The 112,633-nt window shown below is 73.5% G+C and carries 85 protein-coding genes and 2 tRNA genes (2 of these 87 cut by a window edge); 36 read left to right on the forward strand and 51 right to left on the reverse strand.

The genetic code is table 11. The annotated features are described in order from the left end of the window. From WME98_RS13650 to trxA, 3 genes are all read right to left on the reverse strand, one after another. On the reverse strand, positions 1–584 hold the beginning of the coding sequence (locus WME98_RS13650; protein WP_061622049.1) for a phosphoglycerate kinase. Its footprint begins 652 nt before the window's first position; 584 of the gene's 1,236 nt are visible here — the first part of the coding sequence; its start codon is at positions 582–584; its stop codon lies off the left edge, out of view. Between the two features lie 4 nt (positions 585–588). Further along, the gene (gene gap, locus WME98_RS13655) at positions 589–1,614 is read right to left on the reverse strand and encodes a type I glyceraldehyde-3-phosphate dehydrogenase (protein ID WP_061622050.1); all 1,026 of its coding nucleotides are present in this window, start codon (positions 1,612–1,614) and stop codon (positions 589–591) included. 238 nt (positions 1,615–1,852) lie between these two features. Then, complete coding sequence (gene trxA, locus WME98_RS13660) at positions 1,853–2,176, reverse strand: thioredoxin (protein WP_061622051.1); 324 nt, start codon at positions 2,174–2,176, stop codon at positions 1,853–1,855. Positions 2,177–2,418: 242 nt separating this feature from the next. Here trxA and WME98_RS13665 point away from each other — a divergent pair, with 242 nt between their 5' ends. Further along, positions 2,419–3,015 (forward strand): GyrI-like domain-containing protein, encoded by a 597-nt coding sequence (locus WME98_RS13665; RefSeq protein ID WP_437333730.1) that lies wholly within the window; start codon positions 2,419–2,421, stop codon positions 3,013–3,015. Positions 3,016–3,115: 100 nt separating this feature from the next. Beyond that, positions 3,116–3,838, forward strand: a complete 723-nt coding sequence (locus tag WME98_RS13670; RefSeq protein ID WP_437951703.1) for a polyprenol monophosphomannose synthase — start codon at positions 3,116–3,118, stop codon at positions 3,836–3,838. Positions 3,839–3,872: 34 nt separating this feature from the next. On the opposite strand, the gene WME98_RS13675 is transcribed toward WME98_RS13670, so the two are convergent. Beyond that, positions 3,873–5,273 carry a serine/threonine protein kinase gene (locus WME98_RS13675; RefSeq protein WP_437951705.1) on the reverse strand — a complete coding sequence of 467 codons (1,401 nt, stop codon included), beginning with the start codon at positions 5,271–5,273 and terminating at the stop codon, positions 3,873–3,875. Between the two features lie 127 nt (positions 5,274–5,400). On the opposite strand from WME98_RS13675, the gene WME98_RS13680 reads away from it, so the two are divergent. Together WME98_RS13680 and WME98_RS13685 are read left to right on the forward strand one after the other, a co-directional pair. Then, a complete protein-coding gene (locus WME98_RS13680; RefSeq protein WP_061621350.1) occupies positions 5,401–6,303 on the forward strand; it encodes a slipin family protein in 903 nt (300 codons plus the stop codon). Beyond that, positions 6,300–7,274, forward strand: a complete 975-nt coding sequence (locus WME98_RS13685) for a hypothetical protein (protein WP_437951711.1) — start codon at positions 6,300–6,302, stop codon at positions 7,272–7,274. Before WME98_RS13680 ends, WME98_RS13685 begins: the two co-directional genes overlap by 4 nt. 65 nt (positions 7,275–7,339) lie before the next feature. Here the strand turns inward: WME98_RS13685 and WME98_RS13690 are convergent, their stop codons facing one another. Further along, complete coding sequence (locus WME98_RS13690; RefSeq protein ID WP_437951713.1) at positions 7,340–8,005, reverse strand: alpha-ketoglutarate-dependent dioxygenase AlkB family protein; 666 nt, start codon at positions 8,003–8,005, stop codon at positions 7,340–7,342. A gap of 122 nt (positions 8,006–8,127) precedes the next feature. Between WME98_RS13690 and WME98_RS13695 the strand changes: the two genes are divergently transcribed. Together WME98_RS13695 and WME98_RS13700 are read left to right on the forward strand one after the other, a co-directional pair. Next, the gene (locus WME98_RS13695) at positions 8,128–9,756 is read left to right on the forward strand and encodes an N-acyl-D-amino-acid deacylase family protein (protein ID WP_437951715.1); all 1,629 of its coding nucleotides are present in this window, start codon (positions 8,128–8,130) and stop codon (positions 9,754–9,756) included. A gap of 171 nt (positions 9,757–9,927) precedes the next feature. Further along, positions 9,928–11,196, forward strand: a complete 1,269-nt coding sequence (locus tag WME98_RS13700; RefSeq protein WP_437951716.1) for a multidrug effflux MFS transporter — start codon at positions 9,928–9,930, stop codon at positions 11,194–11,196. Here WME98_RS13700 and WME98_RS13705 read toward each other — a convergent pair. Together WME98_RS13705 and WME98_RS13710 are read right to left on the reverse strand one after the other, a co-directional pair. Beyond that, positions 11,129–11,752, reverse strand: a complete 624-nt coding sequence (locus tag WME98_RS13705) for a hypothetical protein (RefSeq protein WP_437333738.1) — start codon at positions 11,750–11,752, stop codon at positions 11,129–11,131. The two genes, WME98_RS13700 and WME98_RS13705, sit on opposite strands and share 68 nt — an antisense overlap. Before the next feature lie 178 nt (positions 11,753–11,930). Next, complete coding sequence (locus tag WME98_RS13710; protein ID WP_061624036.1) at positions 11,931–12,317, reverse strand: hypothetical protein; 387 nt, start codon at positions 12,315–12,317, stop codon at positions 11,931–11,933. Between the two features lie 498 nt (positions 12,318–12,815). On the opposite strand from WME98_RS13710, the gene WME98_RS13715 reads away from it, so the two are divergent. Further along, entirely contained in the window at positions 12,816–12,980 is a 165-nt protein-coding gene (locus WME98_RS13715; RefSeq protein ID WP_437568862.1) for a hypothetical protein, read from the forward strand. A 21-nt stretch (positions 12,981–13,001) separates the two neighbouring features. Here WME98_RS13715 and WME98_RS13720 read toward each other — a convergent pair whose 3' ends face one another. Both WME98_RS13720 and WME98_RS13725 read right to left on the reverse strand, forming a co-directional pair. Further along, positions 13,002–13,961, reverse strand: coding sequence for a gluconeogenesis factor YvcK family protein (locus WME98_RS13720; protein WP_437333740.1), 960 nt, complete (start codon positions 13,959–13,961; stop codon positions 13,002–13,004). A gap of 45 nt (positions 13,962–14,006) precedes the next feature. Next, the gene (locus WME98_RS13725) at positions 14,007–14,765 is read right to left on the reverse strand and encodes a DNA methyltransferase (protein WP_437953979.1); all 759 of its coding nucleotides are present in this window, start codon (positions 14,763–14,765) and stop codon (positions 14,007–14,009) included. Positions 14,766–15,549: 784 nt separating this feature from the next. Between WME98_RS13725 and WME98_RS13730 the strand changes: the two genes are divergently transcribed. Continuing rightward, positions 15,550–16,317 carry a hypothetical protein gene (locus WME98_RS13730; protein ID WP_437951717.1) on the forward strand — a complete coding sequence of 256 codons (768 nt, stop codon included), beginning with the start codon at positions 15,550–15,552 and terminating at the stop codon, positions 16,315–16,317. A 101-nt stretch (positions 16,318–16,418) separates the two neighbouring features. Here WME98_RS13730 and WME98_RS13735 read toward each other — a convergent pair whose 3' ends face one another. Further along, a complete protein-coding gene (locus tag WME98_RS13735; protein ID WP_437951718.1) occupies positions 16,419–17,846 on the reverse strand; it encodes a serine/threonine-protein kinase in 1,428 nt (475 codons plus the stop codon). A gap of 227 nt (positions 17,847–18,073) precedes the next feature. Between WME98_RS13735 and WME98_RS13740 the strand changes: the two genes are divergently transcribed. The 5 genes from WME98_RS13740 to WME98_RS13760 all read left to right on the forward strand — a co-directional run bounded on the left by WME98_RS13740 (position 18,074) and on the right by WME98_RS13760 (position 27,561). Further along, positions 18,074–22,099 (forward strand): protein kinase domain-containing protein, encoded by a 4,026-nt coding sequence (locus WME98_RS13740; protein ID WP_437951719.1) that lies wholly within the window; start codon positions 18,074–18,076, stop codon positions 22,097–22,099. A gap of 482 nt (positions 22,100–22,581) precedes the next feature. Next, complete coding sequence (locus WME98_RS13745) at positions 22,582–23,334, forward strand: hypothetical protein (RefSeq protein ID WP_437951720.1); 753 nt, start codon at positions 22,582–22,584, stop codon at positions 23,332–23,334. Between the two features lie 251 nt (positions 23,335–23,585). Continuing rightward, positions 23,586–24,743, forward strand: coding sequence for an alcohol dehydrogenase catalytic domain-containing protein (locus WME98_RS13750; protein WP_437951721.1), 1,158 nt, complete (start codon positions 23,586–23,588; stop codon positions 24,741–24,743). 344 nt (positions 24,744–25,087) lie between these two features. After that, on the forward strand, positions 25,088–25,600 hold the full coding sequence (locus WME98_RS13755; protein ID WP_437951722.1) for a hypothetical protein: 513 nt from the start codon (positions 25,088–25,090) through the stop codon (positions 25,598–25,600). Positions 25,601–25,707: 107 nt separating this feature from the next. Further along, positions 25,708–27,561, forward strand: a complete 1,854-nt coding sequence (locus WME98_RS13760) for a hypothetical protein (protein WP_437951723.1) — start codon at positions 25,708–25,710, stop codon at positions 27,559–27,561. Positions 27,562–27,584: 23 nt separating this feature from the next. Here the strand turns inward: WME98_RS13760 and WME98_RS13765 are convergent, their stop codons facing one another. Further along, positions 27,585–27,725, reverse strand: coding sequence for a hypothetical protein (locus WME98_RS13765; protein WP_437951724.1), 141 nt, complete (start codon positions 27,723–27,725; stop codon positions 27,585–27,587). A gap of 41 nt (positions 27,726–27,766) precedes the next feature. Between WME98_RS13765 and WME98_RS13770 the strand changes: the two genes are divergently transcribed. Next, positions 27,767–29,059 carry a hypothetical protein gene (locus WME98_RS13770; protein ID WP_437951725.1) on the forward strand — a complete coding sequence of 431 codons (1,293 nt, stop codon included), beginning with the start codon at positions 27,767–27,769 and terminating at the stop codon, positions 29,057–29,059. A gap of 23 nt (positions 29,060–29,082) precedes the next feature. On the opposite strand, the gene WME98_RS13775 is transcribed toward WME98_RS13770, so the two are convergent. The 7 genes from WME98_RS13775 to WME98_RS13805 form a co-directional block, all read right to left on the reverse strand. Then, positions 29,083–30,030 (reverse strand): PEGA domain-containing protein, encoded by a 948-nt coding sequence (locus tag WME98_RS13775; protein WP_437951726.1) that lies wholly within the window; start codon positions 30,028–30,030, stop codon positions 29,083–29,085. 55 nt (positions 30,031–30,085) lie between these two features. After that, positions 30,086–31,291: a hypothetical protein gene (locus WME98_RS13780; protein ID WP_437951727.1), complete on the reverse strand. Its 1,206-nt coding sequence runs from the start codon at positions 31,289–31,291 to the stop codon at positions 30,086–30,088. Positions 31,292–32,241: 950 nt separating this feature from the next. Then, entirely contained in the window at positions 32,242–33,492 is a 1,251-nt protein-coding gene (locus tag WME98_RS13785) for a serine/threonine-protein kinase (protein ID WP_437951728.1), read from the reverse strand. A gap of 229 nt (positions 33,493–33,721) precedes the next feature. Next, positions 33,722–35,482 (reverse strand): ABC transporter permease, encoded by a 1,761-nt coding sequence (locus WME98_RS13790; protein ID WP_437951729.1) that lies wholly within the window; start codon positions 35,480–35,482, stop codon positions 33,722–33,724. Continuing rightward, a complete protein-coding gene (locus WME98_RS13795; RefSeq protein WP_437951730.1) occupies positions 35,479–36,675 on the reverse strand; it encodes an ABC transporter ATP-binding protein in 1,197 nt (398 codons plus the stop codon). Before WME98_RS13795 ends, WME98_RS13790 begins: the two co-directional genes overlap by 4 nt. Next, positions 36,672–38,798 carry a COG1470 family protein gene (locus WME98_RS13800; protein ID WP_437951731.1) on the reverse strand — a complete coding sequence of 709 codons (2,127 nt, stop codon included), beginning with the start codon at positions 38,796–38,798 and terminating at the stop codon, positions 36,672–36,674. The genes WME98_RS13795 and WME98_RS13800 overlap by 4 nt, the downstream gene beginning before the upstream one ends. After that, the gene (locus WME98_RS13805) at positions 38,795–39,859 is read right to left on the reverse strand and encodes an AAA family ATPase (RefSeq protein ID WP_437953980.1); all 1,065 of its coding nucleotides are present in this window, start codon (positions 39,857–39,859) and stop codon (positions 38,795–38,797) included. The genes WME98_RS13800 and WME98_RS13805 overlap by 4 nt, the downstream gene beginning before the upstream one ends. A gap of 305 nt (positions 39,860–40,164) precedes the next feature. Between WME98_RS13805 and WME98_RS13810 the strand changes: the two genes are divergently transcribed. Together WME98_RS13810 and WME98_RS13815 are read left to right on the forward strand one after the other, a co-directional pair. Beyond that, positions 40,165–40,710, forward strand: coding sequence for a hypothetical protein (locus WME98_RS13810; protein ID WP_061624329.1), 546 nt, complete (start codon positions 40,165–40,167; stop codon positions 40,708–40,710). A 235-nt stretch (positions 40,711–40,945) separates the two neighbouring features. Further along, positions 40,946–41,698 (forward strand): hypothetical protein, encoded by a 753-nt coding sequence (locus WME98_RS13815; RefSeq protein WP_437951732.1) that lies wholly within the window; start codon positions 40,946–40,948, stop codon positions 41,696–41,698. On the opposite strand, the gene cysK is transcribed toward WME98_RS13815, so the two are convergent. Beyond that, positions 41,695–42,651, reverse strand: coding sequence for a cysteine synthase A (cysK, locus tag WME98_RS13820; RefSeq protein WP_437951733.1), 957 nt, complete (start codon positions 42,649–42,651; stop codon positions 41,695–41,697). The genes WME98_RS13815 and cysK overlap by 4 nt on opposite strands. Before the next feature lie 58 nt (positions 42,652–42,709). Beyond that, complete coding sequence (locus WME98_RS13825) at positions 42,710–43,780, reverse strand: sulfate/molybdate ABC transporter ATP-binding protein (RefSeq protein WP_437333756.1); 1,071 nt, start codon at positions 43,778–43,780, stop codon at positions 42,710–42,712. Between the two features lie 347 nt (positions 43,781–44,127). Between WME98_RS13825 and WME98_RS13830 the strand changes: the two genes are divergently transcribed. Continuing rightward, a complete protein-coding gene (locus WME98_RS13830) occupies positions 44,128–45,075 on the forward strand; it encodes an NAD-dependent epimerase/dehydratase family protein (RefSeq protein ID WP_061624326.1) in 948 nt (315 codons plus the stop codon). Positions 45,076–45,145: 70 nt separating this feature from the next. Here WME98_RS13830 and WME98_RS13835 read toward each other — a convergent pair whose 3' ends face one another. The 10 genes from WME98_RS13835 to WME98_RS13880 all read right to left on the reverse strand — a co-directional run bounded on the left by WME98_RS13835 (position 45,146) and on the right by WME98_RS13880 (position 57,327). After that, positions 45,146–45,988, reverse strand: a complete 843-nt coding sequence (locus WME98_RS13835) for a DUF434 domain-containing protein (protein ID WP_437951734.1) — start codon at positions 45,986–45,988, stop codon at positions 45,146–45,148. 403 nt (positions 45,989–46,391) lie between these two features. Continuing rightward, positions 46,392–47,168 carry a PP2C family protein-serine/threonine phosphatase gene (locus WME98_RS13840; RefSeq protein ID WP_437951735.1) on the reverse strand — a complete coding sequence of 259 codons (777 nt, stop codon included), beginning with the start codon at positions 47,166–47,168 and terminating at the stop codon, positions 46,392–46,394. 194 nt (positions 47,169–47,362) lie between these two features. After that, entirely contained in the window at positions 47,363–48,853 is a 1,491-nt protein-coding gene (locus WME98_RS13845; RefSeq protein WP_437951736.1) for a PGRS family protein, read from the reverse strand. Between the two features lie 98 nt (positions 48,854–48,951). Beyond that, on the reverse strand, positions 48,952–50,025 hold the full coding sequence (locus tag WME98_RS13850) for a hypothetical protein (protein WP_437951737.1): 1,074 nt from the start codon (positions 50,023–50,025) through the stop codon (positions 48,952–48,954). A 212-nt stretch (positions 50,026–50,237) separates the two neighbouring features. After that, entirely contained in the window at positions 50,238–51,644 is a 1,407-nt protein-coding gene (locus WME98_RS13855) for a PGRS family protein (RefSeq protein WP_437951738.1), read from the reverse strand. Positions 51,645–51,808: 164 nt separating this feature from the next. Further along, entirely contained in the window at positions 51,809–52,945 is a 1,137-nt protein-coding gene (locus WME98_RS13860; protein ID WP_437951739.1) for a hypothetical protein, read from the reverse strand. A 20-nt stretch (positions 52,946–52,965) separates the two neighbouring features. Next, positions 52,966–54,033 carry a hypothetical protein gene (locus WME98_RS13865; protein WP_437951740.1) on the reverse strand — a complete coding sequence of 356 codons (1,068 nt, stop codon included), beginning with the start codon at positions 54,031–54,033 and terminating at the stop codon, positions 52,966–52,968. Positions 54,034–54,059: 26 nt separating this feature from the next. After that, positions 54,060–54,860 (reverse strand): sigma-70 family RNA polymerase sigma factor, encoded by an 801-nt coding sequence (locus WME98_RS13870; RefSeq protein WP_437951741.1) that lies wholly within the window; start codon positions 54,858–54,860, stop codon positions 54,060–54,062. Further along, positions 54,857–55,168, reverse strand: a complete 312-nt coding sequence (locus WME98_RS13875; protein WP_437951742.1) for a hypothetical protein — start codon at positions 55,166–55,168, stop codon at positions 54,857–54,859. The genes WME98_RS13870 and WME98_RS13875 overlap by 4 nt, the downstream gene beginning before the upstream one ends. A gap of 56 nt (positions 55,169–55,224) precedes the next feature. Continuing rightward, positions 55,225–57,327 (reverse strand): protein kinase domain-containing protein, encoded by a 2,103-nt coding sequence (locus WME98_RS13880; RefSeq protein WP_437951743.1) that lies wholly within the window; start codon positions 57,325–57,327, stop codon positions 55,225–55,227. Positions 57,328–57,582: 255 nt separating this feature from the next. On the opposite strand from WME98_RS13880, the gene WME98_RS13885 reads away from it, so the two are divergent. The 3 genes from WME98_RS13885 (at position 57,583) to WME98_RS13895 (ending at position 60,876) form a co-directional block, all read left to right on the forward strand. After that, complete coding sequence (locus tag WME98_RS13885) at positions 57,583–58,416, forward strand: hypothetical protein (protein ID WP_437951744.1); 834 nt, start codon at positions 57,583–57,585, stop codon at positions 58,414–58,416. A gap of 399 nt (positions 58,417–58,815) precedes the next feature. Beyond that, the gene (locus tag WME98_RS13890) at positions 58,816–59,781 is read left to right on the forward strand and encodes a glycosyltransferase family 2 protein (protein WP_437951745.1); all 966 of its coding nucleotides are present in this window, start codon (positions 58,816–58,818) and stop codon (positions 59,779–59,781) included. A gap of 111 nt (positions 59,782–59,892) precedes the next feature. Then, a complete protein-coding gene (locus tag WME98_RS13895) occupies positions 59,893–60,876 on the forward strand; it encodes a lysylphosphatidylglycerol synthase transmembrane domain-containing protein (RefSeq protein ID WP_061629498.1) in 984 nt (327 codons plus the stop codon). Positions 60,877–61,055: 179 nt separating this feature from the next. Here the strand turns inward: WME98_RS13895 and WME98_RS13900 are convergent, their stop codons facing one another. Continuing rightward, positions 61,056–61,694 carry a hypothetical protein gene (locus tag WME98_RS13900; protein WP_437951746.1) on the reverse strand — a complete coding sequence of 213 codons (639 nt, stop codon included), beginning with the start codon at positions 61,692–61,694 and terminating at the stop codon, positions 61,056–61,058. A 116-nt stretch (positions 61,695–61,810) separates the two neighbouring features. Here WME98_RS13900 and WME98_RS13905 point away from each other — a divergent pair, with 116 nt between their 5' ends. From WME98_RS13905 to WME98_RS13920, 4 genes are all read left to right on the forward strand, one after another. Next, positions 61,811–64,009 (forward strand): DUF2079 domain-containing protein, encoded by a 2,199-nt coding sequence (locus WME98_RS13905; RefSeq protein ID WP_437951747.1) that lies wholly within the window; start codon positions 61,811–61,813, stop codon positions 64,007–64,009. After that, positions 63,984–64,430, forward strand: a complete 447-nt coding sequence (locus tag WME98_RS13910; RefSeq protein WP_437951748.1) for a universal stress protein — start codon at positions 63,984–63,986, stop codon at positions 64,428–64,430. The genes WME98_RS13905 and WME98_RS13910 overlap by 26 nt, the downstream gene beginning before the upstream one ends. 167 nt (positions 64,431–64,597) lie before the next feature. Then, the gene (locus tag WME98_RS13915) at positions 64,598–65,812 is read left to right on the forward strand and encodes an ammonium transporter (RefSeq protein ID WP_061625333.1); all 1,215 of its coding nucleotides are present in this window, start codon (positions 64,598–64,600) and stop codon (positions 65,810–65,812) included. 296 nt (positions 65,813–66,108) lie between these two features. Then, positions 66,109–66,858 carry a YebC/PmpR family DNA-binding transcriptional regulator gene (locus WME98_RS13920; RefSeq protein ID WP_437951749.1) on the forward strand — a complete coding sequence of 250 codons (750 nt, stop codon included), beginning with the start codon at positions 66,109–66,111 and terminating at the stop codon, positions 66,856–66,858. A gap of 28 nt (positions 66,859–66,886) precedes the next feature. Here WME98_RS13920 and WME98_RS13925 read toward each other — a convergent pair whose 3' ends face one another. Next, entirely contained in the window at positions 66,887–67,615 is a 729-nt protein-coding gene (locus tag WME98_RS13925) for a CPBP family intramembrane glutamic endopeptidase (protein ID WP_437951750.1), read from the reverse strand. Next, positions 67,612–68,925, reverse strand: coding sequence for a bifunctional phosphopantothenoylcysteine decarboxylase/phosphopantothenate--cysteine ligase CoaBC (gene coaBC, locus WME98_RS13930; RefSeq protein ID WP_437951751.1), 1,314 nt, complete (start codon positions 68,923–68,925; stop codon positions 67,612–67,614). The genes WME98_RS13925 and coaBC overlap by 4 nt, the downstream gene beginning before the upstream one ends. Before the next feature lie 216 nt (positions 68,926–69,141). On the opposite strand from coaBC, the gene WME98_RS13935 reads away from it, so the two are divergent. Both WME98_RS13935 and WME98_RS13940 read left to right on the forward strand, forming a co-directional pair. Further along, positions 69,142–69,675 (forward strand): putative signal transducing protein, encoded by a 534-nt coding sequence (locus WME98_RS13935; protein WP_061625337.1) that lies wholly within the window; start codon positions 69,142–69,144, stop codon positions 69,673–69,675. Between the two features lie 152 nt (positions 69,676–69,827). Beyond that, complete coding sequence (locus tag WME98_RS13940; protein WP_437951752.1) at positions 69,828–70,850, forward strand: tryptophan--tRNA ligase; 1,023 nt, start codon at positions 69,828–69,830, stop codon at positions 70,848–70,850. A gap of 66 nt (positions 70,851–70,916) precedes the next feature. Here WME98_RS13940 and WME98_RS13945 read toward each other — a convergent pair whose 3' ends face one another. The 3 genes from WME98_RS13945 to uvrC form a co-directional block, all read right to left on the reverse strand. Then, entirely contained in the window at positions 70,917–72,656 is a 1,740-nt protein-coding gene (locus tag WME98_RS13945) for a VanW family protein (protein ID WP_437951753.1), read from the reverse strand. A gap of 87 nt (positions 72,657–72,743) precedes the next feature. Next, a complete protein-coding gene (locus tag WME98_RS13950) occupies positions 72,744–74,060 on the reverse strand; it encodes a serine/threonine-protein kinase (protein WP_437951754.1) in 1,317 nt (438 codons plus the stop codon). 269 nt (positions 74,061–74,329) lie between these two features. Beyond that, on the reverse strand, positions 74,330–76,564 hold the full coding sequence (uvrC, locus tag WME98_RS13955; RefSeq protein ID WP_437951755.1) for an excinuclease ABC subunit UvrC: 2,235 nt from the start codon (positions 76,562–76,564) through the stop codon (positions 74,330–74,332). Between the two features lie 2,227 nt (positions 76,565–78,791). On the opposite strand from uvrC, the gene WME98_RS13960 reads away from it, so the two are divergent. Beyond that, a complete protein-coding gene (locus WME98_RS13960; protein ID WP_020740455.1) occupies positions 78,792–79,244 on the forward strand; it encodes a hypothetical protein in 453 nt (150 codons plus the stop codon). A 1,101-nt stretch (positions 79,245–80,345) separates the two neighbouring features. On the opposite strand, the gene WME98_RS13965 is transcribed toward WME98_RS13960, so the two are convergent. Next, the gene (locus WME98_RS13965; RefSeq protein ID WP_437333770.1) at positions 80,346–81,602 is read right to left on the reverse strand and encodes a DUF2062 domain-containing protein; all 1,257 of its coding nucleotides are present in this window, start codon (positions 81,600–81,602) and stop codon (positions 80,346–80,348) included. Positions 81,603–81,605: 3 nt separating this feature from the next. Beyond that, positions 81,606–82,478 (reverse strand): tetratricopeptide repeat protein, encoded by an 873-nt coding sequence (locus WME98_RS13970; protein WP_437951756.1) that lies wholly within the window; start codon positions 82,476–82,478, stop codon positions 81,606–81,608. 117 nt (positions 82,479–82,595) lie between these two features. On the opposite strand from WME98_RS13970, the gene WME98_RS13975 reads away from it, so the two are divergent. After that, positions 82,596–84,776 (forward strand): peptidoglycan DD-metalloendopeptidase family protein, encoded by a 2,181-nt coding sequence (locus tag WME98_RS13975; RefSeq protein WP_437951757.1) that lies wholly within the window; start codon positions 82,596–82,598, stop codon positions 84,774–84,776. A 313-nt stretch (positions 84,777–85,089) separates the two neighbouring features. On the opposite strand, the gene rpsI is transcribed toward WME98_RS13975, so the two are convergent. The 11 genes from rpsI to WME98_RS14030 form a co-directional block, all read right to left on the reverse strand. Next, positions 85,090–85,482, reverse strand: coding sequence for a 30S ribosomal protein S9 (gene rpsI, locus WME98_RS13980; protein ID WP_020740460.1), 393 nt, complete (start codon positions 85,480–85,482; stop codon positions 85,090–85,092). A gap of 8 nt (positions 85,483–85,490) precedes the next feature. After that, positions 85,491–85,940 carry a 50S ribosomal protein L13 gene (rplM, locus tag WME98_RS13985; RefSeq protein ID WP_061625733.1) on the reverse strand — a complete coding sequence of 150 codons (450 nt, stop codon included), beginning with the start codon at positions 85,938–85,940 and terminating at the stop codon, positions 85,491–85,493. Positions 85,941–86,450: 510 nt separating this feature from the next. Then, positions 86,451–86,538: transfer RNA gene (locus tag WME98_RS13990), tRNA-Ser, on the reverse strand. Positions 86,539–86,643: 105 nt separating this feature from the next. Beyond that, positions 86,644–86,730 (reverse strand) — tRNA-Ser (locus tag WME98_RS13995). Between the two features lie 108 nt (positions 86,731–86,838). Beyond that, entirely contained in the window at positions 86,839–88,650 is a 1,812-nt protein-coding gene (locus tag WME98_RS14000; protein ID WP_437951758.1) for a sensor histidine kinase, read from the reverse strand. Positions 88,651–88,770: 120 nt separating this feature from the next. Further along, positions 88,771–90,606, reverse strand: a complete 1,836-nt coding sequence (gene glmS / locus WME98_RS14005; RefSeq protein ID WP_437951759.1) for a glutamine--fructose-6-phosphate transaminase (isomerizing) — start codon at positions 90,604–90,606, stop codon at positions 88,771–88,773. 58 nt (positions 90,607–90,664) lie between these two features. Further along, entirely contained in the window at positions 90,665–91,951 is a 1,287-nt protein-coding gene (locus tag WME98_RS14010; protein ID WP_437951760.1) for an MFS transporter, read from the reverse strand. Positions 91,952–92,054: 103 nt separating this feature from the next. Continuing rightward, on the reverse strand, positions 92,055–92,477 hold the full coding sequence (locus WME98_RS14015; RefSeq protein ID WP_437333775.1) for an RNA recognition motif domain-containing protein: 423 nt from the start codon (positions 92,475–92,477) through the stop codon (positions 92,055–92,057). Between the two features lie 438 nt (positions 92,478–92,915). Beyond that, positions 92,916–94,277: a hypothetical protein gene (locus WME98_RS14020; protein WP_061627720.1), complete on the reverse strand. Its 1,362-nt coding sequence runs from the start codon at positions 94,275–94,277 to the stop codon at positions 92,916–92,918. Then, positions 94,274–95,680, reverse strand: coding sequence for a hypothetical protein (locus WME98_RS14025; protein WP_437951761.1), 1,407 nt, complete (start codon positions 95,678–95,680; stop codon positions 94,274–94,276). The genes WME98_RS14020 and WME98_RS14025 overlap by 4 nt, the downstream gene beginning before the upstream one ends. Before the next feature lie 10 nt (positions 95,681–95,690). Beyond that, positions 95,691–98,150 carry an MMPL family transporter gene (locus WME98_RS14030; protein ID WP_437951762.1) on the reverse strand — a complete coding sequence of 820 codons (2,460 nt, stop codon included), beginning with the start codon at positions 98,148–98,150 and terminating at the stop codon, positions 95,691–95,693. Positions 98,151–98,274: 124 nt separating this feature from the next. On the opposite strand from WME98_RS14030, the gene WME98_RS14035 reads away from it, so the two are divergent. Continuing rightward, complete coding sequence (locus tag WME98_RS14035; protein ID WP_437951763.1) at positions 98,275–98,895, forward strand: peptide deformylase; 621 nt, start codon at positions 98,275–98,277, stop codon at positions 98,893–98,895. Positions 98,896–98,935: 40 nt separating this feature from the next. Here WME98_RS14035 and WME98_RS14040 read toward each other — a convergent pair whose 3' ends face one another. Together WME98_RS14040 and WME98_RS14045 are read right to left on the reverse strand one after the other, a co-directional pair. Beyond that, a complete protein-coding gene (locus WME98_RS14040; RefSeq protein ID WP_437951764.1) occupies positions 98,936–100,393 on the reverse strand; it encodes a UDP-N-acetylmuramoyl-tripeptide--D-alanyl-D-alanine ligase in 1,458 nt (485 codons plus the stop codon). A 78-nt stretch (positions 100,394–100,471) separates the two neighbouring features. Next, entirely contained in the window at positions 100,472–101,698 is a 1,227-nt protein-coding gene (locus WME98_RS14045; protein WP_437951765.1) for a hypothetical protein, read from the reverse strand. 713 nt (positions 101,699–102,411) lie between these two features. Between WME98_RS14045 and leuS the strand changes: the two genes are divergently transcribed. The 7 genes from leuS to WME98_RS14080 form a co-directional block, all read left to right on the forward strand. Beyond that, entirely contained in the window at positions 102,412–104,976 is a 2,565-nt protein-coding gene (gene leuS / locus WME98_RS14050) for a leucine--tRNA ligase (protein ID WP_437951766.1), read from the forward strand. A 362-nt stretch (positions 104,977–105,338) separates the two neighbouring features. Further along, positions 105,339–106,430, forward strand: a complete 1,092-nt coding sequence (locus WME98_RS14055) for a trypsin-like serine protease (protein ID WP_437951767.1) — start codon at positions 105,339–105,341, stop codon at positions 106,428–106,430. A gap of 62 nt (positions 106,431–106,492) precedes the next feature. Beyond that, a complete protein-coding gene (locus WME98_RS14060; RefSeq protein WP_020740473.1) occupies positions 106,493–107,107 on the forward strand; it encodes a penicillin-binding protein activator LpoB in 615 nt (204 codons plus the stop codon). Beyond that, positions 107,107–108,483, forward strand: coding sequence for a hypothetical protein (locus WME98_RS14065; protein ID WP_437951768.1), 1,377 nt, complete (start codon positions 107,107–107,109; stop codon positions 108,481–108,483). The genes WME98_RS14060 and WME98_RS14065 overlap by 1 nt, the downstream gene beginning before the upstream one ends. A 63-nt stretch (positions 108,484–108,546) precedes the next feature. Next, positions 108,547–109,074 carry a peptidylprolyl isomerase gene (locus WME98_RS14070; protein WP_061628155.1) on the forward strand — a complete coding sequence of 176 codons (528 nt, stop codon included), beginning with the start codon at positions 108,547–108,549 and terminating at the stop codon, positions 109,072–109,074. Positions 109,075–109,145: 71 nt separating this feature from the next. Then, positions 109,146–111,812, forward strand: coding sequence for an MGH1-like glycoside hydrolase domain-containing protein (locus tag WME98_RS14075; protein ID WP_437951769.1), 2,667 nt, complete (start codon positions 109,146–109,148; stop codon positions 111,810–111,812). 84 nt (positions 111,813–111,896) lie between these two features. Further along, positions 111,897–112,633, forward strand: partial view of a hypothetical protein gene (locus tag WME98_RS14080; protein WP_437951770.1) — the 5' portion only. It continues 70 nt past the right edge of the window; the window shows 737 of its 807 coding nt (coding positions 1–737); the start codon lies at positions 111,897–111,899; its stop codon lies beyond the right edge, outside the window.

The raw sequence follows: 112,633 nt of genomic DNA on the forward strand, positions 1-112,633 counted from the left end.
GTGAGCCGGGTGAGCGCCTTGAGCTCCTTCAGGAGGAGCAGGCCGGCGGCGCGCTCGCGCACGAGGCGCGGCAGCGCGTGCACCGACGCGTGGGCGCGGTGCACGGCGCCGAAGGCGTCGTCGACGTAGACGTCACAGAGCTCGGCGAGCTGGCGCGCGAAGGCCTCGTCGTCCTTCTCCTCCTCCTCGTGGAAGCGGAGGTTCTCCAGGAGACAGATCTGGCCCGCGCGCAGGTCGTAGATGACCTTCTTGGGCGAGTCGCCGACGCAGTCGTCGGGCAGATGGACCTCGTAGCCGGTGAGCTCACTGAGCCGCCCACCGCACGGCTCCAGGGAGAGCCCCTCGGTCTTGCCCGGCTTCGGGCGGCCGAGGTGCGACGCGAGGATCACCTTCGCGCCCGCCTCCATGACGAGCTTGATCGTCGGGATCGCCTCGCGGATGCGCGAGTCGTCCGTGATCTTGCCCGTCTTCTTGTCGAGCGGGACGTTGAAGTCGACGCGGATGAAGACGCGCTTGCCGCTGAGGCCGCCGGCGTCGCCGGCCGCGGCGAGGTCCTCGACAGAGCGGATTCCGGTGAGCTTCACGGCGCTACACGCCCTTCTTCGCCACGAGCTGCGCGAGGTCGATCATGCGGTTCGAGAAGCCCCACTCGTTGTCGTACCACGAGAAGATCTTCGCGAACCGGTCGCCGAGGACCGACGTCATGGTGGCGTCGAACGTGCTGGACGCCGGCGAGCCGATGAAGTCGCCCGAGACGAGCTCCCGGTCGGTGTAGTTGAGGACGTCCTTCATCGGACCCTGCTCCGCGGCCTGCTTCATCGCGGCGTGGATGCTGTCCTTCGTGATCGGCTTCTCGGTCTCGAGGGTGAGGTCCACGAGCGAGACGTCGACCGTGGGGACGCGGATCGCGAGCCCGTCGAACTTGCCCTTGAGCGCCGGGATGACCTCGGAGAGCGCCTTCGCGGCGCCGGTGCTCGAGGGGATCATGTTGACCGCGGCGGCGCGCGCGCGGCGCAGGTCGCCCTTCCGGTGCGGGATGTCGAGCAGGTGCTGGTCGTTCGTGTACGAGTGCACCGTCGTCATCAGGCCGCGGACGATGCCGAAGTTGTCGAGCATGACCTTGGCGATGGGGGCGAGGCAGTTCGTCGTGCAGGAGCCGCACGAGATGACCGTGTGCTTCTGCGCGTCGTAGAGCTCGTCGTTCACGCCCATGACGACCGTGAGGTCGTGGCCCTTGGCCGGCGCGCTGATGATCACGCGCTTGGCGCCCGCGTTGATGTGGCCGGCGGCCTTCGCCTTGTCCGTGAAGAGGCCCGTGCACTCGAGCACGATGTCCACGCCGAGGTTCTTCCACGGCAGCTCGGCCGGGTCCTTCAGCGCGAGGACCTCGATCTTCTGGTCGCCGATGCTGATGTACTTGTCGCCGGCGCCGACCTTCGCCGCCTTGAACTCGCGGTGGATCGAGTCGTACTGGAAGAGGTGGGCGAGGGTCTTCGGATCCGTCAGGTCGTTGATGGCGACCAGCTCGATATCCTTCACGCCGCGCTCGTAGAGCGCGCGGACAATGCAGCGTCCGATGCGCCCAAAACCGTTAATTGCGATCTTCGTCGCCATCACGAACTCCTGGGAAAGTGGCCGGCGCGATACGTAGTCACCTCGCGCGCGACGGTCAAGCAAAGCCTCAGCGCGCGCGACGCAGGCGATGAAGCGGCCTCTCGCCGCGGCGCAGCGGCAGGTGCGCGCCGGGGCCGGCTGGTCGGGCGAGGCGTTCGGGCGGGTGTTTCGGTCGGCGCTTCGGTCGGCGCGCTGGCGAGGCTTCGTCGCGCAGGCCTCCAGGCGGGGAGCGCTCGGCTCAGACGCCGAGGAGCTGGATGAGCTTCTCGCGGGTCGTGAGGCCGACCTGCTGCCCCGTCTTCTCGCCGCCCTGGAACACCATCACCGTCGGAACGCTCCGCACCCCGTACTTGCGGGTGGTCTCCGGAGCGCCGTCGATGTCGAGCTTGGCGACCTTCACCTTGCCCTGGAACTCGTCCGCGATCTTGTCGACGATCGGGGCGAGCGCCTTGCAGGGCCCGCACCAGGTGGCCGTGAAATCCACGAGAACGGGGACGGGGGATTTCAGGACTTCGGCCTCGAAATTCTGGTCGGTGAGGGTGTGGACGTTCTGGCTCGCCATGTTTGTCTCCGTCGGTGCCGCGCTGTTCAGGTTCCGGGCCGCACCCCTGTGCGGAGGGTGCGACCCCACGAGTTGACCGAGGCTGCTCCAGCCGGTCGGCCCGATGCAGAGCGGACGCCCTGTCGGGCAAGGAAAGTAACTGGCGCGCACGTCTCCGGCAACCGCCAACCGGCACGGCGCCGGGCGCGCGCCCGGCGAAACCTTCCGCTCGCGCCGCCGGTTTGGTAGATCGACCGACCCGGATGGCGTCGGACGAACCTCCCCCGAAGCACCTCGGCCGCCCGCGAGGCCGCGGCGCTCCCGCGGCGGCCGCGGCGACGACGGGCGGCTACGACGTCGAGGAGACGTGGCGACAGACGGCCCGGGCGCTCGTCGTGCCGCTCGAGCGCGCCCTCACGCTCCCCGCGCTCCGCGCCGCCTTCGCGCGGCTGACCGCGGTGGCCGCGCGGCAGAAGCTCACGATCGCCGAGGACCCGCTGTTCGGCCTGAGAGGCGATCCCGAGAACGATCCGCCGGCGCGGTGGGGCTACGAGGCCGTGCTCCCGATCCGAGGCGCGGCCAGGCGGGAGGGCGACGTGACGGTCATGCGCATCGACGGCGGCATGCACCTCGCCGCGACCACGCCGCGCGGCCTCGACGATCTGAAGCGCCTCTACGGCTACCTGCTCGGTACGCGTTTCCCCGCGAAGCATCAGCAGCTGACGCGGCCGTACATCCTCCACCGCCTCGCGGACGGCCAGGCGCGCGCGCCCGACGAGGCGATCGCGGTCGCGGTCTACGCGCCGGCGGTGCTCTCGATCGCGCCGGTGCCGGTGCCGGCCGACGAACCGGAGGCCTGAGCGCTGGCGGACGCCCGCGCAGCACGACGCGCACGATTCGACGCACGATTCGACGCACGATTCGCCGCACGAGCGCCCGCTCGCGCAGCGCCGAGCCAGGATGGCCCCCCGAATCCTCGTCATCACGCCGACGTACAACGAGCGAGACAACCTCGCCGAGTTCGTGAGCTCCGTCCTCGCGACGGTCCCGGACGCGCACGTGCTCGTCGTCGACGACGCGTCGCCCGACGGGACGGGCGCCCTCGGCGATGCGCTCGCCGCGCGCGACGGGCGCGTCCGCGTGCTCCATCGACCGGCCAAGCTCGGGCTCGGCACGGCCTACCTGGAGGGGTTCCAGCGCGCGCTCGACGGCGGCTACGACGTCGCGTTCGAGATGGACGCGGACCTCTCGCACGACCCGGGACACCTGCCCGCCTTCCTCGACGCGATCGCCGGGGGCGCGGACGTGGTCCTCGGCTCGCGCAACATGCCGGGGGGCGGCGTCGAGGGCTGGGGCCTCGGGCGGCACGTGCTCTCGAAGGGCGGCTCGCTCTACGCGCGCACCATCCTGGGCGTCGGCGTCCGCGACATGACGACCGGCTACAAGGCGTTCACGCGGCGCGCGCTCCTCGCGCTCGATCTCGGCAGCGTGCGCTCGAACGGCTACGCCTTCCAGATCGAGACGACCTACCGGGCGCTCCGCAAAGGGCTCCGCGTCGTCGAGGTGCCGATCGTGTTCGTCGACCGCCGCGCCGGCCGCTCGAAGATGAGCCGGAGGATCTTCGCCGAGGCGATCGTCGAGGTCTTCCGCCTGAAGCTCGACGCCGCGCGCGGGCGCATCTGACCCCCGCGCCCGCAGGAGCGCGCTCGACCCGCCGTCAACCGCCGCCCGTCCTCGACGGCCTCGACGCGGCGGCCGACCGGGTCCGCCCGTCGGCCTCCGGCGCGTCGAGCTCCTCGTCCAGCGCCTCGTCGGCGTCGGCGTCATGGATGCGCGAGCGCCCGGGGGCCTCCTGGTCCTCGACGCGCACGCGCGCCGCCGCGCCCTGATCGCGCCGGGCGGCGCCGTCCGGCGCGGGGCGCCCGCGGACGGCGCGGGTGGCGCGGCGCAGCGCGAGCTCGGCGACGCGGCCGGCCCGGCGCACGCTCGGCGCCGCCTGCTCGCGCAGCACCCGGCCGAACACCAGCGACAGCAGCGTCAGCACCGTCGGCACGACCACCCCGAGCGCGAGGCCGACCGCGATGCGCGCGACCGTGAGGCCGAACAGCGCGCCCGCGAGCGGCAGGCCGTCGAGGCCGCGCCACGGCGCCGCTGCCTCGTCGTGCTCGCGCGCGCGCCGGTCCTCCTTGCGGGCGCGCCGCTCCGCCTTGCGCGCGTCGCGGTAGGCCTTCCGCGCCTCGCGCTCCGCCTTGCGCGCGTCGCGGTACGCCGTGCGCGCGTCGCGCTCCGAGGGGCGCCCGGCGCGCGGCCGCTCCGAGGCGCCGCCGCCCGCGTCGAGCGCCGCGAGCAGCGGCGCGATGCGCGCGGCACGGCGCTCCGGATCGGGCTCCAGCATCGCGGAGAGGGCCCGGACGAGGCTGGGATCCGCGCGGCCGCCGAGCGCCGCGGCCACGTCGATCGCGAGCCCCCGGTGCGGCAGGTTCTCCGGCTCCTCGCCGGTGAGCAGGCAGAGCGCGGTCGCGCCGACGGCGTAGACGTCCGACGCGGGCAGCGCGCGGCCCTGGAACTGCTCCGGCGCCATGTACCCGAAGGTGCCGACCACGGTGCTCCCGCCCTCGGGGCGCAGGCGATCGCGGACCGCGCCGAAATCGACGATCGCGAAGGAGCCGTCGGGCCTGCGGATCACGTTGTTCGGCTTGATGTCGCGGTGGATGACCGGCGGCGCGCGGCCGTGCAGGTAGTCGAGCACGCCCGAAGCGTCGCGCAGGAACCGGACGATCTCGTCCCGCCCGAGCACCGCGCGGCGGCGGCGCATCGCGCCGAGGCTCTCGCCGTCGATCTTCTCCATCACGAGGAAGAGCGCTCCGTCCTCCTCGAAATGATCGAGGTAGGCGGGCAGGCTCGGGTGCGAGAGCGAGGCGAGCACGCGCGCCTCGCGCTCGGCGAGCTCCACGCCCTTCCAGCTCAAGGCGCCGCGGATCTGGAACCGCTTGATCGCGACGAGCTTGCCGAGCCGCTTGTCGACCGCCTCGAGCGTGTGCCCCTGAGCCCCTTCGCCCAGGGCGCGCGTGACCACGTAGCGCCCGTCGCGCAACGCCTGGCTCGGCTCGGTGCTCATCGCGGGAGCGAGGGTACACCGCCCGCGCAGCGGCACCAGGGCGAAGCCGTGCCGGCGCGACCGCGGGCGGACGCCCGCGCCCGGGGCGCGCCGCCGCCGCGGAGCGCTCTGCTAGAGTCGACGGGCCATGACCCTGATCCTCACCCTGCTCGCGACGTTCACGGTCGCCTACCTCGCCTCGGGGCTGCGGCAGATCAACCAGTGGGAGGCGGCGCTGCGCTTCACGCTCGGCAAGCTGACGGGCCGCGTGTCCCCGGGCGTCACGATGTTCCTGCCGGGGCTCCAGGAGCTGCGGCGCATCGACATGCGGATGAAGAACCGCGATCTCCTCCGGCAGATGGTGATCACCCGCGACAACGTGACCACGATGGTCGACGCGGTCGTCTACTACCGCGTCGTCGATCCGGAGAAGGCCACGCTGGCCGTCGAGAACTACGAGACGGCGATGAAGGACCGCGCCAAGGTCGTGCTGCGCGACGTGGTGGGCGAGACGCGGCTCGACGAGCTGCTCGCCCACCGCGAGGAGGTCGCCGCCAAGGTGCGCGCGCAGGTCGAGGCGGTCGCGGAGGCGTGGGGGCTGCACGTGGAGATGATCGGCCTCCAGGACATCGCGCTGCCGCCGCAGATGCAGGAGGTGCTCGCGAAGGGGGCCATCGCCGAGCGCGATCGGCGCTACGTGATCATCAAGAGCGAGGCCGACGTGGAGAGCGCGAAGAACTTCGCCGAGGCGGCGAGCATCCTCGCGCGCTCCCCCGGGGCGATGGAGCTCCGGCGCTTCGAGGCGCTGGCGAACCTGAGCCAGGGCAACACCAAGGTGATCTTCGACCTGGCGAAGCCGTACGACGACGTGCGGCACGCCGCGGCGGCCATGGCGGAGGCGGCCGCGACCGAGGTGCAGCCGGTGCGCGTCCGGGAGGGGCACCACCCGGTCGACGCCGAGGCGCAGCGCGAGGCCGAGGCCGCCCTCGAGGCGGACGCCGCGCTCGAGGAGCAGCGCACGGCGCGGCGCGGGCGCATGGGCGGGGCGTGATCCCGGCGCTGACCGCGCTCAAGGCCGCGGCCGTGGCGCTGCTCGAGGCGCGCGGCGAGCGCGGCCTCGCGGCCCTCATCGCCGGCGCCGAGCTCGCGCTCGCCGGGCCGCCCCAGCGGTGGACGATCGGCTCGCGCGAGGTGAGCGCGCTGCGCCTCTCGCTCGCCGTCGACGCGCCCGCGTTCGCGGCGCTCACGGCGGACGCGGCCCGCCTCGCGGCGGCGAAGGACGCGTTCGCGAGCGCGGTGCGCACCCCGGAGACGGAGCTCGCCGATCTGACGCCGCTCCTGCGCCTGCCCGGCGTCGGGCGCGGCTGGAACCACGTCTACCGGGAGGCCGCGTTCCCGGCCGCGACGGAGCGACCGCCCCCCGACGCGGTCCTCGGCGGGGCGGCGGCGCTGCTCGAGGCCTCGGGCGACGCGCGCGGCGCGGCGATGCTCCGCCGCGCGCGGCTCGAGGCGGCGCAGGTCCCGAGCAGCGGCGGGGTCGCGCTGGTCCGCTGCGTGGTGCGGCTCGACCCGGCGGACCGCGCCGCGCTCGACCGCGACGGCGAGCGCGCGGAGCGGCTGCAGCGCGCCGTGCGCAGCGCCGGCACGCGCGCGGCCGAGGCGGTCGCGTCCGTCGAGCTCGCCACGGCGCTCGCCCCGCTCGGCGGGTCGACGCCGCTCGGCCCGGCCGAAGCGCCGAGCGCCCGGCTCGCGCGGGCGCTCGAGGCGCGCGGCGCCGTCGTGGTGCCCGTCTCCCGCGACGACGGCGGGCCGGGCGGCGGGGGCGTGGAGCTCGCCGTCGTGGCGTCCGGGGAGCTCCTGCGCGTCCGGATCGCCGCGTCCAGCCCGGGGCGCGAGCGCGGCCACGGCGGGTGGAAAGCCGAGGAGATCCGCGCAATTACGGTCGCTGCCCAGGACGCGGCGACGCCGGAGCGGGCCAGGGAGCTGGCCGCGCTGCTCCTCGGCGGCGGCGAGCTCGCCTGACCGCGCGGCGGGAGGGGCTCGCCCGGCCTCGCGGCGCACCGTCGCCAGGGCGGCGCGCCGCCGCGCTACGCCCCCGCCCCGGCGCGCGGGCCCTGCCCGAGGATGCGCCGGAAGGTCAGGTTGATGCGCGGCCCCGCGCCGCGCTGCTTGGGCACGCCGTGGCGGTGGTGGTGCTGGGTGGTCCCGCCCATCACCAGGAGGCTCCCCCCGCCGAGCTCCAGCTCGACCGCGGGAGCGTCCTTCCATTTCCGGGCGGGCTTGATGACGAAGCGGCGCGGCGCGCCGAGCGACACGGAGGCGATCAGCGGATTTTGCCCGAGCTCCTTCTCCGCGTCGGCGTGGAAGCCCATGGAGTCGTCGCCGCCGCGGTAGTAGTTCAAGAGCACGCTGTTGAATGCTGGGCGTGGCGCGCGCGACGCGCGCGGCGGCTCGGCCACGGGGAGCTCGGCGCACGCCGACTCCACGCGCGCCTTGAGCTCGGCGAGCGGCGGCGACCACGGGTCGGGCGAGAGCGTCAGCCCCGAGTAGGTGTAGACCGCGCCGGGGTCGCCGTACCACGCCGACAGCCGCGGCTGGAGGAACTCGCTGCCGAAGAGCTTGATCTTGTCCTGCCGCCACGCGACGCCGGCCCGCAGCGCCTCGAAGAGCGCGTCCGCCTCGGCGCGCGGGAGCCACGGATCGAGGAGGGCGAACCAGCCGCCCTCGACGAGGTGCTCGATCCGCGTGCGCACGAGGACCGACTAGCGCGCTCGCCGCGCGCGCGCCAGGCAGCGCCGATGGGGCGCCTCGTGGCGCTCGCCGGGCACGCGCGCTCGTTCGGGCGGAGCGACGCCTCACCGACAGGGGGTTTCCGATGGATTTCGATCTCGTCGTTTCGCGGGGGACGATCCTCGACGGCAGCGGCCAGCCTCGCTACCTGGCGGATCTGGGGATCCAGCACGGCAAGCTGGCGGCGATCGCCGGGCCGGGCGCGCTCCGCGGAGGACGCACGCTCGACGCCGGCGGGCTCGCCGTCGCCCCCGGCTTCATCGACGTCCACTCGCACGTCGACTGGCTCCTCCCGCTGCCGGATCACGAGCGCGTCCTCGCGCCGATGGTCGCCCAGGGCATCACGACCGTGGTGGCGGGTAATTGCGGGCACTCCCCTGCCCCGGTCACCGACGCGTCGATCCCGCTGGTGGAGCGCTCCGCGGAGATCCTGAAGGACGGAGCGCTCGCCTATCCGTGGCGATCGATGGGCGAGCTCCTGAGCGCCCTCGAGGGCGGCGGGCTGCTCGTCAACGCGGCGCTCCTCGTCGGCCACGGCACGCTCCGTCAAGCGGTCATGGGCAACAGCGCCGCTCGCCCGAGCGCGGAGCAGATGGCGGCGCTCTGCGCCCTCGCGCGCGCGTCGCTCCGCGAGGGCGCGTTCGGGCTCTCGGCCGGGCTGGCCTACACGCCGGGGGTCTTCGCGCGCAGGGACGAGCTCCTCGGCCTGCTCCGGACCGTGGCCGACGAGGGCGCCGTGTTCACGGTCCACGGCCGGGCCTACACGTGGGTCTCGCCGTTCTACAGGCCGCTGCTCCTCGGCCCGCCGCACAACCTCCGCTCCGTCCGCGAGCTGCTCGGCCTGGCCGAGGAGGGCCGCGCGAAGATCCAGCTCTCGCACCAGATCTTCATCGGCCGTCGGACGTGGCCCACGGTGCCGTGGGTGCTCCGCGCGATCGAGCGGGCCGTGGACCGAGGGGTCGACGCCGCGTTCGACGCGTTCCCCTACACGGTCGGCAACACCACGGTGAACGCCCTCTTCCCCGCGTGGGTGCTCGACGGCTTTCGCGCCCGCATCAACGACCCGGCGGTCCTCCGGAGGCTCCGGCGGGAGTTCGCGATGTTCCGGCTGCTCCTCGGGCTGGAGTACGCGGACATCCGGCTGCTCTGGGGCGCGGCGCCCGAGCTCGCCGAGCTCGAGGGGCTCGACTTCGAGGAGATCGCGGGGCGCCTCGGCAAGAGCGCGTTCGACGCCTACGTGCACGTCGCCCGCGTGAGCGACGGCCGGGCGCGGGTCCTCCTGGACACGTACTCCGGCGTGGGTGCGCGGGACGAGCCGCTCCGGACCGTGCTCTCGCACCCGCTCTGCGCGTTCGAGACCGACGCCATCCTCACCCGGCGCGGCCGGCACAACCCGGCGTCGTTCGGCACGTTCCCGCGTGTGCTCGGCCACTACAGCCGCGACCTCGGCCTGTTCCGGCTCGAGGAGGCCGTGCGCCGGATGACCTCGCTGCCCGCCGAGCGGATCGGGCTCCGCGGCGTGGGGCGCATCGCGCCCGGGCACTCGGCGGATCTCGTCGTCTTCGATCCGGCCGCGGTGGCGGACAACACGACGCCGCGGCGAGCGGACGCGCCGCCGTCGGGGATCCGGGCCGTCCTGATCGCCGGCGAGGTGGTGGCGCAGGACGGCGCGCTGACGAGCAAGACGCGGCAAGGGCGCGTGCTGCGCAGGTAGAGGGCCGGTCGCGGCGCGACGGCCGTGCGCCCCGGGCGCGCTCAACGGAGCGACGCCGCGCAGCCGGCACGTCGCGGGCGCCCGCGTCGCCACGGCCGCTGGGCGTTCCTGGCCGAGGGGCGCCGTGTGTTCTACATAGCTCGTCTGCCAACGATGCCGAGCTCGCCCGTCATGCGAAGGAGCCCCGGTTTCCTCGCCCTCATCCTCGGCGCGCTCATGGCGCTGGGCCCGCTCTCCATCGACATGTACCTGCCGAGCCTGCCGACGCTGCAGCGCGAGCTCGGCACCACCGCCTCCGCGGTGCAGCTCACGCTCGCCGCGTACTTCGCGGGGCTCGGGCTGGGGCAGCTCGCCTACGGGCCGCTGACCGATCGGTTCGGCCGCAAGCGCCCCCTGTACGCCGGCCTCGCGCTCTACGTGCTCGCGTCGCTCGGGTGCGCGCTCGCGCCGAACGTGCAGTCGCTCATCGCGCTCCGCTTCCTCCAGGCCGCGGGCGGCGCCGCGGGGCAGGTCGTGACGCGGGCCGTGGTCCGCGATCTCTACGGCGGGGCCGCCGCCGCGCGGCTGCTCTCGCTGCTCATGCTCGTCATGGGGGCCGCTCCCATCCTCGCGCCGACCCTCGGCAGCTGGATGCTCCTCGTCGCCGGCTGGCGCGTCATCTTCGCGCTGCTCGCGGCGCTCGGCCTCGGCTGCCTCGCGCTCATGGCCGCCGCGCTGCCCGAGACGGCGGCCTCGCGGACCGAGCGGCTCGACCTCCGCGCGATCGGCGCGCACCTGCGCGCCATCGGGCGGGATCACGCCTTCGTCGCGTACACGCTGACGGGCTCCTTCGGCCAGGCCGGCCTGTTCGCGTACATCTCGGGCTCGCCGTTCGTGCTCATCGAGCTGTTTCACGTGTCGCCCCAGCACTACAGCTGGATCTTCGGCGCGAACGCGTTCGGCCTCATCGCCGCCTCTCAGCTGAACCACCGGCTGCTCGCGCGGAGGTCGCCCGCCTGGCTGCTCGCGCGGGCGACGGCCGTGACCACGGCGATCGGCGTGGTCCTCCTCGCGGTCGCGGTCAGCCGCTGGGGCGGGCTCACCGCCGTCGTCGGCTCGATCTTCGCGTTCATGGCGAGCCTCGGCTTCATCAACGCCAACGCGACGGCGCTGGCCATGGACGGGCAAGCCGCGCGCGCGGGGCTCGCCTCCGCGGCGCTCGGCTCGGTTCAGTTCGCGATCGCGGCCTGCGCCTCGTCGCTGGTCGGTCTCCTGAACGACGGCTCCATGCGGCCGATGGCGGCCGTCATGGCCGCCTGCGGCGCGGCCTCATGGCTCGCGGGCGCGGCGGCCCGGCGGCTCGACGCGAGCGCCGCGTCGGCCGCGCACCGCTTCACCGCTCCGCCGATCTCTCGGCGAGCCACGCCGGATATCCCTTCGAGTCCGCGGCCTCCAGCCTGAGGTCGGGCTGCTCCGCGAACACCGCCCGGCCCACGCCGTAGAGCGCCTCGAGCAGGCTCTCCTCCGGGCCGAACGCCTCGAGCCCAAGCGTCCACGCCGCCGGCGCGGCGGTGCCCTTGCCGTCCACGAGGTCGACGCGGGTCAGCTCCACCGCGCACCCGGCGCCGGGGATCCTCTCGCCCGTCGCCTCGGCGACGCGGCCGCTCGCCAGCCCGAACACCCGCACCCGGCGCTCTTTCCTGAGCGTCGTCCACCCGCGCCCCCCGTCATCGGCGTCCGTCGACCGGTGAGACAGCTTGGTCCACCGCTCCAGCTCGCCCAGGATCGTGGGCGAGAAGTGGATCGGGCCGAAGGCGCAGCGGCGGAACTTCGTCTCCAGGCTCGCCGCCCCGCCGCGCATCTTGATCCCGAGATCGGCGCGCTGGACGCGGAGGTAGCGGTCGGTCCGCGGCGGCCCGGACGACGGCGCGCCCGAAAACCACGACGTGAGCCGCTGCACCCGGGCGTCGTCGACGGGCAGAAACCAGCGAACCTCGAAGCTCTCGTGGAGATGCATGGCGTCCTCCTGACCCGTGCGCAGGCGGCGCGCGCGCCCCCATCGCTTCGTGCGAGGAGACGGGAGCGCGTGCGCCGTCGGCGCGGCGGAGGCTGGGTCAGGGCCGGTTCAGGCTGCCATCGCCGAGCGCTGCGCGCTCCGGCGAGCGACCCTGCACATACCGCCGTGGGTCGCTGGATCAGGCCCTCGACGAGGCCCGGAACGAGTCGGACACGACCTTCTTCGCGAAGTCGACGATCTGATCCTTCGGGGCGTTCTGGATCGCGTACTTGACCACGTAGCCGCCGGCGAGGAGGGTGAGCTGGCGCAGGATCTTCGAGCTCGCGAGCACGCCGATCGCGAACGCCGCTCCGCCAATCGCGATGGGAACGATGTAGGGGACGTCCTTGACCTTGCTCTGCACGTCCTTGGCGAACTTGAGCAGCATGTCGAGGCTCATCCCGCCGTCGCCGCCCTGCGCCTGCTGCGAGCTCGACTCCTGCGAGCCGGCCTCCTGCGAGCCGCCCTCGTAGATCCCGTTCTTGTACCCGGTCGAAGTGTACTGGTCGTTACCGATGGTGCTCATAGCGCTCTACCTCGTCCTGAATGATCAAGCCTCTGAGATGGCGATAGCTCCCGGCTCTATGCGAAGCACATACCAGTCTGGAGAATCGCGCAACGGGCGGCGCAGCGACGGCGCTTCGAGCCGCCTGCGCCAGCAGCGAGGGCGAGCGCGTGCGCGGGCGCTCGCCGGCGATGGGGCAACTTGGCCGGGCGTGGCAAATGATCTCGCCTCAAGGGCTCACGCGCCGTCGGCGCTCCGACGAGGACACCGGGACGCGGACGGAGCCCGGCGCGGCTCCGTCCGCGAGGGCGATGTGGGCGGGGCCAGGCGAGCGTCCGGCGATCCAGGGAACACACCTCGCAACACGTAGCTTATATTACTTTTCACGCTCTCAACGAGGTTGCGGCGGTCGAGGACGTTGGCGGTCGGCCGGCGCCAGGCGACCAGGCGACGAGGAGAGCACGGAGGTCGTCCGCGGCGCGGCACGACGGGGTCTGCCGCGCCCACCCGGATCGGCAGGTGGCGGTCGTCGTGCCCGAGGTGGTCGAGTCACACTGGTACCATTACCTGCTCCACAACCACACCGCCTCGATCCTCAAATGGCTCCTGCTCTTCCGCGGCGGGAAGGGCATCGTGATCGTCAACACGCCCTTCTACCTGTACGACGCGCCGAAGGCGGCGTGACGGGCCGAGCGCCCGCGGAGCTCACCACCACGCGCGCTCTTTGGCGAGCGACACGATCGCGGCCGAGAGCTTGTGCGGGTCGTGGCGGATCAGCTTGCCGCCGAACAGCAGATCGGCGGGGACGAGGAGGTCGGAGGCGAGCCGCCGGTCCGGCGAGGTCACGACCGGCTCGGAGCCGGCGGAGGCGTACTCCGGCAGGCTGGCCGAGGGCCACACGTCGTTGAACAGCACGGCGTCGAGCCGGGCCTCGCCGAGGTACATCGCGATGGTCCCCACGAAGTCCTCGACCGTGTAGCCGGGTGTCTCGTTGGGCTTGGTCATGAGATTGCACACGAACAGCGCGCGCGCGCGGCTCGCCGCGATCGCCTCGCGCACCCCCTTGACGAGGAGGTTCGGCACGAGGCTCGTATAGAGATCGCCCGGACCGAGGATGATGAGATCCGCGTCCGCGATCGCCTCGAGCGCGGCTGGATAGGCCACGGCCTCCGGGTCGAGATAGACCGAGAGCACCGGCGCATCGAGCATGTCGGAGAGGTTGTCAATCGACGCTTCCCCGCGGATGGTCCGGTCGTTCTCGAGGCACATCACGAGATCGACATGGTCCATCGTGACGGGGAGGACGCGGTTCTTGACGGAGAAGATCTCGTGCAGGCGCTCGACCGTGAGGGGGAGCGAGCCGGTGATCTCCTGCACCGCGGTGAATATCAGGTTGCGCAGGGTGTGGCCGCCGAGGCTCCCCGAGCGGAAGCGGTGGCTGAGCAGCTCCTTCAGCGCGTCCGGGTGCTCGGACAGGGCGACGAGGCAACGCGTGAAGTCGCCGGGGGGCAGGAGGCCGTACTCGTCCCGGAGCCTGCCGGAGCTCCCGCCCGAGTCCATCATGGTCACGATCGCGGTGATCCGGGCGCTCAGGTCGCGCAGGCCCGTGAGGAGCGTGTAATGGCCCGTTCCTCCTCCCACCGTCACGATCTTCGGCGTCGCCATGGCGGAGCAGGGTACCACGCGGGCGAGCGGGGCCGACACCGGCCGTCACGCCGCCGAGATCGCGGCGCGCGGCTGCGGCATGCACTTCGCGAGGCGGCTCGAGGCGACGGCGTGGTACGTGGGCGCGATCTCGGCGCTGTAGCAGCGCCTCCCCGCCGCGAACGCCGCCACCGCGACCGAGCAGAGCCCGCCGAACGGCTCCCAGACGACATCGCCCGGATCGGACGACGCCCGGATGATGCGATCGAGCAGCTTGAGGGGCTTCTGGTTGCCGTGGACGGAGCGAGTCTCCTCCTTGAAGCGCTCGGCGCCGCGGACCGCGGGCTCGTGCCAGACGTTGGTCACCCCGACCTCGCAATGGAACTTCGCGCGCAGGCTCGCCCATTCATGGCCCGTCAGCGGCCGCTTGCCGTCGACCGAGAAGTAGGGGCGCCCCTCGGCGCGGCCGTGCGCGTTCGCGAACGCGACGATCCGCTCGAACGCCGAGGCGGGGGGGTAATACCAGAGATGGCAGCGCGTGAAATACTTCCTCGTGGCGGCGTTCTTCACGCCGCACGCCTCGTTCGTCTGGCGCAGCGGGAGGCCCGAGCGCTCCCATTCGTGCCGCAGCCAGGCCTTGAGGGGCAGCCGCACGCCGCCGCTCTCCAGCAGGACCTTGCGCACGTACTGCACGCACACCTCGCTCACGACCGGGAACTTGCGCAGCGTCCGGGTGTTCGCGTTGCCGGCGATGTGAGCGATCCCCTTGTCCCACACATGGCAGCTCCGGTACTCCCAGCCGTGCTGAGCGAGCAGCGGGTGCACGGTCGCCCAGCCGACCTCGGTCCCCCAGAACCACAGGGTGGCCGACGGCAAGGCGCGCTCCGACCAGACGGCGACGTGGGGCGCGTACCAGGCGGCGAGCCCCTCGTGCGTCGGGGGGTCGCCGGGAAAGCCGGAGACGCCATACGCGCCGTCGGAGACGATCACCGTGGGCCTCGGCCACGAGGCATAGTGATCCAACGAGTCGCCGAGCGTCAGGACGGGGTGGAGGTCGGTCGATGCGCGCTTCACGGGGGGCACGTGGCCATCCAATCGAACTGCGCGGATCTGTCAACAAAACGGCGGAAATAGGCGCCGGCGGCCCCGCCGGCGGGCCGGCCGGGCCCGGGGGAGCGCGCCCCGGCGCGCGGGGGCCGTCACCCCCCGCCCTCCGGATAGCGGTGCTCGACAGGGCCCCGGGCCGCGATCACCGCCGCTCCGCGCGCCCGCGGTGCGCGCCGCCGCGCGTCCCTATGAAGACGTGCACGGATGTCGTCCGGAGAAGGCGCGCTGTGGAGATGGAGGGAACGCTGTTCGAATGAAGCCAACTGTGGCGCGTGGCGCGTGAGCCAGCGAAGCGTCGAATCGCGCTGCCGAGCGCCGCGGCGACGGCTACGACGGCGATTGTAGCGGCCGAGCGACCGGCGTATGTTGGGTAGCTTCGTGCCCCACTTCGCTTTGCCGGAGCTCCGCCGCGACGCTCGCCGAGCCGCCGGCATCGGGTGAGATCACCCCACGCGGAACCATCGATTCCACACGGGAGGAAACCATGAGTGCAATGAAGTGCATGAGCTCACGATCCGTCGTTCGCGCGCTTCCAGCCTTTGCCCTGGCGGGATTGAGCCTGCTCGCGCCGCTCCCGGCAGCGGGCCAGTCGATCGAGGCGCCCAGCCATTTCTACTGGGCCGACACCCTCGTCGCGCACATCGCCCCGGAGAACAACGAATACGGCAGCGGCACGACCTATGTTTCCTGGGCCGGCGTCGAAGGGGCGACCGAGTACCGGAGCCGCAGCCTGTGCGCCTCGTTCGTCACCCACGTCATCAAGCGGGCCTATGGCCTGTCGACCTACGACATCTCCGCGTGGTTCGGCAGCACGAGCCCCAACGCCGTCCTCTACCACGACAGGATCATCGCGGAGGACGGCTTCGACGAGATCCTGACGGTGGACCAGATCCAGGCGGGCGACATCATCGCCATCGAGTATCCGCCGGGGACCACGGCCTCCGGGCACGTCGCCATCGCGGCGAGCGCCGCGGTCCCGCGCTCGGGCACCTATCCGCTCATCGCGGGCACGACCCAGTACGCGCTCGCCGTCCTCGACGCGAGCACCACGGGCCACGGGATGACGGACACCCGGCGCCAGTGGGACGGATCCTGGCACCCGGGCGTCGGGCGGGGCGACATGCGCCTCTATGCGAGCAACAGCACCGGCGCGATCGTGGGATACACCTGGAGCCCGCAAGCGGGCTCGACGTACTACTCGAGGCAGATGCGCGATATCGTGATCGGGAGGCTCACGGACTCGGGCGACGCGCTCCCCGTCCCGCAATAGCGGCGCTCTCGCCTCCCGCGCCTCCCCGCGCCTCCAGCGCCGAGCGGGCCGCCGCCGCGCCGGCTGACCCCGCGCCTCGCCAGGATCTCCGGTGCGCGGAGCTAGCGCGAGCGCGGCGCCGCCGAGAGGCGCGCCACCCGCAGGAGCTCCGGCGCGCGCTCCAGCGGCTCCGCGTCGACGTCGAGGCCGTCGAGCATCGCCGCCGTCGCGAGCACGCCGGGCAGCTCGACCTCCGGCGCCCACGCCTCGACATCCATGACCTCTCCGCCGACGACCTCCGACGCGCGCATCAGCGCCCGACCCGCGTGCAGGCAGAGGTTCACCTGCACCCGCGCGTCGCGCCCCCCGCGCTCGGAGAGCTCGCGCTCGAGCAGCAGCGCGGCCTCCACGATCTCCCGCCGCGACGCCCGGTCCGACGGCGCCGGGGCGGCGAGCTCCCTGAAGAACAGCAGCGTATTGCCCGTCTCCATCGCCGCGCCGAAGCCCCGCGCCGCGAGGAAGCGCGACGCGCGCGGCAGCACCGCATCCATGTCGGCGAGCAGCGCGTCGTCGGGCTCGTCCGCGGCGCCGCACGCCGCGCGCACCTCGACGTGGATCGCGCCCACCCGGCGCTCCTCCGGGCTCCCCGGCCGCGGCGCGGCGCTCTTGCGCGCCGCGGCCACGGCGGCGCGGAGCTCCTCGATGAACTCCGCCGCCGTCTGGTGCCGCGCGGCCGGGTCCTTGGCCATCGCGCGGAGCACCACGCCGTCGAGCTCGGGGCTCACGGGCGCCTCGCGGCTCGGGCTCGGCGGGAGCACCCAGAGGTGCATGTGCAGGAGCGTCGCGAGCATCGAGTCGAGGAACGGGAGCTTGCCTGTCAGCATGTAATAGGCGAGCGCGCCGAGGGCGTAGACGTCCGTCCTCGGGTCCGCCGCCTGCCCCCGGATCTGCTCGGGCGCCATGCACGCCGGCGTGCCGAGCAGGTGCGTCGGCGCCGTGATGCCCGGCCCCGCGTCGTCGAGGACCTTGGCGACGCCGAAGTCGAGGAGGATCACGCGCGCAGCACCACCCTCGTCGGCGATGAACACGTTCGAGGCCTTGAGATCCCGGTGCACGATCGCGCTCCTGTGGACCGCCGACAGCGCGTCGCAGACCGGCTCCAGGATCTCGAGCGCCTCCTCCGGCGAGAGCCTGCCGCGCGAGGTGATGTACGACTGGAGATCGACCCCGCGGAGGAGCTCCATCGCGAAGAACGGCCGGCCCCCGGGGATCTCGCCGCAATCGAGGATGCGGATCACGTTGGGATGGTCGATCCGCCGGATCGCCTGGATCTCGCGCTCGAACCGCACGACCGCGTCGCGGGTGAACACGAGCTCCGGGTGGAGCACCTTGACCGCCGCGCGCTCGCCGCTCTCCGCGTGCACGGCGCGGTAGACGACGCCGAAGCTGCCGTGAGCGATGCTCTGCTCGACCACGTAGTCGCCCACCCGGCTGCCCGCGGGGAGCGTCTGCGGGCGGCCCGACGACGCGGGCGCTGCGCAAGTGTCCATGCACAAAACCGCCTCACCTGCGCCGCCGCCGCACGCCGTGTCGAGCGCGTCCCGCCCATCCGACACGGCCCTTTGCGCCGCATCGTCCTGGGTCGGGGCCACCGAGCGAACGGTCTCTTGCCACACCCTCGCGGAAGAAGCACACCCCGTTCCATCGGCGTGGCCTGGGAGGAGGAAGCCTTCGTCCGGGCCGTCGAACGGGCTAAGCTCTCGTTCAAGGAGGCAGCTTGCCGCGCTGTCAGGTCTGCCATCGCCGCATTTCCGGCACGAAGCCCTGCCCGCGCGACGCTTGGCTCCCGCCGCCGAGCGACCCCCTCGACGCGGCGCAGGAGCCCGCCCCGTCGCTGCCCGGCATGACGCCGCTCGGGCGCATCGGCGCGGGCGGCTTCGCCACGGTATGGGAGGCGGCGCCGACCGAGGGCGGCGAGCCCGTCGCCCTCAAGGTCGGGCGGTGGGCGAGCCCGCCGATGGTGGAGCGATTCCGCCGCGACGCGGAGGCGCTCGCGCAGGTGGGCCCGCCGCACGTGCCCCGGGTGGTCGCGCACGGCGCGCTGCGCGACGGGCGGCCGTACATCGCGATGGAGCTCATCCGCGGCAGGACGCTCGCCGACGTGCTCGCCGAGCTCGAGGCCCCGCCGGCCGCCGAGGACGTCGTGACGCTCGGCGCGGCCATCCTCGAGTCGCTCGCGGCGGCGCACGAAAAGGGCGTGATCCACCGCGATCTGAAGCCGGAGAACCTGCTCCTGGCCGAGGGGGGGCAGCGCCTCGCGCTCCTCGATTTCGGCCTGACGAAGCACGCGCGCGCGCCGGAGGACGAGGGCCTCACGCCCCGCGGCACGGTCATCGGCACCCCGGAGTACATGGCCCCGGAGCAGATCCGCGGCGACCCGATCCAGGACGAGCGCACGGACATCTACGCGTTCGGCGTGATCCTCTACGAGCTCCTGACGCTGCGGACGCCGTTCACCGGCGATCGGGGCGAGATCGAGCACGGCCACCTCGCGCTCCGCCCGCACCGCCCCCACGAGTTCGCCGCCGTGCCCGACGCGCTGGAGCGGCTCGTCCTCGCCTGCCTCGCCAAGGAGCCCGAGCGCCGCCCGCCCGACGTCGCCGCGCTGCGGCGCGCGCTCGAGCAGGCGCGCCCGGGCGGCGCGCAGCCCGCGCCGAACGCGCAGCCCGCGCGCGGCGCGCTGCTCACCGAGGGCCGCCAGCCCGCGGTCGTGCTCGTGGTCGAGGCCAGGGGCGCCGCCGCCTTCGTGATGAGCGCCGTCGCGGCGCGCAAGGGGTTCGTGGCGAGGCAGCGCGGGGGCCGGCTCGTGTGCGTGTTCTCGGGCCTCGACGCCGACGATCCGGTGAGCGCCGCGATCGCGGTCGCCCGCGAGATCGAGGAGCGGCGCGCCGGGCGCGCGGCCGTGCACATCGCCGGGCTGATCGTGCGCCGCAAGGAGCAGGGGCCGCCCGCGGTCTACGGCGCGCCGGTCGAGCAGCCCGACGCCTGGATGCCGCGGGGCGACTGGAGCGGCGTCGTGCTCACCGCGGACCTCGTGCGCGCCCTGCCGGAGGGCGAGCTCCGCGGGCTCTCGCGCGACGCCGCGCTCTCGCCCGCGCCCTTCGCCGCGTTCTACCGGCTCGCCGAGCGGTCGGACCGCCCGCCGGGCTCCGCGAGCGCCGCGCCGCTCGTCGGCCGCGACGACATCGTCGGCGCGCTCGCGGTGAGCATGGAGGCGAGCCTCTCCGGCGGGAGCCCGGGCCTGTTCACCCTCATCGGCGAGGGGGGCCTCGGCAAGTCGCGCCTGATCGACGAGGCGGCCGCGCTCGTCCGGCGCATGCAGGAGGGGGCGCAGCTCATCGCCCTGCGCGCGGCGCAGCCGCTCGCGGGCGAGCGCGTGTCCGGCCAGCTCCTCGCCCGCGTGCTCGACGTGGACGCCGCCGCTCGGCCCGAGGAGGCGCGGGCGCGCTGCGCGGAGCGGCTCGGCGAGGCGCTCGCCGAGGAGACGTGGACGGCGGTGGCCGCGGCGCTCGGGTGGGCGCCGCCGGACGCCGCGGACGCGTCGCCGTTGTCGCTGCGGCAGAGCACGATGCGCGCGATCGCCGAGGGGCTCCGCCGCCGCGCGCGCGAGGCGCCGGTCGCGGTCCTCCTCGACGACGCGCACTGGGCCGACGACGCGGCGCTCGACGCGCTCGAGCTCGCGACGCTCGACGCGCCGGGCTGCCCGCTCTGGGTGCTCGTCGCGGCGCACCCGAGGTTCGAGGACATGCGCCGGAGCTGGGGCGCGCGCGCCGAGCGGCACGACCGGGCGGCGCTCGGGCGGCTCTCGGAGCAGGACGCGATGCGGCTCGCGGCCGAGCTCCTCCTGCCCGCGGAGTACCCGCCCGAGGCCGCGCTCCGGCAGCTCGCGGGCTGGTCCGGGTACAACCCGTCCACCCTGACCGAGCTCGTCCGGGCGCTGAAGCGCACCGGCGCGGTCCAGCGGCGCCCGACCGGGGCCTTCTACGTGGCGACCGCCGCGCTCGATCAGCTCCCGCCGCTGCCCGTGTGGCAGTGGCTGGCCGCGCGCCGGCTCGACGCGCTCTCGCCCGAGCTCGCGGCGTGCGTGCGGCTCTGCTCCGCGCTCGGGCCCGACTTCACCCGGGAGGAGGTCGAGGCGATCCAGGACGAGATCGAGCAGGCGGGCGGGGCGAGCACACCGATGGACGCCGGGGTCGGCCTGGGCGCGCTCGCCCAGCTGGGCCTGCTCGCGCGCGGCGAGCGGGGGATCTACGCGTTCGAGAGCGCGACGTTCCGCGACGCGGTCTACGACGCGCTCGCGCCGGCCCAGCGCCAGGCGATCCACGCGCACGCGTTCGCGTTCTGGCGGGCGCGCGTGGACCCCGGCGCCCCGGACCTGCGGGGGCTCGGGCACCTCTCGCGGCACGCGGCCGCGTGCGGCGAGCGCGCGACGGCGGCGTCGGCCCACCTCGCGCTCGGCGACCGGGCGGCGGCGAGCCACAGGAACGTCGAGGCCGACCAGCGCTACACGGCCGCGCTCGCGCTCCTCCCCGAGGACGACGCGCGGGGGCGCGCGCGCGCGCTCGCCGGCCGCGGCAAGGCGCGGTACTGCCTGCACCGGATCCCCGAGGCGCTCGCGGATCTCGAGCTCGCGCGCGAGCTCGCGCGGGGGCTCGGCGACGACCGGCTCACCGCCGAGCTCCTGCTCGAGGAGGCGACGGCGCTGGATCACGCGACCGACTACGCGGCGTCGGCGCGGCGCGCGTCCGAGGCGCGCGAGATCGTCGAGCGCCTCGGGGACCTCCGGCTCGACAACCGCCTGCTCATGGCGCTCGGCCGCTCGTGCTGGCGGCAGCAGCGGGTGGCGGAGGCGATCGAGCTCCTCGGCCGCGCGTCGGCCGGCGCCGCGGCCGAGGGCGACCAGGAGACGCGGGTCATCTCGCTGCTGCTCCTGTCGATGGCGCTCGTGATCGCGGGCCGGCTCGCCGACGCGGAGGCGCGCTTCTGCGAGGTGATCGCGCTCTCCAAGGAGAGGAAGGATCGGCTGCACCTCTGCTCGGCGTACGCCAACCGCGCCTACCTGTGGGCCGCGCTGAGCGCGCCCGAGCGCGGGCTCAAGGACCTGAGCCGCGCGGTCGAGCTCGCGCGCGAGATCGGCAACCCCGGGCCCGAGCACGTCGCGACGCACAACCTCGCCGAGCTCTTGCACTGGTGCGGGCGCGAGGACGAGGCGCTCGCGCTGGCGCGCCGCTCGCGCGTGCTCGACGAGCGCTTCGGCGAGCGCGACGCCCCGGACGACGCCCTGCTCATCGCCCGCATCCAGGCGGCGCGCGGCGATTTCGTGGAGGCGGCGCGCCTCGTCGCGTGGGTCGCCGAGCGGTGCAGCCCCGACGCTTCGGCGCCGGCGCTGTTCGCGCTGTTCCGGACGCTGAAGCTGGTGCTCGCCGCCGAGGGGCTGGAGGTCCCCGCGGGCGCGGAGGAGCAGGGGGACAGCTGGGAGGCGCTCACCGACTTCGCGGAGCGCACCCTGCCGGTGGAGGAGCTGCTCGAGGTGCTCTATTTCCGCGCGCGCGTGGCCGCCTCCGCCGGGCGTCACCGCGAGGCGTCGGCGGCGCTCGAGCGCGCGCGGCCCGTGCTCGCCGGCTGCCGCATGTGGCAGCCCCGCTTCGAGGCGGTGGCGGCGCTGCTGCCGGCGCCTGCCGAGCCGTCCGAGGGCGACGCGCATGCGGGCGCGCAGGGAGTGACCAAAGCTGCGCCCGGGTGAGCGCCGAACCCCGGTGCAAATCGCCTCAGCGTGGCGAGAGGGTGTCGCGGCGCCGGCGCTTCGAGCGCGCGTCCGGGAGCGAGAATTCGGGCTGAAAGCGCGCAATGCGACGGGCGCGGGAGCGGCGGGCCGTCGGGCTGATGCATTTCGCCTCAGCGCCGGGCATGAGGACGATGTAGGGGCTGCCGCGGACGTCGACCGGGTGCGATGCGGAGCCCGACCGTGCGGTGTTCCACCGTCGGTGCGACGCGGGCGGGAGCGGTCAGGCATGGCCCGACGATTGCAGCAATTTCAGCAAACCCCACCGCACTCGAAAAGAGAGGCACCCCATGGGACTTACCGCGCTACGGACGGTTGTTGCGATTCCCTGCCTTGCGTTGTTCGGCTGTGTCACGAGCGCCGATCCGGGCTCCGAGGAGGCGGTGGGCACGTCGGAACAAGAGGTGATATCGGCGAACCGGCTGTCGATGAATCGCCTCTCGATGAATCGCCTCTCGATGAACAGCCTCTCGATGAACCGCCTCACGGCGGACGGCCGCACGCTGGCCACCACGGATTTGCTGCGCGACGAGGACGGCCGTGAGCTCCTCCGCTACACCATCGCCTGCGCGCTCCCCGAGGGGAAGTCGCTCGTGGGCGCGGCGGACGGCACGACGTACAAGTTCGAGGGGCGGATCGGCCTCGCGCCCGACTGGCTGCGCTCCCCGCTCCCCGAGAAGGCGCAGCGCTGGGTCACGGCGTGCCTGCTCGCGCACGTGAACGGGTACGGCGTCGAGGTCGCGATCTCGCTGCGCGGCCGCCACCCGGCGCTGACCGCGGACAGCGCGGAGCGGCAGGCCTATCAGCAGGAGGAGATCTCCTTCTTCGGCAACGTGTTCCAGCCGCTCGGCAAGCGCGACGAGCTCGGCGACATCGGCTCGCGGATGTACGCCTGCGGCGGCGCGTTGCTCCAGCTGTCGTGCGCCGGCAACGAGACCAACTTCGCGCCGGAGCGGACGTGCGCGTCGAAGGACGACTGCAGCCTCACGTTCCTGGGCCCGTGCCGCGACCTGACGGCCCCGAAGGCCAGCGTGTGCAAGAACGCCTCCCTCGAGGGCTACGAGCGGTGCGAGGCGACGGTGACCACCCAGGGCGGCAAGTCCATGAAGACCCCTTACGACGAGGTCGTGACGGTGTTTCTGCGGCGGCCCGACTTCTCAGCCTTCTATCCGCTCTGCACGCCGCTGTTCCCCTGAGCGCGCCCGCCTGCCATCCCGCGCCGCCGTGGGATCCGCGGGGCGGCGCCTCGCCCGCTCCGTCTCCGGGGGTCTCCGCGCCACGCGAGCGCAGAGCCCGCCCGTGAACCGGCCGTCGTTCGTCCCGGCTGCGCGCTTTGACGCCCTGCTGCCTGCGCACCCTCGGCGCTCGCGTCGCCGGACGCGGCAGAGGGGCATACAGGTTGCAGACATTTCGCCCCGGTCCCACGGCACGAAGGCGAGGAGGGCGAATGAAGGCGCTCGTGTTTCACAGCCCAAAGCATGTCAGCGTGGACACCGTCGACGCGCCGGTCCTGCTGCGGACGACCGATGCGATCGTGCGGGTGACGAGCACGGCGATCTGCGGCTCGGATCTGCATATCTTCAATGGGCTGATCCCGCAGGCAAAGCCGCTCGTCCTCGGGCACGAATTCATGGGGATCGTCGAAGAGGTGGGGAGCGAGGTGAAGCGGCTCCGCCCGGGCGATCGCGTGCTCGTGCCCTTCGCCATCGCCTGCGGGAGCTGCTTCTTCTGCGAGAGGGACCTGCCTGGGCACTGCGAGCGCTCGAACCCGGGACATTACGGGCCCGAGGGGAACGTCATCAGCTCGAAGGGGGGCGGGCTCTTCGGGTACACCGACCTGTATGGCGGATATGCGGGCGGGCAGGCCGAGATGGTCCGCGTGCCGTTCGCCGACGTGGGGCCGCGCAAGGTCGATGACGACCTGACGGACGAGCAGGTCTTGTTGTTGACGGACATCCTCCCGACCGGCTACACCGCCGTCGACTGGGCCGGGATGCAGGGCGGCGAGACGGTGGCGGTCATCGGCTGCGGGCCGGTGGGCATCATGGCCATGAAGTGCGCCTGGCTCCGCGGCGCAGCGCGCGTGATCGGGGTCGATCGGGAGGAGTACAGGCTGGAGAAGGCGCGCGAGATCGCCTCGGCCGAGACCGTCAACGTGGAGTCGGGGGTCGCGCTGGAGTTCATCCGCGCGGCGACCGGCGGCCGCGGCGCCGACGTCTGCATCGACGCCGTCGGCATGGAGGCGCACCGGACGCCGCTCGAGAAGATCTCCAGCATGGTTCACGGGCAGATCGGCTCGTTCGTCGCCTTCAAACTGGCGGTGAGCGCGGTCCGCCGGGGCGGGGTCGTCAGCGTGGTCGGCGTGTATGGCATGCCGTACGACAACTTCCCGCTCGGGCAGCTCTTCGACAAAGGGGTGACCGTGCGCTTCGGCCAGGCCCCGGTCCACAAGCACGTGGACAAGCTCCTCGGGTGGATCAGGGAGGGCAAGCTGCGCGCGGACGACGTCATCACGCACCGACTCCCGCTCGCCGAGGCCGCGCGGGGGTACGATCTCTTCAATGGGAAGAAAGACGGCTGCGTGAAGGTCGTGCTGAAGACCTGAACGCCCGGCCGGCCGAGGCGCGGCAATGAAGCGGAGGTCCAGGCGCGCAATCATGCGCGCAGGCGCAGACGATTGACGTGTTCTCGTCGCTTTATCGCGCGCGATAGATACCTCAATGGCGCTCCTTCGCCGGCCGCCGCCGGCCCCGCTGGCTCGAGCCTTGGACAGCGTGGGTCGGGCCCCCGGGCCTCGCGCAGCGTGGATCAGGACCAACAAGGTCGTCTCGTGGAGCCCTCCGTTTCCGGTTGACATCCGCCACGGCGCATGGATCGACCACACGGCGCGCGTCCATGGCTGTCGATCTCGTGCGATACTCTCGCCCTCCGTGCCGCTGGAGAGCTCCCATGCACCGATCCCTCATCGCCCAAGGCCTCGTGCTGTCGCTCGCGCCGTTCGGGTGCTCTGCTAGCCCGGAAATTCCTGAAGCGTACGGCAAGGCGGTCATGAACCTGAACGGGGAGGAGCTGAAGCTCGACACGGGCCATGACGGCAAGCTGCCTGTCCCCAGATTCGATGACAGCTGGGACGTTGACTGCTCCATCGTCAATGGCGAGACCAATCTGGAGCTGGCGGATCGCTCCAAGGGCAGGAGGGGCTTCTACTACCTCGATCTCCATCTGCTGGGCAGCGAGCGCCAGGGCGGCGACGACGCTGTCGTGAACATGCGAATGTATGTCGACGATGAGCTTTTCGACGGCTCATGTCCGGCCACGCTCAGGACGTCACAGCAGGGATCGCACGAATGCGCGTTCTCTTTCGCCGGGTGCGATTTACGCCTGTTCGGCGGTGACCAGGACGGTATCCAGGCGCGCCTCGAGCGCGCGTCATTTCACTTGAAATGGTGCTTCGTCCCGTGAGCGGGCGCGCCCGCGGCGCGTTCGGAGGAGAGCGCGCCGCGGCGAGGCGTTCGGGGCACCCGAGGCAGCGCTGGCCCGCGCGTCTGCCCACGGGTAAACATCGAACCATGGAGGATGCGTCCCCCCGGCGACGGTTCAGCGCCGCGTTCGCTCGCTGGTCCCGCCGCGTCCGGCGGCGGCTCGCGCTGGAGCTGATCCTCACCGGCGCTGCCGCGGGGCTGATGCTCGGCGCGGCGGGCGCGGCGGCCGCCTGGCAGGCGCGGCACGGCGCGCTGCGCCCCTGGATGGCGGGCGGCGGCCTGCTCGGCGCGGCGGCCGGCGCGGCGGTGGCGCGGCGGCGGCGGTGGTCGGATCCGGACGTCGCGCTGTTCCTCGACGGCAAGCTCGGCGCGTCCGAGTCGGTCTCCACGGCCGTGGAGCTCGCGGCGGCCGAGCGCGCGGGCGACGGCGCGCCCCGCGCCGGCGCGCCGGCGGCCCGCGACGTGGTGTTCGCGCACGCCGCGGCGGCCCTCGATCGGGCGACCGCCCAGGAGGTCCGCGCGCCGCTGTGGCGCCCGTGGCACGCCGGAGCGCCCCTCGCGGCGGCGGCCATCGGTTACCTCAGCTGGGCTCCGTTGCCGCCTGCCCCCGCCAGCGCGGCGCCCCCGCCCGGGGCCGAGCAGGTGCGCATGGCCGAGATCGCCGGGCTGGAGCGGGTGATCCAGCTTTCGGAGGTCGACGCTCGGGACGCCGCGCAGCGCGATCGATTGAAGCGGCTCGCGGACGACGCGAAGCGGCTCCGCGAAAAATTGAGGAGCGGCGTCGAGCGCCGCGAAGCGCAGGCCGACATCGGCGCGCTCCGCGACGCGATCACGGCCGAGCGGCTGTCGCTCGGCGAGGGCGAGCAGCGCCACGGGATGGAGTCGGCGCTCGGCAAGCTCGGGGAGGATCCGCAGCTGAAGCGGGCGGCGAAGGCGCTCGGCGATCGCGATCTCGTGGCGTTCGACGAGGAGATGGAGCGGCTCGCGAACCGGGTCGAGAAGACCGATCGCGAGCGGGCGAGAAAGACGCTCGAGGAGGCCGCCGAGGCCGCGAAGCGGGCCGGCGCCCCCGGCGTGGCGAGGGCGCTCGAGGAGCAGCGTGAGCTCCTGGATCGGCGCGGCCAGGAGGCCGACAAGCTGAGGGAGCTCGCCGAGGCGCTCGGCGAGGCGCTCGGCGACGAGGGGCGCGAGGCGCTCGGCGAGCTCGGTCGGACCGGGAGCGGCAAGGACGCGCGGCGGCTCGCCGACAGCCTCGAGAAGGCGCTCGAGAAGCTGAGCCCGGAGGAGCGTCGGCAGCTCGCCGAGCGCCTCAAGCGGCAGGTGGCGCGGTCGCCCGAGGGCGCGCCGGGGGAGGCCGCGTCGGAGGAGCAGCTGCGCGAGATGGCGCGGCAGCTGGCGACGCCCGAGGGCCAGCGGCAGCTCGAGGAGCAGCTGCGCCGGATGGCCCAGGAGGGAGGCCCGAGCAGCGAGGAGTCGGAGCGCCAGCGCGCGCTCGACGACGCGCAGCGCGGGGCGGGCGAGGCGGAGGGGCAGCTCGGGGGGACGCCGGTCCCGGCGCCGATCGCCGGCGGATCGGGCAACGCGGGTCCGGGCGGCGAGGAGCGCGGCCAGGGCTCGCAGGCGGGCGGCGGAGGCACGCGAGGGCGAGGGCCCGGGCAGCCAGGTCGCTCGGAGGGAGGCGGGCCGGGCAGCCACGAGGGGCAGACCGGCGCGATCGCGGGGGGCGAGCTGCGCTCACGCGCCGACGCGCGGACCAATCCGGGCAGGCCGATGCCGGGGATCGTGATCGGCCGGACCGCAGGGCGCGCCGGAGACACCGCCAACGTGCAAGGCGAGGGCGCGCTCGGCGTCGTGGGTCCCCAGGAGATCGGCGGCGTCGAGCGCAGCGACGTCCCGGAAGAGTACCGCGAGCAGGTCGGGCGCTACTTCCAACCCCGGTGAGCCCGGGCGCGGCGTGCGCGCCGTCAGAAGCTCGCGCCGACCAGCAAGCCCTTCGCGTCGGCGGTCACGAGGGGCACGGCGTGGATGCGGGTGAGCCCGGTCCGCGGGGCCGGCAGCGTGCGGCTCGACGTGCTGATCGCGTACACGGCGGTCCCGGCGAGCACGACGCCGCCGCCGATGAAGCTCCAGAAGGAGAGAGGTGCGCATGGCCGAGATCGCCGGGCTGGAGCGGGTGATCCAGCTTTCGGAGGTCGACGCTCGGGACGCCGCGCAGCGCGATCGATTGAAGCGGCTCGCGGACGACGCGAAGCGGCTCCGCGAAAAATTGAGGAGCGGCGTCGAGCGCCGCGAAGCGCAGGCCGACATCGGCGCGCTCCGCGACGCGATCACGGCCGAGCGGCTGTCGCTCGGCGAGGGCGAGCAGCGCCACGGGATGGAGTCGGCGCTCGGCAAGCTCGGGGAGGATCCGCAGCTGAAGCGGGCGGCGAAGGCGCTCGGCGATCGCGATCTCGTGGCGTTCGACGAGGAGATGGAGCGGCTCGCGAACCGGGTCGAGAAGACCGATCGCGAGCGGGCGAGAAAGACGCTCGAGGAGGCCGCCGAGGCCGCGAAGCGGGCCGGCGCCCCCGGCGTGGCGAGGGCGCTCGAGGAGCAGCGTGAGCTCCTGGATCGGCGCGGCCAGGAGGCCGACAAGCTGAGGGAGCTCGCCGAGGCGCTCGGCGAGGCGCTCGGCGACGAGGGGCGCGAGGCGCTCGGCGAGCTCGGTCGGACCGGGAGCGGCAAGGACGCGCGGCGGCTCGCCGACAGCCTCGAGAAGGCGCTCGAGAAGCTGAGCCCGGAGGAGCGTCGGCAGCTCGCCGAGCGCCTCAAGCGGCAGGTGGCGCGGTCGCCCGAGGGCGCGCCGGGGGAGGCCGCGTCGGAGGAGCAGCTGCGCGAGATGGCGCGGCAGCTGGCGACGCCCGAGGGCCAGCGGCAGCTCGAGGAGCAGCTGCGCCGGATGGCCCAGGAGGGAGGCCCGAGCAGCGAGGAGTCGGAGCGCCAGCGCGCGCTCGACGACGCGCAGCGCGGGGCGGGCGAGGCGGAGGGGCAGCTCGGGGGGACGCCGGTCCCGGCGCCGATCGCCGGCGGATCGGGCAACGCGGGTCCGGGCGGCGAGGAGCGCGGCCAGGGCTCGCAGGCGGGCGGCGGAGGCACGCGAGGGCGAGGGCCCGGGCAGCCAGGTCGCTCGGAGGGAGGCGGGCCGGGCAGCCACGAGGGGCAGACCGGCGCGATCGCGGGGGGCGAGCTGCGCTCACGCGCCGACGCGCGGACCAATCCGGGCAGGCCGATGCCGGGGATCGTGATCGGCCGGACCGCAGGGCGCGCCGGAGACACCGCCAACGTGCAAGGCGAGGGCGCGCTCGGCGTCGTGGGTCCCCAGGAGATCGGCGGCGTCGAGCGCAGCGACGTCCCGGAAGAGTACCGCGAGCAGGTCGGGCGCTACTTCCAACCCCGGTGAGCCCGGGCGCGGCGTGCGCGCCGTCAGAAGCTCGCGCCGACCAGCAAGCCCTTCGCGTCGGCGGTCACGAGGGGCACGGCGTGGATGCGGGTGAGCCCGGTCCGCGGGGCCGGCAGCGTGCGGCTCGACGTGCTGATCGCGTACACGGCGGTCCCGGCGAGCACGACGCCGCCGCCGATGAAGCTCCAGAAGGAGAGGTTGGCGAGCGTGGTCTGGGTGTCGCGCAGGTCGCTGCGCCGCTGGCTCGGGGACGGCTCCGCCGCGGCGGACTTGCCCTTCGCGGTGGAGAGGATCGCGAAGGTCACGCCCGAGGCGACCCCGAGCAGCCCGACCGCTCCGCCCGCGACCACCAGCGGGAGGTTAGAGCCGGCGTCGAGGCTCAAGGCGATGCTCTGGTCCGAGCCCCTCGCCACGAGCAGCGACGTCGACGTCCGGGCGCCGGAGCGGCGCGCCTCGATGGTGTGCTTGCCGGGATCGACGAACACCTGGGCCTCGAGGGGCGAGTGTCCGATGAGCTTGCCGTCGATGAGCACCTCGGCATCGTCGACGTTCACGCGGATGCGGAGCGTGCCGACGTGCGCCTTGGCCTCGGCGAGCCGCTGCTCCAAGAAGCGCTTCTTCTCTTCCTTCTCGCCGAGGGGAAACGTGTTGAGCGCGTACAGGAGGTGCTCGGCCGCCTCGCGGGGCTGGTTCACCTCCAGCTCGACGTTCCCGAGATTGCCGGCGACGTCGAAGCTCTGCTGGAGGTCCCACGCCGCCTGATAGCGCGCCTCCGCCTCGACGAACCGCGCCTCGTCGTAGAACCTGTTCCCCTCGCGGTAGAGCTGCGCGGCGCGCTCGCCCTCACTCGATGTCGCCCCCGGCGCGTCGGTCGGAGAGGTGGGCGTGAGCCGAGCTTTGCCGGTCGCGGTCGCGACGCCCGGCGCCAGGACGACCATGGAACACAGGAGGAACAGAGGCGCGTATTTCAAGAATGGCTTTCGCATGGTGACTGCCGGGGGATTGCACTCCGGAGGGGGCGACGCGTCAGGGGAAGGGGCGCGGGGGCGCGGTCGTCCCCGGGGGCGTCGTGGGCAACGCAGAGGGCACGGACGGCAGCGGTGGGGGGAGCGGAGGGCTCACGGACGACGATTCGTAGACATCTTCCGGCGCGGCAGGTCTGGGCGGACGCTTCGCCTGCGCCGCAGGGCGCGGCGAGGACGGGCGGGCGGCCACCGCTCCGGAAGGGGCGGATCCGGAAGGGGCGGACGCCGCGCTCGGCTCCGCGGCAGGCGACGTCGGCGGCGCGTTCGACGCGGCGGGGGCCGGCTCCGCCGTGGGAGGCGGCTCAACGGTCGCCACCGGAGGCGGCGTCGGCGCCGGCTCGGGCATCGCGCTCGGCGTGGGCGCCGCGGGGCCGGGCTCGGGGGTCGGGGCGCGGCCGTCGTCGGCGACCGGGGCGTCTGGAGGGACCGGGGGGTTGGCGGCGCGCCACAGCACCCAGAAGCCCGCGACGGTCGCGCTGCCCAGAAACACGAGCAGCGCGAACAGGCCCAGCGGGGCCGCGCGGCGGCGCGCCGCGAGCGCCGCCGCGGAGGCAGCGGCGGCCACGGCGGCGTCGGGGCGCGCGGCGGCCTGTGGCACGCCCGCTCGAGGCGCGGCGCCGGCGGGCTGGGGAGCGGGCGCCGGAGCCAGCCGCTGCTTGCGGGTCGGCTCTTCGGGCGGGGGCCAGACGCCGCTGCCCACGCCCACGCGGGCCGTGCGCACGCCGGTGCGCGCGCTGCCTGGCCCCTCGGGGACCGCCTGCGGGGGGCCCGGCATGCCGTGCACGGGGATCCGGCGCATCGTCGGGCGGTTCCGTTCGTCAACGCCCTTCAGCAGCGACGGCGCGACCTGGATCTTCTGCAGGTCCATCGCCTGGTGCTCCCGGTTCGGGGGCAGGGTGACCGGGGGAACGTACACCTGCTTGTCGCTGGGCCCCGCCTCGCGATCCTGACGGCGCCGCGGCCTGGGCTCGCCCCACTGCACCATTCGCTCGACGGGCGGCGCGGCGGCGGCCGGCGCGGCCTCGTCGGGCCTGCGGCGCGGATCCTGGGAAAGCGCCCGCTGCTGCGCCTGCGAGGGGTGCTCCTGCGGTGCGAAGCTCGGCGCCTCGTACCCGCGCTGCTGCTGCTGCGGCGGCGCGGCGTCGCCCGCGGCGCCTTGACCTGCCGGCTGCCCTGGCGAGCTCTTGTTCGGGTTCCTGTTGGTCATGCCTGCCCCTCTCGCCACGTGCAAAAGGCGCGCTGCTGCCCCGCGTGGGCAGCGGCGCATCGAGCACCCGGTCCAAGGCTCCGCGTTGTCATGGGTGTGCTCCCGAGGCGAGCGGCCTCGGCCGCTGCTCTGCCGACGGTGCGGCGGGCGCCGCGGCAGCGCTCCGACCAGCGCGGGTGCGCCGCGGGCCAGCGTCGAACGTGCGCTGGTCGGCGTGCGACACCTCGGAGCTCGCTCGGGGGCAGGGCCACGGCATAGCCCCGAAGATACCCCACCCAGCCGTCGCCACCACGCACCCAAGCATCACGACCCCTCCGCAGCGATACAACGACAGCGTCCAGGGATGCACCTGGATCGGAAGCCTTCGCCGTCGCGGGCGTGACGGAGCCGCTCGATGGCCGCGTACCGATGCCCCGGAACGTGGCCTCGGGCGAGGCGCGGCCCTGCGGGTCGACCGAGCGCGAAGTTGACGCTGGCCATCCTTCTGCTGCCTTCCTGGAATTTGCGGGAGACGTCCATGGCTAGGCTGTCGTGTCTGTTGCGATGCCGCAGCCTCGATTTATTGCATCCACCTTGCACCTGGCATGCCGCCCCCCACCCAGGTTGAGCGGCGCCCGACCCAGGTTGAGCCGGCGGCGCCCCCACCCAGGTTGAGCGGCGCCCGACCCAGGTTGAGCCGGCGCCCGACCCAGGTTGAGCGGCGCCCGACCCAGGTTGAGCCGCCCCCCTCCCAGGTTGACCCCACCCAGGTTGCGCCGCCCCGCCCCCTCCCAGGTTGACCCCACCCAGGTTGCGCCGCCCCCCACCCAGGTTGACCCGCCCCCGGCCCACCCAGGTTGAGCCTCCCGCCGGCGCCAGCGCTGCCCATCCATCCCACCCCCGCATGGTACCGGTTTCATCGCCCCCGGTGAGGCTCCTCGCGACCTCGGCAACGGCGTCGCGGCCGCCCGTCAGCCCACGACGCTCACCAGCAGCGCCACGGCGAAGCCGAACAGCACCACGCTCACCACCAGCATCACCATCGCCGCCACGCTGGACTCCGCGCGCGCCGGGCGCCGTCGCGCGCGCTTCGCCCCGCCCCTCCGCGCCTCCGGAGCGCGCGGCAGCGCACGTCCCGAGGCAGGCTGCTCCGCCACGCCAGGCGCCGTGAGGCCGAACGCCTCCACCGTCGCGCTCAACGTCGGCGCGACCAGCGCGCGGACCGGCGGCACCGTCAGCGGCGCCGTGCTCTCCCAGCGCGCCCCCGTCGGCAAGGCCGGCGCCGGCCCCGCCCCTCCCGAGAGCGCCGCGGCGATGCGCGACAGCTCGTCCGCGAACGCCGCGGCATCCGGGAAGCGCAGCTCCGGGCGCTTCTCGAGCGCCCTCATGACGGCGCGGTCGAGCTCCGGCGGCACCGGCCGCGGCGCGTGGCAGGACGGCGGCGCGGGCACCTCGCTGGCGTGGGCGCGCACGAGATCGGGGACGCGCTTCACGTGCTCGAACGGGCCGCGGCCAGCGAGCAGCGTGTAGAGCACCACGCCGGCCGCATACACGTCGGTGCGGGCGTCGACGGCGAGCCCGCACGCCTGCTCGGGCGAGAGATAGCGCGGCGTGCCGACGAGCACCCCCTCCTCGGTCTGGTAGAGCGACGGCGCCGGCGCGCGGCCGTCGCCGCGCGGAGCGACCACCTTCGCGATGCCGAAATCCAGCACCTTCACCACGCGACGCCCCCGCCCGTCCGCGTCGCACACGAACAGGTTCTCGAGCTTCACGTCGCGGTGGACGATGCCCGCCCCGTGCGCCGCGGCGAGGCCGGCCAGCGTCTGCGTCACGAGGTCGAGCGCCTCCAGCGGCGGCAGCGCGCCGCGCGCCGCGAGCTCCTCGCGCATCGTCCGGCCGTAGAGCCGCTCCATCACGAGGAATGTCCGCCCCTCGGCCGTCCGCCCGAAATCGGTGACCATCACCAGGTTGGGATGGGCGAGCCGCGCCAGCGACTGCGCCTCGACCCGCATCCGCTCCACGAGCCGCGGCTCGCGGTTCAGATCGCGGTGCAGGAGCTTCACCACCACGGGCTTGTCGAGGCCCACGTGCGCGGCCTCGATCACCTCCCCCATCCCGCCTCGCCCGAGCCGACGCACCGGCCGGTACGGCGTTCCGTACAGCAGCGTATCGCTCAGCTCGGACGCCGAGCACCGGCAGTCGTCGTGCGAAGGCAAGGCCATCCTCCGCGGGTCGAGGTCGCACCGCCGTCGCCACGCGACGCGAGGATCGAGATCCCCTCTCGCTCCCGGACCTCGAGCGCGAACGCCCTTTTCACACGCCCTCCCGGAGCGCTCAAGATTTCGACAGATCCGCGCGCAGGCGCATCATGAAGCATTCCCGCGAGTCGTTCCAAATTTCCAAACAACGACGCTCACACATACGATTTCAGCGCGCGCCGCGGCGATGCGCTCAGGCGAGGGTGCCCGCGGCGCTCCCTGGCTCGGCGCGCTCCGGCGCGGCGGCTTGCGCCGGGGCTGCCTGTTCGGCCGCGCGCGCGGCCTCGTCTTCCTGGGCGAGGAGCGCGTCCGTCACGGCGAGCGCCGCGTCCCGCTGCGCGAGGAGGGCGGCGCAGCGCGCGCGCGCCGCGGCGAGCAGGCCGAGCCCCGCGGCGACCCAGGCGGCGGCGGCCACGTGCCCGGCGACCACGACCGGCCCCGGATCGCCCTGCGCGGTCTTGGAGACCATCACGAAGGCGTAGAACGGCGACGGGGCCGCGACGAGGAGCGCGCTCTCGCTGGCGCTGAACTCCGTGATCAGACCGGCGATGGCGGCGACGATCCACGGGCCGACCGCGATCGAGAAGAGGAGCGTCAGCAGCAGCACCCGCGCCACCATCGGCGCGGCGATCCGCGCGCGGAGAAAAGCGCCGAGCCCGACCAGGAACACATAAAAGGCGAGCGCGTAGACGACGAAGTACTGGAGCTGCCGCGTCTGGCTCTCCGGCGCGCCGACGGACGCGCCGACGGACGCGCCGAGGAGCAGCTGGTGGCCGACGGCCCAGAGCGCGACGACGGCGGGGACGCCGGCCGCGAGCAGGAGGTACGCCGCGCGAGCCACGCCGGGGCCGAAGAAGCGACGCAGCCGGCCGGCGCGGCTCCTGGTCCAGTACACCTCGACGCGGCGCGATGGGCCGACCGGATCGCCGGCGAAGAGGAACACGCAGAAGGTCAGGTACGAGAGCGTCGCGCACAGGCCCGCGAGGATCGCGGCCAGGCGATCGGACGGGTCCACCGAGAACGCCGGCACCGCCGCGGCGGCGGCGACCACCGGCGTGCAGACCGCGAACCACGTCTTCAGGCCCGAGGAGCGATCGTCGCTCTCGCTCGTGAGGTTCGCGACGGTCACCTGGTAGAGGAACCACGCGGGGACGACCACCGCCGCGAGCGGCAGGAGGACCAGGAAGAGCGCGTAGTCGACGCCGAACGGGACGCGCTGGTACGCGACCGGGAGCCAGATGGGCGGGCCGTCGGGCACCTCCGGCCAGGCGAGGTGGGCCGCGTACGAGAGCCCCGTGCCCCCCGCCATGAACAGGCAGATCGACAGGGGGAACGCGAGCAGCAGCGTGACGAGGATCGCCGCGCGGAGGCTCGCCATCTTCGAGCTGATCGCGAGGCCGAAGGCGACGCTGAGCAGCGCGATGAGGAAGAGGAACAGGAAGGCGATCACCACCTCCATCGCGGTGATCCCGCCGAACAGGAACGGCAGCGCCCCGACCGGCGCGAGCATGACCACGTACATCGAGATCGCCGTGTAGGCGGCGAGGAACTTGCCGCGCGCGATCTCGCCGGGCGGGATGCCCGTCAGGAGCACCGCCTCCCAGGTGCGGCCCTCGCGCTCCGACGCGATGCTGTTCGCGGCGACCGCCGGCCCGACCAGCGCCACCACGAAGAACGCCAGCGAGAAGAAGACCTGGAACAGGATCACGCCCGCCTTCGCGGGCGCGATGTCCTGCGACACCATGCCGCCGATCGACGCCACGAGCAGCGTCATCATCACGGCGAGCACGAGGAGGATGATCGGCGTGCGGGCGAGCCGCGCGGCCTGCTTGAGCTCGCGGATCCAGATCGGGTTCGGCTCGCCGAGGAGGCGGGCCACGCGGTGGCGCGCCCGATCGACGAGCCGCTGCGACGCCGGGCCGGCGGGCGGCGATGAGCCAGTCTGCGCGCTCACTGCACCTCTCCTTGCGTGACCTCGAGGAAGATCCTCTCGAGCTCGTTGCGCTCCGGCTCGACCCCGATCACGCCGATGCCGCTCCGCACGAGGTGCTGCACGATCTCGGCGATCTTCACGTCGTTGCCCACGTAGCCGACGTGCACGGCGCCCGCGACGATCTCGATGTCGGTGATCCCGGGGCCGCCCCGCAGCAGGTAGGCCGCGGCCTCGGGATCGCCGAGGACCCGCACCTTGACCTTGCGCCGGGAGAGCGGCGGCAGCCCCGGGTAGGCCGGAGCCTGCCCCGGCCCCGCGGCGTGGGGCGGGTGCGGGCCGTACCCGGGCGGCGGACCTTCGGCCTGCTGCGGCCCGACGGCGGCCGGATCGCCGGGCCCGTGCGCGGGCGCGTGGCGCGCCTCTGCCGGGTGCGCGCCCGGCGCGGCGGCGTGGCGCGGCGGCGCGTGCCCGTGCGCCTGCGCGGCGCGCAGCGCCTCGAGGCGCGCCGCTATCTCGCCGATAGGCCCGGCGACGACGAGGCGGCCCCTCTCGAGGATGCCGATCGACGTGCACACGTCGGAGAGCTCCGTGAGGATGTGCGAGGAGAGGAAGATCGTCTTCCCCAGGCTGCGGAGCTCGAGCAAGAGGTCGCGGATCTCGATGCGCGCGCGCGGATCGAGATCGCTCGCCGGCTCGTCCAGGATGAGGACCTTGGGATCGTGCAGCAGGATCCTCCCGAGCTGGAGGCGCTGCTTCATGCCCTTCGACATCGTGGCCACGATCCGGTCCTGGATCTTGCCGAGGTCGGTCAGCTCCAGGACCGCGTCGACAACGTCGAGCGACGGCACGCGGAACGCGTCCGCGAAGAACTCGAGGTACTCGCGCACCGTGATCCGGTCGTAGACGCCCGCGTGATCCGGCATGTAGCCGATGCTGCGGCGGACCGCCGCCGGGTCGATCGTGACGTCGACCCCGTCGATCTCGACCCGCCCCGCCATCGGCTCGAGCAAGGTCGCCATGACCCGGATCGTCGTCGTCTTGCCCGCGCCGTTCGGACCGATGAAGCCGAAGATCTCGCCGGGGCCGACGTCGAAGGAGACGTCCCGGAGCACGTCGAGCGCGCCGAAGCGGTGCGAGAGGTGGCGGACGCGGATCGTCGGCGCAGGCCGCTCGATCCGCGCCGCGGGGGGCGGGGCGCCGCCGGACGCGCTCACGGCTGGCCTCCGTAGCCGACGATCCGCACGAGCACGCGGTCGCTCTCGATCCCGAGCCCGGAGTCGACCGCGCGCCCCTCGCCGCCGTCGAGCTGCCCGAGCAGGACGGGCACGCCCGCCGGGAACCAGTCGACCGCGTCGCCGGCCGCCTCCTCGATCGCGAGCCACGCGGCGCCGAGCCCCGGCGCGTCGGGCTCGAGCAGGGGGACCAGCAGGCTCCCGCCGAGGTCGTGGATGTCGATGCCGCCGACGCGCCGGCCGAAGCTCACGTGCGAGAGCCACCCCTGCCCCTCGGCCCGCGCCGCGAGATCGACCCCCGCGCGCGACGAGACCTTCTCCCCGTCCCGGACGCGGGCGAAGTAGCGGGCCGCCCCCTCGGGCAGCCACAGGACGCCGCCCCGGAGATCGCGGCCGCTCCGGTTGCTCACGACCACGTCGCCGCTCGGCTCGGCGACGATCGCGATGCCGTCCCCGAGCGGCGCGACGCCGTCCTCGCGCACGATCACCGTCTGCCACGGGAGCGCGGCGACCTTCGTCAGCCGGGCTCCGTCGCGGTCCACGAGGAGCCGGTCGCGCCGCTCCGAGAGCTCGGCGAGCACCGCCGTGCTGATGACGCTGCTCGCGTCGGTCGTGCGGACGGTGAGCTCCTCCGAGCTGGCCACGAAGAAGCCGCGGAACCGGCGCACCGCCCCCTTCGTCATGCCGGCCCCCGCCTCGATCAGCGTGAGGTGCCGCGCCCTGCCGCGCACGCCCTTCGCGAGCACGCCCACGCCGACGATCGCCGCGAACGTCACCGCCGCGTACACGGGCAGGTGACGGAGCGCGCGGAGCGGCCGCCCCTGCCGCGCGGCGCGCGAGAAGTTGATCGGGCCGGCGAGCACCGCGTAGATGCAGAGCAAGAGCGCCGAGACCCCGATCGCCCAGCGCGCGCCCTCGTTCGGATCGAGCTCGCGCCGCACCGGGTCCAGATCGAGGCCCATCGCCTCCTCGCCCGGGCGGAACGCGACGGTGGAGCGGCGGTCGTGGGCGCGGCGCGCGAGATCGGCCATCCGGATCTTCACCCACGGGTCGCCGGCCGCGGGCTTCTGCGTCGGGTCGAACGCGAGCAGGTGCACCTCGCCGAGGCCGTAGAACGCCGAGCTGCCATATGGGCTCGCCCGCAGGTTCCCGCCCGACCAGCCGGCGAGCGCCTCGGCCACCTCGGGGCTCGCGCTCGGCGCGGGCAGGAGCGGGTTGCCCTGCTTGCCGAAGCCGCTGGGCGCGCCGGGCGGCACGATCTCCTCGAGGGTCGGCGGCGCGACGCCCGCCCTCGAGACCTCGCCGCCGACGAGCGCCGCGAGCGTCGGGTGCCGCAGCGCCTCGGGGCGCCCGACCGCGAGCGCCAGCGTGCCGCCGGAGAGCACGTAGCCGGCGAGCGCGTCGAGCTCGGCGCCGTTCAACATCGAGAGCGTGTCGGTGCGCATGAGCACCGCGTCCGCCGCGCTGTACAGGGCCGCCCGATCGGGCAGCAGCGGATCGCCGGTCGCGCCGTCGTAGCGCGGCTGCCCGACCCACAGGACCGCGGCCGGCGACGACCCGGGCCCGCGGCCGCTCGGCGTGTACAGCGGCGCGACCGGCGCCTCGTGCAGGCCCGCGCGGAGGAGCGACGTCTCGCTGACGTCGAAGAGCACCACCGCGCGCTGCGAGGTCGACGAGAGCGCGTGCGAGGACACGGTCACGCCGCCCTCGTCGAGCGCGCGCACCTGCACGTCGCCGAAGGGCGCGACCTGCACGGGCACGCGCACGTGGACCGACTCGCCCGCAGCGACGGTGTACGGCGCCGAGGCGACGAACACGCGCTGCTCGGAGTAGCGCTTCGACTCGACCTCGACCTCGCCCCTCGCCGCCTTGCCGCCGCGGTTCTGGATGCGAACGACGACCTGGTTCCACCCCCAGGGGATCGCGCCGCTCGTCCCGAACACCGGCGCCGCGTCCACGACGAGCTCCGGCGCGCTCGGCGCTTGCCCGGACGCAGGCCCCGCGGCGAGGAGCGCCGCGAGCCACGCCGCGCCGGCCGCGCCCCGCGCGCCCCTCGACGTCGCGATCCGGAGCGCCGGCTCCCGCGCCTCGTCGCCGCGCCTCATCGCCGGATCGCCTGCGCCACGGGCTCGGGCCGCGGCTCGACCGCGGCGAGGAGCGCGGCGATCACCCGATCCGTCGTGATCCCCTCCGCCTCGCCCTCGAAGGACCGGATCATGCGGTGGCGGAGCACCGGCTTCGCGACCCGCTGCACGTCGGCGAAGGCGACGTGCGCCCTGCCCTGGAGCAACGCCACCGCCTTCGCGGCCAGCACGAGCGACTGCGCGCCGCGCACGCCGGCGCCGAACCGGAGCGCCCTCCGCACGATCTCGGGCGCCCCCTCGGCGGCCGGATCGCTCGCCCGCGTCAGCCGCGACGCGTACCGCATCACGGGCTCGGCGACCGCGACGTCGCGGCAGAGCGAGCGCAGCGAGAGCACGTCGTCGCGGGTGAGCACCCGCGGCGGCGGGCCGCGGTCGCGGCCCGTGGTCCGGGCGAGGATCTCGGTCAGCTCGTCCTCGGTCGGGCTCGGCACGAGCACCTTGAGCAGGAACCGATCGAGCTGCGCCTCCGGCAGCGGGTACGTCCCCTCCATCTCGATCGGGTTCTCGGTGGCGAGCACGAAGAACGGCTCCTCCATCGCGTGCCGCGCGCCCGCGATGGTGCACGCGTGCTCCTGCATGGCCTCGAGCAGCGCGCTCTGCGTCTTCGGCGTCGCCCGGTTGATCTCGTCGGCGAGGATCACCTGCCCGAAGATCGGCCCCTTGTGCAGCGCGAAGTGGCGCGAGCCGCCTTCCGCGGTGACGAGCACGTTCGTCCCGATCACGTCGCTCGGCATGAGATCCGGGGTGAACTGGATGCGGGAGAACCTGAGATCGAGGCAGCTGGCGATGGTCCTGACGAGGAGCGTCTTGCCCAGCCCGGGCGCCCCTTCCAGGAGGACGTGCCCTCCCGCGATGATCCCCCAGAGCGTCTGCTCGATGACGTCGCCCTGGCCGACGACGGCCTGCCCGATCGCCTCGCGCAGCCGCGCGCTCGTCTGCTGCGCGAGCTCGAGCCTCGCCTCGAAGGAGGCGGGGGCCGATCCCTCCGCTCCGTCAATACCTGCGCCTGATTCCGCCGCCATCCGGTCGCCCTCGGGGCACGACCATAGCCGGCCGCGCGCCGGGCGTCGATCGGCGCCGCAGCGCGCGGGCCGCGGCGTGACGGCGCCGCAGCGCGCGGGCCGCGGCGTGACGGCGCCGCAGCGCGCGGGCCGCGGCGAGGCGCCGCCGAGAAGACTCGACACCTCGTGTCGAACCGAGAGCGACGAGGCCGCGCCGGAGCACGCAGCGCGGAGCGCCCCTCCGGAGGCGCCGCGGACGCACGTAACGCACAGAAACGACCGGTCGATCGCCTCGGCCAGGGACGCCGCCATGCTATCTTTCACGGATGAACATGCTTATCCGGACCTGTCGCCGTGCCGTTGCCTCGCTCTGTCTCTCCGCGCGCGCCGGCGCGGCGCTCACCGCGGCTCTGGCGCTCGGCGCGAGCGCCTGCGCCACGATAGCCGGCGAGCATGAGGCGGAGACCAAGTTCCTCGTCAAGCCGACCTCGCAGTCGACCTTCTCCGGATGGAGCGAGGTCTCCATCTCGCAGGACCCGAATTCCGTCGACGGCGCCGAGCTCAGGTTCATCCGGCTCGAGGCGCGCGACGACAACGTGCCCGACCTGACGTTCATCAAGAGCATCACGGCCCAGGCCGTCGTCGACGGCGAAGCGACCTTGATCGCCAAGAAGGCGCCGATGCCCGCCGGCGAGCGCATCGTCCCGCTGGATCGCAAGTATCACGGCGACATCCGGAAATTCTTCTATCCGGACGAGGAGAACGGCGGTTACACGGTGCACGTCGACTGGTTCGGCGAGGTCGATCTAACGAAGAAGATCCCGCCCGAGGGCGTGTGGATGAAGGTCATCGTCGCCGTCCGCGTCGAGTGATCGCGCCGCCGCGCCGCCCTCCTTCTCCAGGCTCCGCGGCGCCCCCCTCGGTTCGTCCTCTGGACGTCCCCTGAACCATCCAAGCTTCCGTCTCCTCGCTCGGTCGAACGTTGCGAACCGCGAGCGCACCGCGCGCGAGGAGCGATGCCGGAGGGGTGGACTCCATCCGCCGGCGGCGCGCTCCAGTCGCGCGCCGTGCGCCGCACCCCGGCGCGGGCAAGGAGGTCGATCCGTCATGGCCGAGATCCAGGAGAGCTCTGTTCTTTTCTCGCTCAAGCAGCTCATGAGCCTCGAGAAGCAGCGCGTGCGCGAGGAGGAAGAGGCCGCGCGCCGGCGCGCGCTGGCAGAGCAGGAGGCCCGGCGCGCGCTCGATCGACGCGCCCTGGCGGAGCAGGAGGCGCGCCTCCGGGCCGAGGAGGAGCGGGCCCGCCGCGAGGAGGAGCTCGCGCGCGAGGAGGCGGCGCGGCTCGAGGGGATCCGGGCGGCGGCCGTCGAGAAGGCCCGCGTCGAGGCCGAGCAGCGCGCCCGCGTCGAGGCCCTGGAGAAGCAGCGCGAGCACGAGCGCAGGCTCGCGGCCCTCGCGGGCGACGCCCAGAAGCGGCGCCTCGTGCGGCTCATCGCGGGGGGGAGCGCGCTCTTCGTCGCCGCGCTCGCCGCGACGCTCGGCGTCTACTTCGGCAAGATCCAGCCGGAGGCCGAGCAGGCGCTCGCCGAGCAGACCGCCGCGCGCGCCGCGTACGAGCAGCGGCTCGCGGCGCTCGAGAGCGACCTCGCCGCGAGCGAGCGGCAGATCGGCGAGCTCACGCTCGCGTACCAGACGGTGCGGAGCGAGGCGGAGAAGGCGGAGCTCGAGCGCAAGCTCCTCGCGGCGAAGCGCCAGCGGGACGCCCTCCAGGGCAAGGTCGCGCGGCCCCAGGCACAGCCGGCGCCCAAGAAGACGGAGTGCGTCTGCAGGGAAGGCGACCCGATGTGCGGCTGCCTCCCCTAGCCCTTCGCGGGCCCCCGGGAGCAGCCGACGAGCTCCTTGAAGAGCGGCGAGGTGACGTACCGCTCGCCGCCGTCGGGCAGGATCACCACGATCTTCTTGCCCTGCATCTCGTCGCGCGCCGCGATCGAGAGCGCCGCCGCCATCGCCGCGCCGCCGGAGATGCCGACGAGGATCCCCTCGGTCTTGGCGAGCCGGCGGGCGGCTTCGAAGGACTCGTCCTCGGTCACGGGCACCACCTCGTCGATGAGCTCGCGCCGGAGGATCTTCGGGACGAAGCCCGCGCCGATGCCCTGGATGAGGTGCGCCCCCACGCGGCCGCCGCTCAGCACGGCGGCGTTCTTCGGCTCGACCGCGATCATCTTCACGCCCGGCTTCTTCTCCTTGAGCACCTCGCCCACGCCGGTGATCGTCCCGCCGGTCCCCACGCCGGCGACGACGACGTCGACCGCCCCGTCCGTGTCCTCCCAGATCTCGCGCGCGGTCGTCATCCGGTGCGCGGCGGGGTTCGCCGGGTTCTCGAACTGCTGGAGCATCACCGCGCCCGGCGTCTCCTCCACGATCTGCCGCGCCCGCGCGACGGCCTGCACCATCAAGGACCCGGGCGTGAGCAGCACCTCGACCCCGAACGCCCGGAGCAGCGCGATCCGCTCCGGGCTCATCGACTCGGGCATCGTGAGGATCAGCCGGTAGCCCTTGGCCGCGGCGAGCATCGCCAGCGCGAGGCCCGTGTTGCCGCTCGTCGGCTCGACGAGGACGCTCCCGCGGGTCAGCTTGCCCCGCCGCTCGGCGTCCTCGATCATCGCGAGGCCGATGCGATCCTTGACGCTGCCGCCGGGGTTCCGGCTCTCGACCTTGCCGATCAGCTCGGCACGCAGCCCCTTGCCCGCAGAGCTCAGGCGAACGAGGGGGGTGCGCCCGATCGTCGCCGCGATGTTGTCGAAGATTGAACCCACGTGCCCGCCCTCCGTGTTGGCTGGCCCCCGGGGCCAGGCGGAAGCGCCGGCCAGGTGGCTAGATGGAGTAATCTTGCACGAAGATCTTGGCGTCTCGGAGATTTACAAGCACCCGGTCCCCCTCGGACAGGGCGAGCTCGGCGACGCGGTCCTTGGTCAGCTCGACGGAGAGCGGCTGGCCGTCGGAGAGGCGGAGCTCCGCCTTGACCATCCATCCGACCCGCGACAGCCGCTCGACGCGCGCCACGCTGGCGTCGTCGGCGCTGGGTGAGCTCGACGAGTCGATCCGGGTGTGGAGCTCGATGTCGTGCGGCCGCACGAAGGCGCGCACGCTCGCGCCGTCGCCCGTCCCGGGGGGCGCGTGCACCGCGAGGGTCCCGAGCGCGGCCTGGCCGTCGCGGACCTCCCCCTTGAGCACGTTGATCGACCCGACGAAGCTCGCCACGAACTCGGTCGCCGGCCGGTCGTAGATCTCCTCGGGCGTGCCGATCTGCTCGACCCGCCCCTTGTGCAGCACGATGACCCGATCGGCGAGGTCCATCGCCTCTTCCTGGTCGTGGGTGACGAAGACGCTCGTGATCCCGCGCTCCTTGTGGAGCCTGCGGATCCACTCGCGCAGCTCGAGGCGCACCTTGGCGTCGAGCGCCCCGAACGGCTCGTCGAGCAGGAGCAGCGACGACCCCGGGGCGAGCGCGCGCGCCAGCGCGACCCGCTGCCGCTGGCCGCCGGACAGCTCGTGCGGGTACCGGCCCCCGAGCCCCTCGAGCTGCACGAGGCCGAGGAGCTCGTCGACCGTGGCCTCGATCTCCTTCCGGGGCCGCTTCCGGATCGTGAGGCCGAAGGCGATGTTGTCGCGCACGGTCATGTGCCGGAACAGGGCGTAGCTCTGGAACACGAAGCCGATGTTCCGCTCCTGCACCCGGGTGTGCGTCGCGTTCTTCCCGTTCAGGATCACCTCGCCGGAGTCGGGGCTCTCGAGCCCGGCGATGATGCGCAGGACGGTGCTCTTGCCCCCTCCGCTCGGCCCCAGCAGCGCGACCAGGGCGCCGCTCTCGATCTCGAACGAGACGTCGTCGACGACCTTGTTCGGACCGAACCGCTTCGTGAGCTGCTCGACAACGATTCCCATAAGCGACAGCTAACCTTCTGCCCGTCCCGCGCGCCTCGGACAGAAAAAACCAGGGCGCCCGAGCGCGGCTCAGCGTCGCCCGCCGAACGGGGAGGCGCAACCGGATTCAGAAGATACATCGGAAAGGTGGGTATTTTTGCAAGAAGCCCGCGGATCGCGCGCCTTCTCCTGGAGCTCGCCGGGCGGCGGGCGCGCGGGCGGCTGCCGGCGGGTGCCGGTCCACGGGACAGGTCGAAGTGCTAGCATCGCCGCGCCGCGACGCGGCAGGACCGGGACGGAGGCCGCAGGGCGGCAGCACGACGAGGACGGCGGGCCGCGCGGCGCGGCGGGACCAGGACGGGAGGCGGATGCGTTGTCTGGTGACTGGGGTGGCCGGATTCATCGGCGCCCACCTGGCGGAGCGGTTGATCGAGCTCGGGCATGAGGTGCTCGGGGTGGACCGCTTCACCGACTATTACGGCCGCGAGATCAAGGAAGGGAACCTGGCCCGGCTGCTCGGCGAGCCGCGCTTCTCTCTGTCGACGGCCGATCTCGCGACCGCCGATCTGCGCCCGCTCCTCTCGACGTGCGAGGTGGTCTTCCACCAGGCGGCGCAGGCCGGCGTGCGCCCGAGCTGGGGGCAGAGCTTCGAGGGCTACCTGCGCGACAACGTGCTCGCGACGCAGCGGCTGCTGGAGGCGGCGAGGGCGCACGGCCAGGTGCGCAAGCTCGTCTACGCCTCGTCCTCCTCCGTGTACGGCGACGCGGACGACGTGCCCATGCACGAATCCAGCCGGACCGCACCGCATTCGCCCTACGGGGTGACGAAGCTCGCCGCCGAGAACCTCTGCGAGCTGTACCGGCGCAACTTCGGCCTGCCCACGGTCTCGCTCCGGTACTTCACGGTGTACGGGCCCGGGCAGCGGCCCGACATGGCGTTCCACCGGTTCATCGCCGCCGTGCTGCAGGGCGAGACGGTCCGCGTGCACGGCGACGGCGAGCAGACGCGCGATTTCACGTACGTGAGCGACGTCGTGCAGGCCAACGTCGAGGCGATGGAGGGCGGCGCGGTCGGCGTGTTCAACATCGGCGGCGGCTCGCGGGTGAGCCTGAACGAGGCGCTCCGGCTGCTCGGGGAGCTCGCCGGGCCGGTGCGCGTGGAGCGGGGCGAGCCGCAGGCCGGCGACGTCCGGCACACCTGGGCCGACACGGCGGCGGCGCGGGCGGCGCTCCGCTATGTGCCCCGGGTGCCCCTGCGCGAGGGGCTCGCCGCCCAGGTGGCGTGGCAGTCGCGGCGGCTCGGGCTCGCCCGGTAGCGCGGCGGGGCCCCGGGTAGCCGGGGGCCGGGGGTGACCGCGCGCTCGGGGCCCCGGGTTCCTGCGCCGTTCAGGAGCCGGACGCTCCTCCACGGGGAACGGGATCGACGCCGCCGGGGGCGAGGTCGACGCCGCCGACGGCGAGGTCGACACCTCCGCCGGCGAGGTCGACGAGGCGCGCCGCGGGCGCGCGCGCGGCCAGGATCTCGCTCGCCAGGTCGATCCACTGCGCGCAGCGATCGAGGACGACGCTGTCGGACGAGATCACGCCCGCCGCCCCGAAGAGCAGGCGGTCGGGATCGGGGACGAGCGTCGCCTCGAGCGCGAAGGGGCCGCCGGCGAGGCGCTCGAGGATCCGCGCGCGCAGCTTGCCCGAGCTGGGGACGGCGGCGTCGAGGAGGAAGCGCGCGCGCGCCGCGCCGGCGCCGGACAGCGCGGCGCCGAGGCGATCGATGGCCGCGTCGGTCTCCGCGATCGGCGCGTAGCTGCCGCGGAGGCCCGCGAGGTCGCGGAGCGCCCCCTCCGGGCCGCGCAGGAGCAGGCCGCCCGAGAGGGCCACCTCCAGGGTGATGATCAGGTTGAAGCCGTCGATGCTCGCCTCCGCGCCCCGGAGCGACGACGCGGGCGCCCGGCGCGCGAGGCGCGACGCGCATTGCGCGTCCGAGCAGGCGGACCGTTGCAGCGCGAGGCGCTGGCGGGCGGCGAGCTGGTGGTGGTCGCCCACGGTCCGGATCGCGGTGCGCAGCGGATAGCCGCGGCCGAGGAGCCACGTCACCTCCTCGAACGCGGCGCGCAGCTTCGCGACGGCCTCGGGGCCGAAGAGCCGCGGGTCGTCGGGGTGGCCGCCGCGGGGCGCTGGCTCGCCGGTCGTCTCGCCGGAGGGTGGGTCGTGTCGCTCGTCCGTGTCCGTCACTCGCCTCCGGTGTTCGGTGGAGGACCGACGCTACCGCGAGAGCGTTGCGCAGAAGGCGCAGAATGCAGAATAAGAAGGATCTGCTGCGTCGGGCTGCCGTCTGCGACCTTTGGAGGACATCCAGACTTTAGGTCCGGTACGGATTGGACGCTGGCCAGCAGATCATCGGCTTCCCCGCCGGCGCCTCGTCACGCCACGCACCCATGGAGGTGGCCGTGTTGCAAGCGCCTGACAGCCCGCCGACCCGCGTCGCCGCGGCAGGCAGAACGTAGCGCTCGATCACGGCGCGTGTCGATCCTCTTCGGCCAGGGATCCCGCAATTTGCGCGGTGCACACCGTTACGGCGAACGACATCTTTTTCTCATTCTGGGTCGCTCCGCGGTTGCCGCCCATCCCGTCACGCTCACGCGCCTCCGAGGCGCGCCAGCACGCAGGTCACGTTGTCCGGCCCGCCATGCTCGTTCGCGAGGTCGATCAGCAGGCTCGCCGCGAGGCTCAGCTCCTGGTGCGCCTCCAGGACCCCTGCGATCCGCTCCTCGGGCACCGGGCCCCAGAGTCCATCCGAGCACAGCAGGAAGATGTCGCCGGGCGCCGTCGCCTCCACGCGTGACTCGATCGCCACGCTCTCGTCGCACCCGAGCGCCCGCGTCACGGCGCTCGCTCTGTCGCTCAGCGCCTCGAGCGCGGCCAGGGCGCCGTCGCCGTCCCGGAGCAGCTCCTCTCGCAGCGTGTGGTCCCGTGTCAGCCGCTCCAGCTTTCCGCCGCGCATGCGGTACACGCGCGAGTCGCCCACGTGCGCGATGTAGGCCATCCCCGGCCCGAGCAGCACACCCGCGAAGGTCGTGGCCATGCCGCGGTTCGCCTCCTGGTGCAGGCTCGCCTCGTAGATCGCCCGGTTGGCGCGCCGCACGCTGAGCACGAGCCGCACCTCGTCGCGGTCGTGCGGCCGCGGCGCGCCGTAGGGCCAGGTGTCCTCCAGGTCCCCGTCCTCCTCGAAGCAGTTCTTCACCACTTCGATCGCCATGCGCGACGCCACCTCTCCCGCCGCGTTGCCTCCCAGGCCATCGGCCACCATGAACAGCCCGAGGCACGGCAGCGCCGCGAAGCTGTCCTCGTTGCGGCGCCGTCGCCGCCCCACGTCCGACTGAGCTGCCGCCTCGATGGCGAGCTGTGGAACCACGATCGTCCTCCTCGCGCGCTCGTCGACAGGACGAGCCGAGCCAAGGCGCGCCGCGCACCGCGGCGCGCGTTCCTCTGGACGGGCGCCGGCCGGGCTGCGCGCGGCTGGCGCATCGTCGTCATGTCGCTCCTTCGCACGGCGTCGCGGCGCGCGCTCCGCCGCAGCCGCCGCAACCGCCGCGCCGCTCCCTCAGCTCAGAACGCCTGCACCTCGGCCTTCACGCCGGCCGCGCCCTGCGCCTCGGCGCTCGCGCCCAGGCCGCCGTCGCCCGCCTCGCCCAGCTCGATCGTCGCGCCTTGCGTCGGCGGCATCGCGCCCTTGTACGCGATCCCGATCGCGTGCCCGCCGCGGCCGCCGCCTCCGGGGCCGCCCGCGCCTCCCTTGCCTCCGGCTCCTCCGGCGCACGCGTCGTTCAACGCGGTCGCGCCCTCGGGCTTCTTGCCGCCGGGGCCGCCAGCTCCTCCTTCGCCGCCTTCCTGGCCGGCGCCTCCCTTGCCTCCCGCTCCGCCGCGACCCGTCTTCAACGTCACCTGCTCGAAGCTGAGCGTCGCGTTCAGGCTGAGCAGCGCGATGCTCGCTCCGCCTGCGCCACCGCCTCGTCCACCTGCGCCGCCGCAGCCGCCGGCTCCGCCGGAGCCGCCGCTCGCGCCGCCAGCCGACTCCGCCAGCATGCACTTGCCTTCGCCCGCGCCGCCCCTCGCGCCCCCGCCGCCGCCGCCGCCTTGCGCCGTGCTGCCCTTCGTGCCCTCGTGGCCCGCGACGCCCGTGTAGCCGGAGGCGCTGATGTCCCCGACGTCGGTCGCGCCTGCACCTGGCCTGCCCTCGGTGCCGTTCGCTCCCGCGATCCCGTCGGTGCACGCCGCTGCACCTTCGCCTTTGCCTCCGTTCGCCAAGTTCTCCGGGGTACCGGGGTTCCCGAGACCGCCGATGTCCGCTTGCCCGATGCCGCCGGCACCGCCTAACGAGTCATCGCTCGCGTCCTCCGGCGTGCCGCAGTCGTTCTTCACGCCGCCCGTCACCACGATCTCCGCCGAGCACGCCTCGCCGCCGCTATTCCCCTCGGCTCCACCCATCGCGCTCGTCTCGTACGCGGCTCCCTCCGCTCCCGCAGCCGCGTCCCCCGCTTCCAGCACGCACCGCGCGAGCTCCACGCTCACCTCTTCCGCCACCGCCGCGATCGACGACGCTCCCGCGAGCGTCACGTCGCCCGCTTCGATCCCGCGCGCCTGCACGTGCACGTCTTCCACGCGCACGTTCACCTCGCCCCCGCCTCCCCGCATCACCAGCGGGATCTCTCCCGCCTCCGCCGTCAGCGTCGTCTTCCTCTGCTCCCCCATCCAGCCCCACCCGCTCGCGCAGTCCAGCCCGCCGTAGATCGTCACGCTCCCCGCGACCTCCACCGCCTCCTCGAACGCCTCCGCGCACGCGTACACCCGCCGCTTCCCCTTCTCCGCGCGCGCCAGCGCCGCCGACAGCGTCTTCACCGGCGCCTCCTTCGTCCCCTCGCTCGCGTCGTCGCCGCCCGACGACACGAACACCCCGCACGTGTCGGCCACCCCGCTCGCGTTCTCGCTCGGAACGCACGCAGCAGGTGTCACATCGCTGCGACCACGACCACGGTAATGCTCGCAGGTGAGCATGAACTCGCAGTCGTCGGTGTAGTTGACCCAGCACGCCGGTGTCATCCAAGCGCCTCCGACCATGATGCTCACGAACAAGCACCTCAGCGTTCGCTGCACGGCACTTTCCATCATTCTCCTCACCACGCCTCTCCCTCTTCTCCTCACCACGAGCCCACCACGGCGACGCTTGCACCGCCCGCATCCGGCCCCGGCTCAACCTCCAGAGAGACCGCGCGCGCTGGTCGTCTTCCGGGCCAGATGGCGTACGTCAATGCAGCTATCGCCAGCGCGCCCGAGGTCACGTAGGCAACACGCGCCGCATTCGCGTGGACGTCGGCGCGCGCCGCTGTCCTTTGAAGCTCTCTGCACGCCAAGGCGTGCTCGACCGGGGCGTCGATGCACGCACCGCCGGCTTGCCAGAGCGCTGACCGCTGCGCGCGCATGTCCGCGCTCGCGTTGTTCGACGCCACCGTGAAGCCCACCGCTACCCCAAGCCCCACTGCGCTCGCCGCGCTCAGCGCGATCGCCGGCCCCCAGCTGCGCGGCTCCTCCGTCGTCGCCCCCGCCGCAGGAGCCTTCGTCTTCGCCTCACCGAGCACCGGCGCGCCCGCCGTCCCCGGCCGCGTCGCCATCTTCGGCTTCAGCTCCGTCGCGATCTCCTCGCGCGAGCCCGCCGCCGCGGTCACGTGGATCACCGCCTCCTCGTACCCCGCGCGCCGGATCACCAGCACGTGTTGCCCGGGCTCCACGTAGAGCTCGCGCTCCACCTCCTCCGCCGGCACGCGCTGGCCGTCCACGAGCAGCTCCGCGTCCGCCACGTTCGTCACCCGCACCCGCAGCGTCCCCACCTGCGCCTTCGCTTCCGCGAGCAGCGCCTGCATCCGCGCAAGGCGCTCCTGCTCGATCTCCGGGCCCACCGTGCGGACGCCGAACGCCAGGTACCTCGCGGCCGACGCGGGCTTCTGCAGCAGCAGCTGCACCTGCCCGAGGTTCGTCGCGATGTCGTACGACTTCATCCGCGCCCACGCCCGCAGGTAGAAGAACTCCGCTTCCTCCAGCCGGCCCGCCACCTGCGCCTTCCGGCCTTCCTCGAAGTCCCGCACCGCGCGCTCGCGCTCGCCCTCCGCGCTCCCTCCGGACCACGGCCGCTCCTCTCCGCGGACGCTCGTCGTCGCCGTCGCGCTCCCGAGCAACAACGACATCGCCAGCCACCCCGCGTGCAGCTCTCGTCTCACGGTCGCTCCCTCGTCCACGCACGTTCTCCATCCACGTGCTCGTTCCTCGCTCGCTCGGCGCGCTCGCGCTCCCGCCGCGCGCACACGTCCGCCGTTCGGCGCGCCCGCCCCGGCGCGCCGCCTCGCTCTTCGTCCCCGCCGCCCCGCTCCACGCGGCGGCTGCGGCGCGCGCTCCGCCGCAGCCGCCGCAACCGCCGCGCCGCTCCCTCAGCTCAGAACGCCTGCACCTCGGCCTTCACGCCGGCCGCGCCCTCACCCTCCGCATCCGCGCCCACGCCGCCGTCGCCCGCCTCACCCAGCTCGATCGTCGCTCCCTGCGTCGGCGGCATCGCGCCCTTGTACGCGATCCCGATCGCGTGCCCGCCGCGGCCGCCGCCTCCGCGACCGCCCGCGCCTCCCTTGCCTCCGGCTCCTCCGGCGCACGCGTCGTTCAACGCGGTCGCGCCCTCCGGCTTCTTGCCGCCGGGGCCACCCGCTCCTCCTTCGCCGCCTTCCTGCCCGGCGCCTCCCTTGCCTCCCGCTCCGCCGCGACCCGTCTTCAACGTCACCTGCTCGAAGCTCACCGTCGCGTTCAGGCTCAGCAACGCGATGCTCGCTCCGCCGGCTCCGCCACCCCGGCCACCAGCTCCGCCGCAGCCGCCGGCGCCTCCCGAGCCGCCGCTCGCGCCGCCGGCCGACTCCGCCAGCATGCACTTGCCTTCGCCCGCGCCGCCCTTCGCGCCCCCGCCGCCGCCGCCGCCTTGCGCCGTGCTGCCCTTCGTGCCCTCGTGGCCCGCGACGCCCGTGTAGCCGGAGGCGCTGATGTCCCCGACGTCGGTCGCGCCTGCACCTGGCCTGCCCTCGGTGCCGTTCGCTCCCGCGATCCCGTCGGTGCACGCCGCTGCACCTTCGCCTTTGCCTCCGTTCGCCAAGTTCTCCGGGGTACCGGGGTTCCCGAGACCGCCGATGTCCGCTTGCCCGATGCCGCCGGCACCGCCTAACGAGTCATCGCTCGCGTCCTCCGGCGTACCGCAGTCATTCTTGACCGACGCCCCGCCGAACGTTCGCTCTCCCGAGCACGCCTGCTCTCCAGGCTCCCCGTCCTCGCTCCGCATCGCACCCACCGCGTACTCGGCGCCCGGTTCCCCCGCCGCCGCGTCCCCCGCTTCCAGCACGCACCGCGCCAGCTCCACGCTCACCTCTTCCGCCACCGCCGCGATCGACGACGCTCCCGCGAGCGTCACGTCGCCCGCTTCGATCCCGCGCGCCTGCACGTGCACGTCCTCCACGCGCACGTTCACCTCGCCCCCGCCTCCCCGCATCACCAGCGGGATCTCTCCCGCCTCCGCCGTCAGCGTCGTCTTCCTCTGCTCCCCCATCCAGCCCCACCCGCTCGCGCAGTCCAGCCCGCCGTAGATCGTCACGCTCCCCGCGACCTCCACCGCCTCCTCGAACGCCTCCGCGCACGCGTACACCCGCCGCTTCCCCTTCTCCGCGCGCGCCAGCGCCGCCGACAGCGTCTTCACCGGCGCCTCCTTCGTCCCCTCGCTCGCGTCGTCGCCGCCCGACGACACGAACACCCCGCACGTGTCGGCCACCCCGCTCGCGTTCTCGCTCGGAACGCACGCAGGCGTTTCCACCTCGCTCCAAAGCCCGCGAAAGTGCTCACAAGTCATGAGAAATTCGCAATCCTCGGTCGTGTTGGGCCATGCGACATCGCAGCCGCAAAGGCTCACTGCGAGCGCCAAGACTCCATGCATCGAACGCCTGCTTCGCCTTGTCATCACAGCCTCTCGCGAGCGTTTCACCAGACACCTCGCACGACGATCCCAGCGCAGCCCGGACTCAGCTCGGGCGATGCGCGCATCCCGCGGGACGTCGCAGTCCGTGCACGCGGCCAGAGTGCGTAGGTCACCGCACCAATCGCGAGGGCACCGGAGGCCACATACGCGACCGTCGCCACACGCGTGCGCGTTTCGTGGCGCGACGCGCTGTCGCGAAGGCCCGAGCACAGATAGCTGTATTCGCTGGGAACATCCACGCAACCGCCTCCAGCCTCGCGCAGCATCGCGTGCTGTCTATCTCCCTCCGCGCTCGCCTTATTCGCCGCCACCGTGAACCCCCCGGCCACCCCGAGCGCCACCACGCTCGCCGCCCCCAGCGCCAACGACGGCACCCAGCTCCGCGGCTCCTCCACCCGCGCCCCCGCAGCCGGCGCCTTCGTCTCCTCCATCCCCGCCGCGCTCGCGGCTCCCGGTGCCACAGCTCCCGCTCCCTTCCCACTCGGCCCCGTCGCCTCCGCCTTCTCCGCCTTCGGCTTCAGCTCCCGCTCGACCGTCTCCGTGATCAGCGGCGCCGCCAGCACCCGCAGCACCTCCTCCTCGTACCCCGCCCGCCGGATCACCAGCAGGTGCGGCCCGGGCTCCAGGTAGATCTCGTGCTTCACCTCCTCGTCCGGCACCCGCTCCCCGTCCACGAGCACCTCCGCGTCCGGCGCGTTCTTCACCCGCACGCGCACCGTCCCCACCTGCGCCTTCGCTTGGTCGAGGAAGTGCCGCATCCGCTCGATCTGCTCCGGCTTCGCCGACGGCGGCGCCGTCCTCAGCGCGAACGCGAGGAACGTCGCCGCCGACCGCGGCTTCTTCAGCTGCAGCTGCACCTCACCGAGGTTCGCCGCGATGTCGAACGACCGCACCAGCGCCCACGCCTTCAGGTACAAGAGCTCCGCGTCCGACCACCGCTTCTGCTTGAACGCCTCGTTCCCCTGCCGGTAGAGCTGCGTCGCGCGGGCGATGTCGCCGCGCGCCTCGTCCTCCCCGGCCGCCGCCGCCGCGCCCGGCGGCGAGGCCTGCGCGAGCGCCGCCGCCGGCGCGAGGGCGCACACCGCGCAGAGCGCCGCGCCTGTCAAGTGCATCGTCAGCTTCTTCATCGCGTCTTCCATCGTCGATCCATCCCGGCGGCTCAATCGAAGTTCGGCGTGTCGTACGGGCTCGTCGCCTGCGGTGCTTCCGGCCCGTCCCGCGCCGGCGCCGCGGCTCCGCTCGCGCGCGGCGCGGCGGCCGGCGCGCCGGGCCTGCTCTGCTGCGCGGTCATCGCCGCCGGCGGCGGATGCGGCCGCGGCGCCGGCCGCGCGGCGACGGCAGCTCCACCCGGCGCTGCCCCGCTCGCGACCGGCGCTGCCCCGCTCGCGACCGCCTCCGCCCCGCTCGCGACCGCCTCCGCCCCGCTCGCGACCGGCGCCGCCGGCGCGACCGGCGCCGCCGGCGCGACCGGCGCCGCCGGCGTCCCCGCCGCGCTCGTCCCCGGCGCCCTCGCGCTCTCCGCAGCCGTCCCCCCCGCCCGCTGGACCTCCGCCGACGCGCCCTGCACCGCTCCGCCCCCGCTGCGGGCCACCTCGCTCGCGCCGTCGCGCGCTCCCCTCCCGGATCGCGCCACCGCTGCCCCGATGGCCAGCAGCACGCCCATCGCCAGCACCCACGCCGCGCGCTGCCAGCCCGCCCGGCGCGCCTCGCGCCGCGCCGCCGCGATCTCCGCGAGCCGCGGCACCTTGCCCGTCGCGCCCGCCGCCTCCGCTCCCGCGCCGGCGCCCGCCGCCTCCGCTCCCGCGCCCGCCGCCTCCGCTCCAGCGCCCGCCGCCTCCGCGCCCGCCGCCTCCGCTCCCGCGCCCGCCGCCTCCGCGCCCTCACCGCCGTGCCCTCGCTCGCCGTGCCACTGCGCCAGCAGCTCGCTGTCGATCACGATCGGCTGCCGCTTCGTCACCGGCAGCCCCTCCGGCATCGTCACGCCCGGCGCCCCCACGTCCGCGAGCGGCGCGCGCTGCGCCGGGTTGCGCGGCCCGCTGCCCTGCCTGCCGTCGGCCCGCGGCGGCGGCACCCGCCGCGGATCCTCGATGTGCACCCGCTCCATCTCCACCGTCGGGCTCAGCGGCCTCGGCGCGACCTCGCCCACCGCGTACGCCCTCGCCGCGTCCTCGCCCTGGCTCTGGATCGCCCGGTGCACGCCCGGCACCTCGCTGTCCTGCTTCGCCATCGCCTCGCTCCCGCCGCCCGCGCGGCCTACCGGCCCCGCCCCCGGTCTGTCCCTCCGGGCCCCTCCGGCGCGTCGCCGCGCACCCCGCGCAGCACCCGCCCGAGCTCCGGCTCGTTCCGCGGCGGCGGCATCGACCTCACCCCCCGCCGCACGAGCGCCTTGCGCAGCCGCTCCCGCCCCCGCTCGAGCCGGCGCCGCACCGTGATGTACGCCACCCCGAGGAACGCCGCCGCCTCGTGCATGTCCATGCCGTCCACGAACACCGCCCCGAGCGCGCGCCGCTCGTCCTCGGACAGCTCGGCGAGCGCTTCCCCGAGCGCCCGCATCACCGCCGCGTAGTCCACGCGCTCGGCCGCGTCCTCGTCCGACCACGACCGCCGCGCCGCCTCCGCCGCCGCCACGAGCCCCACCGTCGCGAGCCCGTCGCTGAACGCTTGCAGCCGGGCCTGGATCTCCTCCGGCCCGTCCCGCAGCACGTCGAAGCCCCCCGGGTGGTGCGCCGACAGCGCCGCCATCGCGCGCCGCATCGCCACGTCGCGCCGCCGCGCCGCCGTCTCGGCGCGGACGAGGTCCAGCATGCTGCCGTCGATCCGCGCGAGCGCGTAGCCCTCGAACGGCACGCCCTCCGCCGCGTCGTACCGGCGCGCCGCCTCCACCACGGCCGCGCCGCCCGCCGCGACGAGCTGCTCGCGATCGACGAGCCCCGCGTACCGGCGCGCGTACCACCGCGCCCGCGCCTCCACCTTCGGCAGCGCGCGCTCGGCGAGCGCCCGCTGCTTCGGCGTCAAGAGCGGCAGCACCTCCGCCGGCCTGTCCTCGCCCGTCATGCCCCCTCCCAGCCGCCGCCCGCCGCGCCCCCGTGGCGGTCGCGGTCGCGCCCGTACGGCGGCGCGCCCTCGATCGGCACCTCCCCGCTCGACGCGGGCGCGGGCCGCGCCGTGAGCTGCCGCAGGAGCGCGGCGGAGCAGGGGTTGTTGACCAGCTCGTCCTCGATCGCCTCGCGAAGCTGCGCGAGCATCTCCTCGGGCACGAGCCCGCGGTACGGCGCGAGGCTCCGCTCCACCGTCTCCGCCGCGATGCGCTCCGCCCGCAGCCGCGCTTCATCGTCCCGTTCGTCCCATTCGTCGTGCGACATTCGCGGTCCCTCCTGCGCTCGCGCGCTCCGGATTTCCGTCCTCCGCGCGCCCCTGGCTAGAAGATCGGCGACTCACCGAACGGCGGGGGCTCCCTCCGCCTCGGCGCGGCCGGCGCCGGCGTCCTCGACGCCGCGCGCGGCCCCGGCGCCGTCGTCGCGCGCGGCGTCGAGGACGCCGGCGCCGCGGCAGCTCCACGCCCGGCGGCCGCAGGCGCCGCGGCAGCACCTCCACGGCCGGCGCTCGCGGGCGGCGCCGCCGCGCTGCCCGCCGTCTGCCGCGAGGATCGGCCGGCGGCCGGCGCCGTAGCCGCTCCCGCCGCCGGCGCCGCCTCCGCGCCCGCGCCCAGCGCCTCGATCGCATCCCCGGTCCCCCGCGCGCCCGGCGCCTCGATCGCGCCCGCCGCCGGCACGAGCGGCGCCGCCTCCGGCAGCGCCCCCGGCCCGCCCTGCGCCGCCGCCGAGACGAGCGGCGCCGCCTCCGGCAGCGCCCCCGGCCCGCCCTGCGCCGCCGCCGAGACGAGCGGCGCCGCCTCCGGCCCGCCCTGCGCCGCTGCCGGACCTCCCTGCGCCGCCTCCGGCAGCGCCAGCCAGCGCACGGCGAGCGCGCTCCCCACCGAGGACGCCAGCACCAGCGCCACCAGCGTCCACGGCGTCACCCGCACCTCGCGCCGGCCGCGCGCCCCGCCTTCCCGCTCGCCGGCCTCGCCCGCGGCGCCCTGCGCGCCCTCGGCCGCGTCGCCGAGCTGCCGGAGCATCGGGCTCGTCGTGCGCACCGCCGCCGGCCGCGACGGCCGCGGCGGCGGCGGCCGGGATCCCGGCGCGCGCTCCACCACCGGCATGATCTCGGTCCCCCGCGCCGTCCTCGCGGCCCCGCCCGGCGCACCCCCGCCCGGCGCGCTCCCGAACGCCCCGCGCCCGCCGCCCGCCGCCGCGATGGCCGCCGCATCGACCGGCATCGTGCCGCCGGGCCCGATCAGCGGGACCGGCGGCGCCACCACCACCTTGGCCGACGGCTCCCGCCGCGGCACCTCCAGCGTCGGCCCCGTCGACGGCGGCCGGTAGACGGCGCGCGACCTCGACCGGCCCGGGATCGGCGGCTCCCCGGGCGGCACCACGAGCGAGATCCGCCCCTCGGCCTCGTCCTGCTCGATCCGGTTGCGCAGCGCGATGATCGCCTGCGCCATCTCCGCCATCGTCAGGTACCGCTCCGACGGCTCCTTCGCCGTGGCGCGCCGGATCACCTCGTCCACGTACGCCGGCAGCCCCGCCACCTCCGAGAGCGGCGCGGGATCCATGAAGAACTGCCACTTCGCGAGCAGCGTCCGGTCGTGGAACGCCTCCCGGAACGGGTGCCGGCCCGCCATCATCTCCCAGAGCACAAGGCCCAGCGAGTAGATGTCGAACCGCGCGTCCGCCTCGGCGCCTTCGAGGTTCTCCGGCGCCATGTACGCGCACGTCCCGAGCCGCACGTTGCGCTGGGTCGTCCGCATCTCGTACGGGATCACCTTGGCGATCGAGAAGTCCACCACCTTCACCGAGCCGTCCGCGGTGAAGGCGATGTTGTCCGGCTTGACGTCGCGGTGGATGATCTGGTTCTCGTGCGCCGCGTCGAGCCCCCACGCGACCTCGAGCGCGACGTGCAGCGCGAAGAGCGGCGATAGCCGCCCCTGGCGCTCCAGGATGGTGGCCAGCGTCGGCCCGTCGAGGAACTCCATGAGCATCCAAGCCGTGCCGTCGGCCTCGCACCCGATGTCGAAGACGTCGACGACGTTGGCGTGCTGGATACCGAACGTCCCGTGGGCCTCGGCCAGGCTCCGCTCCGCCTTCCTCGCGTCCATCCGGTCGCGCAGGTGCATGATCTTGAGCGCGTGCCGCGCCCCGGTGATCCGGTGGCGGACCTCGTACACCTCGCCGGAGTACCCGGCGCCGACGAAGCGCACGATCTCCACCTGGTGGAACACCTGACCCGGCTGGAACACCTGCCGCTCGATGGGCTCTCCGGCGTCGCTCACGTCGCTGTCGCGCTCCTTCGCGGGGTCCACGCTACTCCATGGCGGCAACGAAGAGAGCTCCTCCGTCGCGGTCAGCGCCGCGGGGGGCAGAGACGCCGTGACGTCCGTCGCCTCGGCGGCGTGGGGGATCCGTGTCGTGTTCTCCATGAGCGGGTGCCTCGCGGGCGAGCGCCTGTCCGGAGCGCCGCCGTCGGCACTCATGTCGAGGCGACCCCGCCGGGGTGCTCACCCTTTCTGCGAGCCGGCCGTCGCGGCGCGCTCCCCTGACGGGTCACGGGATCGCGTGGCGGCGAGAGCACGGTTCCGACCGGGTAGCACGTAGTAAAGCGCTTGCGGGAGCGCGCGCGCATCGCATTTGATGCGTGGTTTCCTGGGGAGGATCAAGGAGAGTAGGAAAGAACCATGGCATCCTATGGATACAGCTTTGTGACCGACAAGGCGTTCAGCGCGTTCTCTCGCGATCTCGAGCAGGGCGCTTGGAAGAGCGTCTCGATCGCCAAGTACGATGTCCCGAACCGCGTGCCGACGGCGCTCCTGCTCGAAGCGCCGAAGCCGGTGATCTGGAAGGCGCGCGCGCTCTGGAGCATCGCGACGCTCGACGAGGCGCTCGGGGTCGCCTCGGCCGCTGCGCTCGCCGAGCTCGACACGGAGTGGGACGCTGCCCAGCGGGCGCTGCACCTGTTCCTCGCCTCGGCGGCCGAGAGCAAGGATCCGGCGCAGCGCGACGCGGCCGTGCGGCTCCGCGGCGCCCTGCTCGCGGGGGCCGGCACCGAGCAGACCCGGTACACGTATGACGCCGAGGTCGACTACGGCTGGCACCAGGTCGCGGTCGCGGGCAAGGCGCCGCTCGCCGCCGACGTGAAGAAGGTCGGCGCCGGCCCGCACCTCAGGCGCGTCGAGGAGGCGACCGAGGCGCTCGCCAAGGGGCTCGGCCGCAGCGCCGGCCAGAAGCGCGCGGTCGCGCGGTCGAAGCGCATCCGGGAGGCGGTGGCCGCGTGCACACAGGCCTTCAACGGCATCCACGACGACATCGGCTGGCTCATCGAGCACACGCCGAGCGGCAAGCAACGCGAGCTCCTCGAGGCGCTCCACGCGCCGTTCCTCGCCTTGCTCGAGCGCAGCCCGCAGCCGCAGCGCGGATCGGCGGCCGCAGCGCCGGAAGAGGAAGAGGCAGAGGAGGACGCCGCGGAGGAGGACGCCGCGGAGCCCGAGGCGCCGGAGAGCTCGCCCGAATGAGCGCCTTCCTGGCCTCCGCAGCCCTCGCCTGAACCCCTGCCGGGCCTCCGCAGCCCTCGCCTGAACCCCTGCCGGGCCTCCGCAGCCCTCGCCTGAACCCCTGCCGGGCCTCCGCAGCCCTCGCCTGAACCCCTGCCGGGCCTCCGCAGCCCTCGCCTGAACCCCTGCCGGCCCTCCGCCGCCCTTCCCGTCCACCCAGCCGGTGACCGGCAGCACCTTCCCTTCGCGCGATCGGCCATCCGCCGGCGCTTCCCACGGACGGAACCGCGCGCTTCCGCGACGATCCTGCTATCCTCCGCCGCCGTGATTGTGGACCAGCCCCCCACACCTGCCCCTACAGAGGTCCCGGAGGACCGCGTCACGTTCGGGCTCTCCGCCTTCGACCCTCGCCCGAGCCTGATGGAGCCTTCCATAGCGCCGGCCACCTCGGCGGCGCCGCACGTCTCGGTGGTCGTCCCGGGGCTGAACGAGGCGGAGAGCCTGGCCGAGCTCGCGCAGCGCATCGACCAGGCGCTGCGGGGGCGCTTCACCTACGAGCTCATCTTCGTGGACGACGGCAGCACGGACGACACCTGGGCCGTCATCTCCAGGATCCGCGCGGAGAACCCGGTGGTGAAGGGCATCCGGCTGCGGAAGAACTTCGGCAAGGCGACGGCGCTGACGGCCGGCTTCCGCAAGGCGAGGGGCGCGATCGTCGTCACGATGGACGCCGATCTCCAGGACGACCCGGCCGATCTGCCGAGCTTCATCGCCAAGGTCGAGGAGGGGCTCGACGTCGTGGTCGGCTGGAAGGTCAACCGGCTCGACCCCAAGAACCGCCTCGTCCTGTCCCGCATCTTCAACGGGACGGTCCGCTCGGTCACGGGCGTGAAGCTCCACGACATGAACTGCGGCTTCAAGGCGTACCGGAGCGAGGTGCTCCGCACCATCCCGATCTACGGCGATCTCTTCCGGTTCATCCCGGCGCTCGCCGCGTGGCAGGGCTTCCGGGTCGCGGAGATCCCGGTGCGCCATCACGCCCGCAAGTACGGCAGCTCCCGCTACGGCCTGGAGCGCATCCTGCGCGGCTTCTTCGATCTGCTCAGCGTCATGTTCCTGACCCGCTACTCGAAGAAGCCGATGCACCTCTTCGGCCTCATCGGCCTCGTGTTCGCGGCGGTCGGGGTGACGATCAACGCCTATCTCACGCTCCTCTGGTTCCTCGGTCACAAGATCGGCGATCGCCCGCTGCTCCTGCTCGGCGTGCTGATGATCCTCCTCGGCATCCAGTTCTTCTCGATGGGCTTCATCGGCGAGTTCCTCACCTTCCAGATGCAGCAGCGGCACCAGGCCGAGGAGCTGCCGGTCCGCGAGGAGATCGAGTGATCTCCGCCCCGCGCGCCGCTCGGTCCGGGCGCCCTGCGCCCGGGCTCCTCGCTCCGCTCCGGCGCTTCCCCCTCGCGGCCCCGCGCTGAGCGCGCCGCGGGCCTCGTCTCCATGCGCCGCACCGTCCTGCGCGCCCTCGTTCGCCTGATCGGGCCGTTGCTGCTCGTCCTCGTGGTCGCGCGCATGGACGACCGGGACGCGGTGCTCGGCGCCGTGGCCTCGGCCGCGGCCGCCCCGCTCGCGCTCGCGGCGGCGCTCAACGTCCTCAACATCCACCTCAAGGTGGTCCGCTGGGACGCGCTGCTCCGCGCCCGTGGCATCGTCTACCCCCTTCGCCGGGCGTGGAGCGCGTACCTCACGTCGCTCTACGTCGGCATGTTGACCCCGGGTCGGGTCGGCGACGTCCTCCGGATCCGCTACCTGCGTCACGACCTCGGCGTTCCTTATGCGGAGGGCCTGGCCACGGTCGTGATGGATCGGCTGTGCGATCTCTACGTGCTCGCCGCGTTCGTGGCCGTCGGCGTCGCCCGCTACAGCGCGGTCATCGCCGGCCAGCTGGCCTGGCTGACGTGGGGCGGCATCGCGCTCACGGTCCTCGCCCCGCTCGTGCTGCTCATCCCTGGCCTCGCCGAGCGCATCCTCCTCGCCTTCTCGCGCAAGATCGCGAAGGAGCCCGGGGACTCCGCCGAGCCTGGCGCGGCGAGCCGCTTCCTCGTGGCGCTCCGGGCCCACGTCGGGCGCGGGCTCCTCTTCACGCTTCCGGTCACGGTGGCGACGTTCGTCGTCAACTTCGTGCAGGGCTATCTGATCGCGCGCGCCCTCGGCATCTCGCTCTCGCTCTTCGACGTCACCTGTCTGCTCGCCATCGCGAACCTCCTCGGCCTGTTGCCGATCTCGATCGCCGGCGTCGGGGTTCGAGAGCTCTTCTTCTCCCTCGTGTTCCCCTCCCTCGGCTTCACCGCCGAGCACGGCGTGAGCTTCGGCCTCCTCGTGTTCGCGGTCATCTACCTCAACGTCGTCGCCCTGGGCTTCGTGAGCTGGCAGCTGGCCCCCCCGCCCACCGCCCCTGCCCCGCAGACCCCCGCCCCGCCGTGATTCCCGCGCTCACATCCGTCCTGGTGAGCGGGCCGTCATGCCGATCTGCCCACCGTTCGCGGCGCGCACCCGCACAGGAGACGGGCCCAGATCGGCGTTTTCGGCGCGGAGGCGTACTCTTGTACGCCGAGCACCGAAAACGTCGAGATGGGCCCGTATCCGAAGCGGGTGCGCGCCCTTCAAAGAGAAAAGCGCGTCGTGAGCGTGAGCGGCTCCCAGTCGAACGACGGCACCCGCGAGGCCGCGGCGCGGAACGCGTCGACCACGCACTCGCCGACCTCGGTGCCGGCGTAGGGCGGCCCGTCCAGCTCCACCTGGGCGTCGCCGCTCGGCGCGAAGGTCACGGTCACGCTCCCCTCGCCGCTCGGGCCGTCCGGCTGCCAGCAGCGCTGCGCGCGCACCCGGCCGTGCTCGAGCGCGGCGCCCGCGGCCCTGCCCACGCGCAGGCGCGCGGCGTCGGCCCGGCTCGACCAGGCGTCGTGCCCGTCGTGCGACCGCGGCAGCACCTCGGCCGACGCGGGGTACGGGGCGCCGCGCTGCGGGCAGTGCGCAGGCCGCACCATCGCGTAGCCGGTCGCGGTGGCGAAGCCGCACACCGCGAGCGCCACCAGCAGGGCGCGCTGCCCGCCGGCCCGCCCCTGAGGGCCGTCGGGCGGGCCGTCGTCGCCCGAGCCGCCGCGCAGCCGCTCGACCTCGGCGCGGACCTCCGCGAGCTCCGCGTCCCGGGCGGCGAGCGCCGCCTCCCGCTCCTTCAGCTTGGCTTCGAGGGTTTCGATGCGCGCGCGAGCCGCATCGAGATGATCCCGGTAGTGCGACATGGGCCCATTCTACCGCGGGCCGCGCGCGGCGCCTGCCCTTCCCACGCCCCCGCGCCATTCCTGCCGTTCCTTGACAGCGGGGGGTAGGGTCAAGTAGCCGAGGACCCGCCTCCTCCATGCTAGAGCCCCACCGCACCAGGCTGAGCAGCGCGCTCGCGAAGCTCGACGGCACCCTCGAGCGGCTCGCGCGCGCCGCCGTGACCCTGGCGCCGTGGCCGATCCTCTTCGGCATCTGCATCGCCGCGTCGGCGTGGGTCTTCACCCACCCGGGCCGCGTCGCCCTGCTCTCGACGAACAAGCTGACCGAGCTGGAACGCCGCTGGATGGCCGGCGGCGCCGTCGCCGCCATCGTGGGGGTCGGCCTCGCCTACTTCTCCGTGATGCTGGCGGGGCGCGTCTTGACCCGCTCGTGGGACGTCGTGGGCACGGTGGGCCGCCTCAACCGCGCCCTCGCCCCCCTGCTCGCGCTCCCCTTCGTCGCCGCGCTCAAGCTGCCGAACATCGAGAAGGACAGCCCGAGGACCGCGATCTTCTACGCCGCCCTCGCCGCCGCGACGGTGGGCGCCGGCGTCTACGCCTGGGGCCGCGGCGCCCGGCTCTCGCCCGCGCTCGCCATCGACGACGCGCCCGCGCTCGACGACGCGCCCGCGCTCGACGACGCGCCCGCGAGCGGCGGCCCGCTCGCCAAAGCCGGCCGGTGGCTCGCGCCGCTCGCCGTCCTCGCCCTGTGGGCAGGCTACGCCCTCTTCTTCTCCCGGCTCGCGATCACCAACCACCACGCGCTGCACACGCGGACGCCCGACCTCGGGTACTACGACAACATCTTCTACCAGTCGATCCACGGGCGGCCGCTCGGCTGCTCCTGGCTCCGCGCCGGCTACCACGGCTCCGCGCACTTCGATCCCATCCTCGTCCTGCTCTCGCCGCTCTACCTCATCTACCCGCGGGCGGAGCTCCTCCTCGTGCTCCAGTCCGTGTGGCTCGGCGCCGGCGTGATCCCGGTGTACCTGCTCGCGCTCGACAAGCTCGAGCACCGCGGCAAGGCGCTCCTGCTCGCCGCCGTGTGGGCCCTCTACCCGGCCCTGCACGGCGCGAACATGTACGAGTTCCACTCGCTCGCGCTGATCTCGCCGCTCGTCGTCTGGCTCCTCTACTTCTACGAGACCGGCAAGGACCGGTGGTACTGGGTCACCCTCGCCGCGCTGCTGCTCTGCCGCGAGGACGTCTCGCTACTGATGTGCTTCATCGGGCTCTACGCCATCTTCGACCGGCGCGCGGGCCGGACGCGCCTCGGCTGGATCACCATCGCGACGAGCCTCGTCTACTTCGTCATCGTGAAGCTGTTCTTCATGACGTCGGCCGGCATCATCATGTCGGGCAAGGACGCGTACTCGTTCGCCTACTACTACGAAGAGCTCATGCCGAACCGGAGCGGGCTCGGCGGCCTCGTCGTCTCCATCCTCACGAACCCCGTCTTCGTCCTCAAGGTCATGCTCGAGGAGCCGAAGATCCTCTTCCTGCTCCAGCTCTTCGTCCCCCTCTGCTTCCTGCCCTTCCTCGCCAAGCCCGGGCGATGGATGCTCGCCTACGGGCTCCTGTTCTGCCTGCTCGCCTCGCGCGACGCGGTCTTCTCGATTCACTTCCAGTACTCGTCGATCCTCTTCCCCATCGCCTTCGTGCTGACGCCGATCGCGCTCAAGCGGGTCGAGGACTCGGCGCCGGCCGCGTACCTCGGGTTCGACGGGCGGCGGCTCTCGCGCGCGCTGCTCGCGGCGACCCTCGTGGCGAGCGCGCTCGTGTCGTGGAAGTTCGGCGGCCTCGTCGAGAACGCCTCGTTCAGGGGAGGCTTTCACCGCGTGGCGCGCGCGCTCACGCCCGAGCAGGAGGCCACCTACGCGTGGGTCAGGCAGCAGGTCGCGTCGATCCCGCCCGGCGCGATCGTCGGCGCGACGAGCAAGATGGGGCCGCACGTATCCAACCGGAAGGAAGCCTATTTCTACCCGGGCGACCGCGCCGCCATCGTCCAGTACGTGTTCCTCGACGAGGGGGAGCTCAAGGGCAAGGACCTGGAGCGCCACAACGCGGCCGTGAAGCGCGGCGAGCTCACGGAGCTCGGCCGGCTGAAGAAGATGGCGCTCTTCAAGCGGGTGAAGCCGGCGGCGAAGCAGCCGCCGCCGGCCCCGGCCGAGCGCGACGAGCCCCCTACCGAAGACCCGGCTCCGGAGCTACGAAAGCAGGACAGAAAAGACGGCGGCGCGCCGCCCGAGCCAACCAGCACCGCGGAGCAAGATGAAGACCCTCCTCCTGGCCCATGACTTCGACGAGACCTCGGAGCGCGCCCTCGACACTGCGATCGAGCTCGCCCGCAAGCTCTCCGCGAAGGTCGTCGTCGCACACGTGTACAGCGTGCCCGTCTACACCTTCCCGGAGGGCTCGTCGCTGATCCCCTCGGCCGAGGACGCGGCGCGCCTCGCCGAGGCGGCCCAGCGGAGCCTCGATCAGGTGCTCGCGCGCCGGCGCGCCGTGACCGACGTCGAGATCTCGGGCACGCTGCGCGCCGGCGCCCCCGACGAGGAGATCTGCCGGCTCGCCGACGAGATCGGCGCCGACATGATCGTGATCGGGACGCACACGCGCGGAGCGGTCGCGCGGGCGCTGCTCGGCAGCGTGGCCCAGCGGGTGGTGCGCTCGGCGAAGGTCCCGGTGCTGACGATCCGCGGCCCGCAGAGCGGTTGATCGACACGTCCTGCCGCCTCGGGCCCGAGGTTCGTGGCATCGGGGACCATCGCATCCGTATCCGGCACCACCGGATCGGGCATTAGAAATTTCCCGACGCCCTGCCAAATGCATCCGGCCGCGGCCCCGAAACCTCGTTGAAACATCGGGCACGTTACGCCCGAGCCATGAAGATCGACACTGGGGATACGGCCTGGCTCCTCGCATCGACAGCCCTCGTCCTTTTCATGACGCCGGGCCTCGCCCTGTTCTACGGCGGCATGGTGCGCCGCAAGAACGTGCTCGCGACGCTCATGCACTCGTTCGCGGCGCTCGCGGTGATCTCCGTGCAATGGGTGGCGATCGGGTACTCGCTCGCGTTCGGCACGTCGCAGGGCGGGCTCATCGGCGGGCTCGATTATGTCGGCATGCGGGGGCTCGCGGGCGTGGAGCGCGGCACCGTGCCGCACCTCGCCTTCGCGGCGTTCCAGATGATGTTCGCGGTGATCACGCCCGCGCTCATCGCGGGGGCGTTCGCCGAGCGCATGCGGTTCCCGGCGTATCTGGTCTTCATCCTGCTCTGGTCCACGCTCGTCTATGATCCCGTCGCCCACTGGGTGTGGGCGGAGAAGGGGTGGCTCTTCGAGATGGGGGCGCTCGACTTCGCGGGCGGCACCGTCGTCCACCTCGCCGCGGGCATCTCGGCGCTGGTCTGCGCGATCGTGCTGGGCAGGCGCTCGGGGTACCCGCACGAGCGGCACGTGCCGCACAACCTGACGATGACCCTGACGGGCACGGGCATCCTCTGGTTCGGCTGGTTCGGCTTCAACGCCGGCAGCGCGCTCACCTCGGGCGGGCTCGCGGCGCTGGCGCTGCTCGACACGCACGTCGCGGCGGCGGCGGGCGGCGCGGCGTGGCTCTTCGTCGAGTGGGCGCAGCGGGGCAAGCCGACCGCGCTCGGCGTCGCGTCCGGCATCGTGGCCGGGCTCGTCGGCATCACGCCGGCGGCCGGGTTCGTCGCGCCCTGGGCCGCGGCCGTGATCGGCCTGCTCGCGGGCGCGGTCTGCTACGCGGCGGTCGTCTCGAAGGAGCGCCTCCGCTACGACGACTCGCTCGACGCGTTCGGCGTCCACGGCGTGGGCGGCCTCCTCGGCGCCGTCCTGACCGGCGTCTTCGCGGAGAAGGCCCTGAACGAGGGCGGCCGCGACGGCGTGATCGCCGGCAACCCCGGTCAGATGGTCCCGCAGCTCGCCGGCATCGTGGCCGTCGGGCTGTACGCGGCGATCGTGACCTTCCTGCTCCTCAAGCTCGTCGACAAGCTGATCGGCCTGCGCGTGGCCGAGAGCGACGAGCGCGAGGGCCTCGACGCCACCGAGCACGGCGAGACCGGTTACGCGCTGTAACGGCATGGGGGGCAGCCCCGGCCCCCAGCGTCGTCTCGGGCCTCGGCCGGGCTCGCTCTCCTGGTAACGAGGGGGTGAGGCGCCGTCGTAGTTGCCTCCACCCGGGCGCACCGCTAGAGCGACAGACGGTTCGAACCGCCGGGGCGCCGGGGATGCCGTGAGAGGTCGACGCTCTCTCGGCGCCCCCGGCGCCCCGACGGCGTATCCCCCCGGACCGATCGGTGCTCCAGCTTGCGCCGAACCTTTCCCCTGGGCGCGCGCCGAGCGAGCGCCCCGTCATCACGGAGCAGACAGGCATGAGCGGCCATTCCAAGTGGGCCACCATCAAGCGGAAGAAGGGCGCCCTCGACGCGAAGCGCGGCAAGCTCTTCACCAAGCTCATCAAGGAGATCACCGTCGCCTCGCGCATGGGCGGCGGAGACCCGAACGGCAACCCGCGCCTCCGGAAGGCGATCAACGACGCCAAGGGCCAGGCGATGCCCGCCGACACGATCAAGCGCGCCATCCAGCGCGGCACCGGCGAGATCGAGGGCGCGAACTACGAGGAGATCCTCTACGAAGGCACCGGCCCCGGCGGGACCCTGTTCCTCTGCGAGGCGATGACCGACAACCGGAACCGCACCGTCGCCGAGATCCGGAAGATCTTCGAGAAGAACAACGGGCAGCTCGGCGCCGGCGGCTCCGCGCAGTGGGCCTTCGATCGCAAGGGGATCATCCTCATCGCGAAGGAGGCGGCGACCGAAGACCAGCTCATGGATACCGCCGTGGGCGCGGGCGCCGACGACTACAGCGACCAGGGCGAGGAGTGGCAGGTGCTCTCCAGCGTCGACGTGATGGACACCGTCGTGAAGGCCCTCGAGGACGCGAAGATCCCGGTGAAGTCGAGCGCCGCGGGCTACGTCCCCAAGAACAAGAAGGAGGTCGCCGGCCGCGACGCCGAGGTCTGTCTCAACCTCGTCGACTCGCTCGACGACCACGACGACGTGCAGAACGTCTACGCCGACTTCGACGTCCCCGAAGAGGAGCTCGCGAAGCTCGAGGGGTGACGCCCGGCCCGACGAGGGCGCCCGCACGTCACGGGCGCCAGATCGGGAAGCTCACGATCGCCCACGAGAAGAACGCGTGGGCGAAGAGCGCCGGCGGCAGGCGGCCGGTGCGGTGCACCACGCGGCCCCACACGATCGAGCAGCCGAAGCCCGCCGCGACGAGCAGCGGGTTCGGCCCGGCGACCGGATCGCCGAGCAAGAAGAGCGTGGGGAGGTGCGCGGCGGCGAAGAGCGCGCTCGACAGCAGCCAGGCGGTCACCTGGCCGAACGGCCCCTCGAGCGCGCGCATGACGAGCCCGCGCCAGACGAGCTCCTCGAGCGCGGCCACGACGAAGACGATCGCGCCGGTGAACACGCGCGTGTCGGCCAGGGGGTCGCCGAGGTGGAGGTACATGCGGAGGAGCCACGCCTCGCGCGGCGAGCCCCGCGGGGCGAGCGCCAGCTGCACCGCCATGGCCATGCCGTAGAGCACGGCCGCGACGAACGCGCCGCGCGCGAGATCGCCCGACAGCGGGCGGAGCGCGGCGCGGAGCTCGCCGCGCCGGCGGAGCCACAGCACGGTGACCGCCGCGAGGACGGCGTAGAGCGCGCCGAGCGGCGCGAGCATACCCGGCGCGCCCGCGCGATCGGGGTGGAACGCGTACGCGACCGCGAGCGCGACACCGGCGGTGACGGACGCGGCGATGAGCGCGGCCTCGCGGCGCGAGGCCCGCGGCGGCTCGCGCGGGTCGGTGGCCGGCGGGTCGACCGGGATCATCGCGCGCACAGCTGCACGACCCGATCGAGGATGCGGTCGGCGAGCACGGGCTTGGGCAACACGCCGAGCGCGTCGGCGGCGTCGCGGGTCACGATCGTGGCGCGGTTGTCGTCCCGGCCGAACGAGTCCGCGGCGTGGTTGGCGACGATCATGTCGACGCGCTTGCTCGCGAGCTTGCGCCGCGCATAGGCGATCACGCCGTCGTCCGAGTCGGTCTCGACGGCGAACCCGACGAGCACCGGGGGCCGCGCGCCGCCCTCGCGCGCGGCGGCGTCGAAGCCGGCGCGCGCGAGGCCGACCTCGGCGAGCAGGTCGGGGTTCGGGACGAGCGGGAGCGAGGCGAGATCCGGCGTGCGCTTCAGCTTGGTCGCGTGCTGCTCGGCCGGGCGGTAGTCGGACACCGCGGCCGTCATGATCAGCGCGTCGGCGCCCCGGAGGTCCTCGCCGAGCGCCTGCCAGAGCGCGGCGCGCATCTCGAGCGCGCCGCGCACGTCGACGCGCCGCGCGCCGGGCGGCGCGGCGAGCGACACGGGACCGGCGATGAGCGTGACCTGCGCGCCGCGGAGCGCCGCCCGATCGGCCACGGCGAAGCCCATCTTGCCGGTCGACCGGTTGCCGAGGAAGCGCACGGGATCGAGGTCCTCGAGCGTGGGCCCCGCGGTGACGACGAGGCGGAGCCCCGCGAGATCCCGCGGGCCGAGCCGCGAGAGCGCCGCGGCCGCGATCGCCGCGGGCTCGGCCATGCGGCCGAGGCCGCGCTCGCCCGAGGCGACCTCGCCGAAGACCGGACCGACGAGCTCCACGCGCCCGTCGGCCTCGAGCGTGGCGACGTTCCGCGCGGTCGCGGGGTGCGCCCACATGCGGGGGTGCATCGCCGGCGCGGCGAGCACCGGGCCCTTCGCGCACAGGGCGAGCGCCGTCACGAGGTCGTCGGCGCGGCCGGCGGCGAGGCGGGCGAGCACGTCAGCGGTCGCGGGCACGAGGAGCACGAGGTCCGCCTCGGCGGCGAGCGCGACGTGCAGCTCGCCCGCGAACCCCGGATCCCACATCGTGTCGCGCACCGGCTCGCCGCAGAGCCCGCTCAGCGTCATCGGGCCGAGGAACTGCTGCGCCGCGCGGGTCATGACCGGGAGCACGCGCGCGCCGCCCTGGATCAGGAGCCGCGCGACCTCGGCGGCCTTGTACGCGGCGATGCTGCCGGAGACAGCGAGCGCGACGGTCGGTCGCCCGCCGGCGGCGGCGTGGCCGTCGGCCGGCGGAGCGGGGGCGTCGGGGTGAGGCGCAGGAGAGGACGGCGTTCGGCCGGACATGATGCAGGTGCCAGCGTGGGGGCGCCGCTTCGCGGTCGCCGGTCAACATCGGTCGGGAGCCGCTCCGCGGTCCCTTGGCCAACATCGGTCGGGAGCCGCTCCGCGGTCCCCTGTGAACATCGATCGGGGACCGCCTCGCGGTCCGCCTCCGCCCACCGTGGCACGAAAACCGGCGGCCGTACACGCTGCGCCGCGGGCGGATGCTACCCTCACCGGGTGCGCTCCTTCGATCGGCCGCGGGGCCGCGCCCGGGCGGGCTCCGAGCAGCTCGTCACGGTGGCGACGTACAGCGAGTCCGTCGAGGCGCAGATGGGGCGCTCGGCCCTGTCCGCTCACGGCATCCGCGCCTTCCTCGCCGATGAGCACGTGGCGACGCTGACCCCTCATTATATCGGCAGGTCTCTCGGGATCCGGCTCCAGGTGCCGAGCGCGGATCTGGAGCGGGCGGCCGAGATCCTGAGACCGCCGCCCGTCGATGACGATCGCGAGCTCGACGAGGACGACGATGAGGCGGCCGAGCTCGATGGGCCGAAGTGCCCTGGGTGCGGGGCGCGCTACGCTTACCGCGAGTGGGCTCCGGGTCAGATCCTCGCCATCCTCTTGCTGCTCGGGTTGCCGCTCCTCGTCCTGAAGAAGCGGTGGCACTGCCGCAAGTGCGATGCGTATTGGCCTCCGGAGGCGAACGCGCCGAGGCATGGAAATCCCTACCGGGCGCCGCGCGGGGCGGCGCTGCGTCCGAAGGGCCAGTGAACCAACCGGCGGCCGCGGCGCGGCGCGCCCGGTGTCGCGCGGGAGCCGCCGTCACATGGCGACGAGAAATCCCTGGCGGGATTCCTGGCGCGCGGCAGTAGCATCCCCCACCGAGAGCTCGTCACGGGGCTCCCTCACAGGAACACGAAACGATGGCAAGCACCGTCCTCACCGGCATCAAGCCGACCGGAACGCCGCACCTCGGCAACTTCGTAGGGGCGATCAAGCCGGCGCTCGCGCTCGCAGGGACCGCGTCGAACGCGCTCTACTTCGTCGCGGACTACCACGCGCTCAACACCATCCACGACGCGCAGAAGCTCCGCGGCCTGGTCCACGAGGTCGCCGCGACCTGGCTCGCGCTCGGCCTCGACCCCGAGAAGGTCATCTTTTACCGGCAATCCGAGGTCCCGGAGATCCTCGAGCTCAGCTGGATCCTCTCGTGCTTCACGGCGAAGGGGCTCATGAACCGCGCGCACGCCTACAAGGCCGCTGTCGCCAAGAACATGGAGTCCCGAGCGTCGAGCGCCGCGACCGTGGAGGACATGGACGACCTCGACGCCGGGATCAACATGGGCCTCTACTGCTATCCGGTGCTGATGGCGGCCGACATCCTCCTGTTCAAGACGAATGTCGTTCCCGTGGGCAAGGACCAGGTCCAGCACATCGAGATCGCCCGCGACATCGCGCAGCGGTTCAACGCGATCTACGGCCCGGTCCTGGTCCTGCCCGAGGCGCGCATCGACGCCCACACCGCCGTGATCCCGGGCCTCGACGGCCGCAAGATGAGCAAGAGCTACGACAACACCATCCCGCTCTTCTTGCCGCCGGAGAAGCTGCGCAAGACGATCTTCAAGTACAAGACGGACTCGACGCCCCCGAGCGAGCCGAAGGATCCGGACACCTCGCCGCTGTTCCACCTCTACCGGGAGTTCGCGACGCCCGAGGAGACGGAGGCGCTCCGCGGCCGCTACCGGAGCGGCATCGGCTGGGGCGAGGCGAAAGAGGCCGTGTTCGAGGTGCTGAACCGCGCGCTGGAGGAGCCGCGCCGGCGCTACGCGGAGCTCATGGCCGACCCGGCGCGCGTCGACGCGCTGCTCACGGAGGGCGCGGCGCGCGCGCGGCAGATCGCGAGCGTGACGATCCAGGAGACGCGCAAGGCGATCGGCGTCCGCTGAAGGCCGCCGCCGGCGCGGGCGGACGTGACGCCGGCCGCCGCGCCCGGGCCGGCAGGCGGCGGCCGATCAGCCGCCGTCGCCCTTCTTCTGGCGCCGCTTCTTGCTCTTGCCGTCCTTCGCCTCGTCGCCCGCGGCGTCCTTCTGGCCGCGGGCCTCTCTCGCGCCCTTGCCCTCGGGCTGCTCGCTCGAGGCTTGCACGGTGGCCGCGCCCTCCGCGGGCGGGGCGTCCTCGCCGCGCGCGCCCTCGCGCGCATCCCCCTTCTTCGCTCGGAAGGTGCCGATCCCCGCGCGCTCGGTCCAGCCGCGCTCGCCCGTGAGCCCCGGCTCGCGGCTCTCGACGGTGCCGCCGCCCGGCTCGGGGCCGGTCGCGCCGGGCGTGCGGACGTCCGGGCCCTGCGTGACGACGAGGTACTCGTCGGCCACGTACTCGGGGTGATTGTCGTCGGCCACCTTGACCTCCGGATCGCGCGGGCCGCTCCCGACATGGATGATCTGCGTGGTCGGCGGGTAGCTGTCGCTCCACTTCTCCCGCACCCCATAGGCGCCGTCGCGGACGACCCGCGAGCTCGTCGTCCGGAAGCCGGGGATGCCGCGCTGGGCGAGCGTCCGTGTCCCCTCAGGCAGCTTCGGCGTCGGGCGCTCCAGCTCCTCGAACGGGATGACCTCGTCGATGCGGCGAAAGTACGTGACCGTGAGCTTGCGCGAGGGGCCGAGGATCTCGGCGCGCACGACGCCGCCGGCCACCGTCTCGTGGAGCACGATCGGGAAGTCGAACGGGTTCCTGAAGCGGTAGTTGATCGTGGGATAGACGACGGTCGCGTCGAGGCCGAGCTTGATGTAGTAGCTCGGGCGGGAGTGCGGGTAGCGCTCGACGATCTCGAGCCCCGCGAAGAACGCGGCTCCGTGGAGCGTGCCCGAGATCTGGCAAGTCCCGCCGCCGAGCCCGTCGACGAGCTCCCCCTGGGCGATGACCGGAGCGACCCGGTAGCCGTGCGCCTCGTCGCGCGGGCCGACCGTCTCGTTGAAGTCGAAGATCTCCCCCGGCATGACGACCACACCGTCGAGCTTCGAGGCGGCGAGCCTGAGGTTATACGTCCTCTCCTTGGACTTCCCCCCGGTCGCGTAGCGCGTCTCGAAGTAGCCGAGCACCTGGTCGAACTTGACGTTGCCGAGCTGCTCCGCGACGAGCTTCGGCGCGATCGTCTCGACGCTGGCCTGCGCCGTGTCCTCGCCCGCCCGGAGGGCAGCGTCGATCCGCGCGAGGGTGCCGTAGACGTCCAGCCGATACCCGATCTTCTCGGGCCTGAGCTGCTTCGCCTCCAGATCGACATAGGCGTCGACCGCGGGCGCGTCGAGCTCGACCTTGAGATCGAGCAGCTTGCTGATCGCCCGCTCGGAGTCGAGGAGGAGCGGGATCGGGATGTCGAGCGGGGCGTCCTCGTCGTGGCGCTCGTGCGCGCGGCGGAGCGCGCTCTCCGGGCGGAGCGCCTCGCGGACGAACTCGGCGAGGCGGACGCGGTTGATCTCGACGCCGAGGTCGTTGCGGCGCAGCGCGCGCGCGGAGCCGTCGGGGAGCACGATCCGGATCTCGCCGGTCGCGTAGCGGCGCACGAGATCGAGCGCGTTGGCCACGACGTCGCCGCCCGTCGGCACCGGCACCTGCGCGACGCGGAGGACCGGCGGAGGCTTCCGGCCGTCGTCCGGCGGCGGAGGAAGCACGAGGTAGGTGATGACCAGGCCGCTCGTGACGAAGATCGCCACCAGCGCGGCGAACCGCCAGAGCTCCGGCGAGCGGCGAAGATCCATGCGAGGGCGGCCATCTTGAAAAGCCTTCCCCGAACCGTCAAGGAAACGCCGCCGGCGCGGCCTGCTCGGCCTACCCGGCCTACCGAATCACGGGGCGGCGCCCGTCCCGGGGACGGCGCGGCCGCGCGGCGCCCCCGACGCGGCGTGCGCGGCCCGGAGGAGCGGCGCCTTGATGGAGCCCGCCCTGGGCACGATGAAGCCGCCCCGCCCGTGCGGCGCGCGGTTCTCGGGCGCGGACCGCAGGAAGTACGCGCCCGCGAGCGCCACGAGGACCGCGAGGACGACGGACGCCACGGGGACGAGCCAGCGCCGCGCGCGTCGGTCGGGCGGCGGCGCGCTCGCGCCGCGCTCCACGACCGCGCGCCCGGCGGGCTCGGCGGTTTCTGGCGAGCTCGGCTGCGGAGGCGGAAAGTCCGGGTCGTTCGAGCGCTCGCGCGCGATCTGCATCGCCTCCTGGATCGCGGCGCGCCGGCGCTCGCCGCGCGGGCCGAGCAGCCGCTGCATCAGTGCGGCGAGCTCATCGGCGGTGGCGAGCGGCGTCGTCAGCGACGCCTGCTCGATGGCGCGCCGCAGCTCGGCCATCGACGCGAAGCGCTCGTCCCTCGGCTTCGCGAGCGCCTTCATGATGATGCGCCCGACGTCCTCCGGGAGCGAAGGGATGAGGGTGCGCGGCGGCTCGGCCGCGGTCTTGTCGCAGATGCGGCGCACCGTCGCAGGCTCGTTCTCGGCGAGGAAGGGGTGCTTGCCCGTCACCAGCTGATAGAAGACGATCCCGAGCGTGAACACGTCGGTGCGCCGATCGATGGGCTCGCTGCCCGCCTGCTCCGGCGACATGTACGCGTACTTGCCCTTCACCTGGCCGACCTTGGTGCGCTGCAGGTTCGAGGCGGCCTTGGCGACGCCGAAGTCGAGGATCTTCACCGATCCGTCGTAGCCGACCAGGATGTTTTGCGGCGAGACGTCGCGGTGGACGAGGCCGACGAGCTTGCCGTCGCGGCCGCGCAGCTCGTGCGCCGCGTGCAGGCCGAGGGCCGCCTCGCCGACGATGCGGAGCGCGACCGGGAGCGGGACGCCGCCGCGCGCCTTGCTCTCGCGGAGAACCAGGTTGAGCGGCTCGCCGTCGATGAGCTCCATCACCTGATAAAGGACGCCGTCCTCCTCGCCCGCATCGATGGTCTCCGCGACGTTCGGGTGGTGGATCTGCGAGACCAGCGTGGCCTCGTCCAGGAACATCGCCTCGAAGTCGGGGTCGTCGCTCAGCTCGGCGCGCAGCAGCTTGACGGCGACGATCTTCGGGAGCTGACCGCTCGTTCGAGCGGCCCACACCGAGGCCATGCCCCCGAGCGCGATGGGGACGAGGAGCTCATAGCGACCGAGCGTGTGGCCAGCGCGTACTTCTCCCATGGTGCTCACGTGCCGCGTAACCCCGGAGCGAGGCTGTCCCCGCCGGGAATGGAGCCCGCCGAGCGCGGGCTCCGTGAGGTCGGGTCCGCGAGAAGCGCTCGGTGTGCCAGGTGGTGATCTTGATCGAGGGTGACAGCGGGCGCCCGGAGCGATGCCGGGCGCCTGATGTACGGATCGTCGCAGAGAACGCGTTGGCGCTCAACCCGGAACGCTATTCGGTCGCCGCGTGATCTTTACACCGGTCCATCGCGCCGCGGGCCGGCGCGCGCTCACCGGGTGAGCCCCGGAGCCTTGTCGGGATCGCCGCCGCCCTCGGCCGGCGCGGCGGACGGCGAGGCCTCGGGAGACGGGATGACCTTGCGCAGCGCGGACAGGTGGCGCTTGGTCACACCGGTGACCGCCAGGATCTGCGCGTCGGTCGCGCGGCGCACGCCCTCCAGCGAGCCGAGCTCCCGGAGGAGCGCCGTCCTCACCGCGCTGCCGAGCCCCGGGATGTCCTCGATCTCGGAGCGGAGGCGCCGCGCCTTGCCCAGCCGCTTGCGCGCGTGATTGGCGAATCGGTGCGCCTCGTCGCGCGCCCGCGCCAGGAAAAAGAGGGCCGAGCTCGTGGAGCGGAGCGGGATACCGTTCTTCTGGCCAGGCAGGTAGACGCGGTCGACGAGCTTCTCGCCGGACTGCGTCTCGCGCTCCTTCGCGAGACCGACGATCGGAAGGCCGTGCAGGCCGAGATCGCGCGCCGCCGACAGCGCGACTTGGAGCTGGCCGCGCCCGCCGTCGACCACGAGCAGGTCGGGCAGATCCCACTCGGCTCCGCCGGACTGCGCGCTCTTCGGCGCCTCGCTGGCCGAGCCGGCGGCCTGCCGCTCCGCGGTCGCGGGCGCCAGCGCCGCTTCTGTCTCCGGCGGAGCGTCGCCCGCGCTCGCCGGGTCGAATGTCGCTTCGGCCGCGTCCGCCTCGATCGCTTCGCCCTCCGGCGCCTCATTCTCGATCGCGTCGTCAGCCGCGCCCTCGGCCGCGTCGCCCTCGGGCAGGTCGCTCACGGCCGCCTCGGGGGCGCCGGGCGCGGCGCCGCTCTCCGCGTCGTCCGCGACGGCCGGCGGGCTCGCCGGACGAGCTGCCTTGCCGCGGCGGAAGCGCCGCGCGAGCACCTCGTACATCGCGGCGTAGTCGTCGCCGTCGGCCACGCTCTTCACGTTGAAGCTGCGGTAGCGCTTCTTGTCGGGCTGGCCGTCGAGGAGCGCCACGATCGATCCCACCGTGTCGCCGCCGCCGAGATGCGAGATGTCGCAGCACTCGATGCGACGCGGGAGCGTCGGGAGCCGGAGGCGCTCCCTGAGCTCCTCGAGGCGGGCCTCGAGATCGTCCGAGCTCCGCTGCTTCTCCCGGAACGCGTGAGCCGCGTTCTCGTTCGCCATCTTGAGCAGGTCGACGCGGGGCCCGCGCTGCGGCACGAAGAGCGTCACCTTGCGGCCGCGCCGATCGCTGAGCCACTCCGCGACGCCCTCGGCGCCGTCGGGCAACACCGGCACGAGGACCTCATCGGGGATCGTGGTGGACGCGACGCCATAGTACTCGTTGAGGAAGCCGCCGAGCACCTCGTCGTCGGGCAGCTCCATGTTGCGGAGCGAGAAGGACAGCGTGTCTGTCACGCGCCCCTGGCGCACCATGATCACTTCGACCTCCACGAGCGTCCCCTCGCGGTAGAGGCCCACCACGTCTTGATCGACGTCCTTCACGTAGACGACGCGCTGCGCTTCCCGCACCGCCTCGACCGCCCGGAGCTGATCGCGGTAGATGGCCGCGCGCTCGAACTCGAGCTCCCGCGACGCGTCCCGCATACGCGCGGTGAGCTCGCCCGTGAGCTCGTCGTGGCGCCCCTCGAGGAAGAGCGCGACCGAGCGGACCATCTCCGTATAGAGCTCGCGATCCACATCCATCACGCACGGCGCGAGGCAACGCTTGATCTGGTACTGGAGGCACGGGCGCCGCCGCGACGCCATCTCGGCATCGGAGCAGGTGCGGAGCTGGAAGTGTTTGTTGACCAGGTGGAGCGTCCGCCGCGCGCTCGTCGCCGAGTGGTACGGGCCGAAATAGCGGGCCTTGTCCGGCGCGGGGCGGCGGACCGTCTCGAGCATCGGCCACTCCTTCTGCGTGTCGAGCTTGAGGCAGAGGAAGTCCTTGTCGTCACGCAGCTTGACGTTGAACCGCGGCTTGTGCTGCTTGACGAGCTCGTTCTCGAGTACGGCCGCCTCCTTCTCGGTGGCGGTCACCACCGTCTCCAGATCGGCCACGATCTTCCGGAGTATCGGGATGAAGTACCGGGCGTCGCTCCCGCTCTCCTGAAAGTAGCTGCGGACGCGCGAGCGCAGGCTCTTCGCCTTGCCGACGTAGACGACGGCGCCCGTCTTGTCGATGAACAGATAGCAGCCAGGCTTCGTCGGGAGCGAGGCGAGCTTGGCTGCGAGGAGGGCTTCGGGATCCTGCTTGGCGCTCGGGTTGACCACGGCCGGAACGATCTAGAAGTCGCGCGCGCCGGCAGCAAGCGCCCCGATCACGGCCCCTCGGGCGCACAGGGGCGACGCTGCCCGCGCGGTCCTCCGCGACACCTCGGAAACGCCGTCACGCGGCGCGGCGCAGCTCGCGGCGCGGGCGAGGCAGAACGCCCAGGTCGAGATCTCACGCCGGCCGCCCGAACGGCGCGGACCGCGGAGGCGCGGTGACCTGCGCGACAGTCGCGCCGCCCCGCTCGTCGCGCGCGACTCGCGTGAGCGCGACGAGCGGCGCGGCGCCGCGACTGCGCGGCTTCGTCTGGGGCACGCCCGGCGGCGCGGCGCGCTCGCGCGCCCCGGCGTCGGCGTCCTCATGATCACGGCGCCCGAGCCCTCGCCTGTGTCGCCATCGCTCGTGTGGCCGGCGGCGGAGACGACAGCGGTGGTGGCTCATCGCGCGCGGCTCGCCTCGAGACGCGCCCTCGATCCGAGAGGCGGCCGAGCGGCAAGATCTTCGCAAGACCTCCCGGGAGCAGGTCTCGGGTGTCGCGCGTTCCTCCTTCGTGGCCTCGCGGGCGGCGGCGTCTTCGCCTCGGTCGCAATCTTGCGCGACTCCTCGTCGCCTCATCGCGCCCAGTCCGTCTGGAGCTTCTTGGCCTTGAGAGAGGCCGCCCGCTGGAGAGCGAGGTTGCCCGGGCCGGCCATCGGTGCCCGCTTGTCCTCGCCGTAGCTGCGCTTCGGGTTCTCCCCGCAAGCCACTTTCGGCCCGCCGGGCGCCACGGTGACGCGCGTCTGGGGACCATCTGGGAAGCATCTGGGAACCATCTGGGAGGCCCCGATGCCCGGCCGGCGCTCCATCTTTACCGCGCACCCTCTAATCAGGTTGCCTGAACCCGAAAGGACTTGTATGGTCGTAACACCACCAGCGACTGCCCGTTCGATACCCGGGTCCTGTGGCCAGAAGGCATCGGCGGACTGAGCCTGCGGCGCCACCGGTCCCGAATCTGGTCCCCGTTCGCTGCCGTCCAGGTGCGCCGCTGCACCTGGTGTCGGGTGGACCCCGAGGTGGGAGTGCGCGTCGAACAGCCGAGGAGTGACGAACTGTCCACCAGCGTCCATCACCGCCGCCCCGCTCAGGGGACCGACGTCGCCCTCGGCGGCGGCGCGCTCTGCGCCCGCGAGCTGGGACGAGCCGCGGACGAGCGTCACCCTGGTGCCCAGCGCGAGTGTCACCGCCTGAGTCAGGATGAGCAGCTGAGCAGGAGCGGCGGCCTCGAGACCTCCCGCGGGCAGACTTCCGGCTTGCCGGGGCGGCGGCCGGGTCGGGGGCGCGGCGAGCGGTTTGGGGGACACGGCCGCAGGCTGGGCAGCTCCAGCACAGCCGCAAAAAGACGCAGCCACGCCCGAGGCGAGGTGGCCTCGGTGCTGCAACATGGGTGGGCGCAACCGCCTCGGGCCTTCGCGCCGCTCCGCCGGGGGGGCGCCCTGGCAGGTGGGTGGGGTAGCCCTCATGACGTCGACAGCGCCGGAGGGCGGATCGGCGGCGGACACGTTGCGGTCGATCCCGGAGAGCGGCTCGGTCCGGAGACGAAAGCTCGGGCATACAGACACGCCGGCGGCGCAGAGCGGAATGCAGAACTGAAAGACCTCCGGTCCAGCGCACCGGGGTGGGCTGGAACGGCGGCCTCGTCCATGACACCTTTCGTCGACGAGGGCGGCTCACCCGGGGGGGTCATGCTCCTCCGCGCTCCCTCGGTCAGGCGCCCGCTTCGGCTGCTGCGAGGTGGGTCGCTTGTGTCCGGAGCACAGGAAAGCCAACCTTCGTGGGAATGTCGCTGGCTCCCCGCGGTTACGGGTCTGCCCGCGGCGCGCGCCGCGCGGCAGCAGGAGAAGCCGCGGCGCGGCGCAGAGAGGAGCGCGGCGCTGTCCATCGCACCCCTCCTGGGTTTGGGCAGAGCCTGGCTTCGCGGCGCGGTGCCACCGGGCTTCGCCCCGCTCCGCGAAGCCACCAGGCTTGGCTTCGCGGAGCGACGCCACTGGGGAGACGCGCTGGCTGGAGTCCGGCTCGACCGGTCGCCCCAGCACGCCATGAGGGGACGGCGGGGCGGGGAGCTCGCGAGCGCGGGTTCCTGACGCAAGCTGAGGGGATGAAGGGGATGAGGGGGACACCTCTCGAATTATTTTCAACCAAGGTGCTGTTCAGCAGTTGACAACTCTAGCTATTCATGGGACGCGAGATCCAATGAGCAACGTCGAAACCGAGATCAAAAGCCACGTTGATGCATTCGTCTCTCAGCTGAGCGGACTTGTCCGCAAAGCGGCTCTCGAGGCCGTCGCCGACGCCTTGCGGGGGGAGGGCCAGCCGGCCGCTGCCGCCGCCGCGCCGCGCAAGGCGGGTCGGGCCAAGGCCGCTCCCGCGCCGGTTGCGGAGGTCAAGAAGGCGGCGGGGCGCCCCGCGCGCGCCGCGAAGCCCACCCGCAAGAAGGGCGAGAAGCGCTCGAAGGAAGAGCTCGCCGCCATGACGCAGAAGGTCCTGGAGCACATCCGGGCCAACAGCGGCCAGGGCGTGGAGCAGATCGCCAAGGATCTGGGCACCACCACGAAGGAGCTCACCCTCCCGATTCGGAAGCTGCTCGTCGAGAAGAAGATCACGTCGAAAGGAGAGAAGCGGGCTACCAAGTACTTTTCCCGCTGAAGCCGGCCTCGACGCCCGCCGGGCGGGTCCGGCCGAGCCAACCGAGGTCGACGTCCAGCCTTCCTCCAAGCGCAGCAGGGGAAATCGTGGCGAGCCAGGAGCTCCCCAGGCAGGCGCGGAGACCTCGCACATCGGGGCGGAGCAAGCTCCGCAGCCGTACACGCTTCCGGACCCCTCTCAGGAAAACTCCCCCAGCAATGCCCTCTCCGCGTAGCACCGTGGAGACCCCCGCACGCGCGGTGGAGAAATCCGCGTACGTGGCCCGAAAGCTCCCGTCCGACCGCTGCTGAGCGGATCCGCCCAGCGACGCGACGCGGGAGCTGCGCCCGAAAGCCGCTGTGCGCCCAGGCGCGCTCCGGCGCCCAGGACGCTGGATTTCCGTGCCGCCCTGCGCGCGCTCCTGTCGTCCGCGCGGCAGACGGACAGCGTCACCTCACCCGAGGACCCCAACAGGTCGTGGGGCAACATCGAAGGACCACCACATCTAGGTGTGTGGGCCGCAAGTGGTCGGGATTGCCAAGCTGGCAGAGCACGATCGGCGCGGCGCGAGCGTCTCGGCTGTGAGCGCCTGGCCCGCGCCGCCTCCCCCCGGTGTCCCGTCGGGTACCGATGGTTGCTCCTGCGAGGCATCGCCTCACCCCGAAGCGGGATGGAGGCCAACGCACCTTCACAGACATCTGGGCAGGACGCCCCAGGCGGATAGTGCGAATTTGCAACGTGGGCGAGCCCGGCCTCCAGCGAAGATGGCCCTCGGGCGCTCTCGGCCTCTGTGGATCAGGCAGGGACCCGGACAGCAAGGACCGCCGCAGGCCCTCGGTCTTGGTCTTGGTCTTGGTCAGCGTTTAAGCATGGTCTGTGCCACATTGGAGTTGCTCAGCGGATACCGCGCCTCATGCGCGGCGTGAAGCGGCGAGACCCAACTGCAACCGCGCTGGACAGGTTCTGACCATCTGCGATGCTCATCGAAGCCCCGCGGCGCTCGATCGACAGTCGAGCCACCGGGCCGAGCTCGCACGCTGAACCGGGCGCCCCGGTGACACCACCGAGGGGCGTCGCGACGGCGGTGCGTGAAGGGATCTCTGCGGGAAGCGCGACTCGGGCTCAGCGATCGGCCCGGGTCCCGACGATGAGGACATTCGAGAACGGCGTTTTCCCCCAGGCGGGCCTCGTCTCGCACGAGAAGCCGAGCTGCTCGAGGAGCGCGACGATCTCCCGGGCAGGGCGGAAACGCACCCGCTCGCCCCGGTTGAATCGAAGCGCGGTGAAGATGCGCTCCTCGAGGAGCGTGATCGAGCTCCTCAGGCCGCGCTCGGTGTCCGCCTCGCGGACGAGCAGGCGCCCTCCCGGTCGGACCGCGGCCGCCGCGCGCCGCAGGATCGCGTCCTGCTCCTCGACGCGGAAGTAGTGGAGCAGGTCGATGAGCAGCACGGTGTCCGCGTCTCCCAGCTCGGCCTCGCGCGCGTCTGCGCACCAGAACTCGGCGGCCAGCGGAGGGGCCGCGGGGAGCGCGGGCTGCTCGCCGGACGGACCGGGCGGCGCCGACGAGGGCGGCAGACGCGCGCCCGGATCGCCGCCGCTCGCGCGGCGCGCGTCCTCGATCTTGGCGCGGTCCCAGTCGAACCCGCGCGCGCGCGCGGCCCGGCCCAGCTCGAGCAGGAGAATCGGCAGCTGGCCAGCCCCGGTCCCGATATCGAGCACCTCCCCCAGCGCGCCGGGGCGGTCGCCGGCGATGTCGGCAATCAGCCGCGCGACCGGATCGCCGAGCAGCTTGAAGCGGACGTAGTGAAACCGGGTGCGCTGCGCCGCCGTTGCGCCTTCTTGCGGGCTGTACCTCGCGGCGACGCGCTCGATCGCGTGAGCCCACGGCGGCGCGTCCTCGGGGAGCCGATACGGCTCCATCCCGCCGCGCTGCAGCGAGGGCGCGCGGCGCCGCTTCAGCGCGACGAGCGCGAAGACCAGGCCGCCGCCGAGCGCGGCGAGCGCGAGCCCGACCACGGGCGCGCCGAGGAGCATGTACTCGGGGAAGTCGGACAGTGCTTGCGCCCAGCTCATCTTCTCATGAAGGCGCAGCCAGCGCCCGGTGCGGAGGTACGCCCCGACCTGGAACTCGGCCGTGAGCAGCGCTGGTGCGAACAAGGGGTTGGAAATGTTCGCGGCGACCCAGGCAATCGCCGCGTCCAGGCGGAACCACAGGCAGAGCAGGAGGACGAGCGGCGTGTGGCACCCGAAGATCGGCTGCGACCCGATGAACAGGCCGATCGCCACCGCCACGGCCGTCCGGCCGGCCGACAGCTCGCTGCCACGGAGCTCGCGCCATGCGCGGCGCGCCTCCTCGCGGAGCAGAGAGTATTTCGCCAACGGTCAGGGGTTGCCTTCCGGTGTGGGGCGATCCGCGTCATCGGCCGCGTCCGCCGACAGCGAGGACAGGAGGTCGCTCACCTCCGTGGGGGTCGGCTCGTCGAGCGCCTCCCAGGAGGCGTCCCTCGCGGTGGTCGACGGCGCGTCGCGCGGCGCCGCGCCCGCGGTGTTCCCGCTCCGCTGCGCCTCCACCATGCGAAGGTACATCTTCGCCGTCTTGTTGTCGGGCTCGATCGCGAGCGCCTCGCGCCACTCGGCGATCGCGAGATCGAGCGCGCCGAGGGAGTGCAGCGCGACCCCGAGCAACACGCGCGCAGGCGCGTACTTCGGGTTGGCGTCGCGCGCGGCGGCGTAGTGCTCCCGGGCGAGCGCCAGATTGCCGGCGTCGCGGTACATCGTGCCGAGGCGCAGCTGGAGATCGACGAACGTCGGGCACAGCGCCACGGCGCGCTTCAGCTCGGCGATCGCTTCCTGCGCGCAGCCCGCGTCGGCGTAGGCCTGCGCGAGATCGGCATGCATGTTGGCGATCTTGCCGCGCGCGAACGGATCGAGGACGCCGCCGTCCCCCTCGCCGCGACGGATGCGGGAGTAGACCTGTCGCGCCGCCTCGTATTTGCCGAGGTCGTTGTACGTGACGGCGAGGTTCAGCAGCGCTTCCGTGTAGTGCTCGTTCAGCTGCACCGCGCGCTCGAAGTGGGCCTCGGCCGCGAGGAAATCGCCGCGCTCGTGGAGGATGACGCCGAGCATGTTGAAGACGTCCGCGAACCGATCGGTCTTCTCGAGGATCTGCCGCAGGGCGTGCTCGGCCAGATCGTACTCGCGCCGCTCGTAGTGCTCCCTGCCGAGAACCAGAAGCTGCTTCAGCCTGTCGTCCATGAGGCCCGCCAGCTTACGCGAGCGGCGTACGATGCGGTCGGTCTTCCGCGCAACCCTTGCGCGGATCGGGTGGCCGCGCGGTTGCAACCCCGGCGATGCCTTGGTACGCACGTCGGCGTGCCGAGTGCAGTACCCCAGAACCCGCTCGAGGCTTCCGGAGGGCCGGACGCCGCGGACCGCTCCGAGGAGCGGAACGAAGACGCCGGCAGGGCGTCGGGGCCCGGCGCCGCCGCCCTGCTGGGAGCGCCGCGCGAACAGCCCGGCGCCGCCGCCCTGCTGGGAGCGCCGCGCGAACAGCCCGGCGCCGCCGCCCTGCAGGGTGCGCCGCGCGCGGAGGCCGACGCCACCCCGCGGGACGCGCCGCGCGCCGAGCCCGGCATCGTCCCGCACCACGCGCCGCGCGCGGACATCGAGCGCAGCAGCGCCGCCGACGTGACGGACGACGCGCTCGACACCTCCAGCAGGCCTGCCACGCCGCCGCTGGCCGCGCCGCTCGTGGGCCACCGCCGGGCCGAGAGCGCTCCGGCCGCGCCCTGGTCGCGCGGCGGCGATCTGCGCGCGCGCTCGTCGCCGTCGTGGACGCAGCTCCCTCCTCCTTCTTCTCGCGGGCGCGGCGCCGCGCCGTGGTCGCGCGGCAGCGATCCGCGCTCCTCTCGCCCGTCGCTCGCGGACGGCGGCCCCTACGCGGGATCCGGCGCGGCCGACGGCCCGCGCCTGCCCGCCGGCCTCAGCCGGCCGCCTCCGGGGCCGCACCTCTCGCCGCGCATGACCGCGGTCTTCGGCGGCATCTTCGGCCTCGCGACGCTCACCTCGCTGATCGCGCTCCTGATCCAGGGCGTCCCGGTGCGCGACGAGCGCGCGCTCGTCGCGGCGAGCCCGGCGGGCTCGGCCACAGGCGCGGAAGAGGCCGGACGGCCCGCCGCGCCCGAGGTGAAGGCCAAGACGCGCACGCCGCTGCCGGGCCCGTGGCGGATCTCCGAGCTCGCGAAGGACTCGTCCGTGATCGTGGCGAGCGACGTGATGGACCGCCGGTCGTTCATCACGGCCCTCGACGAGAAGGGCGTGCCGAAGGCGCAGATCTACCGGATCATGAAGGCCTTCGACGGGCTGCGGAAGTTCGACAAGTGCGGCCGCAAGGATCGGTTCACGGTCGCGATGGACCGCTCCACGCGCCGCGTCCGCGCCTTCGAGTACGAGGTCTCGGCGAGCGAGATCTACCAGGCGCGGGAGGACGCGGCCGGGCTGCTCGCGGGCACCACGCTCGACATGAAGATCGCCGAGGAGGAGGTCGTCGCCGCCTTCTACGTGGGGAAGGATCTCACGAGCGCGTACCGATCGGGCGGCCTGGAGCCGGGCGTGCTCGACGTGATCGACGACGCGCTGAGCGGGCGCATGTCGACGGAGAGCTTCGAGGAAGGGAGCATCGTCCGGCTGATCGCCGTCGAGGAGACGGCGCTCGGGATGTTCTCCCGGTACAAGAAGATCATCGCGCTCGAGTACCGGCCCGCGGATCCCGCCGAGAAGCCGCTGCGCATCTACGATTTCAAGGGGCAGGAGGCCCGCGGCTACTTCGACGAGCGCGGCCGGCAGCCGTACGCGGGCGGCTGGCGCGCGCCGGTCCCGGGCGCGCCCGTGACGTCGAAGTTCAACCCGCAGCGGATGCACCCGGTGCTGAAGAAGAGGATGCCCCACAACGGGACGGACTTCGGCGCGCCGACGGGAACGCCGGTGTACTCGGCGTATCGCGGCGTCGTCGAGTGGGTCGGCCCCGCGGGACCGAGCGGTAACCTCGTCACCGTCCTGCATCCGAACGGCGTCAGCACCGGCTACGCGCACCTGTCGAGGTATGCCCCCGGCATCAAGGTCGGCATGAAGGTGGGCACCCACCAGCTCGTCGGGTACGTGGGGTCGACGGGCCGCTCGACGGGCCCGCACCTCCACTTCAGCGCGAAGAAGGACGGCAAGTACTTCGACGCCGAGACGCTCCAGCTCGACGGCGAGCGCGTGATGCCCGGCGTCGATCGCGCGGCGTTCGCCGCGGCGAAGGAGGCGCTCGATCATCGGCTCGACGCCATCCCGCTGCCCGAGCCGCCGCCTGAGCCGGCGAAGCCGGACGTCGCGGAGCCGACCCCGCCGCCCCCCGCAGCGGCCGGCAGCGAGGCCACGGTCTCCGCGGCGCCCGCGGTCGGGCCGAGCGGGCCGACCGAGGTCGAGGCGAAGCCGCCCGAAGGCGCCGGGGACGATGAGGGCGAGCTCATCGAGGGCCCCGATCTCAAGAGTCCGCCGGAAACGATGTGACGCCGGGCGGGCCGGGTGGTCCGCTCCAACGCGGCGAGCTCATCGAACGCCCCGATCGCGAGCGTCCGCCGGAGACGATGTGACGCCGGGCGGGCCGGGTGGTCCGCTCCAACGCGACGAGCTCATCGAACGCCCCGATCGCGAGCGTCCGCCGGAGACGATGTGACGCCGAGCGGGCCGAATGGTCCGCTCGAAGAGCGCAGCGCCTCGCGTGGCCGAGGACAAAAAGCATCGAGGACGCAGAGGGAAGATCCCTCGCGTCCTCGATGTCTTTGCCATGGCATCCGCCCCGATGGGCAGCGTGCCGGGCCTGCTAGCGCTTCGAGTACTGGAAGCGCTTGCGGGCGCCGGGCTGGCCGTACTTCTTGCGCTCCTTCTTGCGCGCGTCGCGCGTGAGGAAGCCCGCGCGCTTGAGCGACGACCTGCGCTCCGGATCGAGCTCGCACAGGGCGCGCGCGATGCCGTGCCGCATCGCCTCGGCCTGGGCGCTGTGCCCACCGCCGACGACGGTCGCGTTCACGTCGAACTGTTCGAGCAGCTCCAGCAGCTCCAGCGACTGGCGCATCACCATGCGCGAGGTCTCGCGGACGAAGTACTCGTCGGCGGGCCTCTTGTTCACCTTGATGTTGCCGGTGCCCGGCGAGAGGAAGACGCGCGCGACCGCGGTCTTACGCTTCCCAGTGGCGTACGTTCTCGTTTCCGTCATGGCTTTGCTCAGCTGTAGCTAAGAGGCTGCGGCTTCTGCGCCGCGTGGGGGTGATCGGGACCGGCGTAGACCTTGAGCTTGGTAAGGAGCTCGCGCCCGAGCACATTCTTCGGGAGCATGCCCTTCACGGCCTTCTGGATGGGGAGCTCCGGCTTGCGCTCGAGCAGGTGACCGTACGCCTCGGAGCGGAAGCCGCCCGGCTCACCGCTGTGCCGCACGTAGTTCTTCTGCTGGAGCTTGCGACCGGTCAGAAGGACCTTCTTGGCGTTCACGACGATCACGAAGTCGCCGGTGTCGACGTGCGGCGTGAACGTGGGCTTGTTCTTACCGCGAAGCACCGTGGCGATGCGGCTGGCAAGGCGGCCGAGGGGCTTGCCTTCCGCGTCGATCACCCACCACGTACGCTCGTTGCGGGCCTCCGCAGGCTTGGCGGAAAAGGACTTGGGCTGAGGATTCATTGGGCGAAAAACTCCGGAAGGGCGCCTGCCAAAAAGGGGCGCAACTTCTACAAGGCGGCCCTCCGCCTGTCAAGCGTCTCGGGCCCGCTCGTAACGGCATCGTTGTCGTCCGGCGGGAGCCGGTCAAGGGCGTCGGTCGGCCCCTTGATAGCACGAGCGTTCACGCCGGTCGCTGCTCCTTCGCGTTCGCCGCGTCCGCGCGCGTCCCTTCGCGCTCCCCCCGCACAGCAGAGCGCGCTCGTCGAGACACGTTCCGCGCGGCATCGCCTCCGAGCGCCGAACCCGTCGCTCGGGACAGATCTCCGCCTCGGCTCGACCGAGGTTGACGGCGCCGCAGCTCGCGAGGGTCAGCCCGAAGCGACGCCTCCAGAAGCCGGGCGTCACCGTCAGCGACCGACCACGACTTCCGAGCGCAGCTGCCGCTCGGCCTCATCCTCTTTTTTTCCTTGCGGACTTCCTGCGGGCTCGTTTCGGGGAGCTCACCACCAGGAGTCGGCGGACTGTTCAGCTTGGCGGAGAGGGCGGGATTCGAACCCGCGGTACGTTGCCGTACACACGATTTCCAGTCGTGCACCTTCGACCACTCGGTCACCTCTCCCGAACCTTCTTCGACGCGCCCCGCTTCTGCCGGACCGGCGCCGCCCGCGAGAGAGCGAGCGGTCAAAGCCCACCTGGTTCAGCGGGGGCAAGCAGCCAAGCGTAGCGGAGAGAGCGGGATTCGAACCCGCGGTACCCTTGCGGGTACACCTGATTTCGAATCAGGCACCTTCGGCCTCTCGGTCACCTCTCCGCGGGCGAACATGGCAAAGCGGGGCCGGCTGGTCAAGCATCTCCTGACACGGACCGACGCGTCGGCGCGCTTTCGCGGTCGGGGCCCTCCGCCGGCCCCGCTGAAACATCAGCGAGCGTCCTCGCGATCGCCGTCGGCGAAGGCCTCGCGCCCGAGCGCCGCCGGGGCTCCAGGTCCGCCCGCCGCGCGCGGCGAGGTCGAGCGCGGCCCGCCCTCGCCCTCGGCCCGCTGCGCGGCGCGCGCCGCGGGCGTGCCAGCGCGCGGGAGCCGGATGACGAAGCGCGCGCCCCCGAGCGGGGAATCGAGCACGTCGATCGTGCCGCCGTGGTCGACGACGATCTTCTTCACGATGCTCAGGCCGAGCCCCGTGCCGTCGTACCGCGTCGTGACGTAGGGATCGAACATCGAGTCGCGCACGGCGGGATCGATGCCCGGCCCGTCGTCGTCGATCGCGATGAGGTGGCTCTGCCCCTCGCTCCGCGCCGAGACGCGGACCCTGCCCCAGAGGGCGCCGGGGCGCGCTGCAGCGCCCGGCGCCGCCCGCTGCGCGTCGCGCAGCGCCTGCGCCGCGTTGCGCACGATGTTGCCGAGGGCGCGCCGGAGCATCTCGCGATCGAGCGCGGCCGGCATCGGGGCGGCCGGCACGTCGAACTCGAGGTCGACGCGCCCGAGCAGCGCCTCGTCCGAGGCGTGCTCGCGCCCCGCCTCCTCCACCGCGGCGAAGCGCTCGCCCTGCTCCCGCAGGAACTCCGCGAGATCCGCGGGCTCGAGCTCGGCCTGCGGGAGCCGCGCGAAATTGGAGAACTCGCCGACGAGCCGGCGCAGCGTGCCGATCTCCTCCTCGACGACCTCGAGCGTGGTCTGCAGCAGGCGCTGGTAGGCCGGGTCGCTGCCGGCGTAGCGGCGGTGGCACTCCTCGACGGCGAGCTGGATCGGCGTCAGCGGGTTCTTGATCTCGTGCGCGAGGTGCCGCGCCATCTTCTGCCACTCGCCCATGCGCTTCAGGAACTCGATCCGCGCGCGGCTGCCCTCGAGCTCCTCGAGCATGCGGTCGAAGGCGCGGCCGAGATCGGCGACCTCGTCGTCGCCCTTGAGCGCGACGCGCACCGAGAGATCGCCCTCGGCCACCGGCCGCGTGGCCGCGGCGAGCCGCGCGATGCGATCGACCACGGGGCGCGCCACGAGCACGCCGGCGAGCACGGCGAGGACGATCGTCGCGCCGAGCAGCGCGGCGAACGCGTCGCCGTAGCTCTCGTCGAGGTACTCCTTGCGGTGCTCGCGCTCGAGCGCGCGGTACGCCTGCGCGAACGCCTGCGCGGACTCGAGCTCGTCGAAGCGGGCGCTCGGCGCGGCGAACGTAGCGACGAGCGCCGTCGCGTCGCCCTCGCAGTCGCCGCCTCCCGCCGCGGGCCCTCCGGGGGGCGCGGGCTCCGCGGGGGGCGCGGGCCCTTCGGAGGGCGCGGGCCCGGAGGCCGAGCCGGGGGCGCGCTCGATCGCCTTCCGGACCGTGAGCGTCTTCTCGCGCGCCGGATCCACCGGCCTTCCGCGCTCCCGCGCGCCGACGAGCTCGCCGCCGCAGCGCTCGACGCGCAGGGAGACCAGCGCGGGGTGCGCCGCGATGATGCGCGCGAGCTCGGCGTCGAGGAGCTCCGCGTCCCCGGCGAAGGCGCTCCGGCGCAGCGGATCCGCCGCGGCGATCGCCTTGGCCTCGGAGCGCATGCCCTGCTTGATGGCGGCGGCGAGCTCGGCGTACACGCCGAGCGCCCTGTCCAGGTGGACGCCGAACTCGGGCTGGAACGCCGTCGCCGACACCCGCGCGATCACCGTCCTGGCGACCACGATGCTGGCGACGAGCGGGATGAGCGCGGTCACGAGGATGGCCGCGACGACCCGCCGCTCCGTTCTGCCGGGGATGCGCATGCGCGCAGCATAGCCGCGGCCCCGCGCCGGCGCGCAGGCCGGCCGGCGCGCACGCGGGCCGCCGCGCCGCCCGGCAGGGCCGCCCGGCCGCCGGAGCGGCCCCGCTGCAGCGGAGCGCCGCTACTCGACCGTGACGGTCTTCGCGAGGTTGCGCGGCTGGTCGACGTCGTTGCCCTTCAGGTTGGCGACGTAATAGGCGATGAGCTGGAGCGGGAGCACCGTGAGGAGCGGCCCCACCTCGTCCGGCACCTTCGGGATCCAGACGTGGTGCTGCGCGATCTCGAGGATCGACTCGTCGCCCTTCGTGGCGATGGCGACGACCTGACCCTCGCGCGCCCGGACCTCCTGCAGGTTGGAGAAGGTCTTGTCGTAGTGCGCGTCGCGCGGGCAGACGACGATCACGGGGAGGTTCTCGTCGATGAGGGCGATCGGCCCGTGCTTCATCTCGCCGGCGGCGTAGCCCTCCGCGTGGGCGTACGAGATCTCCTTGAGCTTGAGCGCGCCCTCGAGCGCGATCGGGAAGCCGAGGCCGCGCCCGAGGAAGAGGACGTCCTTCGCGTGGACGAGCCGCTTCGCGATCGCGTGCACGTAGTCGGCGTCGCCGAGCACCTCGCGCATGTGGCTCGGGGTCTCCCAGAGCGCCTGGAGGATCTCGCGCCCGCGATCCGCGGAGAGCGAGTCGCGGCGGCGGCCGAGGTAGACAGAGAGCAGGAGCAGCGCGGCGAGCTGCGTGGTGAACGCCTTGGTCGAGGCGACGCCGATCTCGGGGCCCGCGTGCGTGTAGAGCGCGCCGTCGGCGAGGCGCGGGATCGCGCTGTCGAGCACGTTGCAGAGCGCGAGCACCTTGGCGCCCTGCGCCTTCGCCGCCTTGAGGGCCGCGAGCGTGTCGGCGGTCTCGCCCGACTGGCTGATGGCGATGACGAGGTCGTCGGGGAAGAAGATCGGCTCGCGGTAGCGGACCTCGCTCGCGAGCTCGACCACCGTGGGGACGCGGGAGAGCTGCTCGATCCAGTAGCGCCCGGCGATGCCGGCGTGGTGGCTCGTGCCGCAGGCGACGATGTAGACCCGGCGCAGCTCCCTCGCGAACTCGGGCGTGACCCCGATCTCGGTCGCGTGCACGTCGCCGGCGGCGAGATCGATCCGGCCGCGCAGCGTCGCCTCGACGACGTCGGGCTGCTCGTGGATCTCCTTCAGCATGAAGTGCTTGTAGCCGCCGCGCTCCGCCTGGACGGGGCTCCAGTCGATGCGCTTCACGCGCCGCTCGACCTTGTCGCTCCCGGCCACGGTCTCGATGCGGACGCCGTCGGCGCGCAGCTCGACGATGTCGCCGTCCTCGAGGAAGATCATGTCGCGGGTGTGCGAGAGGAGCGCAGGGATGTCGCTGCCGCACAGCATCTCGTTCTCGCCGACGCCGACGACGAGCGGCGAGCCGTAGCGGGCGGCGACGATGACGTCGGGCTGATCGCGCGAGACGACCGCGATCGCGTAGGCGCCGTGGACCTGCCGGAGCGACCCGCGCACGGCCTCGAAGAGCGACTTGGCGCCCTTCTGGAGCTCGCGGTGGACGAGGTGAGCGACGATCTCGGTGTCGGTGTCGGAGAGGAACTTGACGCCCTGGCCCTCCAGCTGCTGCCGGATGGCCACGTGGTTCTCGATGATGCCGTTGTGCACGACGGCCACCGGGCCCGCGGAGTGCGGATGCGCGTTGACCTCGCTCGGGCGGCCGTGCGTCGCCCACCGCGTGTGGCCGATGCCCGTGGTGCCGTCGAGGGTCCGCTTCTCGAGCGCCTCGCTGAGCTTGATCAGCTTGCCGAGCGTCCGGACGATCTCGATGCCCTTGCCATCATGAATGGCGATGCCGGCCGAGTCGTAGCCCCGATACTCCAGCTTGCGCAGCCCTTCGACGATGATCGGCGCCGCTTTTTTCGACCCAACGTATCCGACGATCCCGCACATGCTCGCCTCGTTTAGGTAATGCCCGCGCGCGCCTACGCGTGCTGCGGAAAACGTAACGTTACTCCTGGCACTGGGAGCCGGCAGAAAAAATTGAGCTCCCTGACAGTGAACGCCGTGTCGATCGCGCGAAGGTCACAGCCAGGACGAATGCTATCGCGGCCGTGATCGAGGCGACGCCGAACGTGAGCGCGCCGCCCCCGCGCTTGTAGAGCTCGCCCCAGGTCAGCATTCCGATGACGGATCCGGCCCCGGCGCTTGCGGAAAAGAGCCCCTGCGCCGTGGCGAGGATCTGCGGCGGGGCGCGATCCCGCGTGTAGGCGAGCGACGCGACCCACATCATGGCGAAGGACACCGCGTGGAGCGGTTGGAGCGCGAGCAGGGCGGGCCAGAAGCGCACCTGCGAGAGCAGCGCCCAGCGGAGCGAGGCGCCGGCGAAGGCGACGGCGAGCGCCACGGGCGGCGCGAACCGCTGGAGCAGGGGGCCGGAGAACGCCATGAGCGCGATCTCGCCGGCGACGCCGACGGCCCACGCGACCCCCACCAGCGGATCGGGGAAGCCGACGTCGCGCAGGTGCAGCGTGTAACAGAGGTCGTAGGAGGAGTTCGCGCTCTGGGCCAGGAACGACGCCGCGAGGAACAGGCGGAAGTCGCGGCTCCGGAGGAGGGCGCCGGCGCGCTCGCGCACGGAGCCGCCGGCGGCCGCCGCCGCGCGCGCCGCGCCCTCCGCGCCCTCCGCGCCCTGCGCGCCGCCGCGCCGACCGAGCCGCTGGAGCGGCGCCTCGTCGCCCGCCGGGAGCGCCCACGAGAGGGCGAACGCGACGAGCAGCGCGGCGGCGATCGCGACGGGGAACGCCGCCGGCCGCGCCGGATCGATGAGCGCCCCGCTGACGATCGCCATCAGCGCGAAGCTGATCGATCCCCAGAGCCTGAGCCGGCCGTAGGCGATCCCGGAGGTCAGCGACGTCTCGAGCGCGACCACGTCGGCCATGGTGAACATCGGCGCGCGGAAGAACGCGAACGCGAGCGCCGCGGCGAAGAGCCCGCCGAAGCCGAGCGAGACGTCGAGCGCCGACGACAGCGCGAGCAGCGCGAACACGGCGAGGGCGCCGGCGCAGGCCGCCCGGATCAGCCACACGCGCACGCCGAGCGCGTCGGCGATGAGGCCGAACACCGGCGGCGCGACGAGGCCCATCGCGGGGAGCGTCGCCGCGATCGCCCCCATCGCGAGGCCGCGGACCCCCCGCCCCTCGAGCCAGCTCGGGAACAGCGGCAGGTACACGCCGAGGACGGCGAAGATGCCGAAGTAGTAGAGCGAGATCGCCCGCGGAGACGGTTTGAGGTGCAAAGAAAGGGGAGATGGCATCGGCGGTGAGGGCAGCGCACCAACGAAAACGGCGGCGCCTCCCTGGGGAAGCGCCGCCGCATGAACGTCGTCCTACTAGCTCGGATCAGTACCGATCGCCGCCGCGACCGCCGCGGCCGCCGCGACCACCGCCGCCGCCGCCGTAACCGCCGCCGCCACCGCCACGACCGCCGCGGCCACCGCCGCCGCCGCCGCCGCCGTAACCGCCGCCGCCGCCGCCGCCGTAACCGCCGCCGCCGCCGCCGCCACCGCCGCGCTGGACCCGCTCCTCCGCCTCGTTCACGCGAAGCGGACGGCCATCCATGAGGGCGCCGTTCATCTGCTCGATCGCCTGCTGGGCCTGCTCAGGCGTGCCCATCGTGACGAACCCGAAACCCCGCGACTGCCCGCTCTCGCGGTCGGTCACGATGTGCACATCCGTCACCTCGCCGCTCTGGGCAAACGCAGCCTGCACGGAGGCCTTGGTGGCGGAGAAGGGGAGATTACCAACGTAGAGGCGAGTACCCATGACACTGATTCACTTCACGGCTCTGCGAGATGCGTCAGCTTCGGTGCCGAACAGTGCCCTGCCGCCCCGATGGAGCCGTGGGGGATCGAGGGAGGGCGGCGCTGGGGAGGAGCCCCCGGTGCGCCACACGTTGCGTCGTCCAGTCCGCGATCAATCCGCGATCCCCGAGAAGAGAAGCGTCGTGTCGAGTGCCAGTGACGTTCGTGACCAGCCGATAGTAACCAAATGTCCCCCCGGCGCAAGCGCTGGAAGCAGCCCTCCCCGTCGACGCAGCCGTGCATCGCTCGCCGGACGTCCCGACCGAACCCGGAGCGGTGCGGTCGCGTCTGCTGGCGCCGGTCGCGCCGGTCGCGTCGGTCGCGTCGGTCGCGGCGGTCACGTCGGTCACGTCGGTTGCGTCCGCCAGTCGCGCCTGTTGCCCCACATCCGGCGCGCGCATCAACGCCCGGCCGATCGACGGAACGTGGCGCCGAGATCCCAGCCCTCGCCGCCCCCGGCGCGCGCGAGGGCGACGTCCGGCAGCACCCCGCCCGCGATCCGGACCTCGGCGATCACGCCGAGGCGGAGCGTCGTGGTGAGCGAGCGCGGCGCGGCGGTGGGGGCGAGCCGCGGCGGGTGGCGGGCGAGGTCGAGCGCGCGGGCGCGGTCGTCGGCGGTCGCGAGCGCGAGCAGCGCGTGGAGAGGCCCGGGGCCGAGCGGGCGCACGAGCTCGATCGCGAGCGCCGCCTTGCCGCGGGCGCGGCGGCGCCCGAGCTCCGCGCGAGGGACGGGCTCTGCCGTGACCTCGTGCCCGGGCCGCGAGAGGATCGGCGCGACCGCCTCGGCGACCTCGACGAGGTGCGCGGCGGACTCGTCCACGAGCAGCTCGGCCGGAGGGCCGCCCCACCCGGGATCGCCGTGCGCCCTCGGGAGGCCCGAGAGGCCGAGGTGCGCGAGGCGCTCGGGCGGCAGCGCGTCGACCAGCCGCTGCGCGACGCCGGGCTGACCGAAGGGGCCGGCCTCCGGGCCGGTGGTCAGCACGATCCAGCCGGCGACGCCGAGATCGAAGCGGACAGCGCCGCGGCGGTTCGCGTGCAGCCCGGCGCCGAGCCACCCGAGGTCGTCGCGCTCGGTCTCGAACGCGCGCAGCGACGTCGTGAGGTCCTCGGAGCGGATCACGTCGATCGCGTCGAGGAAGGCAGCGCCGCGCGCGGCGACGTCGTTGCGCGTCAGCGTGATCTGCCGCGGGCCGAGGTCGGCCCGGAAGGCGCCGGTGCCGTCCGGCGACGCGGGGTCGAAGCTGCGCGGCAGGAGCGCGACCATCGGCGACGCGAGCGCGCGGGCGACGCGGGCGGGATCCGCGCGCGGGAACACGGCGGCGAGCGGATCCTTCGGGTGCCGCTCGGGCCTCGGGACGTCGGCGAGCACCGCCGCGGCGCCGCGGGCGCGGGCGCGCTCGACCGAGCTCACGACGTCGCGGCCGTCGAGCTTGACGAGGCGCGCGGTGCGCAGCCCGTCGCGCAGGCGCACGACCGCGGCGTCGCCCTCGCGCGACGGGAGCGCGGACGTGAGCGTCGGGTAAGGGTTCCCGGACGCGTCGAGGCCGTAGAGGCTGTCGGCGATCGCCGACGCGAACAGGGCCGCGGCCGGATCGCTCAGGTCGTGCGGGTCGAGCGAGCCCGTCGGCCACGGGAGGTGCATCGTGATGCGGCCGCCGAGCGGGGTGCGCCCCATGGCGCGGGCGCGCGCCGGGAGGGCGGCGGCGCCGAGCAGCGCGCCGGCGCCGCCGAGGAAGGCGCGGCGCGGGAGCGAGCGGCTCACCGCACCACCCAGATCTCGTCGGCCGTGGCGACGGCGAACGGGGCGCGCCCGGGCCCGTCGGGCGGGCAGACCGCGAGCGCGCGCACCCCCGCCGGCGCCGGGAGGCGCAGGATCTCCGGGGGCGCCGCGCGCGAAGGGCCGCCGTGATGGCGCCGCCACGAGAAGACGACGACGGCGTCCTCGAGCGGGTCGAGCACGTCGAGGCTGGCGAGCAGCTCGGGCTCGCCGTCCTGATCGAGATCGCCGATCGCGAGCTGCGCCCCGGCGCTGCCCACGAGCTTGCGGCGGCCCGCGCTGTCCCGGAGCTCGACCGCGCCGCGCTCGCGCGCCGCCCAGACCGTGAACGGCTCGCCCCGGGCCGACAGGAGCTGCGCCGACGCGAGCGCGTCGTACCGGCCGGCGAGCGCCGTCGTGGCCGGCGGCGGATCGGCCGGGGCGCACGGCGCGAGCGGGCCGGTGAGGAGCGGCCCCCACGCCGTCGTGCAGGCCGAGCCGCCCGCGTCCGGGATCGCCAGCCCCGGGAGCTCGGCGAGCGCGTTCAGCTTGCCGTCGAAGCGGACGCTGCGCGCGCGATCGGTGAGCCCGACGTCGGCGAACGGCGGCTCGGGCTCGCCGTGCCGCGCGCGCTCGACGAGCGTGGCGAACGCGAGCGGCTCGCGCAGCGGCGACGGGTGCACGGCGACCACGTCCGGCCACGAGCGCGACGCGAGCGGCACGACCCGGCCGCCGCGGAGGCGGAGCGTGGTCACGCGCCGCCGGCTCACGCTCAGGATCTCGAGCGCGCCGTCGGCGTCGAGATCGCCGCACGCGAGCGCGACGACGTCGCCCTCGAAGTTCTTCGCGCGATCGACCCGGGCGGCGACGAGCGGGACCGGCGCGAGGTAGCTGCGGACCTCCGCGTCGAGGGGCGCCTCGGCGTAGGCGTGGGCGATGGGCCCCGGCTCAGGATCGCGGATGCGCGCCCAGACGGTGCGCGGCACCGGGTACACGTCGGCCGTGACGCGCAGCCGCCCCGCCGCGACCTCGACGGCGAGGTGGACGAGCGCCGCGTGGTCGCGCGCGGCCTCGCGCGCGAGCGGCAGCGGGATCGGGTCCTTGTGCGCGCGCGCGCCGGCGCCGAGCTTGCCAGCGAGGTGGGCGGCGAGCGCGGCCGCGAGCTGGGCGCCGCGCGGCGCCGGCGCGTCCGAGGCGAGCGGGCCGGCTGCGACGAGCGCGCGGCCCGTGACGGGGTCGAGCGAGCGCGCGAGCGCGTCCACGACGCGGGCGACGGCCGAGCGCGGCGGCTCCGGCGCGGGCGCCGGCGCGGCGGGGCGCGGCGGCGCGGCGGACGGCGGCGACGGCTGCGCCGCGGCGGGGCGCGCGAGCGCGAGGAGGGCGACGAGGAGGAGGCTCCGGGGAGACAACGCCGCGATGTTACGCGCGCCGGCGGGGTCGGGGCCAGAGCCGCAGCCCCGCCGGCACCACGATGAGCGCCACGACCAGGCCGACCGCGCTGCCGAGCGCGCCGACCCGGCCCAGATCGCGCAGGCCGTCGAAGCGGCAGAACGCGAGGGCGGCGAAGCCCGCGGCCGTGGTCAGCGCGGTGGCGGCGATCGCCGGCCCCTCGTGGCGCAGCGTCTCGCGGATCACGGCGTCGCCGCCGCCCGCCGCCTCGAGATCGCGGGCGCGGTGGAGCAGGAACATGCCCTCGTCCACGGTGATCCCGAGCAGCACCGGGATGACGAGCGCGTCGTACGCGTGCAGGGGGATGCCGATCACCCGGATCAGCAGGAGCACGAGCGAGATCTCGGAGGCGACGACGAGCGCGGCCAGCGCGATGTCGCGCGCGCTGCGGAGGGAGGCCGAGAGGGCCAGCAGCACGAGCGCCCCGGCGACGATCGCGATCCGCGGCATGTCGTGCGCGAGCGTCTCGCGGAGCGACGCCTCGAGCCGGGTGTAGCCGGTGAGCATGGCCTTCGGGTCCTCCTCGCGGATCGCGCGCTCGATCCGCTCGACCGAGCCGGCCTCGCGGGGCCGGACGTACAGCGCGACGAGCGCCTCGCCCCCGTCCGCGCCGAGGTAGCGCGAGAGCAGGATGGACGCGGGGCCGCGCTCGAGATCGGCGAGCGTGACCTCCTGCCGCGGCGGCGAGCGCATCCCGTCCAGCACCGCCGAGAAGCGCTCGGGCGCGAAGCCCGTGTCGCGGAGCGCCCGCTCGAGCTCGCCGGCCTTCGCGGGCAGGTCGAGCGCGTCGCGCGCGGCGAACCGCGCGGCCTGCGTCGAGGGGGCGGGCGCGAGCGCGGTGAGCGCGTCGACCGCCTCCACGTCGGCCTTCATCGAGGCGAGGCGCTCCGCGAGCCGGTCGGCCCGGGCGCGGGCGCGCTCCTGCTCGCCGTCCGCGAGGAGCACCACCCACTGCCCGCGCCGCCCGCCGAATGCGTCGAAGATCGCCTGCTGCACCTTGAGCGGCTCGAGCTCGGCGGGCCGGATCGCGACGATGGCCTCGGCGAGCGGCGGCGCGGCGCCGAGGGCGACCGCCGCGATGGGGAGCGCCGAGAGCGCGGCGAGCGCGAGCGCGCGGCCCCGGGTCCGGGTGAGCCTGTAGAGGCCGTCGGGCCAGCGCGCCGGCGCCTCGGGCGGCGGGGCCCCCCGCTCGAGCCAAGCGCCGACGGCCGGCGTCACGAGGACGATCGCGATCGCCGTGAGCACCTCGCCTGCGGCGCACAGGAGGCCGAGCTGCCGGAGGGCGTTGATGTCCGACAGCGCGAGCGCGCCGAACGCCGCCGCCGCGGTGACGGCGGCGACGAGCACCGCGCGGAAGGTCCGCGCCCTCGCGGCGCGCCCGGCCGCCTCCGGATCGAGGCCCTCGCGCCGCGCCTCGAGCAGCGCGGCGTAGACGTGGACGCCGGTGTCGACGCCGACGCCGACGACGACCGACATGAAGGCGACCGCGATCGCGCTGAGCCCGCCCGGGAGCGCCGTGGCGAGCCCCGCGGTCCAGACGGTCCCGAGCACGAGCGGCGGCATCACCGCGGCGAGCGCGCGCATGCGGCGGAAGAGCAGCGCGAAGACCGCGGACGCGAGCAGCATCGAGAGCGTGCCCGAGACGGCGAGATCGCGCGTGAGCATCTCCTCGGTGGCCGCGGCGATGGCGTGCCCGCCGGTGAGCCCGAGCGTGAGCCGCGGGTGCGCCGCGCGGATCGGGTCGAGGACGGCGTTCGCGTCGGCGACGAAGGCGCGCGCGTCGGCGCCGCGGAGCGCCTGCCCCGCCGGCTGCACCAAGACGAGGTGCACCTTGCCGTCGTCCGTGGCGAAGGCGCCGTCGGCCTGCGTGCGCACCCCGGAGCCGATGTCCGCGGACGCGAAGACGAGCTGCGCGAGCCGCAGCGGGTCGGCCGCGATCGCCTCGGCCGCGGCGCCGGCGCCCGGCGCGAGCAGCATGGCGCGCGTCTCGGCGAGGCGCTCGCGCATCCCCTCGGGCGAGAGCGCGGCGGCGAGCCGCTCCCGCACGCGCGCGTCCGCGTGCCGGAAGGCGAGCCACGGATCGAGCGCGCGCGAGGCGTCGACGCGATCGGCGGCGCGCTGCACGGTCGGGCGCGCCGCGAGGGCCCGCGCGATCTCGGCGGCGACGGCGGCGTTCTCGTCGGGGTCGTCCCCCTTCACCATCACGACGCCGAGATCGCCGCCCCCGAACCCGCGCACGTACCGGCGCAGCGCGGCGGCGTCGCCGCGCTCGGGCAGGAGCGAGGCGACGTTCGGCTCGAGCTGGAGCCGCAGCGTCACGGCGGCGAAGGCGGCGAGCGTCAGCGCCGCGAGCGCGAGCGCGACGGCGAGGCGGAGAGGCCGGCGCGGGGCGCGTGCGCGGGCCGGCGAGGGCGGAGGGGGCGCTGCCATGGCGAGCCGGGCCGGGCCGGCGCCGCTCCTCTACCCTCACGCCCGCCTCGCCGCGAGGACATCGCGCGCCCGCCCCCCGCCGGCGGCGCTTGCGCCCGCGGGCGCACCGGTTCATCCCGGCGGCATGGAGCTCCCCCCGATCGTCCTCGCAGGCAGAGCCGTCCTGCGGAAGCCCGCCGCGCCCGTCCCGCCCGAGGAGATCGGGACGAAGCAGCTCAAGCAGCTCGTCTCGACGATGGTCGCGGTCATGCGCAAGGCGCCCGGCGTGGGGCTCGCCGCGCCGCAGATCGGCGTCGGTCAGCAGGTGATCGTGCTCGAGGACAGCGAGGCGCTGATGTCTCGCCTGACGCCGGAGCAGCGCGCCGAGCGCGGCCGCGTGCCGTTCCCGCTGCTGGTGATCGTCAACCCGACGCTGAAGGTCCTCGCGCCGTCGCTGCCGGCGGCGGCCGACGCGGCGGGCGCGGGGCGGGCGGCGTTCTTCGAGGGCTGCCTGAGCGTTCCGGGCTACATGGCGCTGGTCGAGCGGGATCTGTCGGTCGAGGTGAGCGGCGTGGACGCGGACGGCAAGGAGGTCCGCTGGCAGGCGACCGGCTGGCCCGCGCGGATCCTCCAGCACGAGGTCGATCACCTCCGCGGCACGCTGTACGTCGATCGCATGATCTCGCGATCCTTCTGCAGCAACGAGGAGGCGAAGGTCCTGCTCGGCCAGTCGGTCGCCGAGGCGCGGGCCGCGCTCGGCGCGTGACCGCGCGCCCGTCGGGCGAGCGCCCGCGCGGCGCCCGCGCTCAGGGCGAGGGGCCTGCGCCGCGCCCGGCGAGGGCTTCCACGATCCGCTCCATCCTGATCCCGCGCGAGCCCTTCACCAGCACCAGATCGCCGCGCTCGACGATCTGAAGCGCCCGGCTCGCGGCGGCGCTCGCGTCGCCGGCGAACCACGCGCGCACGCCGGCCGCCTCGGCGGCGCGCGCGATCCGCGCCGCCTCGCCGCCGACGGCGATCAGCGCGGCGGGGCGCGCGGCGCCGACCGCCTCGCCGAGCGCGTCGTGCTCCGCCGCCGCGAGCGCGCCGAGCTCGCGCATCTCGCCGAGCAGCAGGACGAGCCGCTTGCCGAGCGCCTCGGCCAGCTCGACCGCCGTCCTCAGCGATGAGCGCATCGACAGGGGGTTCGCGTTGTAGCTGTCGTCGATGATCACGGTGCCGTCCGGCAGCTCGCGGACCGACAGCCGCCCGTCCCCCGGCGGCGCGAGCCCCGCGGCGGCGCGCGCCGCCCGCTCCGTCGAGAGCCGCTCGCCGAGCGCCTCCTCCACCGCGGCGACGGCCGCCGCCGCGGCCAGCGCCCCCGCCTCCCCGAGCAGCGGGACCACGATCTCCAACGCCTCCCCTCCCCGCTCGATCCGCACCGAGGTGCCGCGCACCCCGACCGGCCGTCGCCCCGCGATCCGGATCTGCGCGCGCTCGCCGAACCCGTAGGTGATCCGCCGCGCGGCGCCGGCGCGCTCGAGCTGCTCGACCACCTTCGCGTCGTCGCCGTTGCCGAGGGCGACCCCGTCGGCCGGCAGCGCGGCGAGCAGATCCCCTTCCTCGGCGGCGACGTCCTCCAGCGTGCCGAGCCCCTCGGTGTGCTCGACGCCGATGGACGTCAGCACGGCGAGGTCCGGCGCCGCGATCCGCGCGAGGGCCGCGACCTCGCCGCGGTGGTTCGTGCCGATCTCGACGACGGCGAAGCGATGACGGTCCTCGAGCCCGAGCAACGTCATCGGCAGCCCGATGGCATTGTTCAGGTTGCCCGCGGTCGCGTGCACGTCGCCGCGGCCCGCGCCCGCGAGCAGCGCCGCGATGGTCCGCGTCGTCGTCGTCTTGCCGGCGGAGCCGCCGATCGCGACGATCGCCCGCGGTCCGTCCGGGTGCGCGCCCCCGCGCCACCGCTCGCGGTGCGCGCTGGCCAGCGCCCCGAGCGCCGCGAGCCCGTCCTCCACGAGCACCGCGCCGCCTTCGGGCGGCAGGTCCGCCTCCCGGGAGACGACGAACGCGGCCGCCCCGCGCTGCGCCGCGGCGCCGAGGAACCGATGGCCGTCGAAGGTCTCGCCGGCGAGCGCGACGAACGCCGCGCCGGGCGCGATCGTGCGGCTGTCGGTCGAGATGCCCCGCGCCGCCGGCCCGGCCCTCAGCACGCGCCCGCCGGTCGCGCGCGCCAGCTCGTCGAGGGTGAACGGGGCAAGGTTCTGCGGGATCGGCGTCGCCATCGCGGGCGATCACCAGCATGGAACGGGCCGCAGGGCCAACGAATCGCCGGCGCGCGGCCTCGCGCGCGTCGAGCCGCCTCAGCGCCGGGTCTTCTCCTTGTCGATCTCGTCGTAGATGTCGTCGCTCTTCGGCCGCGGGCGCGCGGCTGGCCGGGGCGCTGCGGTCGCGGCGGGCGCTGCGGTCGCGCTCGGGGTGGGCTCGGCCGACGTCTCGGCGGTCGTCGGGGCCGGCTCGGTGTAGTCGATCGCGATGGGCCCGCCGCCGCCCATGCTCTGCCACAGCGTGATCCCGACGAGCGCCAGGAGGGCGATCGCCAGGATCACGCTGAGCACGATGATGACCGTCCTGCCGCCCTCGCGGCGCGGCGCCGTCACGGCGGGCGGCTTCTGCGGCTCCGCGCGCTCCTGCACGAAGCTCGACGGGAGCGCCGGCAGCTCGAGGCGCGCCGACGTGGTGGCCCACGGGCTCTCGGCGGGCGGCATCGCCGCTTGAGCCGCCTGGGGCGCGCCGGCCGCCGCCGCGCCGTCCCAGCCGCCGGCGGCGTGAGGCGCGCCCGCGGCGGACGCGCCGTCCCACCCGCCGCCCGCCGGCGGCGCGCCGGGCGCCGCCGCGGCGGGCGCCGCGCCCACGGTCGGAGCCGGCGCGGGCGCAGCGGCCGAGGGCGGCCCGGCCGGCGCCGGAACGCCCGCGTGCAGCGAGGGCAGCGGCGTGCGCCCGGCCTCGTGGACAGGGGGACCCGCCGGACCGAAGCCGGGGCCCGCGAACGCCGGCGGCGCCCCCGGAGGGGGCGGCTGCGCCGCGTTCGCGGCCAGCATCCGTTCCGTGTTCGGCGCAGGCTGGAACGACATCTGGCTCGGGGGCGCCGGGTCCGACGGCGGCGGCGCCGAGATGAACGGGAGGCCGCTCGCAGAATAGACGCCGCTGGTCGACAGCACGTCCTGCTGCGAGACGAGCCCGGGCGGGAGCGTCCCTCCGCGCGCCGAGACGTTCCCCGCGGGCGGCTGGGTGTAGCCGGATCTCGCCGCCGCCGGAGGGGAGGCCGGCGCGGAGAACTCGGGCGTCGACGACGCGGGCCCAGCGAGGCCGGGCGCCGACGGCGCGGGCGCCGCGAACGCGGGCGGCGACGGCGCTGCGAGCGCGGGCGGCGACGGCGCCGGCCCGGGATACGCCGCTCCGGAGGCGACGGGCCCGGCGAGCCCGGCCCCGGACGGCGCCGGTCCCGCGAAGCCGGGTGGGCTGTGCTGCTGAAGCCGAGGGCTGAGCGCGTACTGCGAGGAGAGCGGGCGGAGGACCCCGGGCGCCATCAGCGGCGCCACGGGCGGCGGCCGGAAAGGGATCCCCGATGCATGCGTCGATGCGAGCGGCCGGCCTGACTGCGCCGCCATCTCACCCTCGGGGGCTCCCCATGGAACGTGTTTGTCGGTCATCCGCGCGCCCCGGAGAGACCGCCAACGCGGCCCCTCCGCCTCACACTGAAGCGGAACAGCGCTCTCAATCTACCCTCAAGTCTCGGCGTCCGGCCATCCTTCTGACGCGTCGCCCCGCCCGTGAGGCGCTGCTGCGCCGGGGATGCGCGGCGCGGCGCCGCGACCACGGCGCCCGTTGCGGACGAAGGAGCAGCGCGGCGCGCTTCCCGGGCTCGGCCCGTCGAAGATCGAGCTCGTCCTCCGCCCGTGGGCGCAGGCGGCGGTGCGCTCGCCCCGCCGCCTGCGCGCTTCCGCCCGTGGGCGCAGGCGGCGGTGCGCTCGCCCCGCCGCCTGCGCGGGAGCGGACGGCGCTCCCGGCCCGCGGCGCGCTCGCATCCAGCGTGCGGGGGACGCGCGCTCCGTCAGCGGCCTGCGCGAAGCCTCGCGAGCGCGGGCGCGCCCGACGGCAGAGCTCGCACCGAGGGGCTGTCCACGCTTGCCGGGAACTCTCGACATGGCGGGGCGCACGCCGCGGACGGGTGACGGCGCCCCCGCGGGGACGCGGGCTTGTGCCGCCGCGGGGCGGCTGTCGACCGCGGCAGCACAGTGCTATGGCTCGTCGCGATATGGCCGCCGAGACGATGGGCCCCCGCACCTCCACCGAACCTTCTCCCAACGAGCCGCGCGAGCCCGCGCGCTACGATCACGCCGCGGTCGAGCCGCGCTGGCAGCGCGCGTGGGAGGAGGGCGAGACCTTCCGCGCCGTCCGCAGCGCGGGCGGCGCGCGCGAGAAGCGCTACGTGCTCGACATGTTCCCCTACCCTTCGGGCGCGGGGCTGCACGTCGGCCACCCCGAGGGGTACACGGCGACCGACATCGTGTCGCGCTACTACCGCATGCGCGGGATCGACGTGCTGCACGTGATGGGCTGGGACGCCTTCGGCCTCCCGGCCGAGCAGCACGCCATCGAGACCGGCACGCACCCGGCCGACACCACGGCGCGGAACATCGCGACGTTCAAGCGCCAGCTCAAGATGCTGGGCTTCAGCTACGACTGGTCGCGAGAGCTCGCCACGACCGATCCGCGCTACGTGCGCTGGACGCAGTGGATCTTCCTCCAGCTCTTCAAGAACGGCCTCGCGTACCAGGACGAGGTGAGCGTCAACTGGTGCCCGGCGCTCGGCACCGTCCTCGCGAACGAGGAGGTGATCGACGGCAAGAGCGAGCGCGGCAACCACCCGGTCTACAGGACGCCGCTCCGCCAGTGGATGCTCCGCATCACCGCCTACGCCGACCGCCTGGCGGAGGATCTCCGCCTGCTCGACTGGCCCGAGGGGACGGTCGCGATGCAGCGCGCCTGGATCGGCCGCTCGGAGGGCGCCCTGATCACGTTCGAGGTCAAGGCGTGGAGCAAGGGCTCGGTGAGCGTGTTCACGACCCGCCCCGACACGCTGATGGGCGTCACGTACGTCGTGCTCGCGCCCGAGCACCCGCTCACCAGCTGGATCACGTCGACGGAGGGCAGCACGTCCGAGCCGCGCCGGGAGGCCGTGCGCGCGTACGTCGCCGCGGCGTCCAGCAAGAGCGATCGCGAGCGCCTCGCCGGGGCCGCGAAGGAGAAGACCGGCGTCGACACGGGCCTGTTCGCGGTGCATCCGATCACGGGCGCCGAGGTGCCGATCTGGGTCGCGGACTACGTGCTCGGCAGCTACGGCACCGGCGCCGTGATGGCGGTGCCCGGGCACGACGAGCGCGACTTCGCGTTCGCGCGCGCGTACGGGCTGCCCATCGTCGAGGTGGTGAGCCCCGACGGCGCCCTGCACGACCAGATCGAGGCCGCCTACGTCGACCCCGGCGTCGCGGTCCGGAGCGGCGAGTTCGACGGGCTCAAGACGGAGGAGTGCAAGCGCGCGGTCATCGAGCGCCTCGAGGCGCTCGGCCGCGGCAAGCGCGAGGTGAACTACAAGCTGCGCGACTGGGTCTTCTCGCGCCAGCGCTACTGGGGCGAGCCGATCCCCATCTACTTCCCCGTCGAGCTCGCCGATCCCGGCGGCGATCCCAGGAAGGGCGACGCGCACACGATCCGCTACGACCAGCCGATCGCGGTGGACGAGGCCAGCCTGCCGCTCGAGCTGCCGCCGCTCGCCGACTTCCGGCCTGGCGACGACCCGGCCGGTCCGCTCGCGCGGGCAGTCGACTGGCGGTTCTTCCAGAAGGACGGCGCGTGGTACGCGCGCGAGACGAACACGATGCCGCAGTGGGCGGGGTCGTGCTGGTACTACCTGCGCTTCCTCGATCCGCAGAACGACGCCGAGCCGTTCTCGCAGGCGGCGTACGACGCGTGGATGCCGGTCGACCTCTACGTCGGCGGCGCGGAGCACGGCGTGCTGCACCTGCTCTACGCGCGCTTCTGGCACAAGGTGCTGTTCGACCTCGGCCACGTGAAGCACCCCGAGCCGTTCATGAAGCTCGTCCATCAGGGCATGATCCTCGGCGAGGACAACGAGAAGATGTCGAAGTCGCGGGGCAACGTGATCAACCCCGACGACATCGTGCGGTCCTACGGCGCCGACGTGCTGCGGCTCTACGAGATGTTCATGGGCCCGCTCGAGGCCGTGAAGCCCTGGCAATCGGCCCAGATCCAGGGGGTGGTCCGGTTCCGGGATCGCGTCTTCGCGACGTGCACGCGGCCGCTCTCGGACGCGATCGACGACGCGACGAGCCGGCAGCTCCACCGGACCATCAAGAAGGTGACCGGCGACATCGAGGGCATGGCGTTCAACACCGCCATCTCCGCGATGATGGTCTTCGTGAACCACCTGAACGCGATCCCCTCGCCGCCGCGCGAGGCGGTGCTCCGGCTGATCCTCCTCGTCTCGCCGTTCGCGCCGCACCTCGCCGAGGAGCTGTGGCGGCTCACGGGGCATCAGCGCTCGCTCGCCTACGAGCCCTGGCCCGCGTACGACGAGGCGCTCTGCGTCGACGATGTCCTGGAGATCCCGGTGCAGGTGAACGGCAAGGTCCGCGGCCGGGTGACGCTGGCGAAGGTGGCCTCGGAGGACGAGGCGCGCGCCGCGGCGCTCGCGCTGGAGAGCGTGGCGGCGCTCTCCGCGGGCAAGCAGGTGAAGAAGTTCATCTACGTCCCCGGGAAGATCGTGAACATCGTGGTCGGCTGACGCGCCCGCGCCGCCCGGCCAGAACGAACGACGACGCCGCGGCGTCGTCGCGAACGGACGCTCCGAGCGGGCGGCGCGAGGCGGCTCTTCCCGGATCCCGAAGGTCCGCGCTCGCCCATCGTCCCTTCCCTTGGAGGATCGAGCTCGCCCATCGTCCTTCCCCTGGAGGATCGATCGCGAAGCCCCTGGCTCCCTGCCGGCGCCGGGGTCGGGCGCTCGGCTCCCCACGAGCCCGATCGGCGCGCCGGCCGCAGCGCCCACCACAGCGCTGCGCAGCTCGGCGGGCGCGTGAGCTTCCTCGGAAGCAATCCTCTCCTGCCTCGAGAAACGCGGCGCATGCACAGCCCAGGCTGGCAGGTGCCGTGCAACGGCGGCTTGCCGTGTTCCGGAACAGCACCGCGTGGTGTACCCGAGCTGGATACCTCCTCGCCGCCGCCGCGCTGGCCGGCTGCGCGGGCGACGCGGGCGAGCCTGCCGCGCGCGGGGAGGACGCGGACGAGGCCGCGCTGGAGATCAAGGGAGGCTATCCCGACGCGGGAGATCGCGCGGTCGCCGGGCTGATCATCACGGATCGGAAGGGCCGCGTCGCGCGGACCTGCTCGAGCACCCTGATCGCGCCCGACCTGGTGCTCACGGCGCAGCACTGCATCGCGGAGGCGCCGAAGCTCATCTCCTGCAAGACGGCGACGTTCGGTGAGCCGGTCGACGCCTCGCAGGTCTACGCCACCCTCGGCCGGGCCATGTGGGCCGCGGACGCGCCGTGGCTCGCCGTGCGCGCGGTGCTCAGCCCGCCCGACGGCAACGCCGTGTGCGGCCGCGACCTCGCGCTCGTCGTCCTCGCTTCGCCGGTCCCGAGCAGCGACGTCACGCCCCTCGCGCCCCGCCTCGACCGGCCGCCCGAGGAGAGCGAGGTCTACTCGGCGGTCGGCTTCGGCGACACGGAGGGCAGGGCGCGCGACGGCGGCGCGCGTCGGCGCCGCGACGGGCTCCGCGTCGAGTGCGTCGGCTACGGGTGCGGGACGCAGCAGCGCGTCACGGGCAGCGAGTGGCGCGGCGAGAGCGGCATCTGCAGCGGCGACTCGGGCGGACCCGCGCTCGACGGCGCCGGGCGGATCATCGGCGTGACCTCACGCGGGCCGGCCGGCTGCTCCGACCCCATCTACGGCGGGCTGATCGCCCATCGCGACTGGCTCGTCGCCGAGGCGACGCGCGCCGCCGACGCCGGCGCCTACGGCGCGCCCTGGTGGGCCACGGCGCCCGGCCTGGCGGAGCGATCGCCGTCGCGTCGGCCGCTCGACGAGCGCTGGCTCTCGTGCGCCCACGGCCCCGTGGCCGGGGGCGGGGCCGCCTCCGCGCGCGCGCTCTTCGCGCTCTTCGCGCTGCTCGCGCTGAGGCGCGCCGGGACGGCGGCTCCGCGGGCGCGCGCCGCGCGGCGGAGCACGATTTCCGCCTGATCGGCGCTCCGGCGCACACCTCGCCTGCTAGGATGCGCCCGTCCAGACCCTGCGGAGTGTCCATGCCCAGCTCGCCCATCATCCGTCCGGCCGCGCTCCTCGCGGCGCTCGCGCTCGCCTCGACGTCCCTCGGCTGCGGGCCGACCTACGTGCGCGGCAACCAGGTCGAGGGGCTCGACGACGCCGCGATGAGCACGGGGATCGACAAGCGCGACATCGAGCAGCTCCTCCACGAGAACCTGAAGTCGCTGATGGCCTCGCCCATCGCGAAGGCGTGGGCGCAGGAGGGCTCGCGGCCCACGCTCGCCATCTACCCGCTGTCGAACCAGACGAGCGAGCACATCGACAGCCAGCTCCAGGCGCTCCTGTCGGACATCGAGACGTACATGGTCAACACGGGCCTCGTCACCGTGGTGAGCGTCGAGCGCCAGCAGCAGATGATCGCCGAGATCGAGCAGCAGCACGGCGGCGGGTTCGATCCGGACCACATCGCCGAGTACAACCGCCAGCTCGGCGCGAAGTACTACATCACCGGCAAGGTCTTCACCTCCGACGAGCGCACCGAGGACGAGCGCCGCGTCCAGTACTTCATGTTCATGCAGCTCATCGAGGTCGCCACGAGCGCGGTGGCCTGGCAGAACAAGGCGGCCTTCACCAAGGCGCTCATCCAGGAGTGATGCGCTGGCGGCACGCGAGCCTCCGGGGGCGCGGGCGCGCGGTCCTCGTGCCTCTCGCGCTGCTCCTCGGCGTCGGACAGGTCGCCTGCGCCGGCCACGAAGATCGCGTGCGCACCGCGCTCGCCGCGCTCGACCGCGGGGCGCCCGCGGAGGCGGTGGCCGCGCTGAACGAGCAGATGGAGGTCGCGAGCGCGGCCGAGCTTCCGGCGCTGAAGGGCGACAACGCGCTCCTCCTGCTCGACCGCGGCAACATCCTCCTCGGCATGGACCGCTACAAGCTGTCCGCGCGCGATCTCGGGGCGGCCGACAAGTCGATCGACCTGCTCGACATGTCGCGCGGGGCCGCCGCCGAGCTCGGGAAATACCTCTTCTCGGACGACGCGGGCCCGTACAAGGCGCCTGCGTACGAGAAGCTGCTCATCAACACCATCAACATGATGAACTACCTGGCCCAGCGCGACCTCAACGGGGCCAGGGTCGAGGCCCGCCGCCTCGCCGTGATGCAGAAGTACCTGCGCGATCACGAGGGCGAGACGGCGCTCGTCGGCCTCGGGAGCTACCTCGCCGGCTTCGCCTTCGAGAAGAGCGGTCAGGTCGACGAGGCGCTCCTCTACTACGACGACGCGCTCCGCCACGGGCCGTACCCGTCGCTCCGCGCCCCGCTCCGCGCGCTCACGCGCGGCGAGCCGAGGACGCCCCGCATCGCCGCCCAGATCGAGGGCGTGGAGCCGCCGCCGCCGCTCGCCGAGGCCGGCGAGGCGGAGCTCGTGGTCGTCGTCGGGTTCGGGCGCGTGCCGCAGAAGGTGCCGCAGCGCTTGCCGATCGGGCTCGCGCTCACGTTCGTCGCCGACGACATCAGCCCGACCGATCGCGCGCGGGCCAACGAGCTCGCGGCCAAGGGGCTCGTCACGTGGGTCAACTACCCGACGCTCGCCCGGGGCAAGGGCGGCTACGCGGTCCCGACCCTGACGCTGGATGGGCGCTCCCAGCCGCTGGAGCAGGCCCTCGACGTCGAGGCGCAGGTGCGCTCGGCCTGGAAGAAGAGCGAGGGCACGATCATCCTGTCGGCCATCACGCGGACGCTCGCCCGCGTCGCCGCGGGCGAGGCCGCCCAGGGCGCCACCGAGGCGGCCGCGGAGGACTCCGGCCCGCTGGGCCTGCTCGTCGGCCTGCTCACGAGCGCGACGCTGACCGCGCTCGACACCCCGGACACGCGCGGCTGGTCGACGCTCCCCGCGCGCATCGCGATCGCGCGCACCCGCGTCCCCGCGGGCACGCACGAGGTGGTCGTGAGCGCCCGGGGCGAGGTGCGGCGCGCCCGGGTGACCGTGGCCGCGGGCGGGTGGGCCTTCGTCCCGGCGATGGTGCTGCGCTGAGCGGTCCCGGGCGCGGGCCGGAAGGGTTGCCGGCGCCTCCCTCCCGCGGCAGTCTCCGCGCCGATGCGTAGCCCTGCTCTCCGCGCCGTGCTGGTCCGCGCGCTCTCGGCGTGCTCTCCCCTCGCGCTCCTCGGCGCGACCGCCTGCGGGACGCTGGCCACCTCGCCGTCCTGGGTCGGCGGCGGCCTCGCGGTCTCCGCGCCGATCCGCGCGGCCGAGGAGGACGCGGCGCAAGAGCGCGAGCGGGCGCTCGTGGCGAGCCAGCCCAAGCAGATCGGCGCGCGGCACATCCTCGTCATGCACGACGGCTCGAAGAGCAGGCCCGAGGGCGTCCGCCGCACGCGCGACGAGGCGCGCGCGCGCGCCCAGGAGGCGCTCCTCAAGATCCGCGGCGGGGCGGCCTTCGAGGACGTGGTCGCCGAGTACAGCGACGAGCCTGGCGCCAAGGAGCGCGGCGGCGACCTCGGGGTGTTCGAGCGCGGCGTGATGGTGAAGGGCTTCGCCGATGTCGCCTTTGCCCTGAAGGTCGGCGAGGTGAGCGAGGTCGTCGAGACCCCGTTCGGATTCCACATCATCAAGCGCACCGAGTAGCGCCGGTCGCGGCCGTCCGCGCGGGGGCCGCGGGCTCGACGCCTCCGCCCGGGTCGCCTAGCGTGGCTCGCATGACGAGGACCGTCCCCGCCGCGCTGACCGCCGAGCACCGCCGCCTCGAAGAGGAGCGCGAGCGCCTCTTGCGCTGGAAGCACTGGGGCCCTTACCTGTCGGAGCGCGCCTGGGGGACGGTGCGAGAGGACTACAGCGCGAACGGGGACGCCTGGGCGCATTTCCCGCACGATCACGCCCGGAGCCGCGCCTATCGCTGGAACGAGGACGGCCTCGGCGGCATCTGCGACCGCCACCAGATCCTGTGCCTCGCCGTCGCCGTCTGGAACGAGAGGGACCCGATCTTGAAGGAGCGGGCCTTCGGCCTGACCGGGCCCGAGGGCAACCACGGCGAGGACGTCAAGGAGATCTACTACTACGAGGACGCGACGCCGACCTCCAGCTACCTGCGTTACCTCTACCGGTACCCGCAGCGCGAGTTCCCGTACGGAGCGCTCATCGACGCCGCGCGCGAGCGCGGCCTCTCCGACGGCGAGGTCGATCTCCCCGATCTCGGCGCCTTCGACGGAGATCGCTACTTCGACGTGATCGTCGAGTACGCGAAGCGGAGCCCGAGCGACATCTTCATGGTCATCACGGTGGTGAACCGCGGCCCGGAGCCCGCGCCGATCCACGTGCTGCCGCACCTCTGGTTCCGCAACACCTGGTCGTGGAGCGACCCGCCCGGCCCGGTCCCGGAGATCCGGGCCATGCAGAGCGGCCCTGGGCACGTGATGCTGCGCGCGGCGCACCCCGAGCACGGCGCGCATCACCTCTACATCGAGGGCAGGCCGGAGCTGCTCTTCACCAACAACGAGACGAACCACGAGCGGCTCTACGGCGCCCCCTCGCGGACACCCTACGTGAAGGACGCGTTCCATGACCGGGTCATCCACGGCGACGCGTCGCGGGTGAACCCCGAGCTGCGCGGCACCAAGGCCGCGAGCTGGCACCGCCTCGAGGTGCCGGCCGGCGGGCGCAGGCGGATCCTGCTCCGGCTCGCGCCGGACCCGGTGGAGCGGCCGTTCGAGTTCGCGGACGAGCTCCTCGAGATGCGCCGCCGCGAGGCGGACGAGTACTATCTCGCCGTCCAGGGCCCTCATCTGTCCGAGGATCGCCGCGCCATCCAGCGGCAGGCGGCGGCGGGGCTCTTCTGGACGATGCAGTTCTATCACTACGACGTCGACACGTGGCTCCGCGGCGACGTCGAGGCGCCGCCGCCCGAGCGGCTCTCGGGCCGCAACGGCCAGTGGCGTCACGTCTCGGTCGCCGACGTCATCTCGATGCCGGACAAGTGGGAGTACCCCTGGTTCGCGGCCTGGGATCTCGCCTTCCACGCGGTCGCGCTGGCCTCGCTCGACATCGATCTCGCGAAGGCGCAGCTGAAGCTGATGGTCAAGGAGTGGTACCAGCACCCGAACGGCCAGCTGCCCGCGTACGAGTGGGAGTTCTCGGACCTGAACCCGCCGGTGCACGCCTGGGCGACCTACCAGCTCTACAAGATCGAGCGGAAGCAGCGGGGCGAGGGCGATCGGGTGTTCCTGGAGCGCGTGTTCCACAAGCTCCTCATCAACTTCGCCTGGTGGGTCAACAAGCGTGACGCCGAGGGGCACAACGTGTTCGAGGGCGGGTTCCTCGGCCTCGACAACATCTCCCTCTTCGATCGCAGCGAGCGGCTCGCGCCCGGGATGCGCCTCGAGCAGGCGGACGCCACCGCGTGGATGGCGATGTACTGCCTCGACCTCATGCGCATCGCGCTCGAGCTCGCGCTCGACAACTCCGCGTACGAGGATCTCGCCAGCAAATTCTTCGAGCATTTCCTGCGGATCGCGCACGCGCTCCACCACGCGGAGGGCGGCAGGCTGCCGCTCTGGTCCGAAGAGGAAGGCTTCTACTTCGACATCCTCACCGCCGGCGGGAGGCCGCGGCACGTGAAGATCCGGTCGGCGGTGGGCCTCATCCCGCTCTGCGCCGTGCACGTGATCACGCCGGAGATCTACGGCAAGCTCGCGAACTTCCGGCGCCGGACCGAGTGGTTCCTCCGCAAGAACCCCGCGCTCGCTGAGGCGATCACGGTGCGTCCGGACGGCCGGCAGGTGCTCTCTGCGGTGACGCCGGGGCGCCTCGAGCGGGTGCTCGCGCACCTGTTCGACGAGGACAAGTTCCTCTCGCCGTTCGGCCCGCGCTCGCTCTCGAAGGAGCACGCGGCCGCGCCTGTCTCGCTCGGGCTGGAGCAGCCCTGCCATGCGCAGTACACGGTCGGTTACGAGCCGGGCGAGTCGATCACGCGCATGAAGGGGGGCAACTCCAACTGGCGCGGCCCGATCTGGTTCCCGCTCGGCTATCTGCTCTACCGCTCGCTGCTCCGGCTCGATCACGGCTTCGGCGACGTGCTCACAATCCCCCCGATCGGCGGCCACGGCCCTCGCACGCTCCGCGACGGCGCGCACGAGCTGGAGCGACGGCTGATCGCGATCTTCGAGCGCGATCGCGAGGGGCGCCGCCCCGTCTACGGCGAGCACCCGCTCTTCCACCGCGACCCTCATTTCCGGGATCGTCTGTTCTTCTTCGAGTACTTCCACGGCGACACCGGCGCCGGGCTCGGCGCCTCGCACCAGACCGGCTGGACCGCCCTCGTCGGCGATCTGATCCTCCGCGCGGGCCGCCACCACCTCCCCTATTCGTAGCGCGCCACACAAGATGCACGGCTCGGCGCCGGTTCGTGGTCGATCCGTGCTAGGAGGGCGCCTGTGTCGCTGGCGTTCGGCGTCTTGCTCCTCGCGCTGGCCGTCATGCTGGGCGGCATTGCGGCGCTCTTCCGTCATCGCAGCGAGGGCGCGATGTCTGCGCTCCGGACGTTCGCCCTGGTCGGGGCGGCGTCGATAGCGTTGCTGCATCTCTTGCCGGAGGCGCTCGGCGAGATCGGCTGGCCAGCGGTGCTCGCGGCGGTGGCGGGCTTCCTCGCGCCGGCCTTGCTCGAGCGCCTCGTGATCGGCGAGGCGGGCGCTCACCGCACGCCCACGACGGCGCTCGCGATGGGGTATGCCGCGGTGCTGGCGCATCAGTTCGGCGAGGGTGCGGCGGTGGCGTCGCTCTCGCGGGTGGGTCAGCTGACGCTGCCTGTCGTGCTCGCGCTGGCGGCGCACACGGTGCCGCTCGCCATGGTGGTGGCGATCCAGGTCCTTGAGGTGAGGGCGGGTACGGGCGGCAAGCGTGCCATGAGCGCGGCGCTCGCGGGCATCGCGCTCGCCACGGTGGTTGGGGCCTTCGCGACGCGGCTCGTCGATGTGGAGCGCCTTGAAGCGGTCGAGCCCTGGCTGCTCTCTGCCGTGGCGGGCCTTCTCTTGCATGCCCTCTCGCACGAGGCGGTCGCGAGCGGCCCAGCGACGACGGTCAGCCGGGCTGGCGAGGCCGTGGGCGGCCTGCTCGGCCTGGTGCTCGCCACGATCGGCATTGATGAGGAGGAGTGGATCCAGCAGATCCCGTTTCAGCTCCAGATCGCCGCCCT

The organism is Sorangium sp. So ce296, assembly GCF_051529605.1.
In the GTDB taxonomy this organism is placed as follows: domain Bacteria; phylum Myxococcota_A; class Polyangia; order Polyangiales; family Polyangiaceae; genus Sorangium; species Sorangium cellulosum_D.

Bases quoted from the DNA above. Each gene is read 5' to 3' on its own strand.
- gap (WP_061622050.1), bottom strand. From the start codon at position 1,614: ATGGCGACGAAGATCGCAATTAACGGTTTTGGGCGCATCGGACGCTGC.
- trxA (WP_061622051.1), bottom strand. From the start codon at position 2,176: ATGGCGAGCCAGAACGTCCACACCCTCACCGACCAGAATTTCGAGGCC.
- WME98_RS13665 (WP_437333730.1), top strand. From the start codon at position 2,419: ATGGCGTCGGACGAACCTCCCCCGAAGCACCTCGGCCGCCCGCGAGGC.
- WME98_RS13670 (WP_437951703.1), top strand. From the start codon at position 3,116: ATGGCCCCCCGAATCCTCGTCATCACGCCGACGTACAACGAGCGAGAC.
- WME98_RS13675 (WP_437951705.1), bottom strand. From the start codon at position 5,273: ATGAGCACCGAGCCGAGCCAGGCGTTGCGCGACGGGCGCTACGTGGTC.
- WME98_RS13680 (WP_061621350.1), top strand. From the start codon at position 5,401: ATGACCCTGATCCTCACCCTGCTCGCGACGTTCACGGTCGCCTACCTC.
- WME98_RS13695 (WP_437951715.1), top strand. From the start codon at position 8,128: ATGGATTTCGATCTCGTCGTTTCGCGGGGGACGATCCTCGACGGCAGC.
- WME98_RS13700 (WP_437951716.1), top strand. From the start codon at position 9,928: ATGCGAAGGAGCCCCGGTTTCCTCGCCCTCATCCTCGGCGCGCTCATG.
- WME98_RS13705 (WP_437333738.1), bottom strand. From the start codon at position 11,752: ATGCATCTCCACGAGAGCTTCGAGGTTCGCTGGTTTCTGCCCGTCGAC.
- WME98_RS13710 (WP_061624036.1), bottom strand. From the start codon at position 12,317: ATGAGCACCATCGGTAACGACCAGTACACTTCGACCGGGTACAAGAAC.
- WME98_RS13720 (WP_437333740.1), bottom strand. From the start codon at position 13,961: ATGGCGACGCCGAAGATCGTGACGGTGGGAGGAGGAACGGGCCATTAC.
- WME98_RS13730 (WP_437951717.1), top strand. From the start codon at position 15,550: ATGAGCTCACGATCCGTCGTTCGCGCGCTTCCAGCCTTTGCCCTGGCG.
- WME98_RS13735 (WP_437951718.1), bottom strand. From the start codon at position 17,846: ATGGACACTTGCGCAGCGCCCGCGTCGTCGGGCCGCCCGCAGACGCTC.
- WME98_RS13745 (WP_437951720.1), top strand. From the start codon at position 22,582: ATGAATCGCCTCTCGATGAACAGCCTCTCGATGAACCGCCTCACGGCG.
- WME98_RS13750 (WP_437951721.1), top strand. From the start codon at position 23,586: ATGAAGGCGCTCGTGTTTCACAGCCCAAAGCATGTCAGCGTGGACACC.
- WME98_RS13755 (WP_437951722.1), top strand. From the start codon at position 25,088: ATGCACCGATCCCTCATCGCCCAAGGCCTCGTGCTGTCGCTCGCGCCG.
- WME98_RS13760 (WP_437951723.1), top strand. From the start codon at position 25,708: ATGGAGGATGCGTCCCCCCGGCGACGGTTCAGCGCCGCGTTCGCTCGC.
- WME98_RS13770 (WP_437951725.1), top strand. From the start codon at position 27,767: ATGGCCGAGATCGCCGGGCTGGAGCGGGTGATCCAGCTTTCGGAGGTC.
- WME98_RS13780 (WP_437951727.1), bottom strand. From the start codon at position 31,291: ATGACCAACAGGAACCCGAACAAGAGCTCGCCAGGGCAGCCGGCAGGT.
- WME98_RS13785 (WP_437951728.1), bottom strand. From the start codon at position 33,492: ATGGCCTTGCCTTCGCACGACGACTGCCGGTGCTCGGCGTCCGAGCTG.
- WME98_RS13800 (WP_437951731.1), bottom strand. From the start codon at position 38,798: ATGAGGCGCGGCGACGAGGCGCGGGAGCCGGCGCTCCGGATCGCGACG.
- WME98_RS13805 (WP_437953980.1), bottom strand. From the start codon at position 39,859: ATGGCGGCGGAATCAGGCGCAGGTATTGACGGAGCGGAGGGATCGGCC.
- WME98_RS13810 (WP_061624329.1), top strand. From the start codon at position 40,165: ATGAACATGCTTATCCGGACCTGTCGCCGTGCCGTTGCCTCGCTCTGT.
- WME98_RS13815 (WP_437951732.1), top strand. From the start codon at position 40,946: ATGGCCGAGATCCAGGAGAGCTCTGTTCTTTTCTCGCTCAAGCAGCTC.
- WME98_RS13825 (WP_437333756.1), bottom strand. From the start codon at position 43,780: ATGGGAATCGTTGTCGAGCAGCTCACGAAGCGGTTCGGTCCGAACAAG.
- WME98_RS13830 (WP_061624326.1), top strand. From the start codon at position 44,128: ATGCGTTGTCTGGTGACTGGGGTGGCCGGATTCATCGGCGCCCACCTG.
- WME98_RS13845 (WP_437951736.1), bottom strand. From the start codon at position 48,853: ATGACACCGGCGTGCTGGGTCAACTACACCGACGACTGCGAGTTCATG.
- WME98_RS13860 (WP_437951739.1), bottom strand. From the start codon at position 52,945: ATGGAAGACGCGATGAAGAAGCTGACGATGCACTTGACAGGCGCGGCG.
- WME98_RS13865 (WP_437951740.1), bottom strand. From the start codon at position 54,033: ATGGCGAAGCAGGACAGCGAGGTGCCGGGCGTGCACCGGGCGATCCAG.
- WME98_RS13870 (WP_437951741.1), bottom strand. From the start codon at position 54,860: ATGACGGGCGAGGACAGGCCGGCGGAGGTGCTGCCGCTCTTGACGCCG.
- WME98_RS13875 (WP_437951742.1), bottom strand. From the start codon at position 55,168: ATGTCGCACGACGAATGGGACGAACGGGACGATGAAGCGCGGCTGCGG.
- WME98_RS13880 (WP_437951743.1), bottom strand. From the start codon at position 57,327: ATGGAGAACACGACACGGATCCCCCACGCCGCCGAGGCGACGGACGTC.
- WME98_RS13885 (WP_437951744.1), top strand. From the start codon at position 57,583: ATGGCATCCTATGGATACAGCTTTGTGACCGACAAGGCGTTCAGCGCG.
- WME98_RS13890 (WP_437951745.1), top strand. From the start codon at position 58,816: ATGGAGCCTTCCATAGCGCCGGCCACCTCGGCGGCGCCGCACGTCTCG.
- WME98_RS13895 (WP_061629498.1), top strand. From the start codon at position 59,893: ATGCGCCGCACCGTCCTGCGCGCCCTCGTTCGCCTGATCGGGCCGTTG.
- WME98_RS13900 (WP_437951746.1), bottom strand. From the start codon at position 61,694: ATGTCGCACTACCGGGATCATCTCGATGCGGCTCGCGCGCGCATCGAA.
- WME98_RS13905 (WP_437951747.1), top strand. From the start codon at position 61,811: ATGCTAGAGCCCCACCGCACCAGGCTGAGCAGCGCGCTCGCGAAGCTC.
- WME98_RS13910 (WP_437951748.1), top strand. From the start codon at position 63,984: ATGAAGACCCTCCTCCTGGCCCATGACTTCGACGAGACCTCGGAGCGC.
- WME98_RS13915 (WP_061625333.1), top strand. From the start codon at position 64,598: ATGAAGATCGACACTGGGGATACGGCCTGGCTCCTCGCATCGACAGCC.
- WME98_RS13920 (WP_437951749.1), top strand. From the start codon at position 66,109: ATGAGCGGCCATTCCAAGTGGGCCACCATCAAGCGGAAGAAGGGCGCC.
- WME98_RS13925 (WP_437951750.1), bottom strand. From the start codon at position 67,615: ATGATCCCGGTCGACCCGCCGGCCACCGACCCGCGCGAGCCGCCGCGG.
- coaBC (WP_437951751.1), bottom strand. From the start codon at position 68,925: ATGTCCGGCCGAACGCCGTCCTCTCCTGCGCCTCACCCCGACGCCCCC.
- WME98_RS13940 (WP_437951752.1), top strand. From the start codon at position 69,828: ATGGCAAGCACCGTCCTCACCGGCATCAAGCCGACCGGAACGCCGCAC.
- WME98_RS13945 (WP_437951753.1), bottom strand. From the start codon at position 72,656: ATGGATCTTCGCCGCTCGCCGGAGCTCTGGCGGTTCGCCGCGCTGGTG.
- WME98_RS13950 (WP_437951754.1), bottom strand. From the start codon at position 74,060: ATGGGAGAAGTACGCGCTGGCCACACGCTCGGTCGCTATGAGCTCCTC.
- WME98_RS13960 (WP_020740455.1), top strand. From the start codon at position 78,792: ATGAGCAACGTCGAAACCGAGATCAAAAGCCACGTTGATGCATTCGTC.
- WME98_RS13970 (WP_437951756.1), bottom strand. From the start codon at position 82,478: ATGGACGACAGGCTGAAGCAGCTTCTGGTTCTCGGCAGGGAGCACTAC.
- rpsI (WP_020740460.1), bottom strand. From the start codon at position 85,482: ATGACGGAAACGAGAACGTACGCCACTGGGAAGCGTAAGACCGCGGTC.
- rplM (WP_061625733.1), bottom strand. From the start codon at position 85,940: ATGAATCCTCAGCCCAAGTCCTTTTCCGCCAAGCCTGCGGAGGCCCGC.
- WME98_RS14000 (WP_437951758.1), bottom strand. From the start codon at position 88,650: ATGCGCATCCCCGGCAGAACGGAGCGGCGGGTCGTCGCGGCCATCCTC.
- glmS (WP_437951759.1), bottom strand. From the start codon at position 90,606: ATGTGCGGGATCGTCGGATACGTTGGGTCGAAAAAAGCGGCGCCGATC.
- WME98_RS14015 (WP_437333775.1), bottom strand. From the start codon at position 92,477: ATGGGTACTCGCCTCTACGTTGGTAATCTCCCCTTCTCCGCCACCAAG.
- WME98_RS14030 (WP_437951762.1), bottom strand. From the start codon at position 98,150: ATGGCAGCGCCCCCTCCGCCCTCGCCGGCCCGCGCACGCGCCCCGCGC.
- WME98_RS14035 (WP_437951763.1), top strand. From the start codon at position 98,275: ATGGAGCTCCCCCCGATCGTCCTCGCAGGCAGAGCCGTCCTGCGGAAG.
- WME98_RS14040 (WP_437951764.1), bottom strand. From the start codon at position 100,393: ATGGCGACGCCGATCCCGCAGAACCTTGCCCCGTTCACCCTCGACGAG.
- WME98_RS14045 (WP_437951765.1), bottom strand. From the start codon at position 101,698: ATGGCGCCCGGGGTCCTCCGCCCGCTCTCCTCGCAGTACGCGCTCAGC.
- leuS (WP_437951766.1), top strand. From the start codon at position 102,412: ATGGCTCGTCGCGATATGGCCGCCGAGACGATGGGCCCCCGCACCTCC.
- WME98_RS14060 (WP_020740473.1), top strand. From the start codon at position 106,493: ATGCCCAGCTCGCCCATCATCCGTCCGGCCGCGCTCCTCGCGGCGCTC.
- WME98_RS14065 (WP_437951768.1), top strand. From the start codon at position 107,107: ATGCGCTGGCGGCACGCGAGCCTCCGGGGGCGCGGGCGCGCGGTCCTC.
- WME98_RS14070 (WP_061628155.1), top strand. From the start codon at position 108,547: ATGCGTAGCCCTGCTCTCCGCGCCGTGCTGGTCCGCGCGCTCTCGGCG.
- WME98_RS14075 (WP_437951769.1), top strand. From the start codon at position 109,146: ATGACGAGGACCGTCCCCGCCGCGCTGACCGCCGAGCACCGCCGCCTC.